93 protein-coding genes (2 of these 93 cut by a window edge) are annotated in these 115,343 nt (G+C 60.0%); 37 read left to right on the top strand and 56 right to left on the bottom strand.

All coding sequences use genetic code 11. The annotated features are described in order from the left end of the window. On the bottom strand, positions 1–616 hold the 5' portion of the coding sequence (locus tag ACIQJ2_RS04775) for a GumC family protein (RefSeq protein ID WP_400665288.1). It extends 1,550 nt beyond the left edge of the window; 616 of the gene's 2,166 nt are visible here — the first part of the coding sequence; its start codon is at positions 614–616; its stop codon lies beyond the left edge, outside the window. A 241-nt stretch (positions 617–857) separates the two neighbouring features. On the opposite strand from ACIQJ2_RS04775, the gene ACIQJ2_RS04770 reads away from it, so the two are divergent. Beyond that, the gene (locus ACIQJ2_RS04770; protein WP_400665290.1) at positions 858–2,270 is read left to right on the top strand and encodes a lipopolysaccharide biosynthesis protein; all 1,413 of its coding nucleotides are present in this window, start codon (positions 858–860) and stop codon (positions 2,268–2,270) included. Beyond that, positions 2,267–3,409: a glycosyltransferase family 4 protein gene (locus ACIQJ2_RS04765; protein WP_400665292.1), complete on the top strand. Its 1,143-nt coding sequence runs from the start codon at positions 2,267–2,269 to the stop codon at positions 3,407–3,409. Before ACIQJ2_RS04770 ends, ACIQJ2_RS04765 begins: the two co-directional genes overlap by 4 nt. Here ACIQJ2_RS04765 and ACIQJ2_RS04760 read toward each other — a convergent pair. The 8 genes from ACIQJ2_RS04760 to ACIQJ2_RS04725 all read right to left on the bottom strand — a co-directional run bounded on the left by ACIQJ2_RS04760 (position 3,362) and on the right by ACIQJ2_RS04725 (position 12,720). After that, positions 3,362–4,831 (bottom strand): hypothetical protein, encoded by a 1,470-nt coding sequence (locus tag ACIQJ2_RS04760; protein ID WP_400665294.1) that lies wholly within the window; start codon positions 4,829–4,831, stop codon positions 3,362–3,364. The genes ACIQJ2_RS04765 and ACIQJ2_RS04760 overlap by 48 nt on opposite strands. A gap of 252 nt (positions 4,832–5,083) precedes the next feature. Then, on the bottom strand, positions 5,084–6,286 hold the full coding sequence (locus ACIQJ2_RS04755) for an ABC transporter permease (RefSeq protein WP_400665295.1): 1,203 nt from the start codon (positions 6,284–6,286) through the stop codon (positions 5,084–5,086). A gap of 4 nt (positions 6,287–6,290) precedes the next feature. After that, entirely contained in the window at positions 6,291–7,433 is a 1,143-nt protein-coding gene (locus tag ACIQJ2_RS04750; protein WP_400665297.1) for an ABC transporter permease, read from the bottom strand. Next, a complete protein-coding gene (locus ACIQJ2_RS04745; RefSeq protein ID WP_400665299.1) occupies positions 7,433–8,140 on the bottom strand; it encodes an ABC transporter ATP-binding protein in 708 nt (235 codons plus the stop codon). The genes ACIQJ2_RS04750 and ACIQJ2_RS04745 overlap by 1 nt, the downstream gene beginning before the upstream one ends. Further along, positions 8,137–9,267, bottom strand: coding sequence for an efflux RND transporter periplasmic adaptor subunit (locus ACIQJ2_RS04740; protein ID WP_400665301.1), 1,131 nt, complete (start codon positions 9,265–9,267; stop codon positions 8,137–8,139). Before ACIQJ2_RS04740 ends, ACIQJ2_RS04745 begins: the two co-directional genes overlap by 4 nt. Positions 9,268–9,355: 88 nt before the next feature. Beyond that, the gene (locus tag ACIQJ2_RS04735) at positions 9,356–10,387 is read right to left on the bottom strand and encodes a helix-turn-helix domain-containing protein (RefSeq protein WP_400665303.1); all 1,032 of its coding nucleotides are present in this window, start codon (positions 10,385–10,387) and stop codon (positions 9,356–9,358) included. Positions 10,388–10,591: 204 nt separating this feature from the next. Next, positions 10,592–12,049, bottom strand: a complete 1,458-nt coding sequence (locus ACIQJ2_RS04730) for a sensor histidine kinase (RefSeq protein WP_400665305.1) — start codon at positions 12,047–12,049, stop codon at positions 10,592–10,594. Continuing rightward, entirely contained in the window at positions 12,046–12,720 is a 675-nt protein-coding gene (locus ACIQJ2_RS04725; protein ID WP_400665307.1) for a response regulator transcription factor, read from the bottom strand. Before ACIQJ2_RS04725 ends, ACIQJ2_RS04730 begins: the two co-directional genes overlap by 4 nt. Positions 12,721–13,043: 323 nt before the next feature. On the opposite strand from ACIQJ2_RS04725, the gene ACIQJ2_RS04720 reads away from it, so the two are divergent. Then, the gene (locus ACIQJ2_RS04720; protein WP_400665309.1) at positions 13,044–13,823 is read left to right on the top strand and encodes a L,D-transpeptidase; all 780 of its coding nucleotides are present in this window, start codon (positions 13,044–13,046) and stop codon (positions 13,821–13,823) included. A gap of 121 nt (positions 13,824–13,944) precedes the next feature. On the opposite strand, the gene ACIQJ2_RS04715 is transcribed toward ACIQJ2_RS04720, so the two are convergent. From ACIQJ2_RS04715 to greA, 3 genes are all read right to left on the bottom strand, one after another. Beyond that, positions 13,945–14,256 carry a hypothetical protein gene (locus tag ACIQJ2_RS04715; RefSeq protein WP_400665311.1) on the bottom strand — a complete coding sequence of 104 codons (312 nt, stop codon included), beginning with the start codon at positions 14,254–14,256 and terminating at the stop codon, positions 13,945–13,947. A 301-nt stretch (positions 14,257–14,557) separates the two neighbouring features. Next, on the bottom strand, positions 14,558–15,658 hold the full coding sequence (locus tag ACIQJ2_RS04710) for a porin (RefSeq protein ID WP_400665313.1): 1,101 nt from the start codon (positions 15,656–15,658) through the stop codon (positions 14,558–14,560). A gap of 272 nt (positions 15,659–15,930) precedes the next feature. Further along, positions 15,931–16,413, bottom strand: a complete 483-nt coding sequence (gene greA, locus ACIQJ2_RS04705) for a transcription elongation factor GreA (protein ID WP_400665315.1) — start codon at positions 16,411–16,413, stop codon at positions 15,931–15,933. 150 nt (positions 16,414–16,563) lie between these two features. Here greA and ACIQJ2_RS04700 point away from each other — a divergent pair, with 150 nt between their 5' ends. Both ACIQJ2_RS04700 and ACIQJ2_RS04695 read left to right on the top strand, forming a co-directional pair. Continuing rightward, on the top strand, positions 16,564–17,022 hold the full coding sequence (locus ACIQJ2_RS04700) for a DUF1801 domain-containing protein (protein ID WP_400665316.1): 459 nt from the start codon (positions 16,564–16,566) through the stop codon (positions 17,020–17,022). A 133-nt stretch (positions 17,023–17,155) separates the two neighbouring features. Then, entirely contained in the window at positions 17,156–18,808 is a 1,653-nt protein-coding gene (locus tag ACIQJ2_RS04695; RefSeq protein WP_400665318.1) for an alpha/beta hydrolase, read from the top strand. A gap of 131 nt (positions 18,809–18,939) precedes the next feature. Here ACIQJ2_RS04695 and ACIQJ2_RS04690 read toward each other — a convergent pair whose 3' ends face one another. The 3 genes from ACIQJ2_RS04690 to ACIQJ2_RS04680 all read right to left on the bottom strand — a co-directional run bounded on the left by ACIQJ2_RS04690 (position 18,940) and on the right by ACIQJ2_RS04680 (position 29,425). Next, positions 18,940–27,444 carry a GH36-type glycosyl hydrolase domain-containing protein gene (locus ACIQJ2_RS04690; protein ID WP_400746450.1) on the bottom strand — a complete coding sequence of 2,835 codons (8,505 nt, stop codon included), beginning with the start codon at positions 27,442–27,444 and terminating at the stop codon, positions 18,940–18,942. A 350-nt stretch (positions 27,445–27,794) separates the two neighbouring features. Continuing rightward, positions 27,795–28,757 (bottom strand): dihydrodipicolinate synthase family protein, encoded by a 963-nt coding sequence (locus ACIQJ2_RS04685; RefSeq protein WP_400665322.1) that lies wholly within the window; start codon positions 28,755–28,757, stop codon positions 27,795–27,797. A gap of 227 nt (positions 28,758–28,984) precedes the next feature. Then, on the bottom strand, positions 28,985–29,425 hold the full coding sequence (locus ACIQJ2_RS04680) for a YqaA family protein (RefSeq protein WP_400665324.1): 441 nt from the start codon (positions 29,423–29,425) through the stop codon (positions 28,985–28,987). Positions 29,426–29,691: 266 nt separating this feature from the next. Between ACIQJ2_RS04680 and ACIQJ2_RS04675 the strand changes: the two genes are divergently transcribed. Then, positions 29,692–30,288, top strand: a complete 597-nt coding sequence (locus tag ACIQJ2_RS04675; protein ID WP_400665326.1) for a nucleotidyltransferase domain-containing protein — start codon at positions 29,692–29,694, stop codon at positions 30,286–30,288. Positions 30,289–30,372: 84 nt separating this feature from the next. Here the strand turns inward: ACIQJ2_RS04675 and ACIQJ2_RS04670 are convergent, their stop codons facing one another. The 4 genes from ACIQJ2_RS04670 to ACIQJ2_RS04655 all read right to left on the bottom strand — a co-directional run bounded on the left by ACIQJ2_RS04670 (position 30,373) and on the right by ACIQJ2_RS04655 (position 33,503). Next, positions 30,373–31,209, bottom strand: a complete 837-nt coding sequence (locus ACIQJ2_RS04670) for a bifunctional allantoicase/(S)-ureidoglycine aminohydrolase (protein ID WP_199151314.1) — start codon at positions 31,207–31,209, stop codon at positions 30,373–30,375. A 90-nt stretch (positions 31,210–31,299) separates the two neighbouring features. Then, positions 31,300–31,890, bottom strand: coding sequence for an ankyrin repeat domain-containing protein (locus ACIQJ2_RS04665; protein WP_400665329.1), 591 nt, complete (start codon positions 31,888–31,890; stop codon positions 31,300–31,302). A gap of 237 nt (positions 31,891–32,127) precedes the next feature. Then, on the bottom strand, positions 32,128–32,850 hold the full coding sequence (locus ACIQJ2_RS04660; protein ID WP_184710800.1) for an aspartate/glutamate racemase family protein: 723 nt from the start codon (positions 32,848–32,850) through the stop codon (positions 32,128–32,130). 23 nt (positions 32,851–32,873) lie between these two features. Next, on the bottom strand, positions 32,874–33,503 hold the full coding sequence (locus ACIQJ2_RS04655) for a flavin reductase family protein (RefSeq protein ID WP_199151315.1): 630 nt from the start codon (positions 33,501–33,503) through the stop codon (positions 32,874–32,876). A 136-nt stretch (positions 33,504–33,639) separates the two neighbouring features. Between ACIQJ2_RS04655 and ACIQJ2_RS04650 the strand changes: the two genes are divergently transcribed. Beyond that, positions 33,640–34,317: a GntR family transcriptional regulator gene (locus tag ACIQJ2_RS04650; protein WP_400665331.1), complete on the top strand. Its 678-nt coding sequence runs from the start codon at positions 33,640–33,642 to the stop codon at positions 34,315–34,317. Between the two features lie 23 nt (positions 34,318–34,340). On the opposite strand, the gene ACIQJ2_RS04645 is transcribed toward ACIQJ2_RS04650, so the two are convergent. From ACIQJ2_RS04645 to ACIQJ2_RS04615, 7 genes are all read right to left on the bottom strand, one after another. Next, positions 34,341–35,318 carry an ABC transporter ATP-binding protein gene (locus tag ACIQJ2_RS04645; RefSeq protein ID WP_400665333.1) on the bottom strand — a complete coding sequence of 326 codons (978 nt, stop codon included), beginning with the start codon at positions 35,316–35,318 and terminating at the stop codon, positions 34,341–34,343. After that, positions 35,315–36,298: an ABC transporter ATP-binding protein gene (locus tag ACIQJ2_RS04640; protein ID WP_199142994.1), complete on the bottom strand. Its 984-nt coding sequence runs from the start codon at positions 36,296–36,298 to the stop codon at positions 35,315–35,317. Before ACIQJ2_RS04640 ends, ACIQJ2_RS04645 begins: the two co-directional genes overlap by 4 nt. Then, positions 36,291–37,784 (bottom strand): amidohydrolase family protein, encoded by a 1,494-nt coding sequence (locus tag ACIQJ2_RS04635; protein ID WP_199142996.1) that lies wholly within the window; start codon positions 37,782–37,784, stop codon positions 36,291–36,293. Before ACIQJ2_RS04635 ends, ACIQJ2_RS04640 begins: the two co-directional genes overlap by 8 nt. After that, on the bottom strand, positions 37,784–38,977 hold the full coding sequence (locus ACIQJ2_RS04630) for an amidohydrolase family protein (protein WP_400665336.1): 1,194 nt from the start codon (positions 38,975–38,977) through the stop codon (positions 37,784–37,786). Before ACIQJ2_RS04630 ends, ACIQJ2_RS04635 begins: the two co-directional genes overlap by 1 nt. 4 nt (positions 38,978–38,981) lie before the next feature. Beyond that, positions 38,982–39,935 (bottom strand): ABC transporter permease, encoded by a 954-nt coding sequence (locus tag ACIQJ2_RS04625; protein WP_400666794.1) that lies wholly within the window; start codon positions 39,933–39,935, stop codon positions 38,982–38,984. Positions 39,936–39,962: 27 nt separating this feature from the next. After that, complete coding sequence (locus tag ACIQJ2_RS04620; RefSeq protein WP_199143002.1) at positions 39,963–40,931, bottom strand: ABC transporter permease; 969 nt, start codon at positions 40,929–40,931, stop codon at positions 39,963–39,965. 345 nt (positions 40,932–41,276) lie between these two features. Beyond that, positions 41,277–42,842, bottom strand: coding sequence for an ABC transporter substrate-binding protein (locus ACIQJ2_RS04615; RefSeq protein ID WP_400665338.1), 1,566 nt, complete (start codon positions 42,840–42,842; stop codon positions 41,277–41,279). Between the two features lie 169 nt (positions 42,843–43,011). Here ACIQJ2_RS04615 and ACIQJ2_RS04610 point away from each other — a divergent pair, with 169 nt between their 5' ends. Beyond that, complete coding sequence (locus tag ACIQJ2_RS04610) at positions 43,012–44,487, top strand: amidohydrolase family protein (RefSeq protein ID WP_400665340.1); 1,476 nt, start codon at positions 43,012–43,014, stop codon at positions 44,485–44,487. A gap of 71 nt (positions 44,488–44,558) precedes the next feature. On the opposite strand, the gene ACIQJ2_RS04605 is transcribed toward ACIQJ2_RS04610, so the two are convergent. Continuing rightward, the gene (locus tag ACIQJ2_RS04605) at positions 44,559–45,371 is read right to left on the bottom strand and encodes an alpha/beta fold hydrolase (protein WP_400665341.1); all 813 of its coding nucleotides are present in this window, start codon (positions 45,369–45,371) and stop codon (positions 44,559–44,561) included. Between the two features lie 185 nt (positions 45,372–45,556). On the opposite strand from ACIQJ2_RS04605, the gene ACIQJ2_RS04600 reads away from it, so the two are divergent. Both ACIQJ2_RS04600 and ACIQJ2_RS04595 read left to right on the top strand, forming a co-directional pair. Further along, on the top strand, positions 45,557–46,156 hold the full coding sequence (locus ACIQJ2_RS04600; RefSeq protein ID WP_400665343.1) for a TetR/AcrR family transcriptional regulator: 600 nt from the start codon (positions 45,557–45,559) through the stop codon (positions 46,154–46,156). Between the two features lie 18 nt (positions 46,157–46,174). Then, entirely contained in the window at positions 46,175–47,359 is a 1,185-nt protein-coding gene (locus tag ACIQJ2_RS04595; protein ID WP_400665345.1) for an SGNH/GDSL hydrolase family protein, read from the top strand. Between the two features lie 44 nt (positions 47,360–47,403). Here the strand turns inward: ACIQJ2_RS04595 and ACIQJ2_RS04590 are convergent, their stop codons facing one another. Then, positions 47,404–48,630, bottom strand: coding sequence for an MFS transporter (locus ACIQJ2_RS04590; RefSeq protein WP_400665347.1), 1,227 nt, complete (start codon positions 48,628–48,630; stop codon positions 47,404–47,406). Positions 48,631–48,765: 135 nt separating this feature from the next. On the opposite strand from ACIQJ2_RS04590, the gene ACIQJ2_RS04585 reads away from it, so the two are divergent. Further along, on the top strand, positions 48,766–49,359 hold the full coding sequence (locus ACIQJ2_RS04585) for a TetR/AcrR family transcriptional regulator (RefSeq protein WP_199143019.1): 594 nt from the start codon (positions 48,766–48,768) through the stop codon (positions 49,357–49,359). A 46-nt stretch (positions 49,360–49,405) separates the two neighbouring features. Here the strand turns inward: ACIQJ2_RS04585 and ACIQJ2_RS04580 are convergent, their stop codons facing one another. Continuing rightward, positions 49,406–50,179 carry an AraC family transcriptional regulator gene (locus ACIQJ2_RS04580; protein WP_400665349.1) on the bottom strand — a complete coding sequence of 258 codons (774 nt, stop codon included), beginning with the start codon at positions 50,177–50,179 and terminating at the stop codon, positions 49,406–49,408. A 95-nt stretch (positions 50,180–50,274) separates the two neighbouring features. On the opposite strand from ACIQJ2_RS04580, the gene ACIQJ2_RS04575 reads away from it, so the two are divergent. Further along, positions 50,275–51,195: a DMT family transporter gene (locus ACIQJ2_RS04575; protein ID WP_400665351.1), complete on the top strand. Its 921-nt coding sequence runs from the start codon at positions 50,275–50,277 to the stop codon at positions 51,193–51,195. Between the two features lie 184 nt (positions 51,196–51,379). Here the strand turns inward: ACIQJ2_RS04575 and ACIQJ2_RS04570 are convergent, their stop codons facing one another. Further along, positions 51,380–52,525: a LacI family DNA-binding transcriptional regulator gene (locus tag ACIQJ2_RS04570; RefSeq protein ID WP_400665353.1), complete on the bottom strand. Its 1,146-nt coding sequence runs from the start codon at positions 52,523–52,525 to the stop codon at positions 51,380–51,382. A gap of 368 nt (positions 52,526–52,893) precedes the next feature. Between ACIQJ2_RS04570 and ACIQJ2_RS04565 the strand changes: the two genes are divergently transcribed. From ACIQJ2_RS04565 to ACIQJ2_RS04555, 3 genes are all read left to right on the top strand, one after another. Continuing rightward, positions 52,894–53,850 carry a sugar-binding protein gene (locus ACIQJ2_RS04565; protein ID WP_199094538.1) on the top strand — a complete coding sequence of 319 codons (957 nt, stop codon included), beginning with the start codon at positions 52,894–52,896 and terminating at the stop codon, positions 53,848–53,850. 104 nt (positions 53,851–53,954) lie between these two features. Then, entirely contained in the window at positions 53,955–55,499 is a 1,545-nt protein-coding gene (locus ACIQJ2_RS04560; RefSeq protein ID WP_400665355.1) for a sugar ABC transporter ATP-binding protein, read from the top strand. A 130-nt stretch (positions 55,500–55,629) separates the two neighbouring features. After that, complete coding sequence (locus ACIQJ2_RS04555; RefSeq protein ID WP_400665357.1) at positions 55,630–56,625, top strand: ABC transporter permease; 996 nt, start codon at positions 55,630–55,632, stop codon at positions 56,623–56,625. Positions 56,626–56,681: 56 nt separating this feature from the next. Here ACIQJ2_RS04555 and ACIQJ2_RS04550 read toward each other — a convergent pair whose 3' ends face one another. From ACIQJ2_RS04550 to ACIQJ2_RS04505, 10 genes are all read right to left on the bottom strand, one after another. Further along, the gene (locus ACIQJ2_RS04550) at positions 56,682–57,242 is read right to left on the bottom strand and encodes a DsbA family protein (RefSeq protein WP_400665359.1); all 561 of its coding nucleotides are present in this window, start codon (positions 57,240–57,242) and stop codon (positions 56,682–56,684) included. A gap of 116 nt (positions 57,243–57,358) precedes the next feature. Further along, positions 57,359–58,066 carry an MgtC/SapB family protein gene (locus tag ACIQJ2_RS04545; RefSeq protein ID WP_400665361.1) on the bottom strand — a complete coding sequence of 236 codons (708 nt, stop codon included), beginning with the start codon at positions 58,064–58,066 and terminating at the stop codon, positions 57,359–57,361. 132 nt (positions 58,067–58,198) lie between these two features. Further along, positions 58,199–59,563, bottom strand: coding sequence for an amidase (locus ACIQJ2_RS04540; protein ID WP_400665363.1), 1,365 nt, complete (start codon positions 59,561–59,563; stop codon positions 58,199–58,201). Positions 59,564–59,747: 184 nt separating this feature from the next. Beyond that, positions 59,748–62,822, bottom strand: coding sequence for an efflux RND transporter permease subunit (locus ACIQJ2_RS04535; protein WP_199143033.1), 3,075 nt, complete (start codon positions 62,820–62,822; stop codon positions 59,748–59,750). Between the two features lie 9 nt (positions 62,823–62,831). Beyond that, complete coding sequence (locus ACIQJ2_RS04530; protein WP_400665365.1) at positions 62,832–63,965, bottom strand: efflux RND transporter periplasmic adaptor subunit; 1,134 nt, start codon at positions 63,963–63,965, stop codon at positions 62,832–62,834. Positions 63,966–64,461: 496 nt separating this feature from the next. Beyond that, complete coding sequence (locus tag ACIQJ2_RS04525; RefSeq protein ID WP_400665367.1) at positions 64,462–65,652, bottom strand: cystathionine beta-lyase; 1,191 nt, start codon at positions 65,650–65,652, stop codon at positions 64,462–64,464. Further along, positions 65,649–66,611 (bottom strand): PLP-dependent cysteine synthase family protein, encoded by a 963-nt coding sequence (locus ACIQJ2_RS04520; RefSeq protein ID WP_400665369.1) that lies wholly within the window; start codon positions 66,609–66,611, stop codon positions 65,649–65,651. The genes ACIQJ2_RS04525 and ACIQJ2_RS04520 overlap by 4 nt, the downstream gene beginning before the upstream one ends. Before the next feature lie 57 nt (positions 66,612–66,668). Continuing rightward, the gene (locus ACIQJ2_RS04515) at positions 66,669–66,818 is read right to left on the bottom strand and encodes a hypothetical protein (RefSeq protein WP_199143041.1); all 150 of its coding nucleotides are present in this window, start codon (positions 66,816–66,818) and stop codon (positions 66,669–66,671) included. A gap of 276 nt (positions 66,819–67,094) precedes the next feature. Then, the gene (locus tag ACIQJ2_RS04510; RefSeq protein WP_400665371.1) at positions 67,095–68,429 is read right to left on the bottom strand and encodes an acetyl-CoA hydrolase/transferase family protein; all 1,335 of its coding nucleotides are present in this window, start codon (positions 68,427–68,429) and stop codon (positions 67,095–67,097) included. A 211-nt stretch (positions 68,430–68,640) separates the two neighbouring features. After that, complete coding sequence (locus ACIQJ2_RS04505) at positions 68,641–70,563, bottom strand: autotransporter domain-containing protein (protein WP_400665373.1); 1,923 nt, start codon at positions 70,561–70,563, stop codon at positions 68,641–68,643. Between the two features lie 498 nt (positions 70,564–71,061). Here ACIQJ2_RS04505 and ACIQJ2_RS04500 point away from each other — a divergent pair, with 498 nt between their 5' ends. Next, on the top strand, positions 71,062–71,784 hold the full coding sequence (locus tag ACIQJ2_RS04500) for a FadR/GntR family transcriptional regulator (RefSeq protein WP_400665374.1): 723 nt from the start codon (positions 71,062–71,064) through the stop codon (positions 71,782–71,784). Positions 71,785–71,952: 168 nt separating this feature from the next. On the opposite strand, the gene ACIQJ2_RS04495 is transcribed toward ACIQJ2_RS04500, so the two are convergent. Beyond that, positions 71,953–72,465, bottom strand: coding sequence for an NUDIX hydrolase (locus tag ACIQJ2_RS04495; protein WP_400665375.1), 513 nt, complete (start codon positions 72,463–72,465; stop codon positions 71,953–71,955). Positions 72,466–72,770: 305 nt separating this feature from the next. Further along, positions 72,771–73,772 (bottom strand): LacI family DNA-binding transcriptional regulator, encoded by a 1,002-nt coding sequence (locus tag ACIQJ2_RS04490; protein WP_400665376.1) that lies wholly within the window; start codon positions 73,770–73,772, stop codon positions 72,771–72,773. A 184-nt stretch (positions 73,773–73,956) separates the two neighbouring features. Here ACIQJ2_RS04490 and ACIQJ2_RS04485 point away from each other — a divergent pair, with 184 nt between their 5' ends. The 4 genes from ACIQJ2_RS04485 to ACIQJ2_RS04470 all read left to right on the top strand — a co-directional run bounded on the left by ACIQJ2_RS04485 (position 73,957) and on the right by ACIQJ2_RS04470 (position 79,208). Continuing rightward, positions 73,957–74,985: an ABC transporter substrate-binding protein gene (locus ACIQJ2_RS04485; protein WP_400665377.1), complete on the top strand. Its 1,029-nt coding sequence runs from the start codon at positions 73,957–73,959 to the stop codon at positions 74,983–74,985. An 88-nt stretch (positions 74,986–75,073) separates the two neighbouring features. Further along, positions 75,074–77,311 (top strand): iron ABC transporter permease, encoded by a 2,238-nt coding sequence (locus tag ACIQJ2_RS04480; RefSeq protein ID WP_199143059.1) that lies wholly within the window; start codon positions 75,074–75,076, stop codon positions 77,309–77,311. Next, positions 77,308–78,372 (top strand): ABC transporter ATP-binding protein, encoded by a 1,065-nt coding sequence (locus tag ACIQJ2_RS04475; protein WP_400665378.1) that lies wholly within the window; start codon positions 77,308–77,310, stop codon positions 78,370–78,372. Before ACIQJ2_RS04480 ends, ACIQJ2_RS04475 begins: the two co-directional genes overlap by 4 nt. A 35-nt stretch (positions 78,373–78,407) precedes the next feature. Then, on the top strand, positions 78,408–79,208 hold the full coding sequence (locus ACIQJ2_RS04470; RefSeq protein WP_400665379.1) for an inositol monophosphatase family protein: 801 nt from the start codon (positions 78,408–78,410) through the stop codon (positions 79,206–79,208). A gap of 128 nt (positions 79,209–79,336) precedes the next feature. Here ACIQJ2_RS04470 and ACIQJ2_RS04465 read toward each other — a convergent pair whose 3' ends face one another. Beyond that, positions 79,337–80,011: a GntR family transcriptional regulator gene (locus tag ACIQJ2_RS04465; protein WP_199092292.1), complete on the bottom strand. Its 675-nt coding sequence runs from the start codon at positions 80,009–80,011 to the stop codon at positions 79,337–79,339. A 303-nt stretch (positions 80,012–80,314) separates the two neighbouring features. Here ACIQJ2_RS04465 and ACIQJ2_RS04460 point away from each other — a divergent pair, with 303 nt between their 5' ends. The 7 genes from ACIQJ2_RS04460 to ACIQJ2_RS04430 all read left to right on the top strand — a co-directional run bounded on the left by ACIQJ2_RS04460 (position 80,315) and on the right by ACIQJ2_RS04430 (position 90,136). Further along, positions 80,315–81,343 (top strand): trans-3-hydroxy-L-proline dehydratase, encoded by a 1,029-nt coding sequence (locus tag ACIQJ2_RS04460; protein WP_199143065.1) that lies wholly within the window; start codon positions 80,315–80,317, stop codon positions 81,341–81,343. A gap of 87 nt (positions 81,344–81,430) precedes the next feature. Continuing rightward, on the top strand, positions 81,431–83,170 hold the full coding sequence (locus ACIQJ2_RS04455) for an ABC transporter substrate-binding protein (RefSeq protein ID WP_199143067.1): 1,740 nt from the start codon (positions 81,431–81,433) through the stop codon (positions 83,168–83,170). Positions 83,171–83,245: 75 nt separating this feature from the next. Beyond that, a complete protein-coding gene (locus ACIQJ2_RS04450; RefSeq protein WP_400665380.1) occupies positions 83,246–85,096 on the top strand; it encodes an ABC transporter ATP-binding protein in 1,851 nt (616 codons plus the stop codon). Then, positions 85,093–86,061 (top strand): ABC transporter permease, encoded by a 969-nt coding sequence (locus ACIQJ2_RS04445; RefSeq protein ID WP_400665381.1) that lies wholly within the window; start codon positions 85,093–85,095, stop codon positions 86,059–86,061. Before ACIQJ2_RS04450 ends, ACIQJ2_RS04445 begins: the two co-directional genes overlap by 4 nt. Beyond that, the gene (locus ACIQJ2_RS04440) at positions 86,058–87,011 is read left to right on the top strand and encodes an ABC transporter permease (protein WP_400665383.1); all 954 of its coding nucleotides are present in this window, start codon (positions 86,058–86,060) and stop codon (positions 87,009–87,011) included. The genes ACIQJ2_RS04445 and ACIQJ2_RS04440 overlap by 4 nt, the downstream gene beginning before the upstream one ends. A 12-nt stretch (positions 87,012–87,023) precedes the next feature. Then, positions 87,024–88,325 carry an alpha/beta fold hydrolase gene (locus ACIQJ2_RS04435; protein ID WP_400665385.1) on the top strand — a complete coding sequence of 434 codons (1,302 nt, stop codon included), beginning with the start codon at positions 87,024–87,026 and terminating at the stop codon, positions 88,323–88,325. Between the two features lie 14 nt (positions 88,326–88,339). After that, positions 88,340–90,136 (top strand): aminopeptidase P family protein, encoded by a 1,797-nt coding sequence (locus ACIQJ2_RS04430; protein WP_400665387.1) that lies wholly within the window; start codon positions 88,340–88,342, stop codon positions 90,134–90,136. Between the two features lie 63 nt (positions 90,137–90,199). Here ACIQJ2_RS04430 and ACIQJ2_RS04425 read toward each other — a convergent pair whose 3' ends face one another. The 7 genes from ACIQJ2_RS04425 to ACIQJ2_RS04395 form a co-directional block, all read right to left on the bottom strand. Continuing rightward, entirely contained in the window at positions 90,200–91,888 is a 1,689-nt protein-coding gene (locus tag ACIQJ2_RS04425) for an aconitase X (protein WP_400665389.1), read from the bottom strand. Positions 91,889–91,961: 73 nt separating this feature from the next. Then, positions 91,962–93,203, bottom strand: coding sequence for an NAD(P)/FAD-dependent oxidoreductase (locus tag ACIQJ2_RS04420; protein ID WP_400665391.1), 1,242 nt, complete (start codon positions 93,201–93,203; stop codon positions 91,962–91,964). Then, positions 93,203–93,925 (bottom strand): amino acid ABC transporter ATP-binding protein, encoded by a 723-nt coding sequence (locus tag ACIQJ2_RS04415; RefSeq protein WP_400665393.1) that lies wholly within the window; start codon positions 93,923–93,925, stop codon positions 93,203–93,205. The genes ACIQJ2_RS04420 and ACIQJ2_RS04415 overlap by 1 nt, the downstream gene beginning before the upstream one ends. Then, the gene (locus ACIQJ2_RS04410) at positions 93,918–94,571 is read right to left on the bottom strand and encodes an amino acid ABC transporter permease (RefSeq protein WP_199143080.1); all 654 of its coding nucleotides are present in this window, start codon (positions 94,569–94,571) and stop codon (positions 93,918–93,920) included. Before ACIQJ2_RS04410 ends, ACIQJ2_RS04415 begins: the two co-directional genes overlap by 8 nt. A 12-nt stretch (positions 94,572–94,583) precedes the next feature. Then, entirely contained in the window at positions 94,584–95,249 is a 666-nt protein-coding gene (locus ACIQJ2_RS04405) for an amino acid ABC transporter permease (protein WP_199143082.1), read from the bottom strand. Between the two features lie 69 nt (positions 95,250–95,318). After that, a complete protein-coding gene (locus tag ACIQJ2_RS04400; protein WP_199143084.1) occupies positions 95,319–96,125 on the bottom strand; it encodes a transporter substrate-binding domain-containing protein in 807 nt (268 codons plus the stop codon). A gap of 233 nt (positions 96,126–96,358) precedes the next feature. Then, positions 96,359–97,876, bottom strand: a complete 1,518-nt coding sequence (locus ACIQJ2_RS04395) for an aldehyde dehydrogenase (NADP(+)) (RefSeq protein ID WP_400665396.1) — start codon at positions 97,874–97,876, stop codon at positions 96,359–96,361. Positions 97,877–98,010: 134 nt separating this feature from the next. Between ACIQJ2_RS04395 and ACIQJ2_RS04390 the strand changes: the two genes are divergently transcribed. Continuing rightward, positions 98,011–99,048, top strand: coding sequence for an Ldh family oxidoreductase (locus tag ACIQJ2_RS04390; RefSeq protein ID WP_400665398.1), 1,038 nt, complete (start codon positions 98,011–98,013; stop codon positions 99,046–99,048). 131 nt (positions 99,049–99,179) lie between these two features. On the opposite strand, the gene ACIQJ2_RS04385 is transcribed toward ACIQJ2_RS04390, so the two are convergent. From ACIQJ2_RS04385 to ACIQJ2_RS04370, 4 genes are all read right to left on the bottom strand, one after another. After that, positions 99,180–100,142, bottom strand: a complete 963-nt coding sequence (locus tag ACIQJ2_RS04385) for a dihydrodipicolinate synthase family protein (RefSeq protein WP_400665400.1) — start codon at positions 100,140–100,142, stop codon at positions 99,180–99,182. 171 nt (positions 100,143–100,313) lie between these two features. Then, a complete protein-coding gene (locus ACIQJ2_RS04380; protein WP_400665402.1) occupies positions 100,314–101,015 on the bottom strand; it encodes a GntR family transcriptional regulator in 702 nt (233 codons plus the stop codon). Between the two features lie 212 nt (positions 101,016–101,227). Then, positions 101,228–101,860, bottom strand: coding sequence for a glutamine cyclotransferase (locus tag ACIQJ2_RS04375; protein WP_400665404.1), 633 nt, complete (start codon positions 101,858–101,860; stop codon positions 101,228–101,230). 48 nt (positions 101,861–101,908) lie between these two features. Further along, the gene (locus ACIQJ2_RS04370; protein ID WP_400665406.1) at positions 101,909–103,129 is read right to left on the bottom strand and encodes a helix-turn-helix domain-containing protein; all 1,221 of its coding nucleotides are present in this window, start codon (positions 103,127–103,129) and stop codon (positions 101,909–101,911) included. Positions 103,130–103,247: 118 nt separating this feature from the next. Between ACIQJ2_RS04370 and ACIQJ2_RS04365 the strand changes: the two genes are divergently transcribed. Together ACIQJ2_RS04365 and ACIQJ2_RS04360 are read left to right on the top strand one after the other, a co-directional pair. Then, positions 103,248–104,045, top strand: coding sequence for a DUF899 domain-containing protein (locus tag ACIQJ2_RS04365; RefSeq protein ID WP_400665408.1), 798 nt, complete (start codon positions 103,248–103,250; stop codon positions 104,043–104,045). Next, entirely contained in the window at positions 104,045–104,323 is a 279-nt protein-coding gene (locus ACIQJ2_RS04360; RefSeq protein WP_400665410.1) for a hypothetical protein, read from the top strand. Before ACIQJ2_RS04365 ends, ACIQJ2_RS04360 begins: the two co-directional genes overlap by 1 nt. 49 nt (positions 104,324–104,372) lie before the next feature. Here ACIQJ2_RS04360 and ACIQJ2_RS04355 read toward each other — a convergent pair whose 3' ends face one another. Next, positions 104,373–105,095 (bottom strand): ArsR/SmtB family transcription factor, encoded by a 723-nt coding sequence (locus ACIQJ2_RS04355; RefSeq protein WP_400665412.1) that lies wholly within the window; start codon positions 105,093–105,095, stop codon positions 104,373–104,375. Positions 105,096–105,224: 129 nt separating this feature from the next. Here ACIQJ2_RS04355 and ACIQJ2_RS04350 point away from each other — a divergent pair, with 129 nt between their 5' ends. Next, on the top strand, positions 105,225–106,004 hold the full coding sequence (locus ACIQJ2_RS04350; RefSeq protein WP_400665414.1) for a metallophosphoesterase family protein: 780 nt from the start codon (positions 105,225–105,227) through the stop codon (positions 106,002–106,004). Here the strand turns inward: ACIQJ2_RS04350 and ACIQJ2_RS04345 are convergent, their stop codons facing one another. Next, a complete protein-coding gene (locus ACIQJ2_RS04345; protein WP_400665416.1) occupies positions 106,005–107,030 on the bottom strand; it encodes a LacI family DNA-binding transcriptional regulator in 1,026 nt (341 codons plus the stop codon). A 205-nt stretch (positions 107,031–107,235) separates the two neighbouring features. Between ACIQJ2_RS04345 and ACIQJ2_RS04340 the strand changes: the two genes are divergently transcribed. The 6 genes from ACIQJ2_RS04340 to ACIQJ2_RS04315 form a co-directional block, all read left to right on the top strand. Beyond that, complete coding sequence (locus ACIQJ2_RS04340) at positions 107,236–108,519, top strand: ABC transporter substrate-binding protein (protein ID WP_400665418.1); 1,284 nt, start codon at positions 107,236–107,238, stop codon at positions 108,517–108,519. Positions 108,520–108,639: 120 nt separating this feature from the next. Further along, entirely contained in the window at positions 108,640–109,548 is a 909-nt protein-coding gene (locus ACIQJ2_RS04335) for a carbohydrate ABC transporter permease (RefSeq protein WP_400665420.1), read from the top strand. A gap of 8 nt (positions 109,549–109,556) precedes the next feature. Beyond that, positions 109,557–110,396 (top strand): carbohydrate ABC transporter permease, encoded by an 840-nt coding sequence (locus ACIQJ2_RS04330; RefSeq protein ID WP_246774771.1) that lies wholly within the window; start codon positions 109,557–109,559, stop codon positions 110,394–110,396. 17 nt (positions 110,397–110,413) lie between these two features. After that, positions 110,414–113,008, top strand: a complete 2,595-nt coding sequence (locus tag ACIQJ2_RS04325; protein ID WP_400665423.1) for a GH116 family glycosyl-hydrolase — start codon at positions 110,414–110,416, stop codon at positions 113,006–113,008. Further along, positions 113,008–114,114: an ABC transporter ATP-binding protein gene (locus ACIQJ2_RS04320; protein ID WP_400665425.1), complete on the top strand. Its 1,107-nt coding sequence runs from the start codon at positions 113,008–113,010 to the stop codon at positions 114,112–114,114. Before ACIQJ2_RS04325 ends, ACIQJ2_RS04320 begins: the two co-directional genes overlap by 1 nt. Before the next feature lie 168 nt (positions 114,115–114,282). After that, positions 114,283–115,343, top strand: partial view of a penicillin-binding protein 2 gene (locus ACIQJ2_RS04315; RefSeq protein WP_199143116.1) — the 5' portion only. The gene runs 664 nt beyond the window's last position; the window shows 1,061 of its 1,725 coding nt (coding positions 1–1,061); it begins with the start codon at positions 114,283–114,285; the stop codon falls past the right edge of the window.

Here is a 115,343-nt window from a genome sequence, read left to right as displayed (position 1 = left end):
CGTTTTTCTGAAGGCCGCCGATCTTGTCGGCAAGCAGGGAGTTCACGTCGCTGTTGGCGGTCTCCCGCTCTCCGGAAAGGCCGGCCTTGTAGCGACTGACGATGGCGTTGGCGATCCGGGCAGCCTTATCGGCGTATCGGGATACGAAATTGACATCGATAACGTAAGTAAGCCCCGCTCGCTCGACGGTGACGCCGCGCTGAAATCGCCGGAAGATCTCATCTTTTGTTGGCGCACCACCGCCCAATCCGACGAGCGACAGCAGACCACCACCGGAAAATTCCGGATCATTCGCGATGCCTTCGCTTTCGAAGACTTTCATCAACAGATCGCGCGATTCGATGACGAAGACCTGACTTGCAATAGCGGCGCTATCGCTGCCGATTCCGGGCAGCACGCTGTTCAAGTTTGTGGCGTGGGAATCGCGGGGGTCGATCATGATCGAGGCGGTCGCCGTATAGCTCGGCTTGGCGACGGCGAGATATGCGACAGTCAGCAGGAGCAGCAGGCATGTGCTTGCCAGAACGGTCATCTTGCGTTGCCAGAGGATGGTCCATACGGCCCCGACATCGAACAGCGGCGGAAGTGTGCGCTCGTCAATGCTAAACGGCTTCATCTAGTCCCTCTTCGCAGCCGCAGCTTTCGGCGCATCGCACATCACTAAATGCAGTATTAGTGAATAATATTAATCATCCGTTGAATTTACACCCCAGCGTGTGATCCGAACCGGTATTCGCAAGTAACCATGTTACGAGTTCGTTCTGGCTCCAGCATAAGAACTTACGATATTAGAGATACATTCTATTCTCGGACTTTCAGGCCCTGAAGCCAGGACCGGACGACGCAGGATCACGATATTGGGCGACAAAACGAGCAGCCGTGACGCTTTATCGGCCGCAGCAGCTTCTCCTGCGGACAACCTGCGCTTGTCGGTGGGCGCGCTCGCCAAGAGCGGCGCGGTCGCCAGCATCATCAAGCTTGTAAGCGCGGGCCTGTCGTTCCTGATGTTCGTGGCCGTCGCCATGACGACGGACGGACGGCAATTCGGCCTCTACAGCGCCGCCTATGCCGGAGCGAGTCTCACCTCGTTTTTTTCGCTGATTGGACAGCATAGCGCGGTCCTTCGCTTCTGGCCGCAATATGCCGGAAACAACGACCTCAACTCTGCAAACGGCATGATGGCACGATCCATCCTTGTCGCCTTGGCCGGGCTCGTCGGATTCAGCTTCGTCATCGTCGTGATCGCATTCCTGCCATTGACCAGCGCCGACATGCCGGAATGGCGATCGATCTGCATAGCGGCAAGCGTGCTTGCTTTTGCCCTCGGCTGGTCGGAATTCGTGGCCTGCGCCCTGCGCGCCAAAAACGCCCTCATATTCGCCCTGCTACCGCGCGATGTCATATGGCGCGCGATTGCGATCCCGGTCTTCGTGTTCGCTCATTTCATGCAGATAAAAATGAGCGCTGTGACCGCAACCTATCTGACGGCTGGCTTATTGCTTCTTTCGATCGCTCCACAAACGATCGTCCTGTTTCGCGATACGATCCGCATGAAACGCGGGCCATTGAGCCCGGAGCAGAAGCGGGAGTTCAAGACCGTTACGCTCGGCCTTTGGGGTGTAACGGCGCTGCCGCCTGCGCTCAGTCAGGCGAGCACGCTGCTTGTTGCTGCCATCCTTGGCCCGGAGGCCGCCGGAGCGATTTTCGTCGCCGACCGGACCATGCGTCTCGTGGTGTTGGCCCTCAACGGCATCAATCAGGCGCTTGCCCCACAAATCTCTGGCGCCTTTCATAGCGGCGACAGGCCGCATGTTCAGCGCATCACCAGCCTTGCCGCCCTCGCGGGCTTCGCCATCGCACTGTCCGTGCTGGTCGTCTTCGTCGTCTTCGGGAATCTGATCCTATCGGTTTTCAATCCAGCCTATGCCACGCCGACCATGCAGGTGACGCTGATCATCTTCGGCGTTGGTGCGACGATCGGGACGGCCTGCGGCCCGACCGAAATCCTCATGCAGCTGACCGGCCTGCAACACGCGCTTTTCAAGCTGCTCGTCGTCGTCAACGTGCTTGGGCTGTGCGCAACAGCGGCTCTGACCTATCTGCTCGGACCGATCGGCGCAGCCTTGAGCATTGCCGGCACCATCAGCGTCTGGTGCGTTACTGCCGTGTTCATCGCCCGGCGCAGCATAGGCATCAATCCATCCATTTTCGGCTTCTTCGCCGGAGAAGATGCGCTCGCCGCCCGCTCCTTTCTGAAAGGTCGCACATGAAAATCATCCAGGTACAGACGCAGGCGGAGGCAGGCGGAGCGCAGCGCATTTCCGATATGGTGGGCGAAGGCCTGCGCGCCCGCGGCCATCAGATACGCACGGTGTTCATGTATCGGAAGACGGATGTCTATGATCGGGATCCCTACGCGGATTTCATTCTGACCGAACCACCGCACGGCCTGCTCGGTCAGATGAAGGCCGCTAGCGGCCTTGCTCACTATCTGCGCCGCGAGCGTCCGGACGCAGTCATTACCTTCCAGCACTATGGCAATATTTTCGGCACGATCGGCGCGCGTCTCGCGGGAGCGGGCCGGATCATCGCGAACCAGAGCGGCGCCCCGCAAACCAGAGGTGTGAGGGGTCTCCTTACGCAGATCGACAAGCTTATGGGCACCCTCGGCCTCTATCATGCCAATGTCGTCAACTCGAGCTGGACCGAGGCCCAATTCGCGGCATTCCCTGGGGCTTACCGACGGCGGACCCTGCGGATCGACCATGGCGTCGCCACGCCATTGCATCAAATCGAAAGGGCGACTGCGCGGGCAGCCTTCGGCCTGCCGGAGCATGCCTGGCTTGCCGTCTCGTCCGGCCGCATGGCGCCCTCCAAGAACCAGGTCGCACTCGTCGGGGCGCTCGCACATCTGCCCGACATGCATCTCGCGATCGCCGGAGCCGGACCAGAGTGGGACGCGATTATAACACTTGCGGAAAACCAGCATGTCAGGGACAGGCTACATCTCATAGGGGAAGTTCCGCCCAGCCGCATTTTTGAGTTTCTTGCGGCGGGCGACGTTTATGCTTTTGCGTCGACCACGGAAACGTTCGGTCTCGCCGCCGTCGAAGCAGCCATCTCCGGACTGCCCGTCGTGACCAGCGCCCTACCGGTCATGCAGGAAGTGCTGACGACGGAGGATGGTGAACCGGCAGCACTCTTCGTTGAGGCTAGTACAGCGGGCATGGTGCAGGGTCTTTCCGAGATCATGGCGAAGCCTCAGCTTGCGGCCAGTCTCGCCGCCGCCGGGCAGCGACTTAAAGAACAGTACTCTCCAGCCAGAATGTGCGCAGGCTATGAAGCGCTGCTCTCGGCTCAATCATTTTCGCACGGCCGCAATCCCATCGATCACCTCCAATCGGCCTGAGCGATTGAGTGTGTGGATCTGTGGATAGGGCCAATCGCCAACCGCATCGATGGGCCGAGGTGCGGACAAACGAACAGTCTGCTCGTCCAACTCCAGCAATTCGCAGAGACCGAGACCGCCCCCATAACCGAGCGTACCATCCTGCATTGGCAGGAAGATGCGATTGCCGTTGTCACGAATAAAGGCCCCTCCGGGTCGGGCCATCCGCCGATCGATGAGCACCGGGTTCAGCGGATGCGGCCTCCAGGGACCTGCAAGTTTCTCGGCGTGGAAAATCACCAGCGTATCGGAAGTACTGCCGTAGCCGTCGCGGTTCGTGGCAAAGAGCCAAAGCCGCCCGCCATGTTCGAGCAATGTCGCGTCGGAAATTTCACCGTCTAGGAGCACTGCCTCCGGAACCCAACGGTCGGGGAACTCCACGGAGCGATAGAGCGTGAGTTTTCCGCTCGCGCTGGCCTCGGGCAGCATCCAGATCGCGCCATCCCGCTCAAAGACCTGCGGATAAGAGAGATGATACGGCTCTTCCAGGACGCATCGCGGCGCCTGAGGCTTGCCATCGGCATCGAAACGCACGACCGAGATAACAGCCTTTCGCGTTGCGTGCGGATAGTCTTCCACGAACAGGAAGTCTTCGTCCCGCCAATGGAAAACAAAGGGATCGGCATAGAAATGATCCCCGGCGTCCGGCAAGACAGACCAACCATTGCCGAGCTTGGATGTCGCCGCTACCCCGTCTCCATCGATGAAGCGATAGCCGACGCGCCAATGGGCATGACGGAAGCGCACTCGCCGCATGGCCTCGCTGCCGAGCCGAGGCAGGGCTCCCGTCAGATAGGTTGAAACAAAACCCTTCGCTGCGTCACTAGCGCTCAAAGTCGGCTCTGGCCGCAGATCTTGGACGACCGATCGATTTTCGATGAAAGCCCGCACAACCGAAAGGGCAAGTGTGATGGCGCGAGCAAGCACGTCTTCAAGGCCGAGCGCTGCAGACTCACGCCTGTCGACCATCGGCATGGCCCTTCCCACCACGGTCTTTCCATCAAGCACGGCCTCGATCACAGGCAGAGTGCCGGACGCAACTGCCGTTGCGACCGCACTATCCAACGGAGATCCGTCGAACCGGAGCGCGATGGTAGGGACAGGCGATAGGGCGGCATTGCCGGTAAGGTCCAGCCGCAGCGTTGGGGGCTCCTGACGAACCTTTGTCGGAATCTCCGACACGGGAGAGACAAGAGCGGGGCCGCTCCTGCGGAAGACGCGACGTTCGAGCGCCAAGGCAATATTGACGATGGCAGGCCAGGCTGTCGCCCCGGCATCGTGCGAGATGGCGATATCGTATCCATCAGCCTGAAGTCGCTGAACCATGACCTGCTGCCACAAGCGCGGAGCGGCTTTTGGAACGATGATATCGATCGATGGCATGGCGCTTCCCGTCCGCGACTGCCTCCTGCGGGACCCACAGGCGAGATGGGAAATAGCTTGGCCAACAAAGCTTACTTTCGAGTTACTCCAGGGTTGCATTGGAAACGACGAGATTCGTCCATGGCGGATCGGCAGGCACATGGAACCGGGCATTCAACCTCATGCCAAGGCTGCGAAGAGCCCATCCCCTATAATAGGTTGCGGTGAGAGCGGTGACCCGACGCATCGTTACCGATACGCCGGATGAAAGGATTATCCTCGGGCACGCAAGGCAGCCGTCAGCGGGAGACGCGTGGCGGAAAGAGCAGGCAGCGCGCCGCCGATTACGCCGATGGCCAACCCCAAAAGACCGGCGATGGCAATCACTCCTCTGTCCACCGTCAATTGAAATGCCATGCTGGTATTGTTTGCACCGATCGTGCTGGCTTGCCAGCCATTGAAAAGGATCCACGAAGCGGCAACGCCGATCATGGCCCCCATTGCCGAAAGCAGGATCGCTTCGACCCAGGTCGCAACAAAAGCGGAAAGCCGGCTGAATCCGAGAGCTCGCACCGTGGCAATCTCGACGGCACGATCCGAGACGGAACTCATCATCGTGTTGAGCGCACCCGCCGTGGCGCCCAGCGCCATCAAGAGCGCGATCGGCCATCCGAACATGCGAATGAGATTGGCCGTACCCGAAGATTGTGCCGAGTAGAGATCAACCTCGGATACTGCGACCAGGGGCGAGACCGTGATACCGCCAAGCGCTGCCTGCAACTGTCGAATCGAACTCGGTTCGATAAGCCTGAGCCTCATGCTCTGAACCTCTCCCTGTCGATCGAATGCCGAGCGAACAGCATCGAGATCACCCCAAATTTCCGATTCGAAAGCGCTTCCATTTGCGGAAAAATGGCCGACCACCATCCATTCGACCGGGCCTAGCCGGACTTGTTGCCCAATGGCGAGGGAGCGGGCTCCCTTCGCAAGGCGATCGCCGACGACGATGTCACGCGAGCCGACCCGGGGATAGCGGCCGGCTGAAAGAGTAACGCCGTCTCGCAGCGACGGTCCCGTCGAATCCATGCCGCGCAGGGCCAGCATCTTGGCAGTTTCGCTTCCCTCTTGCCGAACTTCGACCGGAACGACGATTTCACGGGAATAGACCAGATTTCCGGCCGCATCGCGCGTGGTTCCCATATCGCCACGCATTGCCTCCAAGGTTCGAATGACGCTAGCCGGAATATCGGAACCCATTTCCTGATTGGTCCCACCGCCAAGAACAACGGCAACGGTGGGAGAGCCCGCCGCCCGCAAGGCCGCCTCGAAGCCGGCGGCCATGGAGAGGAAGCCAGCGAGAACCCCGACGACGAGCGCGATGGACAGCGCCATGGAGATCGAGATCGCCAGCCGGCGAGGCAGGCTGAAAAGGCTGGCCCGGATCATCACTAGTATTTGCTTGATACTGGAGGACATGGAATTATCTCGCTCTGAGTGCTTTGGCGACGGGCGCGCGCATGGCATTGATCGCCGGCAGCATCCCGCTCGCAACTCCAAGGAGCATGATGAGGCAAATCGCCTTTGCGAACGCTGCGGTCGAAAAGACGAGGCCGAGAAGCGGCCCGGCGGCTATAGAGGCGAGCTTCGCCAGGAAAAGCCCGGCGAAGCCCCCGATAATGAAGATCAGCATCGTCTCGCCGAGAACGAGCCCCAGAATCCGCCTGCGCGAAAAGCCAAGCGTCTTCAGAACGCCGATTTCAAAGGTGCGCTCTCGGACGGCAAAGACCATGGTATTGACGACGATCATCAACAGGGTCGTAAAAGCCGCACCGACGACGAGGTTTACGATCAGACCTATGTCGGCGTACTGACGAAGGAAAGCTTCAAGAAATTGCTTCTCCGACTGCGTCCGCGTCGGCAACGCAGAATTGGCAAACAGGGCATCGATGCGAACCGCCAATTCACCAGAAGAGATACCCGCCTGCGGCCGTATGATAAAAGCGTCCACCGTATCGGCGTTCCGCTCGCGGACAGCGTTGATGTAATCGTAGCGAGCAATGATGAAGTAGGTATCGGCGCTTGCGGTCTCGCCGTCGAAAACGCCGGCAATCTCAAAACGCCAGTCGCGACTGCCGTCTTTTGCTGCGGTTTGGAATGAGGTCAGGGTAATGCGCTGGCCGATGGTCCAACCCTGGGCCTCCATCAAAGCCCGGCCGACAAGCACGCGATCGCGCCCGGCAGAGAGCGATTTGACGAGATCGACCGTCAGCGCAAGCTCCTTACCGTTGACATCCGCAAGCAGCTGCGGCTCGACGGCACTGACGGCCATGACATTCTTCTCCGTGCCGACGAAGCCGCGCAAGCGCGCCATATAGGCGACGGAGGATACACCCGGCACTGCGGCGATGCGCGACATGTAGGCCATCGGCAGCGGCTGGTTGCGCCCGGCGGCATTCATGACGCCGAGAATGCTTTCGCTGGCGCCGGCCGAGCCCTGCGAGCCGTTCGTGAAACTCGCCGTCAGCCCGTAGATCAGGAAAGCCACGGCGACGCAGAAGATCAACAAAACCGTACGCAGCGGCTTGCGCCACGCATTCTTTCCGGCAAGACGCAGGAAACTCATCACGCAACCCTCCTCTCTTCGACGAAATGCCCCTTGTCGAGATGCAGCACGTGCCTGGCATGACGTGCGGCTTGCTGATCATGCGTGACCATGACGATGGTCTTGCCCATCTCCCGATTGAGGAAGACGAGCATGTCGAGCACTTCGTCGGCCGATTTCCTGTCTAGATCCCCGGTCGGCTCGTCGCAGAGCAGCAGATCCGGATCTGCGATGATGGCTCGCGCAATACCGACACGTTGCTGCTGCCCGCCGGACATAGAGGCCGGATATTGCTTGCCACGGCCGCCAAGCCCGACGAGATCCAGAACTTTTTCGACCCGAGCGCGCCGTTCCCTGGCGGAAATCGGCTTGAGCAGAAGCGGCAGCTCCACATTCTCCGCCGCATTGAGCATGGGCAGCAGATTATAGAACTGGAAAACGATACCCATATTGTGCGCGCGCCAGGAAGAGCGCGCCGCCTCTCCCATCTGATCGAGCCGGGCGCTGCCGATGCGCAGCTCTCCTGCATCCGGGCGATCGATACCGGCCAGCATGTTGAGAAGCGTTGATTTTCCGGATCCGGACGGCCCCATGATCGCGACGAAATCGCCTTTCGGGATAGTCAGATCGAGACCGCTGAAAATGGGAAGCACTTCGCCGCCCAGGCGATATCCCTTCTGTATGGCTCTCAAAACAACGTACGGCTCTTCCTTGGGATCTTCGGTCATCGGTTAATCTCTCCTGATAGTTCCTGGAAATTGGGTGCGGCGATGCGAATGCGTGCGGCCATGTTCGGACGAATCCCGATCGGCGGATCGATCAGGGAAAAGCGAAGCGCGATCGTGCCCTTTTCGGCCGAAGCGATGGGCGCGATCTTGGCAAGGTCGATAGTGAAAGGCTTGTCGGGGAACCCGTCGAGGACCGCCTCCCCGCGCATGCCAGCGTGGATCATGGCGATGTTCGTCTCGGCCACGTCCGCATCGATCACCATGCTGCCCATATCGATCAGCGTCAGCAGGCTCTGATTTTCCCGAATGCTGTCGACGCGTGCGAGCACCGTATCGCCGATGTGTGCTCCAACCTTCGCAACGGTGCCGGCAAATGGCGCCCTCACGGTCAGTTCATTCAGCTGCTCCCCGGCAATGCGGACGGCAATTTCAGCCCGATCGATATCCTGACGCGCCTGCGCCACCGCGTTGGAGGCGCTCTGCGAAGCTGTCTGGGCTGCCTCAAGATCCTTTTGGGGCGTTGCTGCGCGGGTCGCCAGCGTCTCGATGCGTCGTAGCGAGGCATTCGCCTGGGTCAGCTCGATAGTCCGTGCCGAGAGAGCGAGATCGGCGGAGACCCTAGCCGCCTCCGCCTGCTCAAGCGCAAAGCGGGCGCTCGCATCGTCGAGCGTGACCAGGACCTGACCCGCGTCGACACGATCGCCCGCTTCGACCGCAATGCCGGTAATCCTGCCTTCGTATTTGGAAAAGACTGCGGTCGAGCGCGGCGCGACGACATACCCCGATCCGGTGATTTCGCGAGTCGATGCCGAGGTAGTCTGCCTGCCGGAGAATGCTTCCGGCTTTTTTGCCTTGACGGCTATAGTGCTCGTCGCCACCTTTTCGGAGACTGCTGCCTCCACCCCTTGTGGCTCAGGAAGCAGGGCACCTACACTGCTCGCCACATTCGACCACATGAAAATGCAGGCGATGGGTGCGGCAATCGAAGCAAGGATGATCGAGGCGAGAGCGCACCGCCGCGCGATTTTTCGCGGCGATCCGGATGAGGTGGTTTCCGTTGCTGGCGCAAGGGAGAGCGACTTGAGCGCTTCGGCAAGTTTGCGGTCGGGTTCGGTGATGGTGTTCATGCCGACAGCATGACCGATCAGGCCGGTAACTCGACCTCAAACATGTTTTTGACGTCCTCGATCGCGATTTCGCACTCAGCCTGCGGAGTCAGGCCGGATTTTCCTTCCGCTCCCGCCATTGCAGCGGGGTCATGTCAGTGACGCGGCGGAACTCGCGGTTGAAGTTGGATTTGGTCTGGAAACCCACCTCGAACATGATGTCCGTCACGGGTCTCTTCGTTTTCTCGAGCAGGCTGCATGCCTCGGCAACCCGGAACTCGTTGACATATTGCGAGACGTTCTTGGCAGTCGTGCGATTGATCGCCGTCGAGATTTGCCGGGCCGGGATGCCGGCCTTGCGAGCGAGGCGATCCAGATTGAGGTCCGGATCCCGATAGACGCGTTTCGCTTCCAACAGCGACTGGATCGCCGCTATCGTGTCCTTGTCTGCGGCCATATCGAATTGCGGAGCAGGCTCAGCCATCTCCGGAAAGCTGCGCCCACGGCTGGCGACGGCACCCGCGATCGACAGAATGACCAGCGCCGCCAGATTGCCGAATGTGATTAGGGTGATGGCGTGCCGGCCTTGCGTCCAGGCGAAATCGAGAGCGACGAAGATGTCGAGCAGAGCCGACAGAAGCAGGGTAAAGGCGGTGAAGACAAGAGCGCGAAAAACCGGCGACGTGCTTTCGAAAGACGTCATCCTCAGCGCATCCGTCCCTGCGCGCATCAGGAGCAGGATCGCGACCGCATAGCCGATGAAGATCATGGGGAGCGCCACGTCGATGGCATAGCGCGATATCGACATCAGAAGAACGATCATGACGGCCGGAAGGACATACAATCCTATTCGCCAGGAAGGTAGCTCAGCGCTTTTGCGCGTGAGCTTGCGCACTCCCAGATAGGCCAGTGGCGGGATGAGCGCGGCACTGACCGGCATCATATAGATGACCGCTTCGATGCCGTATCCCCAACGCAAGCCGCCGAGAAAACCTTGAAAGGCGCTTATCAATATAAGCGCCAGAAACGGGAGGTTGCGGGGGGCCTCTTTCAAAGAAGTCTGGTCGCTCCCCTTCGCCATCACGGCAAAAAGAATGAGGAGCAGGATGGCAATGACAAAGGGAAGCGGGATGAAAAGCATCGGGATCTACATCAAGCAAGGAAAACGGGACGATCGAGCTGAGCCATGGCTTTAATCGACACCCTCCGCGACCTGAATCATGTTCGAGGTCAACAATATCCTTTGCCGCAACCATTCCAATGAAAAACAGGCTTTCGTGGCTGCACTTTCGACAAGAGGTTTTGCGCTCCCTCGTCCATTCGGCCGAACGCGCGTGTCGGGCGCTTAACGCTTGGCCTTACCGCCCCGCCGATCCGCTTCCGCAACGACCGATGGCGCGATCGAGCCGATCTCGAGCCGCACGCAGAAGCCTTCGCTCGTATCAAGGAACAGCACTCTTCCACCGTGAATTTCGGCCGCTCTCTTGACCAGGTTCAAGCCCAGGCCCGCTCCAGAAGAGCTGGTATTGATACGGCGAAATGGCTCAAAAGCACGATCGCGCTCGTGCGGTGGAATGCCAGGCCCCTGGTCGCAGACATCGATGGTACCCGCCGCGCCGACCCGCACGACAATCGCGCCCTTCCCGCCAGCATGATCGATTGCGTTTCGAATGAGATTCACGACGGCCATTTCGATCGTCGATGTCTGGATGATAAAGAAGGCCTCCTGCGGGGCCGGCTCGAAATCGAAGTCGTAACCGGCGTCCATCGCGATCGGCGCAAGGTCGGCAGCGATGTTCTCGACCAGCATGTTCAGGTCTTTTCGTTCCGCGCGCAATTCTACGGCGCCGACAGCCTGCATCTCCAGAAGCTGATGGGCTACGCGCGAGAGGCGATCAATATCGCCGCGAAGCTGCTGGCTAACTTCGACCTCCGGAAGCAGATCGGCTCGGGTTCGCGCGATCGCGATGGGTGTCCTCAGTTCGTGAGCCGCGTCGGCGAGGAAGCGATTGTGCCGGTTATAGCCTTCGTCGAGCTTGGAGAGAGCGTGATTGAAGGCATCGACCAGAGGAATAATCTCGGTCGGCACCTTGGAACGGTCGAGCCGGGCCGAGCGTGTCTCGAAATCGATCGTCTGCGCCTGCCTGGCCGTGTCCACCAGCCAGCTCAATGATCGACCGACGGCGCGCGGCGTCACCAGCAACGTTGCCACCCCGGTCAGCGCCAGCATGGGAACAACGACAATGAGGATGATGAATCCTACAGCCGGCAAGACCGTCAGCCAGGGCGTCTGCCCGTTGGCATCCTTGGCGACGTCGACGCGAATGTTGATCCACACGTTGAGACCTTCATTGGGGAAACCTCGTTCGGTCGCGGCGACGAATTGAAGCCTGCCAACCGGTGTGTCGCGGTTTTCGAGCGTGGCATGGGTTCCGTTGCCGACCTCCACCCGTGCCCGGTCGATCGTCCGGGGAAAACTCTCCTTGAGGGCCGCCACCGGCGCCTCTCCATATTGGACGGTGTATCCATCGGTGTCGCGGATAACGAACCATAGCTCTGGAGAACGACGCTTCAGCTCGGTGATCGCGGGCACATCGTTTACCTGCAACCGGCCGTCGGCATCCCTGACCACATGTTCCGCAACGATGCGGACAGCCTGTTCATTGGCATCCTCAAGCTCTGGATTGATGACCCAGATCCAGCCGACAAGAAGAACGACAAAAAGAACCAGAAGAAATGCCTGCAACGGGATCAGGCGTCTTATCAGCCCCCATCGCAAGGACCGGCGGCGCTCTGACCTCATGCCTTGGCCCGGATCAGATAACCGATGTTTCGCACGGCTCTTATTTCGACGGCAGCCCCGGCGAGAGCCAGCTTCTTTCGAATCCGGGAAATATGAGCGTCGAGCGCATTCGAGCCGATTTCGTCTTCCAGTGCGTAAACCGACTCGATCAGGTTGGATCTCGTGACGATACGGTTCGGCCGGCGCATCAATGCCTCGATCACCAGATATTCCCGTCGCGGGAACTCGATCACCGATCCCGCTATGGAGACTTCATTGCTGCGGGGGTCGACGCTCAGATTGCCGAAATCGAGATACTTGTCAGAAATAGTGGGACCTCGCCGCTGAAGCGCCCGCAGCCTTGCAAGCAGCTCCTCGATGGCGAAAGGCTTCGCGAGGTAATCGTCGGCGCCGCTGTCGAGCCCATCGACGCGGTGATCGACGCTGCCAAGTGCCGTCAGAACGAGAATCGGCACTGGATGTTTGCGCTGGCGAAGTGCCGCGACGAGATCCAGGCCTTCGCCATCCGGCAAACGGCGGTCCAGCACCAGAACATCATAGGTGCCGACGCGCGCCATCGCGTCCGCGTCGGCGATGGTGCGGACATGATCGGCCAGCACATCGCGACGCCGCAGCGCCTCAAGCAAAGCCTGAGCCATTTCGGGCTCATCCTCGAGCAGCAAGATCCGCAATAGCCTCTCCTAAGGAGGACAGCGCCTCGCCGCCCCCGCGCTCACTGACACGGAAAAGATTGCATATACATTACATGCCGCCGTCCGATATGGGCGCAAGCGGAGATCCAGTCGATTTCGACTGGACAACGGCTGAACGTTTGGGCTGGACAAGCGATCCGGCACATCCAGCCAGTGTTCACAATGTCACACCTTGCCTAAAAGTTGTTAACGACTTGCTATTCCACCTTGCCCCGGTCTAATCCGGCCACAAACCAAATCTACGGGTCGCCCGAAAGATTCACCCGTCCGCCTTATTTGTTAACAACATCACTGCGATCCCCATGAGCCGTATTTTACCATCTCTATCCCGCCGAACTTTCATTTTTGGTTCACTGGCCGCTTCAGCAACGCTGGCCGGCTGCTCTACCGTACCCGGTGCCAAGGAAGGCCCCGGCGAACAAGCGATGCGGGCGCCATTGCCGGCGGTTCCGGCGGTCAAGCCAGTCGTCGAGCCGGAAGTCGTTGCTCCCGCTCCGACTGCCTCTCCCGAAATCGCCGCTCGTTATGCGCAGCTCCAGGATGGCGCCTTCACCATCCCTGCAATCCCTTACGAGAAAATCGACCCCAAATATTATCGCCAGCAGGTCGCTGATCCGACAGGCGAGCCAGCCGGCACCGTCGTCGTCGACACGGCTTCGCGCTTCCTCTACCTGGTGCAGCCGGGCGGCAAGGCGCTGCGCTACGGCGTTGGCATCGGCCGCGAAGGCTTTGCCTGGAAGGGAGAAGGCATCATTCACTGGCGTCAGCACTGGCCGCGCTGGAAGCCGCCGACCGACATGATCGCCCGCCAGCCGCGCCTCGCGCAATTCTCCGTCGCCAATGGCGGCATGGCACCGGGCTTGAAGAATCCTCTGGGCGCGCGCGCGCTTTACATCTTCCAGAATGGCAAGGACACGCTTTACCGCCTGCACGGGACACCGGATTGGCGATCAATCGGAAAGGCGACGTCTTCAGGCTGCGTCCGGCTTATCAACCAGGATGCCATCGACCTCTACGAGCGTGTTCCGTATCATGCGCGGATTGTTGTCTATCAAACCCCACTGCCTGGAACTGCGGCCTGAACACAGGTTACGCGATACCGCCCGGCCTGACCGGGCGGTATCATTCCTGACGGCACTATCACAACGATGGAAAGGATGCGGTTTCATCATTCCAGGCGGAACGGGAACCTGCCGCATCAATTCAGTGGTTTTTGTTCGGCCCCTTGCCGGTGGAAAAGCTGCAAGTCTTGATCTTGCAGCTTGGGTCGTCACTCGTCGGCACGCTGGCACTCGCCATAGAACCCTGGCCGAGGCACGACATCGAATTTGAGACTGTGCGGCTATACATCATCATGCCCGGATGATGAGACGGGTAACGCAGCACGATTGACCCTTCCCGAGCTATCTTTTCATGCACGGTTGCGCAGGTCATCGACTTCGAATTGTAGGCCGACATGGCCATCGCGTTCGTGGATATCATTCCGATTGCCGCTAGTATGATGATCGTCTTCATGGGGCTTCCTTTGATGGCACCAGATAGCGCTAGTGAGGATCACATAGTTCTTCATTAGCATCACATTTATGACAGTGAGCCGACTTCCCTTTGTCGGCAGAGCAGATCCCAACCGTGTGCGCGATGCCTGCGAGTTCGTCGTCCGAACGCAGACGAATTCAATACCGTCTCAACCGCATGATGCGCTTAAGCACAATGCAGGGCGAGATGAGGCTTGATCGCCTGGGATGAGATAAACAGGGCTCGATGCGAAGAATACCGAGCCCTGTTGCACAGCAGGGTCAATCTGACCCCGCCGGCATCAGAAAGTCCGCTCGAAACGGAGAATGCCCGAGAAGGTATCGTCGCCCGGCAGATCGTAGTGAACATAGGTCACTTCCGGCTCGATCAGGAGGTTCTTGACGGGATTGAACTTGAGGTTGGTGGTCGCCTCGAAGATCTTCGAGTCTGTATAGGCGAGCTGCACGTTCCATTTCAGCTTGTCATTGATCGGAACGCCGACGCCGCCCCAGACAGCCCAATCACCCCAACCGCAATCTGCACCATGAACGACGCCAGAAGAGGTGGTGCAAGCCGAGACGTTCTGGTTCGATCCCGCATACTGGTTGAGCTTGTCACCGTTGGTGTTCCAACCACCCATCAGGAAGGCGGAGAACACGCCGAAATCGGCATCGATGCGAGCCTTGATGGCACCTTCCTCGACGATGGAGTCATAGCCGCCGACAACACGGAACTGCCATGCACCTGCCTTGTAGCCAAGGCCGGCAACAACGTTCGGCGCGTAGTGATTTGTTTCCGACAACTGCCAGCTTCCGCCATAAGCACTGGTCGTGGTCCCGGAATTGCTGTCTTCAAGCGAAATGACGCCGGTAAAACCCGTGCCGCTGTCGTAGTTATATGTCAGCTGGTTGAGTTCGTATGGACCGTCATAGATGACGTCGTCCTGGATCACGTCGCCGGCATAGCCGATGAACTGGTTGTACTGAGAGTCTGTCTTACCGACCGTGAAGCCTCCGAGGGTGATATAGGCCCAGAGAAGGTTCGTTGTCGTGGCATTGCCGTCATTCCAATCCCAACGGACGATGGTCTCGGTCTTCAACGGGCCGTATTCGGTGTCAGTCGCGGTATTGAGGTTCAGCTCAGCGCGGGTATGCCATTTTGTACCAAAGCTGCTGGTTCGATTGTAGGGGTCTTTCCATTGACCTTCCGTGCGCACCTTGCCGCCCACTCTGAGGCAGGTTTCCGTGCCCGGAATGAAGAAATAACCGGCACCGAAAGCATCGCAGATGCGAACATATTCCAATGGTTCCGGTTCAGCGGCGACAATGGCGTCAGCCGCGTGAGCACCGGATACTACGCTGAACGCAGCAGCCGAGCCGATAAGCAAGCTCTTGATGTTCATGGTAACTCCGTTTTCGAGATGAACCTGCGCGAAGCGGCGGAGCTCAAAAGCCCGTTCTGCGGCAAGTCTCATTGCCATTCTCGAAGCATGATGCTCCGCCTTTCGACGGCAAGATGCGACCGGGGCTGCTCTCTTACAACGACACTCATGAAATGTGACAAAATGTGACGGCGCGTACATATATTGTGTTGCTAAAACAGCGCATACCGAGAGGACAAGGGGCAGCTATGACGCGAGCCATCGCCACATTGCGAACCATCACTTGCAATGCTCTATTCGATCGCAGTGATCTCCAGCTCGTCATTGCCGAGGCTCACGAAGTCGCCAACTGCTTTGCCCATCACGAGCCTTGCCACGGGTGAGACATAGGAAATCGACCCGGCTTTCGGATCGGCTTCGTCCTCTCCGACGATACGATACTTCTGCACCCGGCCGTCTTCGCGGCTGTAGGTGACCGTGCTACCGAAGGCGACGACGTCGGAGGAGATTGGCGCCGGCATGACCTCGGCGGTCCGCACGCGTTCAACGAGGTAACGTACATCGCGCAGAGGGATCGCCCCTTGCCGTCGGCGCTCGTTGACATCCTCAACTCCGGTGGTCGCCTCGTAGGCTTCCCGCGCCTGCTGGAGCTGCTGCTCGAGCGCCTTCAGCCCCGCCTCGGTCACGAGGTTCGGATGGGGAGAAATGATCCGGTCGGGTAGCAGGGTTTCCGCCGCCGTTTCCGCACTTTCTTCCTTCATGAACGCGGTGCTCAATTTCAAACTCCATTTCGGCTCGCTGTGCTTCGACGCCGGCGAACGCCGCCATCGTTGACCCGTCGCCCATATCGCATCTCTGGAACAACGTGGATCAAGCATCAAATAAGCCTGACATTATAGGATGGATAGCGACCGAGGGGAAATGCAATGGCGACCAGAACGCCCAAACCAACGACGAAAACGAAGTCCGAAGGAGTAACAGGTGAACCCAGACTGCTTTCCGGCGGCAATCCGCAAATCGCCAAAGGGTATGGCGACGAACCCGTACAGGCCTACATCGCCGCCATGCCTGGTTGGAAAAGTGAGATCGGCCGCCGGCTCGATACGCTGATCGGGCAAACCGTTCCCAATGTGCAAAAAGCAGTGAAATGGAACTCGCCGCTTTACGGCCTCGAAGACGACGGCTGGTTTCTCGGCATTCATTGCTTTGCAAAATACATCAAGGTCGCCTTCTTTCGCGGAGCATCTCTGCAACCGATTCCGCCTGGAGAATCCAAGAGCCAGGATACGCGCTATCTCAACATCCGCGAAAACGATGTGATTGACGAAACGCAATTTGTCGACTGGGTAAAACAGGCGAGCAAGCTGCCAGGCGAGCGCATGTGAGCGAGCGTGCGTCGATCTCGTCACCGACATTTCTTGGCATTCAGGGGATGATTGCGTAGCATCTGCTCGCAGTCGCACTCATCCGGCGGGCAAATCCTGCCGGCATATTTGTAACGCAGCGTAAAGGATCGCCATGAGTCGTCTGGACAAGGAGATGTTCCACTCCCTTTCGCTCCTTGGCATGGTCATGGGGCTTATCTTCTTCGCGGCGTCGCTGACACCGAGCCTAATGCCACGCTCCTATCTCGTCCAGGGCGCGCTCTCGGGCGTCAGCGCGGGCGTCGGCTACATGATTGGAACCGCCCTCACCTGGCTTTGGTTCTATCTCCAGCTGCCCACCCCGGATAAGTCATTGAAACCGCTGCGATGGACAATTGGGCTTGCATGTCTGGTCCTCTGCCTTGCCGCGCTCTGGCATGCCACATTCTGGCAGAACTCGATCCGCCTTCTGTGGAAGATGCCGGCGATCGCCAGTGCGGAGCCATACTGGCTAGCAGCGGTGGCCGCGGCGACCTTTTTGGCGGCACTCGTCATCGGGCGATTGTTTCGTCTGGCCTGCTTGGTCTTTTCGAATTGGCTTTCGCGCATGGTGCCAAGCCGATTGTCGAAGGTCGTGGGCGCTCTGCTCGCCATCGCGCTGTTCTGGTCGATCGGCCAGGGAATATTGCTTCGCCTTGCGCTTGACGCGGCGGATGCATCCTTTCAGCAGGCGGACGCACTGATAGAAGTTGATCAGCCAAGCCCACAGGATGCGACGAAAACCGGCAGCTACGCCTCGCTTGTCGAATGGCAGGGCCTCGGCCGGCAAGGACGGCACTTCGTTGCCTCCGGCCCGACCGCAAGTGAAATCTCCAGCTTCTGGAATATGAAATCGCGGGAGCCGCTTCGTGTCTATGTCGGATTGAACAACGCCGAAACGAGCAAGGAGCGCGCGGCGCTTGCCCTGAAAGAGCTGATACGGCAGGGCGCTTTCGATCGATCGCTTCTGGTCGTAATCGTCCCGACGGGAACCGGCTGGATTGACCCCGCCGCCATGGATACGCTCGAATATCTGGAGCGCGGCGATGTCGCCAGCGTCGCTGTGCAATACTCCTACCTGACAAGCTGGATGTCGCTTCTGTTCGAGCCAAGGGAAGGCGAAGAAACGGCCGTCGACCTCTTCGATGCCGTTTATGGCTACTGGTCAACACTCCCACGCGACAAGCGCCCGAAGCTCTATCTGCATGGATTAAGCCTTGGAGCGCTGAATTCGCAGCTCTCGCTCGATATCTACAATGTCATCGGCGACCCGGTGAATGGCGCCTTGTGGAGCGGACCTCCCTTCCGCAGCGCCCGGTGGATGGCGGCGACCGCAGCCCGCAATCCCGGCACGCCGGAATGGTTGCCAAAGTTCCGCGACGGATCGGTGATCCGGTTCGCCAATCAGGAACACCCGCCAGAGCAATATGCCGCTCCCTGGGGTCCTCTTCGCGTCATCTATCTTCAATATGCCAGCGACCCGGTGGTCTTCTTCGACGCATCGTCCGCGTTCCGCGAGCCGGGATGGATGAAGGCGCCCCGTGGGCCTGACGTTTCGCCTCAGCTCACCTGGATACCTGTGGTGACGATGCTGCAGCTGCTTTTCGACATGATGATCGCCACGACATCGCCGGTCGGCTATGGGCATATCTACGCGCCGCAGCACTATATAGACAGCTGGATATCCCTGACCGACGCCTCGATTGCGCCGCAGGATGTCACGCGGCTGAAATCGCTTTTCGCTTCGCGCTTCGGCATGACGCCATGACATGTAGGCAACCTGAAGGCAGGTGACGAACAATCATGTTCGTCCGCGATTGCAGTGTCCGCCGAGCTATCAATCCTCAAATACAAAGGGCCGCCAGGCTTTCACCTGGCGGCCCTTTGTCAGACGTAACATCAGTGCCCGCCGAGACGATATCCCGCGTTGAGATAATCAAGCGCGACGCCGTTGACAGTCACTGCGTATCGATCTCCCGCAGCATCCCTGGAAACGGACACCTGGTACTTTCCACTCGGCAAGTCGAGATCCGCCGAGAAGTTATCCCACTTTGCAGGCAACGAGGGCTTCACATAGAGGTGGCCATTTTCGACGCGAACGCCGAGGATACCCTCGATCGCCGTGCGATAGAGCCAGCCACCCGAGCCGGTGTACCAGCTCCAGCCGCCGCGGCCCTTAAGAGCGCCTTCGCCATAAACGTCGCCGGCAATCACGTAAGGCTCGACCCGGTAGACATCCGCCGCAGACTTATCGAGCGAATGATTGATCGGATTGAGCATTTCAAAGCAGCGCCAAGCGTCTTCCGACCGGCCCATGCGCGCGAAGGCGAGCGTGGTCCACACGGCAGCATGGGTGTACTGTCCGCCATTTTCGCGAACGCCCGGGGGATAGGCCTTGATGGCGCCGGGATCGTTGGCCGGGTTGGTAAAGGGCGGTGTCAGCAAGCGAATGAAGCCGCCTTCCTTATCCGCCAGCTTTTCGAGTACGGCATTCATCGCCATCTCGCTGCGCTCCGGATTGCCCTCGCCGGACAGAACGCTCCACGACTGGGCGATGGAGTCGATCTTTGCCTGATCGGACTGGCTGGAGCCGAGCGGCGCGCCGTTATCGTAGTAGCCACGACGATAATAATCGCCATCCCAGCCGGCAGTTTCGAGTGCTTCCTTCAGCTTGTTCAGATGTTCCGACCAGCGGCTGACGCGCTGCGTGTCGCCTCGCGCCTCGGCATAGCCGATGAACTGGCGAAGCGCTCCGGCAAGGAACCAGCCGAGCCAGACGCTCTCGCCGCGGCCATCGATGCCGACGCGGTCCATCTTGTCACACCAGTCGCCGCTCATCATCAGCGGCAGGCCGTTCACGCCCGAGCGTTTGATCGCCAGGTCGAGACCAAGGGCTGCATGCTCGTAGAGCGATGCGTTTTCGGCGGAGACGCGCGGCACGAGGAATGCGTCGTACTGGCCCGGGCTAAGCTCAGCCCCTTCGACGAAGGGCAGCATCTCATCGAAGATCGCGGTATCGCCCGTCGCCGTGCAATATTGGTCGACCGCATAGGCGAGCCAGACCGGATCGTCGGAGATATTGGTTCTGACGCCAGCGCCGCTATCGGCCAACCACCAGTGCTGGAAGTCACCCTTGGCAAACTGGCGACGGCCAGTATTGAGGATTTGCCTGCGAGCGATCTCAGGCGAATGCAGCAGGAAGGCGAGCGAATCCTGCAGCTGATCGCGCAATCCCCAGGCGCCGCTAGACTGATAAAAGGCAGTGCGCGCCATGATGCGGCAGCTGAGCGTCTGATAAGGCAGCCAGTTATTGACCATGAAGTCGAAGCGCTTGTCCGGGGTCGAAACGCGGGCTTTACCCGTAAACGTCCTCCAGAAATCGCGGGTTTTGCCAAGCACATCCTCGAAGGAGATTGAGCGGATATCGGCGATGAGAGCGGCGGATTCCTCGCGGGAGCCCGCGTCGCCCATGTAGAAGCAGATATCGTGCACCGCGCCCGGTTCGATCGTCAGATCGAACGCCATTGCCGCTGCCGGATCGCCGTCGAGCTCGACTGCATCCGACAGGCGCGCACCTGCCGAAACCTTGCGAGGTTGCTGGATCGTTCCATGGCGGCCGATGAATTCCCGGCGACTGCCGGAGACGCTGGACGGCTTCTCGCTGGCTGCAAACGACGCAACGCGCGTTCCGAAATCGACGCTGAACGGGTTGCTTGCAAAGAGTACCCCGGTCTCCTTGTCGAATTCGGAGACGATGAAGGGTTTGCTCTTGGTCGGGTTGTTACCGAGGATCCATTCGGCATAGCCGTAAAGCCGCAGCTTGCGCGCGACGCTTGCCGCATTGCGGATGCGCAGTTGGGTCAGCTTGACTGGCTTTTCCATATGGAGGGTCTGGGTGACTTCCAGCGTAATCTCATCCTGGACGGTGGAGAAGACCGAGTAGCCCAGGCCGTGACGAACCTCGAAGCTCGTATCCGAATTCTGCGCCAGGGCAGCATAGGGCACGATCACCGAGCCACGATCGAGATCCTTGAGATAGAAGGCCTCGCCCGGCCGGTTTGTGACCATGTCGTTGGTCCACGGCGTCAGCTGATGGTCGCGGGAGTTCTGGCTCCAGGTGAAGGCAGCACCTTCAGCCGAGACATGGAAGCCGAAGCTTTCATTGGCCATGATGTTGACCCACGGATGCGGCGTCTGCTCGCCGCCCGAAAGGCGCACCACATATTCGCTGCCGTCGGCTGCAAAGCCGCCATAGCCATTCCAGAATGCCAGGTCACTGCCGTCGACGGCCGACGTTGCAGCCTTGCTGCGCGTCATTCTCGGCACGAGCGTGGAATCACCCCACTGACCGAGCAAGGCCGGCGATCCTGCGACCGAGCGGGCGCGCTCGAGCTGATCGTTCAAGCTCCCTTCGCGTCCGCGCAGCACGACGCGCGACGAAGCGATGATAGCGTCGTACACGTCGGGCGGGGTGAGATCCTTGCGGATGACATAGATGTTGCGCTGGATGCCGGCCGCCTCGCTCGCGTGACGTGCGCCATCGCAAAGCTGATCGATCGTCCGCTGCATTTCCGAGGCTTCCTCACCGGTGCGCTCGTTGAAGAGCACGAGATCAACCTCGACGCCACGCGATTGCAGGAAGCCCTGTGCACGAAGCAGCTCCTTGACCAGATCGGTGCCGAGCTCGTCCGTGATGCGCAAGGTGATGAGCGGCGCATCGCCGGAGAGGGTGGCGCCCCAAAGAACCGATTGGGATTTCAGGCCGGCGCGAACCGCCTTGCTGTCTGCGCGGAGCGACATCTCGGGATAGACGATATAGCGCGCAAAGCGCTGATAAGCGGCCGCCTCCTTGGAGTTGACGCCGATCTGGCGCAACTGCTTCTGGGTTCTCGTCCAGGCCTGCACCAGACCCTGGGCAAAGCTATCCGGCTGACGATAGTGCTCGACGGCGGTGTCAAGCTCTGCCCGGCTTCCGGCCGCAATGGTCCAGAAGGTCAGGCTGACTTTCTGGCCAGCGGGAACGCGCACGACACGGCGCAGCGACACGCAGGCATCCATGGTGAAGCCATCGGTGCCCGAAAGCGTAGCGCCCTCATCGAAGGCAGCGGCTTCCGTCAAGGTGCGCCCCCTGCCAAGGAACCGCATGCGGTCGGTTTCGAACTGGGTTGGGCCATCACCGCCGCTGCCATCAACGACAAGCTGTGCAATTGCAACTTCAGGATCCGTCAGGCCGCGCTTGCGGCGCTCGACAAAGATGGCGTCGCCACGACCGGCAATCTCGGTATGCACGAACATTCGGGCAAAGACCGGGTGTCCGGTATCGACGACGTCGAGCGTGGCGACCGGCTCCATATAGGAGGTGACTTCAATCACCCGATCTTCCGTGCCGGAATTGGTGATCGTCAGACGACGGCCTTCCGCATCGTGATCGCTGGCGATGAAGACTTCCATCTCGCTGGTGAGTTCGCCGACGGTCTTGACGAATTCGGCCTTGTCGTCACTGAAGGTGACGCGGACGTGCTCGTTGGCGATGGAGCGCGGCTCAGCCGTCGCAGACCACCATTCATGCGAAGCCATGTCCCGCAAGAGGAGGAAGGAACCCCAGCGATCTTCGGTCGGATCGGCGCGCCAACGGTTGATCGACAGGTTGTTCCAGCGCGTGTAACCCGCACCGGTCGCCGTCAACATGGTCGAATAGCGGCCGTTGGACAGCAGCAGCAGTTCCCGCTCGCGCGATGCCGGATCCTCGACACGGCGCACTTCCGGACGCATCAGGTCGCCCTGGATGTTTGCCGGAGCGTCGGTCTCGTGCTTGGAGGCCATGACCGGGATATCGCGCGGCGCCTTTTCCTGCAGCAGCAGCTCCGCCGCCTCGATCACCGGGTCGGCATGGAAGAGTTCGCGCAGCAGCCCGTCGAAAGCGACGTTGGCGACGGCGGCGATCGACATGCCATGGTGGTGGGCATAGTAGTTGTAGACGACCGCACACTTCTTGCCTTCGGGCACGCGGCTCGGCGTGAAATCAACGGCATCGTGGAAGCCGTACATGCCGAGCGCACCGACGGCCTTTAGCTTTTCAAGGTTCTCAAGCGCGGCAATCGGATTGTACTGGCTTGCAAGCAGCGAAGCGTAGGGCGCAATAACAGCATTCTGGCCGAGACCGCGCTTCAGACCGAGCGTCGGTACGCCGAAATTGCTGTACTGATAATTCATCTGGTGGTCGCGGGCATTGAACGCCGCTTCCGAGATGCCCCACGGGATGCCAACACCGAGGCGCTTGGCGTAATTCATCTGTTCCTGGACGATCAGATTGTTGGTCTGATTGAGGATACCGCCCTGGCGTTCCTGCATGACGAGCGGCGGCATCAGGTATTCGAACATCGAACCCGACCAGGAGACCAGCGCGCCGCGCGGCCCCACGGGAACGACATGGCGTCCGAGCTTGTACCAATGTTCGGTCGGCAGATCGCCCTTCGCAACGGCAAAGAGGCTGGTCAGGCGGGCCTCGGATGCAAGCAAGTCATAACAGGCGGCATCGACCTCTTCGGTCTCGACCCGGAAGCCGATCGACAGCAGGCGACGCTCCGGACGGAAGAGGAAGCTGAAATCCATGGCAAAGGCGATATCGCGGGCGCGGGCGCCGACGGCAATCAGCCTTTCGGAGATGGCGTCGATCTTCGCCTGATCAAGCGCATTGTCGACCAGATGAAGCTCGCAGGTCGCCACGAGCCTGCCGGCCCAATAGACGACTTCCTCACTCCGCGCGGTCTTGACCTGCTGGTCGAGATCGGCGGCGCGCTTGCCGATCTCACGGGCGTCCTCCACCAGCCGCTCGATGGCGGCCAGAGAGAATTCCTTCTTCTGCTTGGCAGCGGCAAGCGTGTTTTCGAGAGCTGCGATCCGCTCGTCGACCCGGTCCCGAAAGTCGCGACTTATCTTGTTGTCGTCCGCAAGCTCGGCAAGAACTTCGCGAAGAATACCGACAATATCACCGATACCATCGAGACTGCCGTGAAGTTGAGCCGTAGGCAACTGTGCCCAACTGCGGCAGGCGGAACCGACCGCGATCAGATGGCCGGCGAGATTGCCGCTATCGACAGACGAAACATATTTGCGGCCGAGCGGCTTCAGCGTATCGGTATGATACCAGTTGAAGAGGTGGCCACGGTATTTCTCGAGCTTCTCGGTGGTGTCGATCGTCTGCTCGATGCGCTTGACCGCCTCTTCGAACGAAATCCAGCCGAACTGGCGCGCCGAGATCACCGACAAGAGATAGACGCCGATATTGGTCGGCGACGTCCGCATGGCAACGACCGCATGCGGCGTCTGCTGCACGTTATCAGGCGGCAGATAGTGCTGGCCGGGTACGACGAAATTGTCGAAGTAGCGCCAGGTCCGCCGCGCGATCTTGCGCAGCTCGCTTCTGACCTTGTCGGGAACGACCAGCCGGTCTTCGGTCTCCGCCGTCTGGCTGACGATCCAGGCGATCATCGGTGACAGGACCCAGAGAATGATGAAGGGTACACCGACCAGATAGGCGCTGTCCCCGGAATACATGGCGAACAGCAGCGCGAGGATGGCAAGCACCGGAGCGCGCCACATGACCTTGTAGTGACCAAGGATCGTGGTCTGTGCCGAGGCCTGCGCGCTTGCGGCGGTGCGCCATTGCAGCATCAGCTTGTGGCTGACGAAGAGACGATAGAGCGACCGTAGGATGGCATCGGCCATGACGCAGGCACTGTCGGCAATGAAGACGACACGCAACGCGACCTGGGCATTGGCATTCTGGATGTCGGTCCAGACCATATGCAGATGCGCACCCAGGATGATGTCGCTCGTGCGGGGAATGATGCCGTTGATCAACGACAGCGTCGGCGCCACGAACAGGCTGAAGATCAGCACGATCTGCCAGAGGAGCGCGCCGAGCGGGCTCATCCAGTACCAGCCGAGGGCGGACGCCAGGAACCAGGCGATCGGCGTCAGGGAACGACGCAGGTTGTCGGCCATCTTCCAGCGGCCAAGCGCCGTCACGCCGCGCTTCGGATCGAAGATATAGGGAAGCAGCTGCCAGTCGCCGCGGGCCCAGCGATGCTGGCGCGAGACTTCCACTTCGTAGCGGATCGGGAAATCCTCGACGAGTTCGCAGTCGGTTACCAGGGCGCAGCGCGCCATGGAGCCTTCGAGCAAATCATGGCTCAGCACCGAGTTTTCCGCGATCCTGCCCTTGAGCGAGGCTTCGAAAGCGTCAACGTGATAGAGACCTTTGCCCGTGAAGGTGCCTTCGCCCGTGATGTCCTGATAGACGTCGGAGACGGCAAAGACATAAGGGTCGAGACCGCGATTGACCGAGAAGATGCGCTGGAAGGCGGATGCATCCTTGCCCGTCGTCAGCGACGGTGTGACGCGCGGCTGCAGAACGCTGTAGCCGTCGACGACGCGCTGGCTCTTCTCATCGAAAACCGGACGATTTATCGGATGATGCAGCTTGCCAACCAGCTTGGTCACGGTGTCGCGAATGATGCGCGTATCACTGTCCAGCGTCATGACGTATTTCACGCCCTGCGGCACAGTGTCGGCGCCGGGAAGGAAGGTGGTATTCGGATCGCCGCGCAGCAGCATGTTCAGCTCATGCAGCTTACCGCGCTTGCGTTCCCAGCCCATCCAGGCACCTTCAGCCTCATTATAAAGGCGACGACGGTGCAGGAGGTAGAAGCGCTGCTTGCCGTTCTCGGCGTAGCGCGCATCCAGATTGGCCATCTGTCGACGTGCGTAATCGAGGACCTCGAGATCGCGCGCATTCTGCTCTTCCTGACTGTCTGGCCAGTCGCTGAGCAGCGCGTAGTAGATTTCACCGCGCGGGTTGGCGAGATAGTGAACTTCGAGATTGCGGAGCAATTCATCCACATGCTCGCGCTTGCCGATGAGGCTCGGGATTGTGACAAGCGTGCGGGCCTCGGCCGGCAAGCCCTTCTTGAATTCGTAGCCGATCAGGCGATCGGGAGCGATGAAGAAGGTTGCGAAGAAGTTGAATAGGCCTGTTGCGCCTTCCGAAGCCGGAAGCGCGAATGCCAGCAGCAGAATGATCGTCGCGAAAAGAGGAACGCCCGTGCTGACGAAAACGTCGCCGACGGCGATCAGCGCCAGAAGTGTGAGGGTAAGGACGGGCACTGCAATCGCAAGCCAGTTCAGCCGACGGATCGCCCGCATGAAGCGTACACCGAGCGGCTTGCGGAAGCCGATCTCAGCTTCCAGCGCCGGACGTCCGGCGCCCACCAGAAAATAGCCGACATTGGCGGCGGCGGCCGGAGCATCCTTTCCAGCCGTGCTGGCGCGCTCGGCGAGCTTGATCGCTGCCTCGGCGATATCGAGTTCCGTCTTCTCACTGCGCTTTGCAAGCTTCTCGATCTGGCGGCGATAGGAGTTGCGCGAGCCGGAATCGAGTTCGGCATAATCGGTCTGCTTCCACAGAAGCTTGTCGATCTTGCTGACCTCTTCGACCCAGGTCGACCAATCGGTATCGTTGATCTCCCTGAGGCTCTTGATGATGCTGCCCATCAACGTATTGGCGGCGGCAAGCCGGCTCTGCTCTACCGACAGGACGGTTTCGGCATCCGTGCCGTTTGCGGCAAGCTTCGCCTCCAACCAGCCGATAGCAGCCTCGGTTGGCTCAAGGGCGTTGCGCAGGCGGTAGTGCAGCTGAGTAACAAAAGTGGAATCGCCAAGATTGGCCGCGAAGGCCTCAAGGAATTCCGCCGATTTGGCATCGCCGAGCGTAATTACCTTGTTGGCAGCGTCGTTGGCGATGCCGCGCATCTCGCGGCTCTTGTCGATCCGCGTTGCAACGCGCCTGAGATTGTCGATCAGCACGTAGCGAACGAGCGACGGCATAGCCCAGAGCTCGCCGATATGCAGGGTTTGGACGTCCTGAAAGCCCTCGGTCACGGCCGCCATGCCGGCATTGCTGATATTGCTGTGGGCATGCGCCATATATAGCCAGGCGAGCGCCAGGGTACGGGGGACATCAACCCCGTTCAGCTTGATCGTGCGCAGTTCGCGATAGAATTTTTTCCGGAAGTCACGACGGACTTCCTGGATCGCCTCTTCGACGATGTAGTGGTTGTCGAGCAGCCATTCCGTCGCCGGCGTGATGCTTTCGCCCGCATCGACGTCTGCCGCTGCGGATTTGTAGACCCGCAGGATCTCGCTTTCGTTTTCGCGATGTCTTTGGAAGAAATCGAAATTTCCGAAACTCGTGACGTCAAGCTGCCGGCTTTCCGCAAACCGAGCGGCCCTTGCTCGCAGCTGATCATTCGACAGAAGAGTGGCACGGATTCCGAAATCCGGATCCGTTTGGGGCGAGTTGGCCTGTGCGGTCGAACCGCCCGCTAAATTTTGAGACACCATAGCATCTGCTCTTCTGTTGAATTCATATCCGACTGAGTATCCTAACCAAACAAAATGCGCAGGGGGCGCTAGAGTTGCATGTTCGGGCTATTCATAGGCTTGTAGGGAAAATAGCTGTGTTCAGACATGACATAGTGGAAACCGTTAACGCTTCTCAATAGCGGCTTCTAAATGAACGCGCGATTAATCAAGTCATATATTTAACAAGGAGAAATGGGGAGTTGGCGCGCTCTGCCATTATCCTCGCCGATCAGGGCTCCGAAATGGAAAAAGGCCCCCAAATGGGGGCCTCTGCGTTTGCATATCAAATCGCCATCGGGTTTCGAAAATCGGAAGCCCGTGGCCCGCCTTCAGGCTTTGTGTGTCTGGACGGCGCCGGGCAGCTTGCTCCACTCGCCGTACCAGCGGTTGAACAGCGTGAACTGCGCCTCGACATAGCCGCGCTGGCTCTCCGACAGAACATCGCTCTCGTTGAAGTTCAAGGCATATTCCTCGTCGCCCTTCAGCACCATCATGTGCTTGAAGTAGAGAACCAGATCCGGACCCTCGTCGAAGGATGACAGAACGGCCAATGCCTGCTCGAGCTCCAGCGCCCGCTGACGCGCATCGGCATCGCCCTTGGCGGCTGCCTGGGAGAGCTTGCACAGATGGATCACTTCCTTCGGCAGCACATTGCCGATGCCGGTGATCGCACCCGTCGCACCGCAATTGACGAAGCCGTGGAACACCGCCGTGTCGACGCCGATCATCAGCGAGACCTCGTCATCGCGGCTGGTGATGTTCTCGGCCGCATAGCGCATGTCGTCCGGACCGCCGAACTCCTTGAAGCCGACGAGATTGCCATGCTCGGCCCTCAGCGCGAAGAACAGGTCGGCGCGCGTGGCAAAGCCGTAATAGGGGCTGTTGTAGATGACGGCCGGAAGATCCGGCGCTGCCGACAGGATCGCCTTGAAATGCGCCTTCTGGGCCGCAATCACCGAACCGCGCGACAGAACGCGGGGGATGACCATCAGGCCCTTGGCGCCGACCTTCTGGGCATGGGCCGCATGGGCAACCGCCGAGGCGGTGTTGACCGCACCGGTGCCGACGATGACCGGCACGCCGGCCTTGACCAGCCGCTCGACGCCTTCCATGCGCTCGGCATCGGTCAGAAGCGGCCAGTCGCCCATCGAGCCGCAATAGACCACGGCCGACATGCCCTGAGCGATCAGCTCCTTGCCCTTCCTGACGAGCGCCTCGAAATCCGGGCTGCGGTCCGTCTTGCACGGGGTCATCAGGGCCGGGATCACGCCGGAGAAAATGCTTGAAGTCATCTGTCTGTCCTCTTGGGCTTGGCCTTTTGGGCTGGAACTGCATCGGCAACGATGCCCAGCCGAACTCACCGGCCGCTCGTCACCCGCTCAACAACTGCAATACAGCTTTGTATTCAATTTGTCGACAAGGAATATATAAAGATCGAATTTCCCTATGCAAGCGGCCAAGCGACTTCAAGAAGCTAGGCGGCATCCAGAGTTCTATAGGCGCTCAATCGACCGGCGCGTCACGACACGAGGCTCGTGGTCGCAAATGCCAGCACGGCATAACGACCGATCTTGGCGATGGCGACGAGCAAGAGAAACGTCGGCAATGGTTCCCGCAGAGTACCCGCGACGACCGTGATCGGATCTCCAACAATGGGAAGCCAACTCGCCAGCAGCGACCATCGCCCATAACGGCGATACCAGCCTTGTGCCCGCTCCATGGCATCGTTGCCGACCGGAAACCACCGGCGATTGCGGAAGCGCTCGATCCATCGCCCCAGACCCCAATTCGCTATCGAACCAAGGACATTGCCGAAGCTCGCGACGGCAACAAGCATAAAGGTGGAATAAGTCTCCGTTAGCAACATGCCGACAAGCACGGCTTCGGATTGCATGGGCAGGATCGTTGCGGCGGCAAGCGCCGCCACGAACAGGCCGAAGTAAGCTGCAAGATCAAACATCGTTCAGGGGTATCCCGCTGTCATTCCAGGCACCTCGATCGATGGCCGGTCCGTCTTCTGACCGCATGCCCGCCGGTGTTTTCTCTGTCATAGAGCCTCTATCTTCCAGGCACATATGCATGTCAACGCCAATGCCAGACGCTGAACGGTGCGAAGGAGAGCTGCCTCTCGATGGCTGACAGCCATGATATCGACTTGCCGCCGCCAAGCCTCACCTGTATTGCGCGACAGACAACGTCATGCCTTCCACACGAGCTGAACACCCAATGAACCCGATCTCCGACGATGCCTGGTCGCCATGGCTGCCTTCCGAGCTTGCAAGCCGGTTGAAGCACGCTGCCGGCGTTTGGTATGTGGTCGGCGGATGGGCCTTGGACCTTTGGCATGGCATTCAAACGCGCGAACACGAGGATCTGGAGTTTGCGGTCCTGCCCGGGAGCGTGCAGGAATTTCGCGAGATGCTCGGCGAACTGGATTTCTTCACCGTAAATTCCGGCGTCATCGAACATCTCGCCCCGGCCCAATCCCCGCCACCGCATGTCTGGCAACTGTGGGGCATGGACACCCTCAGCGCATGTTGGCGGGTCGACATGATGCTCGAAGGGGGAACGTCATCGACCTGGATCTACAAGCGCGATCCCGCCATCCAGGCACCACGTTCCGAAATGGTCCGGCTCAATGATGACGGAATACCCTACCTGACACCCGCCGCGGTGTTGCTGTTCAAGGCCAAATATCTTCGGGAAAAGGATGAGGAAGATTTCAAGCGCGCCCTGCCCCGGCTCGATTTCGCCGAAAGGAAGCGGCTTCGACACTGGCTTGATCTGGCTCATCCAAAGCATCCGTGGCTGGCGGTACTTTGATTGGCGGCCTTACGCCACACTGCAAAAGCCCGCGCCGGCAGGGCGCGAGCTTGCGAGGAACTATCCCGCTTGAATCTGCTCTGCTTATCGGCGCGCGCCGAAGGGGCGGAGCGTCATATGGCGATTGACGTCCTTGTAGAGCAGATAGCGGAACGGCCCTGGGCCTCCGGCATAGCACGCCTGCGGGCAGAAGGCGCGCAGCCACATGAAGTCGCCGGCTTCCACCTCGACCCAATCCTGGTTCAGGCGATAGACCGCCTTTCCCTGTAGCACGTAAAGGCCGTGCTCCATCACATGGGTCTCAGCAAAGGGAATGACGGCGCCCGGCTGCAAAGTGACGATCGTCACATGCATGTCGTGGCGCAGATCGTTCGGATCGACGAAACGCGTCGTCGCCCACCGCCCATCCGTGTCCGGCATCACTGAGGGTGCTATATCCTTTTCGTTGAGGATCAGCGGCTCGGGATGAGCCAATCCGTCAACGGCCTCATAGGCCTTGCGGATCCAGTGGAAGCGGGCATGGGCGCCCGAGCGGTTGCGCAGCGACCATTTCAGGCCCGGCGGCAGGAAGGCATAGCCACCCGGCTGAAGAAGGTGCTTGCCGGTCGGCAGCGTCAGTTCGATCTCGCCGTCGACCACAAAGAGCACGCCTTCGGCCTCCGGATCCTGCTCCGGCCGGTCGCTGCCGCCCCCGGGCGCGACTTCCATGACATATTGCGAGAAGGTCTCGGCAAAGCCGGAGAGCGGGCGGGCGATGACCCAGCAGCGCGTATCGTTCCAGAACGGCAGGAAGCTGGTGACGATATCCTGCATGACACCTTTGGGAATGACCGCATAGGCCTCGGTGAAAACGGCTCGTCCCGTCAGCAAATCGCTTTGAGGCGGATGGCCACCAAGAGAGGAATAATAGATTCTTTGCATCGTCTCGCCCTTCGTTCTCAGTATTTCCCGGGAGGCACCAGCGTTTACCTCCATCGCACTATTGGATGGCCGTAAAGCCTTAATACCGCGTCACTTCGCTCCCGCTTTTTCCAACAATGCCGCGATCTTGTCGTAACTGCGGCCACGAGCATGCTGCAACGGTGTCACACCTTCATGATCTGCGATATTGACATTTGCCCCGGCATTGATCAGCAACTCGACGATTCGCAGATGGCGCGGGCCGCCATCGCTGAGAATGATCGCTTCCAGCAGTGCGGTCCAGCCAAGCCGATTGACGTGATCGAGATTGATCCCGGCCTTGATCAGCGTATCCACAGTCTCCACATGGCCGCGCTCGGATGCGGGAATGAGCGCGGTGCCGCCATAGCGGTTTACGCTCGCAAGATCCGCTCCATGGGTAAGCGTCAGCTTGAGAACTTCCAGGTGACCACGGGCGCCAGAATAGAGGTAGGGGCTGTCCTGAATATCGTCCTTGGCATTGACGTCGGCGCCGGCCTCGATCAGCGCGCGGGCGGCATTCACCTTGTCGCCGTGCGTGGCGACGAGCAAGGCAGTGGCACCGCTTTCATCCCGCGCGTCGATATTGGCACCGCTCGAGAGAAGCCGATGGATCGCCGCGACATCGTCCGCCGCAGCTGCATTGTGCAATCGAGTATCCATGGAATTACCATTAGCAAGGAGAGGAAGGTGGAGAACCGCCACGAGGAGCCACGCCGCGATCAAAGCCGGCGACAGCGCAAAACGAATATCCGAGACCCGGTTCATTCGGAATGAAAGCTCCTCGTTGACGATCGGCTACAGCATCGGCCCGAAAATCGGAATCGATTTTCGGAAAGCCTGATGCGTAGTTTCACGGAGATAGAGCGTCTTTGTGCTTCCGAAAGGAAGCACGACGCTCTAGGCGCAGTTGCGACGCGGCATTTCCTTGACGCGGGGATAATCATAGGCGTTGACCTTCGACGTAGTATAGCCCGCGCCGACAAGCGCTTCCGCAAGCTTGATGGCAGCTGTAACACCGTCAATCACCGGCACGCCGGTTGTCGCCTGCAATCGATCACAAAGCGAGGACATGCCGGCGCAACCGAGAATGATGGCTTCAGCGCGATCTTCACGCTTGGCTCTTTCGATCTCGGCGACCAGCAGCCGCTCGGCCTCCACCGGGTCCTCCTCAAGACCGAGAACCGGGAGATCGATCGCACGGACATTGCGGCAATGGCGTTCGGCGCCGTAGTCGCTAACCAAGTCCTCTATAATCGGGATCGAACGCGGCAGCGTCGTGATGATCGAAAACCGGCGGCTGATGGTCATGGCCACCTGTACGGCTGCCTGGCAAATGCCGATGACGGGTCCGCGGGCGACTTCGCGGGCGGCGTGAAGACCGGGATCGTCGAAGCAGGCAACGACATAGGCGTCAACCCCGAGCATCTCGCCTTTCAGGATTTCGGCAAGCATTCCCGGCACGGCAGCCGCTTCGTCCGCACCGCCTTCGATGCTGACCGGCGTATCCAGAGGGTTGACCGCCGATACTTTGGTGTCCTGCTGCTTGACCCGCAATGCGCTGTCCAGCGCCTGTGACGTCATGGAAGCCGTGGAATTGGGATTGATGAGACGAATATGCATGAGGGGGGACCTTTCATCCATCCTTAATCGCGCTGCGGCTTGATGAAATCTGTGATTGGCGGAGCCTTGAGGACGAACTGGCGATCCGAAACGATGTAGTTGTCGGCATGCAGGCGGGCTATCGGCTGATAGTGTTCCGGGTCTACGTAATGCCCCTCCGCGTCGAGACAATTGCGCCGCACATGCATGTGGACGACCTCACCCAGCACCAGCGTTCGGCGCGGATAGTCGATCAGGCGTTCTACCCGGCACTCGAAGACGCAGGGAGCCTCCTGGACGAAGGATGCATCGATCTTGCGGCAGGCGGACGGCGTGAGACCGGCCATAGCGAGTTCGTCGAACTCGCTGTCGAAGCCCAGACCGCAGACAAGCATCTGCTGCGAGATCCCCATATCGACCATGTTGACGGCGAATTCCTGGGTGCGCCTTATATTAGCGAGCGTGTCCTTTTCCTCGCCGCTCAGGCGCGGCTGGATACCCAGAACCACAATCGGCGGATCGTGCGAGAACACATTGAAGAAGCTCATCGGGGCCGCATTGTTGTGACCGGCCGGCGAACGCGTCGTGACCAGCGCGATCGGCCGAGGTCCGATGAAGTTCGTCAGAAGCCGATATCGGCTCTGAGGCTCAAGTTCGGCAAAGTCGAATTCCATTGCGCCATCCTGCGGATTCATTATGATTGACAATGTCATTCCATATTGTAGACAATTTTGCAATCAAAAACCGATTGTTGTGATTGACTTTTCCCCTCGCTTCGCGCTTCTCTAGCCGCAACGAGGAGTGAGATTCATGACCGACCAAACAGGGGTCTCTGTTCAGCAGATTGTCGAGAAAGTCTGGCTGTCTATTGCCGAACGACGGCTGAGACCCGGTGTCCAGCTCAAGGAAGAGCAGATGGCCACCATCTTCAACGTCAGCCGCGCACGCATTCGCCAGGCTCTGGCACTGTTGCAGCGCGACGGTCTCGTCGCCATCATCCCCAATCGTGGCGCCTTCGTGTGCAAACCTTCCGTCGAGGAGGCCCGCGACGTCTTCTTCGTTCGCCGCACAGTCGAACGCTGCGTGGTCGAGCGACTCTGCAAGGGAATCTCCAAGGCCGACATCAAGCGCCTGCGCGACCATGTCGCCAAGGAGCGGATCGCCAATACGCAGGACATCACCACCGATATCATCAAGCTTTCCGGTGGCTTCCATCTGCTGTTGGCGGAGACGGTCGGCTCGGATTTCCTCTTCGCCACCATGCGCGACCTGATCTCCCGCTCCTCGCTGATCACCGCCGTCTACCGCAACACCAACCGCTTCAATTGCGGTCCCGACGAACATGCCGAGATCGTCGAGGCCATTGTTGGCAACGATGCGGATAGAGCCACCCATCTGATGGCTCACCACCTCGAACATGTCGAATCGGAACTCGACCTGACCGAGATCCGCGACCTCTCGCACGACCTGCGTGCCGCCCTGGCCTGAGGCGGCCGAGGCATCCGCATCGATCACGCCTCCGCCACCAGATGGCACGCCACCCTCGTTCCATTCGAGAGCCTGCGAACCTCAGGCACCTCCGCCGAACACCTTACGGTGGCCAGCGGGCACCTTGGATGGAAGGTGCAGCCCGATGGTGGCTTCAGGGGGCTAGGTACCTCGCCGCCCACCAGTTCCTGATCGCGCTTGGGGGCGTCGATGCTGGGGATGGTTTGCAGCAGAAGCTGGGTGTAGGGGTGGCGCGGACGGGCGAAGAGCTCTTCCGTATCCCCCTCCTCAACGATCCGGCCCAGATACATGACGGCGATGCGGTCGGACATGTGCCGCACGACGCTCATGTCGTGGCTGATGAAGAGATAGGTCAGGCCCAATTCGTCCTGCAGCCGGCGCATGAGGTTCAGGACCTGCGCCTGCACCGAAACGTCGAGCGCGGATGTCGGCTCGTCGCAGACGAGGAATTCCGGCTCGCTGGCAAGCGCGCGGGCAATCGATATGCGCTGACGCTGCCCGCCGGAAAACTCATGCGGGAACTTCTCGCCATCGGAGACGGAAAGACCGACGGTCACCAGCAATTCCTCGACCCGCTCGGTGATCTCAGCTGCGGTTTTGCGCAATTTCAGCTCGCGCAGCGGTTCGGCAATAATGTTCTTCACCCGCCAGCGCGGATTGAGCGAGGCGTAGGGATCCTGAAAGATCATCTGGGCAGAGAGCGGCGCGCCGCTGCGTCCCGGCGCAAAGCGGACTTCGCCGCCCGTCGGAGCGTATAGGCCAGTCACCAGCCGCGCCACCGTGGATTTGCCACAGCCGCTTTCGCCGACGATGCTGAGGCAGCCGCCCGCCGGCACGGTAAAGCTGATGTCGTTGACGGCCTGAAGAAACTGGCGCGGCTTGCGTTCCACAACCCGGTTGAGCCACGGAGCGGAAACGTCGAACGTCTTGCCCAGCCCGTTGACGGTCAGGGCGGCCACATTTCGAGAGGAAGTCGTCATGCGGTGCCTCCCGCGTTAAGCCAGCAGGCGCTTAAGCCATTGCCGGCCGGCATCAGTTCGGGACGCTCGCGCCGACAGCGCGGACCAGCGGATTTGCAGCGTGGATTGAAAGCGCATCCTTGCGGGATCGCGTCGAGCCGCGGCATCGAGCCATCGATCTGGTTCAGCTTCTTTACCCGCGCTCCAAGCGAGGGAATGGAAGCCATCAGCCCCTGCGTATAGGGATGGCGCGGCGCATGAAGCACCTGCTCGACCTCGCCGATTTCAATGAGCCTGCCTGCGTAAAGCACAGCCACACGGTCCGCAGCCTCTGCAATCACGCCCATATCGTGGGTCACCAGCATCACCGCCGCCTGCTTTTCCTTGCACAGCCGACGGAGCAGCGAAATGATCTGCGCCTGGATCGATACATCGAGCGCCGTGGTCGGCTCGTCGGCGATGATCAATTTGGGCGAGGCCGCAAGCGCAAGGGCAATGACGACGCGCTGGCGCATGCCGCCGGAAAACTGGTGCGGATAGTGATTGACCCGCTCCTCCGGCGAGGGAATGCCGACATCCCGCAATAGCTGTACGGCGCGCGCCTTTGCCTCGGCCTTGCCGAGCGACAGATGCTGCCGGATCGTTTCCGAAAGCTGCGCGCCGACGGTGAACAGCGGATTGAGCGAGGTCAGCGGATCCTGAAAGATCGCGCCGATCTCGCGACCGCGAACGCGCTCCATCGCCCGATCGTCCAGCGCATCGATTCGTTGCTTGCCGAGCCAGATTTCGCCACCGGCGATGCGGCCGGGACGCTCGAGAAGCCCCTGGATGGCAAGGCCGGTCATGGATTTTCCCGCACCGGACTCCCCGACGACGCCGAGGATTTCACCGGCCCGAATGGACAGGCTGATATCCGATAGCGCCGTGACGGTGCCCCGGCGGCTCGGGAACTCCACCTTGAGGTTCCGGACGTCGATGACCGGCTGCTGTGCCTCAACCATGGCTCTCCACCTCGATCGGATAGCTTGGCGGGAAGATTTCAGAAACAGGCGGATGGTTCCAGCTGCGCTCCGGATACTTCGCAATCAGGCCGTCATATTGGGCCTGCGCCTGGATGCGCGCCTTTTCCATATCGAAACCGGCCAATTGTCGATCCAGCATGGATACCCGGCCGTCAACGAAGACAGCGCGCGTCACCTTGCCGGAACCGCCAACGACCAGGGTCGTAATCGGATCGACCGATGGTGCCATGATCGCGTCGTCCAGGCTGAAGACGGCAATATCGGCACGGGCTCCGGCCGACAGATGGCCGAGATCCGAGCGACCGAGTGCCTTGGCGCCGCCGAGCGTTGCCGCGTCGAACAGATCAGCGGAGCGCACCTGGTCGGGCGCATGATCGCTTATGCGGCAGGTGATGAGGCCTGTAAGCAGGTTCATCAGCATATCCGGCGGCGTCGTATCGGTGCCCATTGCGATGTTGATGCCGCGCTTGCGGCAGCTGGAGAAGGAATTGAGGATCGAACCGCTGCGGGCGGAAACCAGCGGGCAATGCACGATGGAGACGCCATTTTCGGCATAAAGCCCGAGATCTTCTTCCGTGGCATTCGTCGCATGAGGAGCAATCATCCGCTCGCTCAGCAGCCTATGCTTGGCGAGCCAGACGGGAGCGGTCGAACCATGCAACATGCGCACCGTGTCGACTTCCATCGTACCCTGCGCCATATGCAGGCGGAACTTGCAGCCGAGATCACGCGCGGCAGCATCGGTGCGCTGCAGAAGGGCAAGCGTCGACGTCTCCACCCGATCCGGCGCCAGAAGGCCGCGCACGAGATCGCCATGCCGACCATTCTGCCGCTCGATATAGGCGACGGCGTCCTTCAGGCCCTGAAAGCCGCGCTCTTCATCGAAGACCGGAACCATCTTGCCTGGCGCTTCCAGCACCATGCCGCCCGAGCGGTAGGCGGGGCTGAGATAGACGCGCAAGCCAAGATCGCCGGCAGCCTCGGCAGCAGCATCGAACTCGGCGACGGTCTCGCCCCATTCGCGATAGAACAGCGAGGCGATCGGAGCGGCGGTGGTGATGCCGTTCAGCAGGAGCTGTCCGAAGGCAAAACGCTTCTGGAACGCCAGCTCTTCCTGCGAATACATCTCGTAGGGGCCAGCTTCCACATAGCTGCGCGGCCAGACGCGTCCCTTGGCCCAACCGGGATGGCAGTCGATGCCGAGGATGGTGGTATCGAGATCGGACAGGGCATCGAGGTCGATCAAGCCGGGGCTGATAACAGCATTGCCGAAATCGATGCTGCGCACGACTTCGCCGGAAAAGTTGTGGCCAACGAAGAGAATGGCGCCGTTTTCGAACACGACCTGGCCGTTGCGGAGCAGCCTGTGGCTGCCTTCCTTGTGGCCGACGACCCAGCTCGCGGTGATCAGCGTGCGCCCTTCCGGGCGCTGGCCGAGCGAGAGACTTTCCATTGCATGTGCCATCAGGGCATCTCCACCACGGCTTGGCCGCCGCGTGCCGTCACACGGCCAGCCTTGACCACGAGCGGGCGGGGCGCGATATCGACGACGGCGTGAGCAAGCGTTTCACCGGCCAGCAGGGTGAAATCGGCGTCACAACCGACCTTCAGGCCGTAATTCTCGATCTGCATGACATCGGCGCCGCCCTGCGACACGACATGGAGGACGTGTTCCAGATCGCGGTCGGAGCGCAGTCCGTTCTTCATACCGATGACCTGGGCGCGATCGAGCATGTCCGGGTGGCCCCAAGGACCCCAGGTATCACGGATGCCGTCACAGCCGCCGCCGACGCGAACGCCTGCTTCCTTGAGACGCATGATCGAAGGCACGGCCGCCGAAGGCGCGCCGGTGGTGAGGATCGCCACATCCAGTTTCGCAATCTCGTCGATCAGCTTGCTGACACGGAGATAATCGTTCATGCCGAGCGCAAAGGCATGGCTGATCGCCACCTTGCCCTGCATGCCGTTGGCGCGGATGCGCTCGAACATCATCTCCATCGTGAAGGCACCAAGTTCGCCGGCTTCGTGCAGGTGGATGTCGATCGGAACGCCATGCTTAGTGGCAAGGTCAAACAGGATGTCGAGCTGGCCCTTGGGATCGCGGTCAATGCCGCAAGGATCGATGCCGCCAAGGACTTCACAGCCCTGGCGCAGCGCCTCGTCAAGCAATTCTACCGTCCCGGGCATGACCATTACGCCCGACTGCGGGAAAGCGACGATTTCGATATCGATGATGCCCTTGAGCTTCTCGCGGGTTTCCCAAACGCCTTCGACGAGCCGCAAACCGTGAGTGGGATCTATGTCGACATGGCTGCGGATATGCGTGCCGCCATGCGCAGCAAGACCGATCGCGTGGCGCATGGACTGACGATGCGGATCGATGCCGATTTCCAGACGATGCTCGCGCTCGAAATCGATCCGTTCGCGCAGGACTGCAGCGCGATTATTGACATGCCACGGCATGCCCCAGGTGGTCTTGTCTAGGTGGGTATGTGCGTCGATCAGACCGGGCGCCGCGATCGCATTGCCGCCGTCTTCGACCGGCACGCCCGGTTCGGCTTCGAACTTTCCAAAGCCTGCAATCTTTCCGTCGCGGATGAGGATATCGCAGGTGTCACCAGCCATCGGCCTGACATTGCGGAGCAGAAGATCGTTCATGAACTTACCTCAGTTTGGGATTAAGAGCATCGCGCAGCCAGTCGCCAAGCAGGTTGACGGCCACGACCAGCAGGCAAAGCTGGATGACGGGAAACAGCACGATCCACCAGGAACCGGCAAACAGGAACTGGTTACCGATGCGGATGAGCGTGCCGAGCGAAGGCTGGCTCGGCGGCATGCCGATGCCAAGGAAGGACAGCGTGGCCTCCGTGAGGATCGCCATGCCGAAATTGAGCGTCGCCGCGACCATGATCGGCGTCAGCGTGTTCGGCAGGATATGTTTGCCCATGATGCGACGGGCAGGCACGCCGATCAGCCTTGCCGCCTGCACATAATCCTTGCCGGCCTCGACGATCGCCTGCGCACGCACCGTGCGGGCATATTGCACCCAGCTCGATAGCGCGATGGCAAAGACAAGCACGGCTGAGGCACCGATCTCCCGCAGGCTTTCCGGCAGCATCTGCCGCACGACCGTGGACACCAGAATTGCGACGAGAATGGTGGGTATGGACAGCATGACGTCGCCGATGCGCATCAGCAGATTGTCGATGAAACCACCGAAGAAACCGGCGACAAGGCCGGCGACCAGTCCGATCAACAGCGACAGGACGACGGAGGCGACGCCGATAACGATGGAAATGCGCGTGCCGTAAAGGACGGCGGACAGCATGTCTCGCCCTTGCGTGTCAGTGCCGAGGAGATAGGGCATCTCGCCGCCGTCGTGCCAGATCGGCGGCAGCTCCGCCTTCCACATATCCAGCTGCGCGCCGTCATAGGGATTTTGCGGCGCGATCAGCGGCGCCAGCAACGCCGTCAGGATCAAGATAGCAAGGATCGTCGCGCCGAAGATCGCTGTCTTGCTATGGGTAAAAGACCACCAGAGGTCGCTATTGCGTAGGCGCTTGAAGAGCGACGGGCGCAAGGGCTTTTCCGGTTTCGACGTTTCGGACAGTTCCATGGTCATCGAACAGGCTCCTGGTTTCGATCAGCGTGCAGTGCGCAGGCGGGGATCGATCACCGCATAGGCGATGTCCACCAACGTGTTGAGAACGACAAAGATGAAGGAGATGATGCAGAGATAGGCGGCCATGACTGGAATATCGAGGAAAGTGACCGCCTGGATGAACAGCATACCCATGCCCGGCCACTGGAACACCGTCTCGGTGATCAGTGCGAAAGCGATCAGCGCCCCGACATTCATCGCCGTCATGGTGACCACCGGCATCAGACAGTTGCGCAGCGCATGGCGGAAGTAGATGCGCCAACGCGGGATGCCACGGGCGCGGGCGAACTTGATATAATCGGAGCGCAGCACCTCAAGCATTTCGGCACGCACCAGACGCATGACGAGCGTGATCTGATAGAGCGACAGCGCAATCGACGGGAGGATGAGCGCGGCGCGGCCCGACGATGTCAGAAACCCTGTCGACCACCAGCCGATCTGTACGACATCACCGCGTCCGAAAGCCGGCAACCACCCCAAATTGACCGAAAAGCCGAGGATGAGCAGAATGCCGACGACGAAGCTCGGCAGCGAGACACCGACAATAGAAAGAAACTGCAACCCCTCCGTATACCATTTGCCGCGCTTGATCGCTGTGAGCACGCCGAGGGGAATGCCGAATACCAGCGAGATCAATGTTGCGACGAAGACGAGCTCCAAGGTGGCGGGAAAACGCTCGGCAATCAGCGGCAGCACTTTCTGGCCGTTGCGATAAGAGACGCCGAAATCGCCTTCCGCCGCATTGACGACGAACCGAATATACTGCGTCGGCAGGCTGTCGTTGAGACCCAACCGCTCGCGCAGCGCCGCACGGTCCGCCTGAGACGTCTGCTCGCCGACCATCAACTCCACAGGATCGCCCGCAAGCCGGAAGATCAGAAATGCCAGCAAGGCAACGGCAAGCATGACCAGGATTGCATTCCCGAGACGCTTGATGATGAAAACCAGCATGAGGACCTCTAGGCTTCGCTTCGGTCTCCGCCAGGCCTGTAAGAATGCCCGGCGAAATTCAAATTCAGTGGCGGCGGGGAAATCGGCGGCGGCGAGCGGTTCGAATGCCTGCCGCATACTACCTCAAACCGTCGCTTTCGACGGTCGTCGCAGCATAAGCATTGCTCGCTGCGAACCTCCTCCTTCACTCCCTTTGACAGCCATTAACGCAGATAATTCGAAGTTGTCAACGCGATTGTCGACAATATCGGACATTAATGTTGAACAGAGGTCAGCAAAGGAAAAGAGCGCCTCGCGGCATCGCAAGGCGCTCTCTCGAATTTCGATATTGCAGAGACCCGATCGTCACTCGGCCATTTGCGTCAGCCACAGGCGAGGCTTGTTGTCGGCGCGGAAGTCGATGCTCTTGACCTTGCTCAACACTGCCCAAGCGATCGGCTGCTGATGAAGCGGGATAAGCATGACCTGATCCTTGGCGATCTTCAGTGCCTGAGCCTCGATGGCGAGCCGCTTTTCGCTGTCCGGCTCCTGAGCCGCCTGTTCCACCAGCTTATCGAGATCGGGATTCGACCAACCACCATAGTTGGAAACGCCCATGGAGCCCTTGCGGGTGGACAGAACCTGCGACAACAGCGAGTAGGCATCGAGCGTCGGCTCGTTGGCCCAGCTCAGGTTGAAGACATCGGCCTTGCCGTTGCTACGCTTCGGCGTCTGCACGGCGCGTGGGCCGATATCGATACTCGGCTGGAAGCCGCTGCGCTTCAGCATGTTGGCGATGCCCGAGCAAACATCTTCTTCGTTGATGCTTTCGTCATTCATGCACGTATAGGTGAAGGCGAGGTTCTTCTGACCGGCATCTTCCAGGAGCTTCTGCGCGGCTTTGGGGTCAGCCTGCTTATAGGTGTCGAGATCCTTGACGTAGCCGGAGATTTCCGGGGCGATCAGCGAACCGGACGGGCGAGCGAGGCCACGCATCACCTTCTTGTTGATCAGATCGCGGTCGATGGAGGCCTCGAAGGCCTGGCGTACACGAAGATCGTTGAACGGATTGGGGCGACCATCTTCCAGTTTTTCCTTGCGATTGAAGGCAACAAAGACGGTCCGCAGTTCGGTGCGCTTCTTCACCGAGATATTCGGCGTTGACTCAAGACGCGGCAGATCCTGGATCGGCGCGGAGTCGATGAAATCGATCTCGCCAGACAGAAGGGCGGCAACGCGTGTTGCAGCAGAAGCGATCGGCACGAACTCGATACGATCGAGATTGTGCTTCTTCTGATCCCACCAACCGCTATTGGCAACCAGCACCGTCTTGGCATCGGGCACGCGGCTGTCGAGCTTGAACGGCCCGGTGCCGTTGGTGTGCATGGTCGTATAGCCCTCGACCTTGGATGCGAAATCCGTCGGCTTCTCGCTGTTGTTGTCCTTCAACCACTTGGCGTTGAACATGAAGATGTTGGTGATGTCGTTGAGGAACAACGAAGTGGGCGCGGAAACTTCGATGTCGACGGTGTGATCGTCAACCTTCTGAATGCCGACGTAGAGCGGAATATTGCCACGCAGCGGCGAAGCCGGATCCGAGGCGCGCTTGAACGAAGCGACCACATCATCGGCGGTAAAATCAGCCCCGTCATGGAACTTCACGCCCTTGCGCAGAGTAAAGCGCCAGTGCTTGTTGTCGACCAGCTTCCATTCGGTAGCGAGCGCCGGCTCAATCTTGAAGTTCGCGTCATAGCGAACGAGGCCTTCGTAAATGTGGTTGAGGAAGGCGAGGTTCGACGTGGACGGAACGGAATCCGGGTCCAGCGAATAGATGTCCGCCCGGCTACCCCAGCGCACAGTTGCGGCATCGACCGGCGCAGCCAGTGCGGCCGTTGCCAATGCGGCGATGATGATCTTCTTCAAACCAAGCATTGTTTCTCCCCTCGGTTATTTGAAGGCGACCCAGTCCGAAGGCTCGCCTCAGTTGGCCGGGAGTATCGATGCGGCCTACACTATTGTCAATTAAATTGTTGACAATTATCGTACGCAAAAATCAGTTCGATCGGCGCCAAGCCGAACAACTGAAACATGGGAGGAAAATATGGAAGATCTGCTTCTGCTGCATGGAACGCTCGTAACGGTCGATCCGGAGCGCCGGATTATCGAGGATGGCGCGCTGGCAATTTCGGGAGACCGGATCGTCGAGATCGGCACGGCTGCCGAACTGGCGCCACGTCATGCCGACAAGAAGGTGATCGATTGCCGTGGCAAGATGATCATTCCGGGCCTCATCGATGCACACGGCCATGCGGGCCATGCGCTGATCCGCAGTATAGCCGCCGACACCAACGCCCTGTGGATGCGGGTGGTGACACCCACCTACTATCACTACGTCACCCGTGACTTCTGGTATGCGGATGGACTGGTTTCTGGCCTGGAGCGACTTCGCGCCGGGGTGACGACGGGCGCAAGCATCATCACCTCGATGCCGCGCGCCGACGACCCGTTGTTCGCCATCAACCATGCACGTGCCTATACCGAACTCGGCCTGCGCGAGATCGTCTGCGTCGGCCCGTCTGGCCTGCCTTGGCCGCACCCCGTCACCCGTTGGGAAAGCGGCAAGCCCGAGCGGCGCAGCATTGCCTTCGAAGAGATGATCGAGGGTTCTGAGGCGGTGATCCAGACGCTGAACGGCAGCGCGGATGGTCGCATCAGCGTCTTTCTGACACCGTTCACCATCGTGCCCTCGGTGGAGCCTTCCAACGCCTCAACGCCGGATCAGGCCGTCAACCTGACGGATGCCGACCGGATGCAGGCTCGCCGTGTCCGCGAAACCGCGCGCAAATGGGGCGTGCGCATCCATTCCGACGCCTTCGCCGGGCAGATCCGCATGGCATTCCAGGACAAGGAAAATGCGCTTCTCGGACCGGACATCCATCTGCAGCATTGCTGGGGCATTTCCCATGAGGAAATGGATATCCTGGCGGAGACGGGCACGCACGTTACCCACGCGCCGCCCGGTCGATCGACACCGGTGCTGGAGATGATGGCAAGGGGCATCTCGCTGGCCGTCACCACGGACGGCGTTTCTCCGAGCCGCCATTTCGACATGCTGCAAACCGCCCGACTGTTTCAATCCACCCAACATATCCTGCACAATCACGACCGCTACCTGCTGCCGCCGGGCAAGGTCTTCGAGATGATCACAATCGATGCCGCAAGGGTCCTCGGAATGGAGCATGAGATCGGTTCGTTGGAAGTAGGCAAAAAGGCTGATATCGCCATCATCGATATGCGCAAACCGCATCTGATGCCGACCTGGATGCCCATCCACCGCCTCATCCATCAAGTCCTCGGCAGCGACGTCGACACCGTGATCGTCGACGGCAAGGTGCTGATGGAAGGAGGCAAGGTCTTGACGACAGATGTCGATGCAGCGCTCGATTTCGGCCAGCGCGAAGCGCTCGCCCTTGCCGATCGGGCGGGGCTGCATGCCCATATGCACGATCCGGGCTGGGGCAAGCTGCAGCGCACGTTTAGCGAACCGATCCGGCCGCCGCAGGCGCCCGACTGCTAGACAAATCCAGCAAGGGCGCAACGGCGTTCCTGAAACTGTTTTGGTCGATCGATCGCCAGCTCTTCTGGATCTCAGCGATCGGCGGGTATCTTCGCCGATGCCGAGCTTGGCGAAGAGAGCCAGTCTTCGATAATCTCGACAAGCAGTTCCGGAGATTCCCTATGTGGATTGTGCCCGATGCCGGAGAGGATCCGGGGTTCTCCGTGCGTCCCTGCTATCCGGCGGGGATGCTCGAGGGAGCCAAACTCATCATGCTCGCCATGTATCGTAAGCTGCGGACAGCGGAGCAACCGAAGCGCAGCATCGAGGCTCCAGTCGACAAAGGCCGGGTCCTGCCATGTGTCGATCCAGGCGTGGAGAACCCACTCGGCCTTGTCGCCGTGATATTTGGCCAGGCGGCTCATGTTATCTGCCGTCTCGAATTCCTGTTCCGCAACCCTTATTCCCGCCAGGGTGCGGTCTTCCACGAATGCCTGGGCCGCTATGGTGATGACGCCCTTGCATTGCCGCGGCAGGCTTGCCCCCGCCCAAACGGCCATGCCGCCGCCGACGCTATGTCCGCAGGCGATGAACTCGTTGACCGACAGCCTCTCGCAGAGGAGCGGAACATATTGCTCCGCCTCCGTCGCAACGAAATCCCCGCTCAATATATCGGTGCGGCGGTCGGAGCGACCAAAGCCCAAACGGTCGTAGGCGATGACCTGCCGATTGAGGGTCTTCGCCAGCAAATGCGGAAACTGCCGCCAGAGCGCGACGCATCCGAGCGAATCGTGAAACAGAATCAGCGGTGTGGTTGAACCTGGATCGATGGGCGTCCAGGACTTGGCAAAAAGCTGCCCTCCCGGGCTTTCGATCCAATATTCCCTGTCACTGATCTCAGGCACGTCAATTCTCCCGAACCGTATGTCGTTGCCACTCTATATCCAGCAAAGCGTTCCGGGACCATCACGATTGGCATCGAAGGAACCGCCGATCCGGCAGAAATTTGCGGCCCCAATTGTTAGAAGGGATTGCCATTCCCAAAACCTAACTATATTAGGCAAAAAACTAATATCACTAGGGATACAGAATGGCGCGGGCCGGCTTAACACGAGAAAGACTTGTCGAAGCGGCGGCGAAATTTGCGGATGAACACGGATTCGATTTCCTGACCCTGGCCGCACTCGCCCGCCAATTCGATGTGAAACTGGCAAGCCTCTATTCGCATGTGAAGAGCTCGGACGACCTCAAAGCCGGCGTGGCATTGCTCGCCCTCTCGAAACTGGCCGACCGTGCAGACGAAGCCATAGCCGGACGCGCGGGCAAAGATGCGCTGATTGCTCTGGCCGATGTTCACCGCATATTCGCACGCGAGCATCCCGGTCTATTTCAAGCAGCACGGTTCCCAGTCGATAGCGCAACCGCCGCCACAAGCGGCGGCGTCCGGCTATCGCGGAGCATGCAGGCGGTCGTGCGTGGCTATTCGCTGGTGGAAGCGGATTGCATTCACGCCATACGCTTGTTGGGCAGCTTCTTCCTGGGCTTTTCTGTGCTGGAGTTGGCCGGGAGCTTCTCCCACAGCCAGCCTGAGGCCGGGGTGTCCTGGTTGCGAAGCCTTGATGCGCTCGATGCGCTCCTGAAAGGCTGGGCTATCTCAAGCGCCGGCCAATCCCCCATTCTCCCGACCTGATCGAGCTTAGAAATGTCCATGAAACTTACCTCGATAACGACGCCAATCACGCCCGATCTGCTCTTCGGCGCGCTTGAAGCAGAACGCACGGATATCGGCCTCATTCCGCATCGTCTACCTTCTTGGGCCCGCGCCCAATGCGACGAGGCGCAGTTCTTGATGGTCGAAGCGCAGCCATCTGGCGTTCGGGTCGCATTTCAGACATCCGCGACAACAGTCGAGTTAGACGTCCTCGCCACCAAGCGCGACTATGTGGGGATGCCTCCTCGCCCCGCCGGCGTCTACGATCTGCGCGTGAATGGGCGGCTGGAAAGGCAGGAAAGCGTTTCGAACGGAAGAATTCTGCGGATTAACATGGCGACGGGAACTACGGCCATTGAGCCGGGCAAGCAGCAGACACTGTGCTTCACAGATCTTCCAGCGGGCATGAAAACCATCGATATCTGGCTGCCGCATGACGAGGCAACCGAACTCATCGCCCTGCGCTCGGATGCGCCCATTGCGCCGATCGCGGCAACCGGGAAACCCGTCTGGCTTCACCATGGCAGCTCGATCAGCCAGGGCTCGAATGCGGCGTCGCCGACAGGCATCTGGCCGGCGATCGCGGCAGATCGGGCGGACATGGAACTCGTCAACCTTGGCTTCAGTGGTAATGCGCTGCTGGATCCCTTCGTGGCACGCGCGATCCGGGATGCGCCGGCGGATTTCATAAGCCTGAAGATCGGGATCAATCTGGTCAATACCGACCTCATGCGGCTACGCGCCTTCGGCGCTGCAGTCCATGGCTTTTTGGACACCATCAGGGAGGGGCATCCGACGACACCTTTGCTCGTCGTATCGTCCGTTTTCTGCCCGATACACGAAACGATACCCGGACCGAGCCAGGCCGATCTCTCCGCATTGCGGCGAGGACGCCTGCTGTTTCAGGCCGGGGGCAATGCCGACGAAGTAAGGCAAGGCAAGTTGACGCTCACCGTTATCCGCGATCGGCTCCGAGCGGTCGTCGAGCGAAGATCACAAAGCGACGGCAATATTCACTACCTGGACGGCCTTGAGCTTTACGGAGAGGCGGACAACGCACGCCTCCCCTTGCCGGACGAACTGCATCCGGATGCTGAAACCCATCGGCTGATGGGTGAACGCTTCGCGGATCTCATTTTCAGCTCCGGCCGCTTCACCGGCAGAAAACAGCTGCGTCGCTAATGCCGCACAGCTGCTCCCGGTAAGAAAACGCCAGGTCGTGGATCTCACTCTGCCGCCTGGGTGACGGATGCAACATCGGAGGACGAAGGTTCTCCCGCCAGGCTGGCTTGTCCAAGCGCCACGATGACAACGGTTATCAGGCTGGCTGCGACGGAGACCCAAAATCCGTTCGTCGGGCCGAAATTGTCGACCACCAGACCGGAGATAAAAGCGCCGAGTGCCATGCCGATACCGATGCCGGTCATCACCCAGGTCACGCCTTCAGTCAGCATCGATTCCGGCACGCGCCGCTCGATCAGGCCGAAGGCGGTGATGAAGGTCGGCGAGATCGCGACGCCGCTCAGGAAAACCGCGAAGGCAAGCAGAGCGACGGATGAGCCGGCAACAAGGAGTGGCAGAGCCGTTACTGCAAGCACACTGACGGCGACCAGCAGCTGACGTTGGAGCGGCATCTTGAGATTCAATGCGCCGATCGCCAGACCGACGAGAAAGGAGCCGATGGCGTAGACGCCGATCACGATGCTTGCCGCCTCGGGCTGACCCAGTTCCTTGGTGATGGCAACAGCGCTGACTTCTGCAGTCGCGAAGGTCGCCCCCACGAAAATCAGGGCCGTCGTGATGATCTGGACCGGACGATGCCAGATTGCCGAACGCTGGCGACCTTCGGAGCCCGATACACGCACCTTCGGCTCGGTCGACCGCTGTAGCAGAAATGCGATTGTCCCGAGCGCAAGGGACGCGGTGCTAACGACCATTCCTGCTTCCGGAAACAGCGAAACGGCAAGACCGACCGAAAGAGACGCGCCGGAAATATAGACAAGCTCGTCGGCAGCGGATTCGAAGGCAAAGGCCGTGTTCAGCTCCGGCCGACCGCGAAAGATCTCCGTCCAGCGGGCGCGCACCATGGCCGGCATGCTGGGCATGACAGCCGAGAAGAAGGCGGCAGCGAATAGCGTCCACGCCGGCCAACCCTGCCTCGCAGCAATGATGAGAGCGGCAAAGGCGATCACGGAGACGAGTGTAGCGGGCGCAACAACGGCACGTTGGCCGAGCCGATCGACAAACCTGGAAATCTGTGGCGAGACGAGCGCATTGGTGAGTGCAAAGGTCGCGGAAACGGCGCCTGCAAGCCAATACTCCCCGCGCGTCTGCGAAAGCATGGCGATGATGCCGATGGGAGCCATCGCAAACGGAAGGCGGGCGAAGAAGCCGGCGGCCGCAAAACCCTTGGCGCCCGGAACCTGAAAAATCTCTTTATATGGATTGGACATCGCAATGCTCCTTGACTGATCGAAGGCGCCTAATACATACGTGGCGTATGTGAATGAGATAATTGCATACGCGACGTATGTCAACTATCATACGCGGCGTATGTCAATTATTGTGGAAGCATGAACGGAGATATGATGCGCAAGCCCCGCAGCGAAATGATTGCCGAGACGCGGGCAAAGCTACTGGCCGCCGGCCGCGAGGCGTTCGGAAACGTTGGATACGCCGAAGCCTCCATGGACGATTTCACGGCCGCTGCCGGGCTGACGCGCGGTGCGCTCTACCATCATTTCGGCGACAAAAAAGGATTGCTGCAGGCCGTTATCAACGAAATCGATGCCGAAATGGCAGGAAGGCTTTGCGGCATTTCGGCTCAAGCGTCATCGCGCTGGCAAGGCTTCGTGGACGAGAACGTCGGCTATGTGGAGATGGCACTGGAGCCAGAGATCCAGCGTATCATGTTTCGCGACGGGCCGGCGGTGTTGGGCGACCCCTCTGGATGGCCAAGCGCGAACGGCTGTATCACCACCATTACCCAAAGTCTTCGCAGCCTTCGCGAGGAAGGAACCATCGTCGATATTGATCCGGAAGCCGGAGCTCGCCTCATCAATGCGGCAAGCAGCAGCGCCGCGCAGTGGATCGCCAATTCGGATAATCCGGAAGCTACCTCGAAACGGGCAGTCGCAGCTTTCCGCACTTTTCTCGAGGGACTGTTGATCAAAAGGGACTGAACGCGGCCATCCCTATGCATGGCGATAGCGGTGCTGTTCATCTGATCTAGCGATAGAATTCGGACGGTGGCTTTCCGAAATGCCGGCGAAACATCGCCGTAAAGGCACTCTGGCTGGCATAGCCGCAATCGAAGGCGATATCGATGACGCGCTCGCCGCTTGCAAGCCGCCGCAAGGCAAATAGCAGCCTCGCCTGCTCGCGCCATCTCCCGAAGCTCATACCCGTTTCCTTGCTGAACAGCCGATGGATGGTCTTGGCGGTAACGCCGAGCCGTTCGGCCCATTGCCCGACCGTCGAGCTATCCGAAGGGTCTTCGCTGACGGCCTCGCAAATCAGTTTGATACGGGCATCTGCCGGCATGGGAAGATGGACGGGCAATATGTCGGAAACCCGCACTTCATCGGCAACCAGCCGCATGAGACGATCGTCCCGGCTACCCTCCTCATAATCTCGCGGCACGTGAACGGCAGCGACAACGAGCTCGCGCAGCAGCGGCGAAACCTCGATGACGCAGCTTCGTGCAGGCAGATGCCGGATCGCCGTCGCATCGATGAAGACGGTGCGGATCTTGACCTCGCCCGACATTCTTACATCGTGTTCCAGGCCGGCGGCCAGCCACAACGCCCGGCTCGGCGGCACGACCCAAGATCCCTCCGCCGAGCGCACGATCATTACGCCCTCTATCGCATAGAGCAGTTGGCCGCGCGGATGCGAATGCCATCCCGTCGAAGACCCGTCGGGATAGTTGATGTCCATTGCCGCCATGGCGCGATGCGTATCGTGAAAGTCGAGATGCTTTCGAGTCGGATCGTCCTGCATGTCCCAATCTCTACAATTATATTCAGTATAGAGTGATACGGACCAAACTGGAAACGATAACCGTGGGTCTCAATGAAAGTTCACGGTTATCGATCATGAAAAACAAACTCGCATTTCTCTATCCTCTCTTCGCGATCATCCTCTGGTCCGGAAACGTCATCGTTTCCAGAATGTCCGCGCACACGATCGGGCCCGAGGCGATCACCTTCTATCGCCTGCTGTTTGCCGTTCTTCTGATGAGCACCTTCGTCGCCGCTCCCGCGTGGCGAAATCGCGCCGTCATCTGGCCCCACATCGGAAAATTCGCCATTCTCGGCTTCCTGGCGATGTGCCTGTTCCAGAGCCTGTCCTACCTGGCGGCCGAATCCACCACGGCGACCAACATGGCGATCTTCACGGCGTTGGCGCCGCTGCTGACGGTTGCCTTGAGCGCCATCGTCCTGAAGGATACCCCGACGGTTGGAATGGTCGGCGGCGGCGTCCTCTCGCTAGTCGGGCTTGTCTATCTCGTCAGCGGCGGCAATCCGGCGACCATTGTGGAAAACGGCGTGCATCTCGGCGATCCGCTGATGCTGATAGCTGCCATGGTTTATGCGCTTTACGGCGTTCTGCTGAAGCGCTGGAACCTTCCGGTCGCAGGCTGGCAATCAACCTATATGCAGGCGATCTGCGCCCTGACGATCATGTTCCCCGCATTCCTGGCAACTCCCGCAACGATGCGATCCCTGAATGCCGATACGCTGCCGCTCATCGCCTATGCCGGCGGTATGGCTTCGGTCGTTCTGCCCTTCTTGTGGATCCGCGGCGTCCAGATCCTCGGACCCAGCCGGTGTGCAGCCGTCATCAATCTTCTGCCGGTCTTCACCGCAATCGGCGCCATAACGATGCTTGGCGAACCTGTGCACAGCTATCATATCATAGGCGGCGGCCTTGCCTTGATCGGTGTCGCCAGCGCCGAAATCTTCCGCCGACCATTGCGCGGTGCGCCGCCGATCGTGCCGGAGGTGGTCGATTAGTCGCTGCGAGCCGAGGCCGCCGAACCGAATGAGATCGAGCCTGCGCTTTGCAATCGCAGGCTCGATCTCATTCTGACCGCTGGCCGCTCGAAATTCGTCGCTGGAGATGTCTATCGCCACAAGGCTGGCGCTCGGGTGCGGCGGGGGTGGCGGCAAGCATCGAATAGACAGAGGCTAGCTCGCGTTAGGCCTTGCGAGCTTTCCGCCCCCCGACCTTTGTTCCGGCCGGAGGGGCAACGGACGCCCGCTTCACGAGCGAGCATTCCAGCTTGGTAATCTGATAGCGGCGCTCCCGCGGCAGGACTGCCGTTTCCAGATGTTCAATCGCCCATTGTCCCATGGCCATATGCGGTAGAACCGACGTGCTCAAAGGCGGCACGAGATGACGGCAAATGTCCTCATCGTCATAGCCCATGACGGACATATCCCCGGGAATGTGAAGCCCCGCCTCCTTCAATGCCTCGTAGCAACCGATGGCAGTGCGGTCGTTCTGGCAGAAGATGGCCGTCGGACGTTCGGCGAGAGAAAGCAGCTTCATCGTCGCGGAGTAGCCGGCACTCGCCGACCAATCGCCCTCTATGACCAGTTCCGGGTCAAAGGGAATGTCGGCCGTCGCCAAGGCACGGCGATAGCCCGTCAATCGATCCTGGGCGGCCTGCATCCAGGGCTCGCCGGTGATCGTCGCGATCCTATGGTGTCCGTGCGATATCAAATGCCGGGTCGCGGTCTGCCCCCCGGCGATCTCGCTGGGGACGACCGCGGGAAATGCGTAGTCGGAAGTGTAGCAATTCAGAAGCACGATCGGAATATTGAGATCATAGAGATAATCAGGCACCTCGACTTCACGAGTGAATATGGTCATGTAGATCAGAGCCGAAATCCCGCTATTGCTGAGCGCCTTGATCGCTCTCGGCTCCATAATCGGGTCGCTCATGGTCTGCGCAACGAGGAGAACGTTTCCGGCATTCCATGAGGCCTGACGGGCGCCTTCGATCGCAACGACCGCCTCTGGGCTAGTCGCGAGCTGGTCGACGGCAAAGCCGATAATGCCGTCCAGCTTCGCAGGTGAAAGAAGCGCGGGCGGCGTCGACAGTACCGGCGCGACATAGCCAAGCTGGCGCGCCGCTTCAATGACCTTCTCGCGGGTTTGCTGCGACAGACGCATGCCGGGAGTGTTGTTAAGCACGAAAGACACCGCGGTCTGCGAGCATCCGGCGGCCTTGGCTATATCGGTCATCGTCACCCTGTTGCCCGGACGACGTCCGTTTCGCTTCGATGGCCTGCGGTCTTCGTCCGTCAGGTTGCCATTTGCGGCCGGTATCTTCTTCATGATGGCGTCTCTTCTCCCTATTGCGGAGCCGGCCAAATCCCCACAGCCCTCCCCGGTCGCTAATATTTATTACCATCATTGAAGCAGGTTCGGCAACTGGTCCGAACGCGAATGGGATGATCGTCCACAATTGCTCAAGGCTTAAAGGCACGAAACCATTGCAGAATGCGGCATTTTCATTCTCTCGGCACTCGTTTAGCGGCATATTGTATTACTAATTCTATTTACTAATCGAAATTAGTCGTATACCGTCATTCTCGTGGTTGGACGTGCCGTATCTCGCTTGGCGAGAGGCCCTAGGAGGGGGTCCCGGACGATCTGCCGCGACTTGCAACCAGATCCCGACACGGGTCTATGGGAGGATTGTCATGAAGCACCTAACAAGGGGCGCTGCCGTCTTTGCGGCAGGGCTGATGCTAAGCTATGCAACAGCGACTTATGCCGCCGACAAGCCGACGCTGGCCTTTGTCGTCAACGGCGCATCCGACTTCTGGAAGGCTGCCGAAGCCGGTGTGAAGAAGGCCCAGGCGGAACTGCCGGACTTCAACATGGAACTGAAATATCCCGAGCAATCGTCGGTCGCGATCCAACAGCGGCTGATGGAGGATCTGGTTTCGGCCGGCGTCAAAGGCATCATGGTTTCCGCTGTCGATCCCAAGACCTCTACCGACGGGCTGAACAAGATCGGCTCCGAAACCGCATTGTTCACCACCGATAGCGATGCTCCGGATACGAACCGTGTCGCCTATATCGGCTCCTCCAACGTCGACGCCGGCAAACAAGCTGCCGAAATCGCCAAGAAAGCCATGCCGAACGGGGGCAAGTGCATCGGCTTCGTGGGGCTGCTCGGTGCAGACAATGCCAAGGAACGCATTCAGGGCATGAAGGACGGCCTGGCGGGCACGAAGATCGAGCTGACCGACGTGCGCGGCGACGATATCGATCAGACCAGAGCGAAGAAGAACGTCGAAGACGCGCTCGTCGCAAGCCCCGACGTCACCTGCATGGTCGGCTTCTATTCCTACAACACGCCGCGCATCTATGAAGCGCTGCGTGAAGCAGGCAAGCTCGGCCAGATCACCGTCGTCGGCTTCGATGACGATCCGATCACGCTCGGCGGCGTCAAGGAAGGCACGATTGCCGCCACTGTGGTCCAGCAGCCCTACCTCTGGGCCTATCAGGGCATGAAGCTGATGGCCGCCTACCTGAAGGGCGACAAGTCGGGCATTCCTGCCAACAAGCTGATCATTATCCCGACGAAGATCATCGGCAAGGATGACGTGGACGCTTATGCTGCAAACCTGAAGGCGATGGCCGGCAATTAAGGCCAGCCTGCAGCGGCGCCGGTTGCGGGGACCGGCGCTGCTCGAATGCAGTTGCACACGACGCAGAGACTTTTGAAGTCACATCGTACAGGCGCAATACTCGTATGAATCAGAGATCTGATACATTGACATCAACGGAAGTCACGGCGCCATTTCTCAGCCTTTCGGGAATTGGCAAGACCTATCCCGGTGTCGTGGCGCTCGACAATTTTTCGATGGATGTCAGCCCCGGTGAGGTGATCGGTCTCGTCGGCGAGAATGGCGCCGGCAAATCGACCCTGATGAAAATACTTGGAGGCGTCGTTAAGCCCGACCGCGGAGCCATTCGACTGGATGGAACCGAACACGGCGCTTTTACCGTAGAAAGCAGCATCGCGTCGGGGATCGCCTTCGTCCATCAAGAGCTTAACCTGTTTGACAATCTCGACGTCGCGGCGAATATTTTCCTGGGTCGCGAACCGTTGCGTGGCGGCGTTCTCAAACTTGTCGACAGAAGCCGCCTGCGCGACATGGTCACCCCCTTGCTCAAGCGGGTCGGCGCGAACTTCTCTCCGGATACGCCGGTGGCTTCGCTGTCGCTGGCGCAGCAACAGATGGTCGAGATCGCCAAGGCGCTCTCGATCAATGCGCGCCTTGTCATTCTCGATGAACCGACGTCCAGCCTGCCCCTTGCCGAAACCGAGAAACTGCTGACCGTCATATCGTCGCTGAAGGCGGAAGGCATCAGCGTCATTTTCATTTCCCATCGCCTGCACGAAGTCGAGCGCGTTGCCGATCGCGTCATCGTACTCCGCGACGGTACGCTTGTCGGCACATTGCCCAGGGACTCGATCGATCATGACCGCATGGTCAAGCTGATGATCGGCCGCGCCTTGAGCGCTCGCGATGCCGAGCCAGCGCGCCCGCCGGGCAATGTCGCACTGAAAATATCGGCCATCCGCACTGCCGCCTATCCGACGCGGCCGGTCGATCTCGATATCCGATATGGCGAAATCCTCGGGCTCGCCGGCCTTGTCGGATCGGGCCGGACCGAACTAGCGCGCGTCCTCTTCGGGATCGACAGAAGCTATGGCGGCGGCGCAATCGTGCTTGATGGACAAAATATCAAGCTGAATTCCGCTAGGCAGGCGGTCGCAAACGGCATCTTCCTGATCCCGGAAGACCGCAAGCTCAACGGTATCCTGCTGGATTTACCGATCGCGCAGAACATATCGCTGCCCAACCTTCCGGCCTATGCGCGCCGCTCCATGGTATCGACGGTACTGGAGGACGCTGCCGCCGAAACCCAGCGCCGCCAGCTCAGCATCAAGGCCCCTTCCATCTCGACCCGAACCGGGACGCTTTCCGGGGGGAATCAGCAGAAGGTCGTTCTGGCCAAATGGCTGTCGATGCGCCCGAAGGTCCTGATCTTCGATGAGCCGACGCGCGGCATCGATATCGGCGCCAAGAATGAAATCTATAGCCTGATGCGCAAGCTCGCCGATGCCGGCGTCGCGATCCTGATGATTTCAAGCGACATGGAAGAGGTAATCGGCGTTTCCGACCGTATTGCGGTCATGCACGAGGGACAGATCGCCGGCATTCTCGACAAGGACCAGTTCAGTCAGGAAAACGTGCTTTTGCTCGCCGTCGGCAAAACGCTACACTAGAGCATTTCTACCCCGAACGGAGCGGCAGAAATGCTCTATCTCTTTGTTTTTACGCAATGCCGGACGCAAAACCGCTGCGCACTTTTGCTGGATTTGCTCTAACGGCCGCAGCCAATGGGAATTGAGATCGATGACTAAGAAAGACCTGGGCCTGCTCCTGTTGATCATCGTGGTCGGCATCGTCGTCACGATCATCAACCCACGCTTCCTTCTGCCGATCAACCTCGCCAATACCTCCAATCTCATCGGGCTTTTCGGGATATTGTCGATCGGCCAAGCCTTCGTCATCATCACCGGCGGCATCGAACTATCGGTCGGTTCGCTGGTCGCCCTGCTCGGGGTGCTGTTCATCGACTTCATTGCGGTCCAGAACATGCCTTGGGCCGTCGCGCTTCCCCTTATCCTGATCCTCGGCGGCGTCCTGGGCGCGATCCACGGCTGGCTGATTACGCGGCTCAACCTGCAGCCTTTTGTCGTCACGCTCTGCGGCTTGCTGATCTACCGTGGCGCGGCGCGGTTCTACACGGCAGACGGCACCGCCGGCTTCGCCTTCGGTCAGAATTTCCCTTCCCTTGAGTTTCTGACTGCCGGCCGTTTTTACGGCGTGCCGAACACATTCATAGCGCTTGTCATCATCGCGGCGGTGATGTGGATCGTCCTCCATCGCTCGGTTTATGGACGGTATCTCTACGCCATCGGCAAGAATGAGGAAGCCGCGAAATATTCCGGTATCCGCACCTCGAAAATGGTGATGATTTCCTATGTCATATGCGGCGTGCTGACAGCGCTTTCAGCAATCTATTTTGCCATGTACACCCGCTCGATCTCGCCAGCGAGCCACGGACAGTTCTACGAACTCTATGCAATCGCTGCGGCGGTGCTCGGCGGCTTTTCGTTGCGCGGCGGCGAAGGTTCGCTCATCGGTGTGGTGCTCGGCACGATCCTGCTGCAGGAGCTGCAGAATCTCGTCAACCTCCTCGGCATCCCCTCCTCGCTCAACTTCGCCGTCATGGGTGGGGTGATCCTGATCGGCGTGCTGATCGACCAACAATGGAGCGCAATTCGCGCGCAACGGACCCTGGTGTCGGCCGCCCGACAAGTTGACGTCCGGCAGCCGGCGGAATGAGCATCTCAAACAACGACAACGCTGCGCCGAATGGCTGATGACATCAGCGCGCGGGGTCAGGCGGCGGTCAGCTTCCTGACCCAGGCCTCGACCTCATCACCGCTGCTCATATCGGCCTGCACCAGTCCGTCGATCATGAAGGTCGGAGAAACGTGAATTCCGTTCTGACGGGCATATTTGCTGTGCCACTTTATTTCGCGGTCGAGATCCGGGATCGAGAACGCATCCTTCAATCGAATGTCGCTATAGCGCTCCAGACGTTCGATCAGTTGGTTCGGCGTCACATCCATATTCGGCCCGCCAGCATGATGCGCGAACTCGAACTCCTCGCGATGCGCCCCAATCGCAGCCATCACCGTCTTAGCCGTCTCCCTGCCGCCGGCAAGCGTCGACGCAGCGAGAATGCATCGCACCAGAACGCCGGAATACATATGCCAAGGCTGCGATTGCAACCGGATCTTGATGGTAATCCTATCCTCACCGGCCTGACCGAGGAGCGCATCAAGTTTGTTGAACGCCTTGACCGAAAACGGGCAGGTCGGCTCAAGGAAAACTTCGAAGACGCGCGGGCCATGACCCCAGGTTAACGGATCTGCGCGCCAGGCTGCTTTGGTCATGCCGGTTCCTTGTCCTTCTGTGGGAGAATCATCGATAGCATTCCAGATGGGAACGGAAGCATCACGTTTTCGCTATCCCCCGGCGCTGGAAATTTTTCGAACCTCGGCGCATGTTTTCAAATTCCGGTACTTTGCACCTCGAACGAAACGATCGTGTATCGCTCCTGCAGGAAGGTCAGCAACCGAGTTCCACCGCTATCGTCACCGGCATGCTGCCAGTGGACATCATAGGAGATGTAATCGACGACGGAAGTCGGTCCCATCGTCTTGCCGACAAAGCGGAAAAGATATCTGGCTGGCTCGAGGGGCGCCTCAATCAAGGGAATGACGGCGCCGGTCTCGCGCGGCAACTCAATGACGACATGCGCCCTTTGCCGCCGCGGTATTCGCCTGTCGAACCACTTGAGCGGTGACAGCACGAGAAATGCAATCGCTGCCCCGGCACAACCGACAGTAAGCTGCCCGCCGCCGATGCAGAGACCGATAGCGGTCATAATCCACAATGTTGCCGCCGTCGTGACGCCCGTTACCAAGTCGCCGCGCCTCAGAATGGCGCCGCCGCCGATGAAACCGACACCCGTCAACACACCGAGCGGAAAGCGCAGGATGTCCATGGATGAAAATGATTGTGGCGATCTGCCGGAGGCGGAAAGCAGCAGATTGGCCTGGATCATCATCAGGCATGCGGCAAGCCCGACGAGTATCGTGGTTCTGAAGCCGGCGGCATGGCCGCCGATCTGACGATTGATGCCGATCAGCGCTCCCGCGGCAATGACCAGAACCAGCCGCAATGCGATATCCAGCCAACTGATGTTCAAGGCCATGAGCTCACTCGTCGTGCCAGGCAAGATTTCCTCCTGCAATCGATGAAGCGGATCTCCCGTCGCTCAAAGTTGGCCGGATGTTCGCCCCTAGTCGGGCCGCTGCTCCAACGCAAGCCGCGAGGATAGGACCGACTACTCCGCGACAATGTCCTCCAAAGCCAGCGCCGCCGTCAACAGCCGCTCATCCTGACCTTTTGGAGCCGACAGCAGGAGGCCGACCGGCATGCCTGCATTTCCTGTACCGCAAGGAAGCGAAACGCCACACCAATCGAGGAAGTTGCCGATCAGCGTATTGCGCAAGGTCCTGCCGTTGACCTTGACGAACAACTCGTCGTCCGCCTCCAGCGGCGCAAGCGCCGGCGCGACATGGGCCACGGTGGGGTAAGCGAGGAACTCGTTCGCGCCAAGCATGCCATTCACTTCCCGGATCAGCTGCTCGCGAACCTTCAATATTTCAAGATAGCCAACCAGCGTTGTCCTTTCGCCGAGACGCGTACGCGCAACAACGCGGTGATCCATGCGTGCGGCTTCGGGGCCGGCCAAGCGGCGATGATGAAGCGCGAAGGCCTCGGCCGTTACGAGAGGTCCATATTCGGCCATCACCTCGAAAAGCTTCTCGAATGCTGGAAACGACTGCCGGCGCATCTTGATGCCGGCAGCGTTCAGCCGGGCGAGTGCTGCCTCGAACGCTTGCACGACACCACTCTCCGCATCGTCCATGACAATGGTGGTCGGCACAACAAGCGAGAGCCCCGCATGGCTCGCACGGACAACATCCGGCGCCGTGTGACCCCGCATCGCGGCGTCGACCCAAATGGCGTCTTGAACGCTGCGGCACAACGGACCGAGCGAATCCAGGCTGGTTGCGAGCGGAAAGACCCCGGCCATGCTGTAGCGACCACGGCTTGCCTTGTAGCCGACGAGACCGTTGAAGGCCGATGGAATGCGCACCGAACCGCCGGTGTCCGTACCGATCGAGACCGGCACCAGCCCGGACGCCACCGCAACAGCGGAGCCCGAGGACGAGCCACCCGGTATCCTAGAGGTATCCGAGGCCGTTGGATTGAGCGGCGTTCCATAATGCGGATTGAGGCCGAGGCCGGAAAAGGCAAATTCGCTCATATTCACCCGGCCGATGGCGATCATGCCCGCGGCCTTCAGCGCTTTCACGACATCCGCATCCTCTTGCGCCGGCGGTGCATCGGCGAGCACGATCGATCCCGCCGTCGTTGGCAGTCCCGCGATGTCGAAGAGGTCTTTCCAGGCGACCGGTATGCCTTCGAGCAACCCTCGCGAACGCCCTTCCCGCAACCTTTTCGATGAGGCTGCCGCCTCGTCCTTGGCGCGATCTTCGAGCAATCTCGAGAAAATCGCCTGATCCTTGTGCGAACGGATCGCTTCCAGGCTCTCGTCGACCAGCTCCACCGGGCCGAGATTGCCGGACTGGATCAGCACCGATAGTTGCGCGATCGACTTGCCGAGATGGTTCTGCGTCATGAAGTCATTCTCCCCTCCGCCGGCAGGATATGCGCGACGCACCCGTTTTGTGTCTTCCTGCGAAGACATACGCTACGGCCATCGCGCTCGACAAGAGCGGCCCCGCAGCGGGGCCGGCTGCGACCCATTGAAGTCGCTATTTGTGGTGACGGGAACGCCCCGAGGCCTTAGGCGTCCAACCGTGTCAATGCGCCGGCGCCGGTTCCTCCTCCGAGGCGTTCTGCTTGTGGTGATCTGCAGCCAGCAGCATGTAGACCGCAGGCACGACGAAGAGCGTGAACAGCGTACCGATGGCAAGACCGGTGGCGATCACCAGGCCCATGTTGAAGCGGGCAGCGGCACCCGCACCGGTCGCCAGGATCAACGGCACAACGCCCAGAACCATGGCACCTGTCGTCATCAGGATCGGGCGCAAGCGGATGCCGCAGGCGCCTTCGATCGCTTCGCGTTTGGTCTTACCTTCAGCCTGCAGGGTATTCGCCACTTCGACGATCAGAATGCCGTGCTTGCTGATCAACCCCATCAATGTCACCAGGCCGACCTGCGTATAGATGTTCATCGTTGCGCCACCGATGCCCAAGCTGATGAAGGCGAGCGCACCTGCGATCGACATCGGCACGGACACGAGAATGATCAGCGGGTCGCGGAAGCTGTTGAATTGTGCCGACAGCGCAAGGAACACGATAATCAGCGCGAGCGCAAACGTCGTCGCCATACCGCTCGATTCCTGCACGTATTGGCGCGACTGCCCACCGTAGTCGACGGAGTAACCCTGCGGCAAGGTGCGTGCCGCGATCGATTTCAGGGTATTCAGCGCATCGCCAACGGCGACGCCCGGTGCTGGCACGCCGGCGATCGTGGCAGAGTTCAATTGCTGGAAGTGCGCGACCGAGCGTGGGGTTGCCTGGAGTTTCGCCGTCGCAATCGCCGAAAGAGGGATCTTCGAGCCGTTCACATTGGCGATCGGATAATTCAGGATCTGATCGATGGTCTGGCGTGAGCGCTGCTCCACCTGTGGAATGACCTGATATGAGCGGTTGTCGATGCTGAAATAGTTGACATAGCCGCCGCCCAGCATGGCAGCGAGCGCCGAGCCGACATTGTTCATGGACAGGCCAAGCGCCGAGGCCTTGCTGCGATCGATCTGGATCGAATATTGCGGATTATCGACGTAGAGATCCTTCATGATGAAGATGAACTGGCCGGATTTCTGCGCTTCCTGCAGGAAGGAACTGGACACTTCGTTGAGCTGGTCGAAGCCGCCGGTACTGCCGATGGCGAATTGCACGGGCAGGCCGCTGGCGCCCGGCAGCGGCGGTATCTGGAACACAACGGACTGCCCGCCGGCGATCTGCGCCAGGTCGGCCTGCACCAAAGGCTGCAGCTGATCCGCCGTTCTGGTGCGCTGATCCCATGGTTTCAGAACCATACCCTCGAAAGAGGTCCCCGGCACCTCGACCTGCAGCGTCTTGTCCGTTTCCGGGAAACTGCGGAAGATTTTGGTGACCTGATCGGAGCTGAGCAGCTTTTGCTGAAGCGTCGCATTGGGGGGATTCGTTACCTGCGCGGCCAGGAAACCCTGGTCTTCATTGGGGGCCAGTTCGCTCTTTGCGCTGGTGTAGAGGAAATAGATGCTGCCCAGCACGATTGCGGCAAAGACCAACGCCACCGGCACCGTGTTCAGGCTGCCATGCAGCATGCGCACGTATGGCCGATGGATTTCCGAGAAGCGACGGTCGATGAAATCGGATACACGCTCTTCCCAGCCGCTGCGGTCGGTCAGATGTGGCTTCAGGATGCGCGAGCACATCATCGGCGTCAGCGTCAACGCTATGATCATGGAAACGGTGACGGCGCCGACCAGCGTAAACGCGAACTCCGTAAATAGCGCACCGGTCAGGCCGCCCTGGAATCCGATCGGCACATAGACGGCGATCAGCACGACGGTCATGGCCAGGATCGGCCCGACCAGCTCATGCGCCGCGTCCAGCGCCGCCCTCATGGGCGTCGAGCCCTCCTCGATATGGCGATTGACATTCTCCACCACGATGATGGCATCGTCGACCACGAGACCGATCGCCAGCACGAGGGCAAGCAATGTCAGAAGATTGATCGAGAAGCCGAAGATCAGCATCATCGCGAAGGTGCCCACCAGCGATAGCGGAATGGCGACGATGGGAATGGCGACCGACCGCGGCGAGCCGAGAAAGGCGAAGACCACGAAAATGACGATGACCAGCGCCTCGACAAGGCTCTTCACGACTTCGTTGATCGACGTCGTCACGAAGGTGCTGGAATCATAGACGATGTAGCCCTCGAGCCCCTGCGGCAGCTGCGCCTGGATGTCTGGAAATACCGCGCGTACACCCGCGATCACATCGAGCAGATTGGCCGTCGGTGCGATCTGGATGCCCATGAACACGCCGTCCTGCCCGTCGAATCCGATCTGGACGTCGGGATTTTGAGAACCGAGCGCGACGGTGGCGACATCCTTCAGGCGCACGATCGAGGTGCCGATCTGTTTGACGACCATCTCTCTGAATTCGTCGGCCGAATGCAGATCGGTCTGCGCCGTCAGCACGGTTTGCGTCATCTGGCTGCGCGTGGTGCCGATACCGGAGATATAGTTGTTGCTTGCAAGCGCCGTCCACACATCGCCGGCCGTCAAGCCGTAGGCGGCAAGCTTGTCTGGCTGCAACCACGCTCTCAGCGCGAACGTTCGCGCGCCGAGGATTTCCGCCGTCTGAACGCCGTTCACCGCCTGCAGCTTCGGTTGAACCACGCGCGTCAGGTAGTCGGTGATCTGGTTGCTGGCCAGAACATCGCTGCGGAAGCCGATATACATGGCATCGATCGACTGGCCGATCGAGACGGACATGATGGGCTGCTGCGTGCCGGTCGGCAGCTGATTGAGAACCGAGGATACCTTGGCGTTGATTTCCGTCATGGCCGCGTCGGCGCTGTAGTTGAGGCGCAGGTTGACGGTGATGACCGACGTACCGCTGGTGCTCGACGAGGTCATGTAATCGATGCCGTTGGCCTGCGCGATGGCATTTTCCAACGGCGTCGTAATGAAGCCCGCGATGACGTCAGGCGCTGCACCGGGATAGGTCGTTGTTACGGTAACGACGGCGTTCTGCGTTTGCGGATACTGGCGCACCGTCAGCGAGCGGAACGACTGGTAGCCGATCACGATGATCAACGCGCTCACCACAAGGGCGAGAACGGGGCGTCGGATGAAGATATCTGTGATATTCATCGTCACACCTCAATTGGGGTTTGCCGGCGCCGCGTTGGGATCGTTCGACGGCTGCACCGCATTGTTGATGATGACAGGCGAGCCATTGTTGAGTTTCAACTGACCGGCAGTCACGACCACTTCGCCTGCATTCAGCCCCTTCGTCACCGAGATCTGGTCGCCGCGGGCTTGCCCCGTGCTGACGAACTTCTGATTGGCGACGTGTTGCGGCTTTCCATCCGGCCCATTGCCTTTGTCGATCACGACATAGACGACATTGCCGTATGGGTTGATCGTAACGGCGGTCTGCGGCAAGGAAATGTAATCCTTCGGCTCGCCGACGACCACGACCACATTGCCGAACATACCGGGCAGCAGCTTCCGATCCGGATTGGGGAATGTCGCTCGGATGGTGATATTGCGGCTCTGGCTATCCACCAACGGGCTGATTGCCGTAATTTTACCGGAGAATGTCTGGTTTCCATAGGCGTCGACCGTCGCCGTCACCGCCTGCCCGACCTTCAACTGCGACAGGGCCTGCTGCGGCATCGAGAAATCGAACTGGATCGGATCGAGCGACTGCAAGGTCACGACCGCGGTTCCCGCCGACAGATACTGGCCGAGGCTCACCAGCCTGATACCGAGGTGGCCATCGAAGGGGGCGCGGATCGAATATTGATCGATCAGAGCCTGCTGCGATGCGACTTGCGCCTGCGCCGCCTTCCAGTTGGCCAGATCGCTGTCGACCTGGCTTTGCGCGATGGTGTTCGCCTTGATCAGCTTGGAATCGCGATCATAGGCAATCTGCGCATTCGCCATCGTCGCCTTGTACTGCTCCAGCGTCGCGATCTGCTGATCGGCAAGCAATTGAACGATAAGATCACCCTTCTTGACGTCCTGCCCATCCTCGAAACCGATCTTCTGGACGATGCCCGGGACCTGTGCCGAAAGATTGGCGCCTTCGACCGCATTGAAACTGCCGATGGACTGCAGCGTCGTCTGCCAGGGGCTCATCGCCGCGGTAATTGTCGAGACTGTCTGTGGCGGCGATTTGAGATTAGCCAGATAGGCCGCGATCATGCGGTTCTTGAATGCCTGGAAGCCGAAGATCCCGCCTAGGATCAGGCCTATGATGACCAGCATGATGATCATGCGTTTTATCATGACGACAGACTCTACTTTTCAGGGATGGATCGATAGAAAATTCGATAGCGCGAGCTCCGGCGCATCTTAAGGAGAATGCCTGTGGGAACGCATGGAATGGTATGGTCGCCCGGACAACGGCTGTAACGGCGAGCGACAAAATCCGGCAGGGTCGACTGCATGCCGATCTCGATCGTTCTCGCGCAAGTCGGACCAGTCAAACCTCATTGGCGAGCCTCCATTCCGATTGCGCGCAAGTGCGGCGATCCAGCAAAGATAACCGATTTGCTCGGCGCGGGCCACATTGAAGAATATGGAGCGGGCGTAGCTGTTTCGCCAGTGCTTATATAGTGGTTTTGTTCGCCCCTAAAGATTGTGCGGCTTTTGCGCGAATACGCCCTTTTTCGGCTTGGCGCTCGCGCTCGGACACTGGAGGGGGCAGCTTTGGTATTCGAGCTCAATCGAGCCGCCCTTGGGCGACATCCTTGCTACCTCTGCTGGACGGCGGCTCTATGGCTCATCCAGCAGTGCTTGCGGCAAACGCTCGCTCAAGATCGGCGAGCAGATCCCCGACATCTTCAAGGCCGATCTGCAACCGGACAAGCGGCCCTTCCTGCGGCGGCTGCAGGATTCGGCGGTCGCCGAGATCAACCACCAGCGCCAGACTCTGATATCCGCCCCAGGAGTAGCCGAGACCGAAAAGCGACAGTCCGTCGAGAAACTTCTGTGCCCTCAAACTGAAATCCTGCTGACCGTCGGCCGCGAGCACGAATGAAAGGACGCCTCCGGCCCCCTTGAAATCGCGCTTCCAGATTTCATGGCCGGGAAAGCTCTCCAATGCCGGAAAAAGAACGCGCTCGACATCACGTCGCTGCTCGAGCCACCTCGCCACAGCCAAGGCGTTTGCCTGGTGTCGCTCCAGCCGGATGCCCATCGTGCGGAGGCCGCGAAGAACCTGATAGGCGTCGTCAGGCGTTCCGCATAGGCCGAGCGCTCCATTGGCATGTTTCAATTGCCGCCAATGTCCGGCATTGGCGGAGATGGTCCCCATCAACACATCGGCATGACCCGCCGGATATTTCGTCGAGGCCTGAATGGATACGTCGACGCCGAAATCCAAGGGTTTGAAATAGAGCGGCGTTGCCCAGGTATTGTCCATGGTCACCACAGCATTATGCCGGTGCGCCACCTCGGCGATAGCCGGAATATCCTGCATCTCGAACGTATTCGAGCCGGGGGCTTCGGTGTGTACAAGCCTGGTGTTGCTGCGGAACAAAGCCTCGACATCAGCGCCGATGGCCGGATCGTAATACTCGACCTCAATTCCGAACCGCCCAAGCATCGTATCGCAGAAATGCCGGACGTTGCCATAAACGGAATCGACGACGAGCGCATGGTCGCCGGGCGAGAGGTAGGCGAGGAAAGCAATGGTGACGGCAGCAAGTCCAGAGGGCACGAGGATGGTGCCGGCCGCTCCCTCCAGCTCGTTGATAGCATTGCAGAGCGCATCGGTGGTCGGCGTTCCGCGCGTCGCGTAGGTGTATTTCTGGCCGTGCCGAGCCATCGTCTGCGCGTCCGGGAACAGGACGGTCGAAGCATGCACGGTCGGCGGATTGATAAAGCCGTGATAATCGAACGGATCGTACCCTGCCCTGACGAGTTGTGTGTTAGGGCCACTTGCATTCTGCCGATCGCCTTTCTCGCTCACGCAATCTCCTCCGTTGACGCAGTTGACAGATAGCGCTCCCCCGTATCGGGCAGGACCGCGACGATGACCTTGCCGGCATTTTCCGGCTTCACGGCGAGCTGCGTCGCAGCCCAGAGCACCGCTCCCGACGATGTTCCGGCAAATATGCCCTCTTCGGCGGCAAGAGCGCGTGCCGTGGCTCGCGCATCGGCCGTATTAAGTGGAATGACCTCATCGGCGATCGCCGTGTCGAAATTGCGCGGCAGCTGTTCGGGCGGCACTTCGCTCACCTTATGAACACCGTCGATCTCATCCGGATAGGGATTTTCCTCCGTCGGCAGCGATTCCAGTGCAGGTTCTGCGATGATGATTTTTACGTCCGGTTTCTTCGATCGCAGAAACTTGCCGGCACCCGAAATCGTTCCGCCGGTGCCGACGCCGCCAACGAAGATATCCACCGTGCCTTCCGTATCACGCCAGATTTCCGGTCCGGTCGTTTCGAAATGGGTGCGCGGATTTGCCGGGTTGGCGAGCTGATCCGTGAAAAATGCGGTTGGATTCTCATCCCGCACACGGGCGGTGATCTTGTCCAGCGCCTCCGGGTCCAGGAAGAACTCGTTCTTCACGATGACAAGCTCTGCACCGAACAGGCGCAGCAGCTTCACCTTGTCCTGACTTATATTGTCGCTCAAATAGAATTTTGTCCGGTAGCCGCGCGATGCGGCAACGGCGGCCAATCCAATCCCCGTATTACCGCTTGTGACATCGACAAGCAGATCGCCGGGACGGATCTTGCCTGCATCCTCAGCCTCCTTTATGATCCCCCAGGCGATGCGATCCTTGATACTGCCGGCCGGGTTGAAGTATTCGACTTTGGCGAGGATACGCGCGTCGAGGCGACGGTTTCTGCGGTAATTGTGCAGCTCCAGAAGCGGTGTATTGCCAATGAGCTCCGAGAAACTATTGTATATTCTCGTCATTCAACTCTCCTCTTGTCGAACGAGACGGTTTGAAAGCCAGCTCGGATAGGCTCAACCTCAAGCTCCGCAGATGGCATGCACGAGCAGGAGGAACGAGACGAACACCATCAGCGCCGCCAGCAGATGTTGAACGGCCGGCCAGAAACGTTTGCCCGTCACCACGGCGGGGCGGGTTGCAAGAGAGGCGAGATAAACAACAGTGTCCATGAAGGCTCCAGACAAGGCATCCGCTGATCGTTACTTCGGGGCAAAAGGCCCGCACGATTACGTGTTCTTATTTTGATATTATCTATAAAATTAGTGCATTAAAGGAATGATTTTCCCTGCAATCGGGCACCCTATAAATTGAACGTGCTGAAAGCGCGCCTTCCCGGAAACGGAACGCGCAGTCTCCTTTCAAATCGTCTCAGGATCAGTCCGTCCGAAACCTGTGGGGCCTCCCAATCCCTGGCGAAGAGCCCGGGAAGACCTTCATCCAAGTCGTCAACCTGGCGCGTAAAGTCCCGCCGCATGCGCACCCCGATCAAGCTCCTCGCGGAAATCCGGGTGCGCCAGCGAGATTAGCGCCTTTGCTCGCTCTGCGACCGACTTTCCCTTGAGATTGGTCCATCCATATTCGGTGACCACGATATGCGTGTCGTTGCGCGATGTCGTCACCGGACCGGACAGCGCCGGCACGATGCGCGACAACGTCCCCTTCGCCGCCGTCGAATGACAGGCGATGATCGATCGCCCCCCGCGCGAGGCATAGGCGCCGCGCACGAAATCCACCTGGCCGCCGGATGCGCTGAACTGCCTTCCGTTGACGAATTCCGAGTTGCAGGCGCCGTTGAGGTCTATCTGCATGGTGGCGTTGACCGACACGGCACGGTCGTTGCGGGCAATGACGAAAGGATTGTTTACGTAGTCGACGGGGTGCGCCTCGACATCCGGGTTGTTGCCCAGAAAATCGTAGAGAGCCTGATCCCCCAGTGCGAAGGTGAAGATCGACCGTCCGACATGGGTCTGTTTGCGGCTGTTGTCCACCACGCCCGCCTTGATCAGATTGGCAAGGCCGGTCGTCATCATTTCCGTGTGGATGCCGACATGACGATGGTGCGAAAGCCGCGAGCAGACAGCGTCCGGCAAGGCGCCGATACCCATCTGGAGGCAATCGCCGTCTTCCACGAGACCCGCAACGATCGCACCGATGACATCGTCGACCTCGTTACGCGGCGCAACGGGCAAGAGTGGCAGGCTTACATTGTTCTCGACAACCGCCGTCACGCTCGACAGAGGGATCATGCAGTCGCCGCGCACATAGGGCATCTTGGCATTGACTTCGAGGATGATCCGGATTCCCGGTTTCCGTGAAACCGTCAGCGCGTAGTCCGTGCTGGCGCCGAGGCTGAAATTGCCTTCGGCATCCATAGGCGAAACGGTCGCAATCAGCGTATCGACCCCGACATGCTCGACCAGCGAGCGCGGCACCTGGCTGAAGTGGCAGGGAACCAGGTCGACCGCCGGCAATGCCTCAGCCAATCGCTTTTTGTCCAACGCACGCTCCACCCCGCCGTGGAAGTAGCTTATGGGAATGATGGTGTCGCGCAGGTCGAAATCGAATACGCTCGTGCCCGCGACCCCGGTGCAAAGCAGATAATGAAGCCGCACCTTGTCTATGGCTCCCGCTCGGGCCTGTTCGGCCAATGCCGCGAGAATGGCGGGCGGCTGTCCGGCGGCGATCGGCATTGCGACCTTCGCGCCTGACGGGATTAAAGCGACGGCCTCCTTTGCAGACCGCAGGCGTTCACGATACAGCGTCTGATGGTTATTGGTCATTGGGCCCTCCTCCCGATGCCATTTCAGAGCAAAACACCATCGATTGCAATGGGCGGGTTCCGGACGCCGGCTCCGGATCACTCGAAGAGAGCCGGAAAGATCCGTCTGCGCGCAGCGCGATAATGATAGCGTCAAAAAAGACGGCCGCCATTGAGCGACCGTCTTCCCATGAATTTCCTGTCTGCTGTTCAGCGGAGGGCTGCTACTCCGCTTAGAATTTCATACCGACATTCAGCTTGAATGTATGGTCCGTGCTATTGCGCGCAACCTGACCGGTATAGGAAGCGCTGATGGCCGCGTTCTGCGAAACGGCAAAGTCGAGACCCGCCTCCAAGGCCAATGCGTCTTTGGCGATCGGCGCACCGTCTATGCCGAAACTGGCACCCGATTTGAAAGCAAACTCGGAATTTGGCGTCACGTCGCCATAAGCATGCTTCCAGCCAACCATTCCGCGCGCCTTCACCTTCGTGTCCGCCAGAGGAATATCGGTGGACGCACGCAGGCCGATTGTCGTGAAGGTGGCATTGGTCGAATTTCCGTCGCTCGATAGCGCGGCAATTGTTCCCCCGGTTTCCGAAAAGCCGTCGCTCTTCAAGTGAACGTAAGCGAGATTGGCAAAGGGCTCGAAGGCGACAGCGCTCAGATTGACCTTGTAGCCGAGTTCCGCAAAGGCTTGGGTCGTGCGGGCATCGTAGTCGGCGGAAAGCGTTTCGTTGAAAGCCGGGAAAACGACGTGGCGCATGGTGTTTAGGCTGTGCGCCGAATAGAACACGCCGGTTCTGAAACCGATCGCATCCCATTGCGATCCGCCATAAAGACCGAAATGATAGTTGTCGCTGGAGCCGGACGAGGAACGGGCGTCGACGTCGAAGCTGGTGTTGCTATATCCTCCGACCAAGCCGAACCGCCATGTTCCGGCAGCGGCATCGGCTCCAACAAGAAATCCTCCCGTCGAATGATCTATGCCCGCGGCATATCCCTCGCCGTCTGCCTTGCTTTTCGAGCCGAACGCTTCGCTCCAGATGGCGATGCCTTCGGTGCTGCCGGTGGCCTGGTGCATGCCTTTTTCGTCATAGGTCGTCACCATCGACGACGACGCACCGACGTTGTCGAAAGCCGTGCGGATGCGGTTGCTGACGGTATCGCGCAGGTAGGCGCTATCGGTTATGAACGTGCCCTTGACGCTGGCATGGATTTCCCCGGACAGGGCGTTCCCATAAGGGCGCAGGTAACGGTAGAAGCCGATCCCATCGGTGCCGGTTGTGCCGATTGCTTCTCTGTTCAAGATATAGAGCGACCATCCATCCTTGGTCTGGCCGAACGACAGGCCTTCGACTTCCTGCTCGCCGTCGATCTTGAGGTTCCCCAATACTTCCACCTGGCCGGTCGCCAGATTGGCGCGATAGATGGTCTTCGAATCGTTGTCGGTGGAGAAATACATCCAGCCATCGAGGATCTTCCCGCCCTGAGCCTGATCGATTGTCTGCGACAGAGGGATGTATTTCTTAAAGGTCCAGTCCGAGAGATTGTAGACTGCGATCTCCTTGGCATTGTCGTAAGCCATGCCGTAGCCAACGCCGTTTTTGGCGTCTACGGCAACCCAGCTGGCAATATCCTGCTTGCCGTGCGGCGGGTTCAGCGCAAAGGCCTGACCCGTAAAGCTGAGGTCGCTCGCATTGTAGATCGCAAAGACCGGCGTGTTGTATTTGGCGCCAGTGACTGGATCGCGGCGGCTGGAATCCAAGGATATGTAGAGCAGGCCATTGGCGTAGTCGATATCACCGATATGGTTGAGACCCTTGGGAGCCACCGCAGACGGGTTTGCCAAAGCTGCCGCAATGGCCGAGGACGTCTTCAGGCTGGTCTCGAAATTTGCGTTGGTTTTATCCAACGCGTTCGTGCCGGAAAAATACCAGTTCGTTCCGTCCGTCGTCACCCCCTGGCCGCGATAGGGGATCGGATTGTCTGTGAAGCTTCGCTTTTCGACCATGATCCAGGGCTCGGCAGCGTGGGCCGGAGCCGATACCAGGCACGCCATGCTCGACAGCAAAATGAGCGAGGTAACGACGGCTTCCCGTCGCGCAGCTATCCGAGCCTTCGATTTGCGTGCGCATTCTTCGATCTTCAGGGGCATTTCTAAGCTTCCTTTTCATGAATTTTGAATGGCCGCACGAATGCCTCCGATGCAGGAGAGATCGGCGGCGGAACATGCAGCGATGGCGAGGGCAGCCCGTCGAATGCCGGGCCAAGAGGCAGGATCCAGTCGCCTCAAAACATGTGTTGATGGCGCACAATGGGAGATTTTACTTGCTTGCCCTGTGAACAGGACCAAGTTCTATTTGGCTATCAGTTCGCCAGATTTTTAAATATTGACTTTAATATAAATTCAGCTCCGTAAATATTATTAGAATTTACACTCATATATAATTTAGAAATCGCGGAATTATTTAAATTCTTCTGAGTAACTACAGTTCCGAACGAAAATATATTTCGCACGTAAGTCTGCCGCTCATTGACGTTTCCGTAAAACGCATGTTCAATAATAGGATAAATAAAAGAGTGAAGTGACAATAATATGAATAGTATGAAGAATGAGCGCGGGCTGTTGAAAACATTGATGGGAGCCCCCCGCATGGAGGGATCTGCGGGCATCAGTCTCCATGGCAGAGTGCTCAATGAGATTGGCCAAAGCATCGTACGTGGCGATTTTTTGCCGGGCGACCAATTGCCCAATGCGGATGATTGGAGCGCCTCCTACGGCGTAAGCCGCACCGTGCTTCGCGAGGCGATCAAGGTTCTCGCCGGCAAGGGCATGGTGGAATCGAGGCCAAGGACGGGAACCCGTGTGCGGCCTCGCAAAGACTGGAACTTCCTTGATCCCGATGTGCTGGTGTGGCGCTATGGATCGAGAACCACGATCGAAGAGGCGCGCTCCCTCTTTGAGCTGCGGCGCGCGATCGAACCGACGGCAGGCGCCTTGGCGGCACAGCGTGCGACAGAGCAGCAAGTCTCCGAGCTACGGTCCCTGCTTGTCGAAATGGAGAAGGCCGGCGACGATGGCGAACGTTTTGCCATACCGGATCTCGCCTTCCATCAAGCCATCCTGCGCATGTCCGGTAACGAACTCATCGGCTCGCTTGCCGCCTTGATCGAGACGGCGCTGGTCATCAGCTTCCGGCTTACCGACGACAATCCGCACGGCCAGCATCACTCCCTGCCGCTGCATCGAAACGTGGTGGAGAGCATTGCGGCGCGGGATCCGGATGCTGCAAGTAAAGCCTTGATCACGCTGCTTGATCAGGCCGAAGAGGATGTGAGAGCCGCATTGGCGGCACGGTTGGCTCGAAGGGTGTGAACCCACCCTCCCACGGCGATGGCGAGTACCAGGCAGGTTTACCGCTGCTGGAAGCCAAACCATAGATAAGTCGTCAATTTGCCAGGCCTCGGCAGGCGTGCATATGTTAGTGACGGGCGCACGCTGTATCGCCAAGAGCGGCCGTCTGCGCACATTTGCGAGCGATCTTTATTTCGGGGTCGCTCCTCTTGTCTTCGCCTCCTTTGCAAGCGCACCCTCAATCATGCGCAGGAGCCCCTTCAATTCCGGCTCCCGCACCTGTGCGGCCGCTTCGCTTGGAGAAAACCACTGCAGCCGCCGCTGACCGTGCTCCGGAAATTGCGCGCTCATGGAACTGACTTCAAGAAGATGGACCTGCACCATCGACGGCACAGTTGTGCCGGTATCGAGCGATTTCAGATAGGTGTAGTAGCCGAAACTCTTCTTCCTGGCCTTTCCCTTGACCCCCGCCTCCTCCCACGCCTCACGCTCGGCGACCTGGTGCGGCAGCTTCCTGTCCATCGGCCATCCCTTGGGAATGACCCATCGGCCGCTTTCGCGCGACGTGATCAACAGCACTTCCAAATCCTGACCGCCGGTCTGCCGCCGGTAGCAGATAGCGGCATATTGCTCGATTGCCTGGCCATTGAAGAGCTTGTCAGCTTCGCCCGCCAGATGTCTGAGATAGGTCTTCTTCGTCATCTATGTGCAATCGTGGCTGCCTGCGCAGCCGATCGTGTCTCGCGCATGTCTCGCAAGGGCGATGGATGATGACCTCCCAATATGATGGGTTCTCCGGTAGCCGGCATGTACTCCTCCCTCAGCAGTCGCTGCCCGATTTTGATCGGGCAACCCAGTCACAATGCGCCAGACTCATTAGCCGACTATGCTTTACTCACTTGATACTCTTTGCAAGAGGTATTGTCATATAAACGTTTTGAAAAAGATATTTCCTTTTGATAGCAACATGATAGCGGATCCATATCTTTGTCATAAAGAGCGGAGCGCTAACCGCCCCTGACGGAATCACGCCAAATCAGATCCGCCTGCAATGTCAACGATCGCCCATCTGCGACCCCGCCCTGCGAGAGCCAGGCCACGGCCTCGCGCGCGATCGCTCCTATCGGCTGAGCAAACGTCGTCAGCCGGTAGGACGACCAGGATGCTTGCTCGATATCATCGAAGCCGACAATGCAAAGCTGCTGTGGAATGGAGAGCGAAAATTGATGCCGGGCCGCATCCAGCAGGCCGCACGCCAGCAAATCGGTGGCACAAAAGACGGCATCGGGACGTTCCTTCCTGGTCAGCAAACGCTGCGCCACCACACGGCCGGCCTCGTATCCGGTCGAGCCGTGCCGCTCCACGATCACATCCAGCCCATGCTCTCTCGCCGCGGCGATGAAGCCTTCTTCGCGCGCCATCAGGCTCGGCGTTCCGGCTTCCGAATTCGCAAATGCAAGCCTTGAGCATCCCGCCCGCATGAACGCCGTCACGACGCGACTGGCAGCCTCCCAATCGTCGAGATTGATGTGAAGCGCGCCTGACTGATCCTCATCGCGATTGATCAGGACAAGCCGCTGGCCGCTTCGCAGGCACAGCTCCGTAATCGACTTGTCGGGCAGTCCCGAAAGGATCACGGAGGCATCCGCCCGGTATCGGATCGCCTGCTCGAGCGCCCTGTTGACGCTGCCATCGGAACGGTCCGTATTGATCAGCATCGCGACCTTTCCCGCGAGCTGCAGCTGCAAAGTCAATTCGCGCAGCAAGGTCGACCGATACGGTGTCGCTACGTCCGAAACGATCAGACAGACGATGCCGCTCTCATTGCGCATCAATCCGCGTGCAAGATGATTGACCTGATATCCAAGCTCTTCCGCCGCCTGCAGAACTTTTTGCCGGGTGGCGTCCGATACGCTGGCGCCCGGCGTAAAGGCCCGCGACACGGCCGAGCGTGAAACGCCTGCCCGTCGCGCCACCTCATCCGCGCTGACAAAATCTCGCTGCGACACAGTTTCCTCCCCTGTTGCACCGAAGTTCATCATGATTTGCAAGCGCGTGCAATATGCCGATCATGTCAGTTTTGTGAATCTTTTATGACAGCCATGGTTGACAAGCCAGGATAACCAATGCAGCATTTGCACACGCTTGCAAAAAGCGCTCGGCGTGGAGGCGCCGCAAAAGCAGGAGGACATCATGAGATTGGTCAATTTGGCCGCGGCAGCCCTTGCCGCGGGGATATCTTCTATTGCCTGGTCGGCACACGCGGCAGGCGATCTCAACGTAATCTGCTCGGCAGACCCCGAGGTCTGCGACCTGATGAAAGGTCTTTTCGAAAAGCAGAGCGACATCAAGGTCAACATGGTCCGGCTTTCTGCCGGCGAAACCTATGCCAAGATCCGTGCCGAAGCGCGCAATCCGAAGACGGACATCTGGTGGGCGGGAACCGGCGATCCTCACCTGCAGGCGGCAACAGAGAGCCTTACCCTTGAATACAAGTCTCCGCTCTTCGACCAGCTGCAGGACTGGGCCAAGAAGCAGGCCGAAAGCGCCAAATTTCGCACTGTCGGCGTTTATGCAGGTGCGCTCGGCTGGGGCTACAACACCGATATCCTGAAGAAAAAAGGGTTGAAGGAACCCAAATGCTGGGCCGATCTGCTTGATACGTCCTACAAGGGTGAAATCCAGATCGCCAATCCGAATTCATCCGGAACATCTTACAACACCTTGGCAACGCTCGTGCAGATCATGGGCGAAGACAAGGCCTTCGACTATCTTTCCAAGCTGAATGCGAACGTGTCGCAATACACCAAATCCGGCTCCGCTCCCGTAAAGGCGGCTGCTCGCGGGGAATCGACGATCGGCATCGTCTTCATGCATGACGCCGTTGCACAAACCGTCGAAGGCTTCCCCATCAGGGCGGTCGCACCTTGCGAGGGCACCGGCTACGAGATCGGTTCCATGTCGATCATCAAGGGCGCACGGAACCTCGAGAATGCCAAGAAATGGTATGATTGGGCACTCAGTGCCGATGCGCAATCGCACATGAAGGATGCCAAGTCCTACCAGCTGCCCTCCAACAAATCGGCTGCCGTCCCGAAGGAAGCGCCGAAGTTCGAGGACATCAAGCTGATCGACTACGACTTCAAGAAATACGGCGACCCCACTGTCCGCAAAGCTCTGCTTGCCCGCTGGGACAAGGAAATCGGCGCGAAGGCCAATTGATCGCCCGTCTTCATCTCCGCGGATCGGGATCGACTGAGCCCGGTCCGCGCCTTGCACGAACTCTGCTGAACAGGATGCTTGTCCGACCATGACCCATAGCAAACGCCGGCTGGATCTTGCGCTCATCTTCGGCACGGCCGCCGTGATACTACTCCCATGGTATCGCATCGAAGGCGGCTTCTTCGGCTTTAGCTGGTTGAGCAGCTTTCCTAGCGACCCCTCCACAGCGCCGGGAATCCTGGAAATATTCAGCTTTGGCCGATGGTGGCTCGCGATCGCCGCCGGGCTTTTCCTGCTCGGCGGCGTCGCGCGCTTGATCGACAATCCTATGCGACGCGGCGCGCTCATGGCATGGGCAGGCGCGTTGGGCTTTGTCTTTCTCGCGCTGCAGGGGCTTGCAATCACCTCTTCGGGTTGGACCTGGGCGATCGGCGAAAAGCTTTTCGGCGCACTTGCGGATGGCCAGCCGGCAATGGGTGCCGGCGCCGTCACGCTCGGTATCGTCTTCGTACTGCTCTTTTCCTTCGGCCTTGCGGAACGCGGAGTCATGAAGGGCGATGCCTTCGTCGTCAGCGCCATTACCCTGCTGATCGTCCTCGTCGCGATCTTCGTCTTCTATCCCGTTGGCAGCATGTTCGTCGGCGCCTTCCAGTCCTTCGACGGATCGTTCAATCCGGATGGCTTCATCGCAAACATTCAGGATCCTTCTCTTTGGAGCCTCAGCTGCGTGGTGGGCGGCGATCGCTGTGGTCTTGCCTGGCGCACCCTATGGCTTGCTATCATGACGGCCGGCGGCTCAACGCTGCTCGGCTTGTGTTTTGCACTCGTCGCGACCCGCACGCAATTCCCCTTCAAGAAGGGATTACGCCTCCTGACGATCCTGCCGATCATCACACCGCCATTCGTGGTGGGACTGGCGCTCACTCTGCTCTTCGGCCGCGCAGGTGTCGTCACCGAAGCCTTCGCTTCTCTCTTCGGCACCGAGCCTGGCCGTTGGCTCTATGGGCTGACGGGCATTTGGATCGCGCAGGTACTGTCCTTCACGCCGATTTCCTTCCTCGTTCTGATCGGCGTCGTCGAAGGCGTCAGCCCGTCCATGGAGGAGGCCTCGCAGACGCTGCGCGCCAACCGCTGGCGCACCTTCTGGCGCGTATCCTTGCCGTTGATGAAGCCAGGCCTGGCAAACGCGTTCCTGATCGGTTTCATCGAGAGCATGGCCGATTTCGGCAACCCGATGGTTCTGGGCGGCAGCCATGGTGTGCTGTCGACCGAGATATTCTTCAGCGTTGTCGGCGCGCAGAACGATCCATCTCGTGCCGCCGTCCTCGCAATGGTTCTCCTCGTCTTCACTTTGAGCGCCTTTCTTGCACAGCGCCTCTGGCTACAAGGCAAGAGTTTCGCGACCGTGACCGGCAAGGGTGATTCCGGCGCGCACATCGCGTTGCCGCGCGGCCTTTCGATTGCGGTTCACGCGCTCGTCATTCCGTGGATGCTATTCACCATCGTCGTCTACGTCATGATCGTCTTCGGCGGCTTCGTGCGCACCTGGGGCCTCGACAACAGCCTCACCGTCGAGCACTACATCAAGGCCTTCTCGATCGGCTTGCGGGACGACGGCGGCCTCGCCTGGACCGGCGTTGCCTGGAATTCCTTCTGGACGACAATGGAAATCGCGCTGATCTCGGCGCCGCTGACGGCTGCCGTTGGCTTGCTGACAGCCTATCTGATCGTGCGGCAGAAATTCGTCGGTCGTGGCCTGTTCGAATTCGCGCTGATGATGAGCTTCGCCATCCCCGGCACCGTCATCGGCATCAGCTACATCATGGCTTTCAACCTGCCGCCGCTCGAGATGACGGGCACGGCTTTGATCCTCGTCGCCTGCTTCGTCTTCCGCAACATGCCGGTCGGCGTGCGCGGCGGTGTCGCCGCCATGAGCCAGCTCGACAAGAGCCTGGACGAGGCGTCCCTGACGCTCCGCGCCGACAGCCTGCGAACGATCCGCAAGGTGATCTTGCCGCTGCTGCGGCCGGCCATCAACGCCGCGCTGGTCTATTCCTTCGTGCGCGCCATCACCTCGATCAGCGCAGTGATCTTCCTCGTCAGCGCTCAGTACAACATGTCAACGGCTTATATCGTCGGCCTCGTCGAGAATGGCGAATATGGGGTCGCGATCGCTTACTCGTCTGCCCTCATCGTCGTTATGATTACCGTCATTGCCGGCTTCCAGCTGCTGGTCGGAGAGCGGCGGCTGCGGCGCGTGAACCGCGTCGCAACGCATTCGTCAACATCAGCACCCGCATCCCTTGCTCAGGAGAAAACCGCATGAACCTGAAAGCTCCCGGCTCCGTCGTCTTCGAGAATGTCCGCAAAACCTTTGGCGCTTTCAACGCAATTCCGGACCTGTCGCTCACCATCGAGCCCGGAACGCTCGTCACGTTGCTCGGCCCTTCCGGGTGCGGCAAGACCACGACGCTTCGCATGCTGGCCGGCCTCGAACATCCCTCAGCGGGGCGTATCCTCATCGGCGGCAAGGATGTCACCATGCTTCCGGCCAATGAGCGCGATGTCTCGATGGTTTTCCAGAGCTACGCCCTGTTTCCGCATATGACGTCGCTCGACAACGTCGCCTACGGCCTTGAATCCTCGGGCATGAAACGGAAGGAAGCGCGTGAAAGGGCCGAAGAAGCGCTGAAGCTGGTGGGGCTGGCGGGAATGGGTCTTCGGCTGCCGGCCGAATTGTCCGGCGGCCAGCAGCAACGTGTCGCCGTTGCCCGCGCGCTCGTCGTCGAACCTCAGGTTCTGCTGCTTGACGAGCCTCTCTCCAATCTCGACGCCCGCCTGCGGCGGCGTGTCAGGACCGAAATCCGCGAGTTGCAACAGCGCCTCGGCTTCACCGCCGTCTACGTAACCCATGATCAGGACGAGGCGCTGGCCGTTTCAGACCGCATCATTGTTATGAAGGACGGTGGCATCGCCCAACAGGGTGCACCGCGCGAACTCTACGACACTCCCGCCTCGGCCTTCATCGCCGATTTCATGGGTGAAGCCAACGTCATGCTCTGCGATGTCATCGGTATCGACGGCGAGAGCGCGATGATCTCCGTCGAGGGCCTCCGTCATCGGGTTGCCGGCCGATCGGTCAAGCCCGGTCCGGCGCAGCTCGCCGTCCGGCCGAATGCGATTACGCTGACGCCGAAGACGGCGGATGCACCCTTCCATGGCCGGATCACACATTCCGCCTATCTCGGCGACCATGTCGAATATGAAGTGCAAACCGGCGCCGGTTCGCTTTTCGTTGTTGACGCGACGGTTGACGCCGCACTCCCTCCTCATACGGATGTCACGATCTCGTTCAAGGATCGCGGCATCGCCGTTATCGGCGGCTGAACGCCGTCAACCACTTGACCATGAAGGACCATTGCATGACATCCCCCATTCTTGCCGACCTCGACGCACGCCTGGCGCTCGCAGAAGCCATGGGTCGCGAAGCCGGAAAGCTTGCCCTCGACTACTTCAAACGCCGCGAAACTCTGATCATCGAGACCAAGCGCGATCTCCAGGATGTCGTTTCGATCGCCGACCGCGAAGTGGAAAACCTGATCCGCAACCGCATTCACCATGCCCATCCGGCCGACAGCATCCTCGGCGAGGAATATGGCCTGGAAGGCGGAACCTCCGGCTTTACCTGGGTCGTCGATCCCATCGACGGCACGAGCCCCTTCGTCAACGGCATGCCAAACTGGTGCGTTTCCATCGCCGTATTGCACGATGGCGTTCCGGTCATCGGCGTCATCTCGGCGCCCTGCCACGACGAGCTTTATGTGGCAGCGGCCAGAAAGGGTGCCACGCTCAACGGCAAAGCGCTGAAACTGGATTCGACGCGCAACATCCGCAACGCTCTCACCGGCATCGGCGCCAACAATCATGTGTCACCGGCTTTCGTTGCCAACATGGTCCAGCAGATCCTCGAAGCCGAGGGCAACTTCATTCGCAACGGATCGGGCGCCCTGATGCTCGCTTATGTCGCAGCCGGCCGGCTCGTCGGCTACTACGAACCCTATATGCACGCATGGGATTGCCTGGCCGGCTATTGCCTCGTCAAGGAAGCCGGCGGCTGGTATCACCCCTTCCCGATCGAAGGTGAGCGTTTGACGAAGGGATCCGTCGTCCTTGCCGCCGGCCCCGGCGCGATCGACGATCTTAGAAGGATTGCCGGCGTATAAAGTCGCCGATCAAGCGTGACATGCCGGGAAGACAACCGTCCGGCATGTTCGCTCACGGATGACAGTCAAGGCTGACAGTCAAGGCTCAACCATTGTCACAACCGTCCGATATCGGCGTCAAAGGGCTGTCAAAGCCGCCGACCGGGAAGATGATGCAGCAGAGACTGGCAGGCGCGCATCATATGAGCGGTCAGAAAATCGGCCGCCTTTTCCGCATCGCCTGCCCGACACAGTGCCAATAGCTGGCGATGTTCACGATCAGCCGTTTCCAGACCGCGTGACAGAGTGAGCTGGATCCGCAAGTAACGCTCCAGCCGGTCGTTGATGGAGCGGATGGTGCTGACAAGATACGGCCGCTGAGCGTCTTCATAGAGACAGCTGTGGAATTGCCAGTTCAATTCCGACCAGCGCGCCACATCGGCCTCCTGCGCAAAAGCATCGCAGTAGGCCTGTGCCTTATCAAAGGTCTTTTCCGTCATGAAAGGAATGGAGAGTTTGAGAGCGCTGGCTTCCAGAATGGCCCGCACCTCGAAAATCTGGACAATTTCCGGTTCCGAAACGGTGGTGACGATCGCACCCTTGTTGCGATGGAACTCAACCAGCCCCTCGGCCTCAAGCCTCTTCAGCGCCTCGCGAACCGGAATCTTGCTGACATTGAAGAGGCGCGCAACATCATCCTGCCGGATGGGCTCTCCCTCGTCGAGCGAACCGTCCGCGATGGAATCTCGGATGAATTTCAGGATCACATCGGACGTGCTTGGTGCCTTACCCAGATTGGGGATCTGATCAATGTTGAGCGGCATTCAGTGGTCGTTCCCGGGATTAAGACGCAAGGTTGGCAGGGGATTGGAGATCGCAATCCCCCCTAAATACAGTGATCTCGTTCGGCGACGCAAGAGCGCTTGCCGCCTGCGCAACTAACGGAACTCTTGGCATTTTCCCCCACTCAATAGCGCTTGACGCGCTTCGCAAATCGTATACGTTATCCGAAATTTCAAGATAACGTATACGATCTTGACTATCAAGGGAGGAACACCAAATGTCGGCTTTTCGGGCAGCAACCGTTCGTGCCTCCCTCCCCGCATTCGAAAGGGACTGAAGCGGAAATGCGTACATCGAAAGTCGTCCATGTCGTCAGCTGTCATGCGGAAGGAGAAGTCGGCGACGTGATCGTCGGCGGAGTTGCCCCTCCTCCCGGCGCCACCGTCTGGGAACAGTCGCGCTGGATCGCGGAAGACGAGACCCTGCGGAATTTCGTTCTCAACGAGCCGCGCGGCGGCGTCTTCCGGCATGTGAACCTGCTGGTCCCGCCGAAGGATCCCAAGGCACAGATGGCCTGGATCATCATGGAGCCGGCGGATACACCGCCCATGTCCGGATCGAACTCGATCTGTGTATCGACTGTTCTGCTCGACACGGGCATCATCCCGATGCAGGAGCCGATCACCCGTATGGTGCTGGAGGCGCCGGGCGGCCTGATCGAGGTCAAGGCGGAATGCAGCAACGGCAAGGCCGAGCGCATTCATGTACGCAACGTCCCGTCCTTTGCCGACAAGCTCGATGCCAAACTCGAAGTGGAAGGCATCGGCACCATTACCGTGGATACCGCCTATGGCGGCGACAGCTTCGTGCTCGTGGACGCAGCTTCGCTCGGCCTCAGCCTGCAGCCGGATCAGGCCCGCGACATCGCCCGTCTCGGCGTGAAGATCACCCAGGCCGCCAACGAGCAACTGGGCTTCAGCCACCCCGTCAACGACTGGAACCATATTTCCTTCTGCCAGATCACCGATCCGGTTCGCATGAAGGATGGTGTCCTCTGGGGGAAGAACGCCGTCGCCATCCGCCCAGGCAAGATCGATCGCTCGCCGACCGGAACCGGATGCTCGGCACGCATGGCGGTTCTGCATGCGAAAGGTCAGATGAAGGTGGGGGACAAGTTCGTCGGCACATCGCTCATTGACACGGAATTCCATTGCAGCATCGACAGCGCTGTTGATCTCAATGGCAAATCTGCCATCAGCCCGATCATTTCCGGTCGCGCTTGGATCGTGGGTACGCACCAGCTGATGGTGGATCCTGCAGATCCATTCCCGGCCGGATACCGGTTGTCGGACACCTGGCCGATGGACCTCTAAAGGAAAACTGCCTCATCGCGGGGAAGGCATTCGGAGGGATGCCTTCCCCGCGACCAGAAACAAACGCAAATAATTGGGAGGATAAACATGCGCACTTCATGGAAGTCGACCGTATCGGCCGCATCTCTGCTCATCGCTCTTTCGCTGCCGGGCCTCGCCTTGGCCGATGAGCCTGTCACGGGCGGCACGCTCCGGATTCTCGCCACTGGCGAGCCTGATCATATCGACCCTGCGCTGGCAGGCATGGTGAACACCAACAATCTGCTGCGCGCCATATCGCGGCAGCTAGTCAGCTACGAAGCGTCAAACGACCCGGATATTGCGATCAAACCGGTCGGCGATCTCGCGACGGAAGTCCCGCAGCCTACGGATAACGGACTGACCTATACGTTCAAGCTGCGCCAGGGCGCCATGTGGAATGCACCTTCCGGCGCACGCCAGATTACCTCGGCAGACGTGAAGCGCGGCTTCAAGCGGCTTTGCAATCCACACATGCAGGCGTCGACGCTGACCTATTTCACGGCGCTCATCTCCGGTCTGAGCGAATTCTGCGACGGCTTTGCCAAGGTGCCCCCAACCGCCGCCGATATGAAGAAATATGCGGAAGAAAACGACGTGAAGGGCATCGAGACGCCCGACGACCAGACCGTCGTCTTCAAGCTCAAGGAGCGCGCCGGCGACTTCATCTATATGCTTTCGCTGCCTATGCCGGCTCCAGCGCCGATCGAGGTGCTCGACTATCTTCCCGACAGCCCCGAATACCGCACGCATTTCGTCGGCAGCGGCCCCTATACAATCGGCGAATATACGCCGGATACCAGCCTGAAGCTGGTGCGCAATCCCGCCTGGAAGGCAGAGAGCGATCCGTTGCGCAAGGCTTATGTGGACAACATAGAGATCACCATGGGGCTGCAGGCCGACGCCATCATGCAGCAGTTGCAGTCGGGCGATGCCGATCTTGCCTATGACATCAATGTCCCCACCGCCATCCTGGCGACACTTGCCGCCAATGGCGACGAAAAGCTGACGGCACTTTCGGCCGGCAACACGAACTTCCTGTTCATCAACACCGTTTCCGACAACAACAAGGGTGCACTCAAGGACATCCGCGTCCGCAAGGCGCTGGAATATGCCATAGACAAGGCCGCGATCGTGCAGCAATGGGGCGGCCCGAAGGTGGCGGAACCCGCGACCGGCATTTTCGGTCTTGGCGTCCTCGGACATCACAAATTCGACCTTTATCCCTCGCCGGAATCCAAGGGCGATCCGGAAAAGGCCAAGGCCCTGCTGGCCGAGGCCGGCTTCCCGAACGGCATCACGCTGAAGATGCCCTATCGCAACAAGGATCTGGAAGTGGCAACAGCCGCCACCATCCAGGCCAGCATGGCGCGCGCAGGCATCAAGCTTGAACTCGCGCCGGTAACTGCTGCCGACTACTACTCGAAGTTCATGACCAATCCGGTGAACACGAAGAACGGCACCTGGGACATCGCGCCGGTGGGCTGGACGCCGGATTGGGTCGGCGGCGCAGCGCGCTCCGTCTTCCAGCCGCAGTTCACCTTCAACGGCACGCACCAGACCTATAACTACACCGACTACAACAACCCGAAAGCCAACGAGACTGCGGCGAAAGCAATCAACGCCACCACGCCGGAGGAAACCGGTAAACTGTGGGCCGAAGTCGACGAAATGGTCATGGCCGACGCGCCAGTGGTTCCACTGATCGCCAACAAGAACCCGCGTTATCGCAGCGAAGCGGTGAAGAACTTCCAACCCTACGCTCTGGGCGTGGAAGGCGATTGGACGAACCTCTGGATCGAACGCTGATCTCACACTTTCGTGCCGGCGCCGCAGCATCGCTGCGGCGCCTGAACGCAACCTCGAATAAAATGCGAGTTACCCTTGACCATTCTGGAAGCAAAGGGACTGACGGTCGACATCCCGACCGAGGATGGCGTCGTACATGCCGTACGCAACGTCTCCTTCTCGATCAGGCCCGGTTCGATTTTCGGCATTGCAGGCGAATCCGGCTCGGGAAAGAGCGTACTGACGCAGGCCGTCATGGGGCTCCTGCCCAATGCCGATGTTCGCGGCGAGGTCTGGTTCGAAGGCCGGAATCTTCTCACGCTGCCGCAGTCGGACATGCGCCGCCTGCGGGGCGGCCGTATCGGCATGGTATTTCAGGATCCGTTATCGAGCCTGCATCCCTTCTACACAATTGGATCGCAGATTGCCGAGGTCCTGCATACACATGAAGCGATCGATCGCGAAACCGCCCGCGCTCGCGTGATTGACATGCTTGGCAAGGTCGGCATCCCGTCGCCTGCCGAACGTTTCGACAGCTACCCGCACCAATTTTCAGGCGGAATGCGCCAGCGCGTCATGATCGCCATGGCGCTGATCCTCAATCCCGCACTGATCATTGCCGACGAGCCGACCACCGCGCTCGATGTCACCGTCCAAGCCCAGATCATCGATCTGCTCGACACCATGCGGCGCGATTTTGGCACCACCATCATCCTGATCACACACGATCTCGGCCTGCTGTCGAGCGTCGCCGACGATGTGATGGTCATGTATGCCGGAAATCGGCTCGAATATGGTCCCGCCCGCAGCGTGTTCCGCTCACCGGCCCATCCCTATACGGCGGGATTGCTGCGATCGACGCCCGCAAGCTACGCGCCCGGCACGCAACTGGTTCCGATTAAGGGGCGTCCGCCGAGCCTTTTGGCAACACCTGCCGGATGCATCTTCGCTCCGCGCTGCAGCGAGCAGCTCGCCGACTGTACGAAACGGGTTCCACCCTTGCGCGTCTACAGCGACGGCGTCCAATCCCTCTGTCTGCTGGAACCGAAGGCTTTACCGCCTTCGGTCGCAGCACCGCTCGAGAAAGCCGAGCCCAAGGCCGCCGGCTCCGAACAGATCGCCAACATCGAAAACGTTCATCTCACCTATCATATCGGCAGCTTCTTCGGTCAGAAACGCACCCTTGACGTATTGAAGGGCATCGACCTGACGATTGCGCGCGGAGAGACGGTTGGCCTCGTCGGCGAAAGCGGTTGCGGAAAATCGACCCTGGCGCGCATCGTCGCCGGGCTGACGCCGGCGACGTCGGGCAAGATCAACGTGCTTGGCCACGATATGAACCATCTCAAGGGTCGCGAATGGCGCGAGATGCGCCGGCAAATCCAGCTTGTTTTCCAGGACCCCTTCGGCTCGCTCAATCCGCGCCGCCGCGTTGGCGCGATTATCGGCGATCCCTTCCGCCTACACGGCGTCGCATCGGGAGAGGAACGTCGCGAAAAGGTGCGGCATCTGATGGAGATGGTCGGCCTCAACCCCGAGCACTATAACCGCTTTCCGGCCGAATTCTCCGGCGGTCAGCGCCAGAGGATCGGTATTGCCCGCGCCCTGGCCCTCAATCCGGCGCTCATCATCTGCGACGAGCCTGTATCGGCGCTGGACGTATCGATCCAGGCCCAGGTTCTCAATCTGCTCAAGGAGCTGCAGCAGGAACTGGGGTTGACCTATCTGTTCATTTCGCACGATCTGTCCGTCGTGCGCCACATCTGCGATCGGATTGCCGTCATGCAAGGTGGCAAGATCGTCGAGTTGGCGACGGCCGAGCGGCTCTTCGCCGATCCGCGGCATCCCTATACCCGCACATTGTTATCCGCATCAAAAATACTTTCCATCACCGACGACGGCGAGCCCCCGAGGTCGTTGATCGAGACGAGACAGGTGACAGCATGAACGAGGTCGCAACACCGGATGCTTCGACACAGACGGACGTGGTGCAGCGCGGCTCGCTCGAGCTGACGCTGCGCCGCCTACGGCGTGACACGGCAAGCATGATCGCTCTCGGCGTCATTGTCGCAGTCGTCGTGCTCGCCATCACCGCGCCGTGGATCGCCGCTTTGACGGGGCATTCGCCCATCGAGCAGTTCCGCGATATCGGCCTGTCGCCAGCTGGCATCCCGGTCGGTCCAGGCGAACAATTCTGGCTCGGCACCGACCAGCTGGGCCGCGACGTGCTGGTGCGGCTCGCCTACGGCGCCCGCATCTCCTTGCTGGTCGGGGTATTCGCCTCGGTGCTGGCATCGACGATCGCCGTGATGGTTGGCACGACGGCCGGCTACCATGGCGGTCTGACCGATATCGTGCTCAGCCGGCTGATGGACCTCGTCATGAGCGTCCCTTTCCTGCTCTGCGCACTCGCGCTCGTATCGGCCTTCGGTCCCAGCCTGACGCTCAGCGTCTGCGTGATCGTCTTCTTCAGCTGGGCTCCCATGGCGCGCGTCATTCGCGGTCAGGTGATCTCGCTGCGCAAGCAGGATTTCGTGCAGGCGAGCCGTTCGCTCGGCGCGGGGCCACTCTCGATCATGGTCGTCGACATCCTGCCCAATCTCGCGGCCCCCATCATCGTCTACACCACCATGCAGATCCCAAGTTCGATCGTCTTCGAGGCGACCCTGTCATTTCTCGGCATGGGGATCGTCCCACCGACGCCGAGCTGGGGCGGAATGCTGGCGGACGCGTCGTCAAACTCCCTCTACCTCGTCGCGTGGTGGCTGGTCTTCGTGCCCGGTACGGCGCTGCTTTTGACGACGCTCGCCTTCAACATTCTCGGTGACGGCCTGCGCGACGCGCTCGATCCGAAGAGTGCACGCACCGTCCGTCGTTTCAGGCTGCAATCCAAGGGAGCGTCCAAGCGATGATCCGATTTCTTACCCAGCGCCTGATCTTTGGCGCGGGCGTCCTTCTGATGCTCTCCGCCTTCGTGTTCTTTTTGTTCTTCGTCGCACCGGGCGACCCCGCCCGCATGATCGCTGGCGACAAAGCGACCGAGAGCCAGCTCGAACAGATCCGCAAGAATCTCGGCGTCGACCGGCCGATCATCGTGCAATACGGCGCCTTCATGCAGAAGGCACTGTCAGGCGACCTCGGCTTTTCCTACCGCAACCAGCAGCCGGTCGCGCCGATCATCGTTCGACGAATTCCCGTGACCCTCTCTCTCGTTCTGGGTGGGGCGCTGCTCTGGCTCGCCATCGGCATCCCGATGGGGATCATGTCGGCACGATATGCCGGCGGCCTGCGTGACCGCATCGGGCAAGCCTTCATCCTCATGGGTTTGAGCTTTCCGACCTTCGTGCTTGGCATGATGTCGCTCTATCTCCTTTATTTCATCCCCAAGCAGGCAGGATTCACTCTCTTTCCTCCCGGCGGATACAAGGCGCTGACGACCCAGCCACTGCTTTGGGCATGGCATCTCGTCCTGCCCTGGACCACACTCGCTTTGACCATGGCCGCGGTCTATGCCCGGCTGACGCGCGGCCAGATGCTCGATGTGATGGGGGAGGACTATATACGCACCGCCCGCGCCAAGGGTCTCAGCGAACGACGCGTGGTCTGGAAACATGGTCTGCGCGCCGTGCTGACGCCGCTTGTCACCCAGCTCGGAGCTGACATCGCCATGCTGCTTGGCGGCGTCATCATCATCGAGCAGGTTTACGGGCTGCAGGGCGTGGGAGCGCTCGCCGTTCAGGCCGTCGCCAATCAAGACCGTCCCATCATCATCGGTGTCGTATTGCTCGGCGGCGTGTTCATCGTCATATCCAATATCGTCGTCGACCTCTTCTATGTGTTGCTCGACCCCCGAGTCCGCTGAGAGAACATCATCATGATCGTTTCCGAATACACCATCCCCGGAATGCATATCCGCGATCACGTCCTCACCGTGCCGCTCGACTGGTCCGCCCCATCGGGCAAGACCATCGAGTTTTTCGCGCGCGAGGTGGTCGATCCCGTCCGCAAGGCCGAAACACTTCCGGTCCTCTGCTTCCTGCAAGGCGGCCCCGGCGGCAAATCACCCCGCCCCACACGCGGCGGGCCTTCATGGCTGGCCGAGGCCTTGAAAACGCATCGTGTCATCCTGCCGGACCAGCGCGGCACAGGACGCTCCACTCCGGTCGACACGGCGACGATCAGCCAGCTCGACGGTGAAGCAGGCGCGGACTATCTCGCCTGCTTCCGCGCGGATTCCATCGTCAAGGATCTGGAGCATTTCCGCAAAACGGTGCTTGACGGCCGCCGCTGGCGAACGCTTGGCCAGAGCTATGGCGGGTTTATTACCCTCACCTATCTCAGCCAGGCACCCGAGGGCCTGTCCGCCTGCTATATCGCCGGCGGCATTCCCAGCCTCACGCCTGACGCCGACGAGGTCTATCGCCACACCTATCCCCGCGTGCGGGCCAAGAATGCCGCTTACTACAGGCGCTATCCGGGCGACGTCGCGCTCGTCGGCAAGATCGCCGATTGCATCGATGGCAATGATATCCGCCTGCCTGATGGCGACCGGTTGACGGTGCGGCGCCTTCAGACCGTTGGCCTCGATTTTGGCATGGCGCATGGCTTCGAGAACATTCACTGGCTGGTGGACGAGGCCTTTGCGAACAGCGGGCAAGACAGACTTTCAGACCATTTCCTGGCCTCGGTGATGAACCTGACCTCCTATCATAGCGGCCCGCTTTTTGCGGCCATCCATGAGGCAATCTATGGCGAGGGTGACGGCGCGACGGCCTGGTCCGCCGAACGGCTGCGGGCAGACTTCCCCGAATTCGATCCTGCCGCCCGGCCTTTGCTGTTTACCGGCGAGATGATCTATCCGTGGATGTTCGAGGAAATTTCCTCCCTCAAGCCGTTCAGGGCGGCTGCCGAAGCGCTGGCTCACCGCCCGCATCACAGCGTGCTCTACGATCGCGATCGTCTCGCCGCCAACGAAATCCCGATCGCTGCGGCGATCTATCATGACGACATGTATGTCGATGCCGGCCTTTCGCTGCAAACCGCTCGCGCAGTCGGCAATCTGGATTTCTGGATCACCAATGAATTCGAGCATGACGGCATTCGCCAGTCGGCATCGGTGTTCGAACGGCTGGCCGCCCTTGTCGCCGAAAAAGGCGGGCCGCTTGCGGCAGAATGATTGTGGGGATGACGATGAGCAGAACTGACAATACCAGCAAGCTTGCCAACGTGCGCTCCTGGCTTGCGCGGGCGAAGCTGGACGGCCTGATTGTTCCTCGAACGGACGCCCACCAGAGCGAAGTCACGGCAGAGCACGACAATTGCCTGGAGTATATCAGCGGCTTCACCGGCTCCGCCGGTCTGGCGCTCGTGCAGCCGGAGCAGGCGCTGATCTTTGTCGACGGACGCTATCAGGTGCAGGTGCGCAATGAGGTGGATCTATCCGCCTTTGCCGTACACCACCTCCATGACGACCCGCTCGATCTCTGGCTGAAGCGCCATGGAAAGCCCGGCTGGCGGATCGGCATTCACACCCTGCTGATCAGCGGCGCCCTCTATGAAAGGCTGCTGGCGGGATGCAAAGCGGCGGGCGTCGAACTGATCGCGCTCGACGCCGATCCCTTCGACGACATATGGATTGACCGGCCGCCTCGTCCGGTCGGCCTCATCCGGGCGATGCCGCCTGCTGTTTCCGGCGAGACATCCGCCAGCAAGCGCAACCGGATCGCAAGCAAGCTGAAGGCGTTGGGTGCGGACCAGCTTATAGAAACCTCGCCCGACAATATCGCATGGCTCCTGAATGTGCGCGGTTCGGATGTCGCCATGGACCCGGTGCCGCATTCCTTTCTGTTGCTCGATGCCGACAATCAAGCGCAATGGTTCGTGGATCATCGCAAGCTCGGCAACGATCGCGCCGCATTCGAATTGTCCGATGTCACGATCGCCGATCCCTCTGATTTTCTCGGGGCGGTGGGAAAGACGGCGGCGGGCAAGACGACGCTAATCGACCCCGACTTTGCGCCGCAAGCGGTCCGTGCCCGTATTAAGACGGCTGGCGGCCAGACGATCGAGCAAACGAGCCTTCTCGCAAGCGCCAAGGCCACTAAGAATGTCACGGAGCTGGATGGCTTTCGCGCCTGCCATGTCGAGGACGGGATCGCACTTACCAATTTCCTGGCCTGGCTCGACAGCGAATGGCCTCGCCGGCAAGCGGCGGATCTGCCTTTGACGGAACTGGACGCAGAGGAGCAGCTGATCGCCTTTCGCGCCAGACACGCCGGCTATTTCGAACCGAGCTTCCGCACGATTTCGGCCGCCGGCGGCAATGCGGCCATGTGCCATTATCACGCCCTACCCGACACGAACGCCGCCATTGAAGAGAACAGCTTCTACCTGATCGATTCCGGCGGCCAGTATGCCAACGGAACGACCGATGTGACGCGCACCGTTCTGTTTGGCGAGGCTAACGATGAAATGCGGGAAACATACACCGCGGTCCTGAAGGGTTTCATCTCGCTGCTGACCGCGCGCTTCCCGGTTGGAACACAGGGCCATCAGCTCGATGCGCTGGCGCGTCGTCCGCTATGGGACATGGGGCTCGACTACGACCACGGAACGGGACATGGCGTCGGCCATAATCTGCTGATTCACGAATACCCGCATCGTTTTGCGAAAAAGCCCAATCTTCACAATCTGGAACCCGGCACGATCATGACCGTCGAGCCCGGCTATTACAAAGCGGACGTCTTTGGAATCCGGATCGAGAACCAGGTAGAGGTCGTCGCCGACAGACCGGGCTTCTGCCGCTTCGATAGTCTGACGCTGGCACCTATCGATCTCCGCATGGCCAAGCTCGACAGTCTGACGACGGCGGAAATCGCGTTTCTTGACGATTACCACGCGCAAGTCCGCACGGCGCTTTTGGACAGGGTCGACGGGGAGACCCAGTACTATCTACTCTGGCATACGCGGCCGATCGCAGAGCGCTGAAACGCTCAATTGCCGTCCGACGCAGAGTTCATCCGCGTCGGACCGGCTTCACCTGCTTTTTTGTCAGATCCAGTTCGGCAAGCCGGCCGGAACACGTCCAGTCACCGCTGCCTCCACACAGTTGGCAAGGCTGCCGAAGCGTACGACGCGTCCGCTGAGGCCTGGTCCGTAATGGGCATACTTGCCCGAATTGGTCATGACCGCGCGTGTTCCGGGCGGAAAGACCGGCTCGGAGATGGAGCACCAGCAGAGATCCGGCAGAACCTGCACGCCGCTGTCGCGCAACCTTCCGAGCGTCCCATCGGTCTCGGCAGCGGCAATGACGTCGCGCCCGGCCGTGACGATGACCATCACTCCCGGCAGACGATGCCGACCCGAAAATGCGTCTGCAAGTGCACGGCACTCGTCAAGCGAGGCGTGTGGACCGCCGATGGCCACAAGCTCGACCTCTTCCGGTCCTTCGTTCAGCATCTTCCAGGCGGCAGCCATGTCCGCGCGCATAATGGTGCGGCGATCCGCATTGGGATGCTCGGCGTCGGCCGCCTCCGGCGTTGCACCCTCGACATGCAGCATAGGCGCTGCAGACGTCGTGCCGAAAGCGGCGCAAAGCGCCTTCAGATCGTCGCGGGACGGGCTTCCCGCAGCAAGGCCGCGCAGCAGCGGAATGCGATCCGGCGAAGCCTTGCCGGCGAGATATCCGATCAGCGGCCAGAAGGCATCGTCGCGACCTTCGGGCAGCTCGACGTCGAGGATACGGGTCGCCTTGCGATTTTCATCCAGGTACACGCCGGAAAGCGGAGCGCGACCCGTCAAGGCGATGCAAAGATCGAGGAAATCGGGATGCTTGGCCGTGCGTGCGCCAAGAACACTGTTGGCGAAAATGACTGCGTTTGATTCAGCCCAGCCGATCGCCTCGCCGGCGCCCGGCGCGCTGTCGAGCAGATAGGGCGAACAGGTAAAAGTCGGGCGGCAGCCCATGCGCACATAGGCGTCCGCCAGCCGCGCGGCCGGATCGCCGAAATCCTCCGGCACGCCTTGCGCGCGCCAGTTGGCGCGATCGACAGAAATGGCGTTCATGGTCGTGGGCACGCGTACGCGCCCGCCAAGCTCGGCCATCTTTTCCGCAAAGGTCAGATTGGCCGGGCTTGCATAGATACATCCGTCGATATGGGCCTGCGTGACATCGATCAGAGAGGCCGCACCTTGCTGTGCCGCCATGGCAGTCAATATCCGCATGGCTTGTGCAACTGCAACGCCTTCGCCGCCCTCGAGCATGGACCGGTCCGCCTCCGTCAAGGACAGCGTCGAAGTGGCAGGCGGCAGAAGGGAGATTGCTTCGCCATCCGCCACAACGGCGGCGGCTTCGATCCGGATGGCCTTTGCCTGTGACAGGCGCGCAAAGACTTCAGGCTGAAGCCGCACGACCGGCAATTGCTTGCCGAACATTTCGGCAGCGACAAGCGCGCCGAGCGTCAGCACATCCTCGGCCTCGCAAAAAATCAGAGCAGCCGGCGCGCGGCCCGTCAGTGCCAGATCGAGCAGCACGCCGGATCCGGTGCAGGAGCCCCGGCTCGACGGCATCATCAACACTGCACCGGTCAGACATTCGCCATGCAAGGGATGATGAATATCGATCACCTTGCCGCTCGCGGGATCGACCCCTCCCCAGAAGCTGAGCGCCTCCTGTGTGGCGACGACCCGGCCTTCTGCCGTGCCTCCCATGATGCTGCGAGCAGGTGCCGTGTGGTTCATGTCATTGAGTCCATGTGCAAGCGGGTCATGCTCGCCGATGGAAAAGAAGGCGAGCTCGACCTTGCGGTTTCCGTCAGAAGCGTTGTGGCGAAAATGGCGTGAGATCGATAGGTGGGGCTTGCTCCGTCAGGAGATCGGCAACGATGCGCGCCGTGCCGGCAGACTGGGTCAAGCCGAGATGGCCGTGACCAAAGGCATAGATCACATCCGGTGTCGCTCGCGCGCGGCCGATCGCAGGCAGGCTGTCGGGCAGCGACGGCCGGAAACCCATCCATTGCGTTCCCCCCTCCGGATTAAGTCCGGTCAGGAAGGTGCGGGCCTTCTGCAGCATGGCTTCGGATCGTTTGAAGTTCGGCGGCAGCGCCAGTCCGCCCAACTCCACGGCACCACCGACGCGAATGCCCGTCGAGAGCCTGCTGACGACGAAGCCATGGCCCCCGAAAGTTACCTGCGTACGCAGATCGAAGGCATTGGATGGAAGCGTCGTGTTGTAGCCGCGTTCGGTTTCGAGCGGGATGCGTTCACCAAGCGATTTGGCGATCCGGTGCGAAAAGGCGCCGGCGGCCAGAACGGCCTTGCCGGCCTGGAGCAACTTTCCGTCCGCTGCGACCACATCGACCCCATTAGGAATCGCGCGAAGCGACGCAATCTCGGCGCTTTCGATGACACCGCCCCGACTGCGGAAATGCTCAGCCAGTGCCAGCGTGTAAAGCTTGGGGTCGGCAATGGAATACCAGCCGGGCGTGAAGGTGCCGAGCACGAAGCGCGATGCCAGTCCCGGCTGGATCGCAGCCATCTCGCCGGCCTTCACGTGCCGGAATTCGATGCCGTGATTGCGACGAACCTCCCAGCCGGGCAACGAAGCGCGGAATTCCGCGTCGCTTTCATAGACCTGGAGATTGCCCTCCTTGCGTAGCATGGAGAGTGTGTCCGTAGCGGCAAGAAAGGGTTCAAGCTCCGCCTTGGCAAGATCCATCAGGCTTGTCTGGGCGGCCGTCGAGTGGGCAACGCGCGAAGGCTGGCAAGCCCGCCAGAAGCGAAACATCCAGGGCGCGATCTGAAGCGCATAGGCGGGCGGCACAGAAAGCGGCCCGAGCGGATCAAGCAGCCATTTCGGCGCCTTCTTCAGAATGCCGGGCGAGGCAAGCGGCAGGATATCCGTGAAGGCGAAAGCGCCGGCATTGCCGGCAGAAGCGCCGGCGGCCGGTCCCTCGCGGTCGACGACCATGACATTCAGGCCGCGCGACTGCGCCGCGATCGCGGCGGAAAGGCCGACGACGCCGGCCCCGATGACGATAACATCCGGCCTCGACATCAACGCACGCTCGCGAGGAATTTCTGCGTTTCCGGATGCTGCGGCGCACCGAAGATCTGTTCGGGCTTGCCGATCTCGGCCATGACGCCCTGATGGAAATAGGCGACGCGATCCGAGACATCGCGTGCGAACGCCATTTCATGCGTCACGCAGATCATGGTCATTCCTTCCTCCGCCAGCATCTTCAGCGTGTCCAGCACTTCTCCGACCAGCATGGGGTCGAGTGCGGACGTCACTTCGTCAAACAGCATATATTCCGGCGACATGGCAAGCGCTCTTGCAATCGCCATGCGCTGCTGCTGACCGCCCGACATCCGCGTCGGGTAGACCGAGAGCTTTTCGGCAAGGCCGACATGCGTGAGCTGCTTGACCGCGATCTCCTCCGCCTGCTGCCGACTAATGCCGAGCACCTTGCGCGGCGCCAGCATGACGTTTTCCAGCACGGTGAGATGCGGGAACGCATTCCATTGCTGGAAGACGATGCCAACCTTGCGGCGCAGCTTGTTAAGATCAGTCGACTTCGCATGCACCTCCGTGCCGTCGATGCGGATGCGGCCGGAATCGATGGGCTCCAGACCATTGATGCAGGTCAGGAGGGTCGACTTGCCGGAACCCGAACCGCCGATAATGGTGACCACCTCGCCCTTGTTGACGGTGAGGTTGATCCCCTTCAGCACTTCGAGCTGGCCGAAGGACTTGCGGACATTTTCGATCTCAATCATTGGGGGACCACCGTTTTTCGAGATAACCGCCAAGGCGGGCGATCGGGAAGCTGATGATGAAGTAGATGACGCCGCAGATCGTCAGGATCAGCAGCGGCTCGTGCAGGCGGGTTACCAATACCTGCGAGGCGCGCAGCAGCTCGATCAGTCCCAGCCACAGGACTAGCGCGGAATCCTTCATGACGCCGAGCGAAAGACCGATCCAGGAAGGCAGCGCGACGCGCGTGGCAAGCGGCGCCACGATGTAGCACATGTCCTGCCGCCAGCTCATGCCAAGCGAGCGAGCAGCGCGGCGGGTACTCGGCGGAACAGCGGCAATGCCACCGCGCACGATTTCGGTGCAATAGGCAGCTGTATAGAGCGAAAGCACCACGCAGGACGTGGTGAACGGTGCCCAGCCGAGCTTCAGGATCGCCTGCAGCGCATTGCCGAGAACCAGCTGAATGAGCAGCGGCACCGAACGAAACACGTCGAGCAGGAAGGTCAGCGGCGCCGACCAGATCGGGCCGGCCTGGACGCGGATCACTCCGAAGACGACGCCGAGGATCGTGCCTGCGGCAACGGATACGCCCGTGACCACGAGCGTCATCCAGGCGCCCTTGGCGAGGAAAAGGAGGTCATTCCAGGTGAGTGCAGTATCAAACATCTCTCACCCCTCTCAGTAGCGGAACATGCGCCAGGCGGCGAGCCGGGCTAGGAGCGTGACGAGCTTGGCGATCAGATAGTAGATCACCGCGGCCAGCGCGAAGAATTCGAAGGTACGGAACGAACGTGCATTGAGTTCCTGCGTGACCCCCGCGAGATCGGTGTTCATGCCGACGGTCACGCCGAGCGACGTCATCAGGATCGCCCAGACCATTTGGTTGGTGATCGGCAGGAAGGCGATGCGCAGCATCTGCGGCAGAACGATCAGCCGGAAGGCCTGCAGCGACGTCATGCCGAGGGAACGGCCGGCGCGCGTCTGCGTATCGGGAATTGCTTTTAGCGCCCCGCGGAAGTTCTCGGCGAGATAACCGGCATTGTTGAAGGCGATACCAACAAGCAGCGCCGTAAATGGGCTGAGATGGATGCCGAAATTACCGAGCCCGAAATGGGCCATGTAAATCTGAAAGAGCGCCGGCGTATTGCGGGCGATTTCCACCCAGGTCGAAGCGATGCCGGAAAGCACGCGGTTGCCGGTAAGCCTGAAAAGCGTGAGCACCAGGGCGCAGACAAGGCCGATCGCCATCGACATAACAGCAATCTGCAGGGTGACCACCGCGCCATCGAGCAGCTGCGGCAATACCTTGAAGGCCTGGTTCCAGTGGAAGGTGTAGCTGAACATGAACGTCCACCTTTCGGAAGGTCAAACGGCGTGGCCATCATGGCCACGCCGTTGTTGAAATCGATCCGATTAGCGATAGACGCTGTTCACGGTCAGGGACGGGAGCGCGCCGCCAACCCACTTTTCGTAGAGCTCGGCATAGCGGCCCGTGCGGACCTGCTGGTTGATGAACAGGTTGAGATAGTTGATGAGGCCGTATTCTTCGCGATTGGTGAAGAGCGCGACGTAATCGGTCTGGAACGGTGCCTTGCCGACAACCGAGATGCCGGGGAACTTGCCCGACTTCACGGTCGCCTGAGCGACGGTCGAGGTGGAAACGGTCGCGTCGAGCTGGCCCTGGCTCAGCGCCAGGAAGACGTCGGCCTGCGTCTGATAGGGACGAAACTCGCCGGTGCCCCATTCCTTGACCTGCTTTTCAAGCGCAATCGCCTCAAACGTGCCGGCGGTCGCGCCGACGGTCTTGCCCTTCATGTCCTCGAAGGACTTGATGCCGGACTTGTCGTTGGACGTAACGGCCATTTCGAAGGCGAAATAAGGAACGGTCATGCCGACGGTCTTGGCACGCTCCAGCGTATCCGACGTGGAGGCGACGCCGATATCGACGCGGCCGGACATCAGGGCTGGAATGCGCTCAGGGAACGGCGTTTCGACGATCTCGGCGGTGACGCCGAGCGCCTTGGCCAGGTCGTTGCAGTAGTCGACGTCGAAGCCAATCGGATTGTTGTTCGCGTCGCGCGAGCCCATGGGCGGGAAGTCGAGCACGACGGCGCAACGGAGCGTTCCCGAGGAGATGATATCATCAAGCTTATCGGCCTTGGCCGGCGTGATGGCGAAGGCGGTGGCAAGAAGGCCAAGTGCGATGACTGTCTTTTTCATTAGATTCTGTTCTCCCAGTTTGGTCGACCATTTACGGCCGCGGCCAATAAACGCTTTTTGCAGGCGTAAAGCAAATCTAAAATACAAATAGTATACAAAAAGAATTTCATCCTACCATAGGATTGGCGGCGACCGGCCGTCTCCAACACACGCTGAGAGACAACATGTGCAAACGCCGCCAACCTGTGGTCGGCGGCGTTCGGGCACGCTAGAAAGTCGTTGGGAAGTAGGGCTCAGCCCGCCAGATCGTCGGGGAGCAGGCCGGCCGGCATGTTCTGATAGGAGACCGGACGCAGGAAGCGGCGGATCGATAGCGTGCCGACGCTGGTTGCGCCGAAGTTGGTCGAAGCAGGATATGGGCCGCCGTGAACCATCGAATCCACCACTTCGACGCCGGTCGGAAAGCCATTGACCAGCACGCGTCCGGCCTTGCGCTCCAGCACGGGCAGAAGGCGGCGGGCAGCATCGGTATCGTCTCCGTCCATGTGCAAAGTCACGGTCAGCTGACCGGCGAAATGGCGGGCAAGATTTTCCATCTCGTTGAGAGAACCGACGCGAACGACCAGCCCGAGCGGACCAAAGACTTCCTCACCCAGAAGGTGATCTGCCAGGAAGGCCGCGCCCGTCGTCTCGAACAGATTGGGAGCGGCGTTGCGTCCGGATTGTTCGGTGACGAGGAGCGGCTCAACCCCTTCGCGGGAAACGAAGCGCTGCTGGCCGTCGCGATAGGCCTTGGCGATGCCGTCCGTCAACATGGTTTGCGGCGCGACGCTCGCAAGCGCCTCCACCGCGGCCTTGACGAAACGGTCGGCATCGGGGCCGTCAAGCACAACCGCAATACCGGGATTGGTGCAGAACTGACCGGCACCCATCGCGAGTGAACCCGCCCAACCCTGCCCCATGGTTTCGGCGCGTGCCTGCATGGCATGCGGCAGCACAAACATCGGATTCACCGAGCCAAGCTCGCCGAAGAAGGGAATGGGTTCGGGGCGCGCCGCGCAGAGATCGAACAGCGCACGGCCGCCGGCCAGTGAACCGGTAAACCCGACGGCCTTGATCATCGGATGCCGCACGAGCGCATAGCCGACGTCACGGCTGCCGCCCTGGATCAGCGAGAAGACCCCCGGATGCATGCCGGTCTTACGGATGGCCGCATTGATCGCCTCGGCGATGATCTCGCCAGTGCCAGGATGAGCGGAATGGCCCTTGACCACGACGGGGCAGCCGGCCGCAAGTGCCGCTGCCGTATCGCCGCCTGCGGTCGAGAAAGCGAGCGGGAAATTCGAGGCGCCGAAAACCGCCACGGGGCCGATCGGGCGCTGAAGCAGGCGGATTTCCGGACGCGGTGCAGGCTTGCGATCCGGCAAAGCCGCATCGAAGCGCCGATCGAGATAATCACCCTTTTCGATATGATCTGCGAACAGGCGGAGCTGGCCAACCGTGCGGCCGCGTTCGCCTTCCAAGCGCGCTTCCGGCAGTCCGGTTTCCTGGCTGCCGATCATGGTAATGGCAGCGGCGCGTGCCTCGATTTCCTCCGCGATCGCCCGCAGGAACGCGGCGCGTGTGCTGCGCGCGGAATAGCCATAGCTCCAGAAGGCATCCTCCGCCGCCTCGCAAGCGCGAGCGACCAGTTCAACGGTGCCGATGGAGAAATTATGCGCCTGCCCATGCGCCGGCGAGGAGGCAAAGTGCCCCGTTCCTTCAAGCCATTCGCCGGCGATGAGATGCTTTCCGTGAGGGGTGAATTCCATTGGTCTTCCCTTTCCTTCGCAGAAGCGTCAGAAACGCTGTGCGGCTTTGCTGTTTTCATGTCGATTTTTTGTATACTTTATGTATTTATAATTTCAACCTCTATAGTGAGAACAAAGGAACTCTGGAGAATCAGATGAGCGACATCACCACCCTGACAACAGACGCACTTCATAGCCGCGTCCTGGCGATCCTTTCGAAGGCGGGCCTCAATGCGCTGCAGGCAGCGGCGATCGCGCGCGTCATTGTCGCCGGCGAACGCGACGCTTGCAAATCGCACGGCATCTATCGCATCGAAGGTGTTCTGCGTGCGGTGAAGGCCGGCAAGGCGCGGCCTGATGCCGTACCGGTGCTGGAACAAAGCGATGCGTCCGCCATCGTCAAGGTCGACGCCAAGAGCGGCTTTTCCAATGCCGCCTTCGAGCTTGGCGTGCCGGTGCTCGCCGAGCGTGCCCGCAATTTCGGCATCGCCGCGCTCGCCATCAATGATTGCACGCATTTTGCCGCCCTCTGGCCGGAAGTGGAAGCCCTGACGGATCGTGGCCTAGCTGCCTTCGCCATGTGCCCGAGCTACTCCACGGTCGCGCCCGCCGGCGGCACTGCGCCGCTGCTCGGCACGAACCCCTTTGCCTTCGGCTGGCCGCGCCTCGACAACTCGCCATATGTCTTCGATTTCGCGACCTCGGTTGCTGCGCGTGGCGAGATCGAGCTGCACCGCCGCGCCGGCAAGCCTTTGCCCGAGGGCTGGGCCATAGACGCCAACGGCCAGCCGACGACCGATCCGGAAGCGGCGCTTGCCGGCGCAATGCTGCCTTTCGGCGGCCACAAGGGATCTGCCATCGGCACGATGATCGAGCTTCTCGCCGGCGTCATGATCGGTGACTTCACCAGTCGGGAAGCGCTCGATTATCTCGGCTCCACGGCTTTTGCACCGCGGCACGGCGAACTCATCGTTGCCTTTTCTCCGGAAGCCTTCTCAGCCGGTCGGCCCGGCAATCCGCTGGTGCGGGCCGAAGCTCTCTTCGAGGCGATTGCCGGCCAGGGCGCCCGCCTTCCCTCACAGCGCCGCTTCGCCGCCCGCGCTCGCGCGGAAAAAGACGGTATCCCGCTGACCGCTGAGGAAATCCGCCAGCTCGACCACCTGTTGGAACACGGCCTTGACGCTGTCGCTTGAGCGACTGTAGGCAGAGTAAAGCTGAACCATATAGAACGACAAAAGGCCCCGTTTGGGGCCTTTTGATTCCATGCACAGGGTTGGTGGCTTGCCATATCCGGACAAAGGTCGGCAGCCTTCTCCGCCCGCCTTCAGGCTTTGTGTGTCTGGACGGCGCCGGGCAGCTTGCTCCACTCGCCGTACCAGCGGTTGAACAGCGTGAACTGCGCCTCGACATAGCCGCGCTGGCTCTCCGACAGAACATCGCTCTCGTTGAAGTTCAAGGCATATTCCTCGTCGCCCTTCAGCACCATCATGTGCTTGAAGTAGAGAACCAGATCCGGACCCTCGTCGAAGGATGACAGAACGGCCAGTGCCTGCTCGAGCTCGAGTGCCCGCTGACGCGCATCGGCATCGCCCTTGGCGGCGGCCTGGGAGAGCTTGCACAGATGGATCACTTCCTTCGGCAGCACATTGCCGATGCCGGTGATCGCACCCGTCGCACCGCAGTTGACGAAGCCGTGGAACACCGCCGTGTCGACGCCGATCATCAGCGAGACCTCGTCATCGCGGCTGGTGATGTTCTCGGCCGCATAACGCATGTCGTCCGGACCGCCGAACTCCTTGAAGCCGACGAGATTGCCATGCTCGGCCCTCAGCGCGAAGAACAGGTCGGCGCGCGTGGCAAAGCCGTAATAGGGGCTGTTGTAGATGACGGCCGGAAGATCAGGTGCTGCCGACAGGATCGCCTTGAAATGCGCCTTCTGGGCTGCAATCACCGAACCGCGCGACAGAACGCGGGGGATGACCATCAGGCCCTTGGCGCCGACCTTCTGGGCATGGGCCGCATGGGCAACCGCCGAGGCGGTGTTGACCGCACCGGTGCCGACGATGACCGGCACGCCGGCCTTGACCAGCTGCTCGACGCCTTCCATGCGCTCGGCATCGGTCAGAAGTGGCCAGTCGCCCATCGAGCCGCAATAGACCACGGCCGACATGCCCTGAGCGATCAGCTCCTTGCCCTTCCTGACGAGCGCCTCGAAATCCGGGCTGCGGTCCGACTTGCACGGGGTCATCAGGGCCGGGATCACGCCGGAGAAAATGCTTGCTGTCATCTGTCTGTCCTCTTGGGCTTGGCCTTTTGGGCTGGAACTGCATCGCATCGGCAACGATGCCCAGCCGATCTCACCGGCCGCTCGTCACCCGCTCAACAACTGCAATACAGCTTTGTATTCAATTTGTCGACAAGAAATATGCAAGACAGTCGGATTCGAAACTCCGAAATTTCAGAGCTTCACATCCAGGCGATCCCCCCGCACCAAAAGCTTCTGCACCTGCGCCACGATCTGTTCCGCATGCAGGCGCGCGAGGCTCTCGGCAAGATCCGTATCGCGCGCGGCAATGGCGGCAATCATTTCATCGTGCTCCTCGACGAAGCGACGGGGCAGCCGGTCATTGTAGGATTGGTAGTAGAGACGGAGAATTCGCCGACCCTCGTTGAGCAGTCGACTGAAGAGAGCTGTGAAATAAGGGTTGCGGCCGGCTTCGGCGATCGCGAGATGCAGCTCGGCATTGGTCGAGATCATGGCGAGCGCATCCTGCGCCTCGACGGCAGCAGCAAACTCCGCCTGCCGCGCCCGGACAATCTCAAGATCCTCCCGCCGGTGATATCTCGCCGCAAGCTGCGTCGTGACGCGATACATCAGCACCAACGCATCGAAATAGCTGTGCATGTTGAGGAAGTCGATCTGCGACACCATCGTCGAGCGATTGGGCAGCGTATCGATCAACCCTTCGCCGGCAAGCCTCACCAGCGCTTCGCGGATCGGGGTGCGCGACATGCCGAAGCGCTCGGAGAGCTGCACTTCGTCGATGGGGCTGCCTGGCGGCAGCTCCAGGTGCAGAATCTCGTCGCGCAAGATATCGTAGACCACCTTGACGCCGGAGCCGCGTTTGCGCTCGTTCCGCAGGCTTGTTTCATTATCCATGGCTGGCTGACCTCTTCTTTCAGCGTGAGAAATAAAGGGGCATGCCCGGTAAATCAACGGCGCTGTGACGACAGCAGTCCAACCTTGCACGACAAGATGTCCGAAGCGCCAGTACCTCCGGCATTAAGAAGCGGCGGCACCAAAAAGCATAAGGGAGGTCGCAATGGCGACCTCCCTTATGCAGCACAATCAACGAGTTGAAAAGACGCTCATCAACGCGGTCGGCGGACCGCCCGCAACTTGCCGCCGCCGCCGCTACCCGCATAGAACCGATCCTTCCCATCGGATTCGAGGCCCGAAACGCCAACGCCCTCGGGCATTTCCAGGCGTTCCAGTACCTCGCCCGTCACCGGATCGATACGGCGAATGTCGCTTTCGTCACCCTCCCAGGTCCCGTGCCACAGCTCGCCATCGACCCATGTGACACCGGTCACGATGCGGTTCGATTCGATGGTGCGGCGGATAGCACCGGTCTCCGGGTCGATCTCGTGGATCCTGCGGCCGCGATGCTGGCCGACCCATAGGCTTCCTTCGCACCAGGCAAGGCCAGAATCGCCGCCATTGCCAGGCGCCGGGATGGTCGACAGCACCTTGCCGCTTTCCGGGTCGATCTTGTGAATTCTGTCCTCGGCGATCTGGTAAAGATAGTGCCCGTCGAAAGCCGTGCCCGCATGCGATTCCACGTCGATCGAGCGCACCCGCGCGCCGCTCTCCGGATCGAGCGCGTGCAGCTTCTCGCCGGCGGCGAACCAGACATGCCGCCCGTCGAAAGTGACGCCATTGATGCGAGGCGCGTCTTCGAACGGACCATATTCGCGAATGATCTCGGCTTGAGATTTTTTCATTGCCCTGCACTCCAGTCAGCTTTGTTGTGGAATTCGATGGCTATGATCCTAGTCGCTCGGCAGCGGCCCCGGGAGTAACAATGTTGTCGGGAAGCCGACGACCGGCGGCATCATCCAGCGGCGGGCACGGCCGTTACCGACACTCTGGACCTTGCCGGTCGCGGCAAGAGCGTCAAGCGCACGCTGGACCGTCCGCGGGCTTGTCGAAAGCGCGATCGCCAGTGCCGAACTCGACCAGGCCTCACCATCTGTCAGCAAGGCCAGCAGAAAAGCGTGCTCGGTCTCCAAAGGCGGCACCAGCACTGCAATATCGCCTTTTCCGCGCAGCGAGAGTGCGAAACCTTGCGGGGTCGCTTCGATATCGGCAAATGTTTCCAGAGCAGCGCGCAACCTTCCGATCTCGACTCTGAGCCGCGCCCTGTGGGACTCGTCGGCGTGACGGGCGCGGAACGCGCGGGAAAGCAAGTCGGCGCGCGACGCGTCCGCCGGGGCCGCCTCGGCCAAGACCCGCGCCAGCACAAACAGCACCGGCCGGCTCGCCAGCGATACGAGATCGCTCCCGCGTCGCACGACGTTGCGGCAAGCATCTACGACCAGAGTTCCTGAGGCAAGCAGGTTCTCGACCTCACCAAGGGAAAGCAGACGCTCCTTGCCTTGCGAAATCAGCCGCGCAACGGGTGCATCAAGAACACGAGCAGCATCTTCCACTTCAACATCGAGCGCAGGAATGTCGGCCCGCCTCGCAGCTAGTGCGGCTCTTGCCAATGCGGTGCGCGCCGGCTCGGTACGCAGACGACGGATCGCGATCCCGGCCACTACAAGCTCGTGGCTTGCTCTTGCCGCAGGAGGCAATGGCGAGGGATCGAGCTTTGCGAGCAATCTCTCGGCCTCATCGAGATGACCAACGAGAAGCAGACGGCGTATCTGCAAATTGCGGGCATGCGCCGCGTTGATGCGATCGCCGTGCTTATCAAGGACGGTGCGTGCCGTCTCCAGTGCCTTTTCCGGCCATCCGAGATCACGCGAGACAAGGGCAATTTCCGCCTGTGCGACAATGCAGCGGGCACGGGCGACCGTTTCGCGCGGACCGAAGCCACGGGCTGCGCTCTTCAGCAGTACCTTGGCTCGATCAAGATCGCCAAGCTGGGCCATGGCAATACCGCGAAGGGCAAGCGCGGGAGGATCGTCGCGCAACGCCACACGCTTCATCGCTCCGAGTGCATCGCCGGCAGCAAGCGCCTGCGCGGCCGCGACGATTAACGAGTCCATCGAAATCCCGTCACACTTGTAACTCCCACCCCTTGAGCTTCCAGCGGTAAGTTATTCCCTATCGGCAGGCAAGACGCCGGTCGGCGATGGCAAATTCAGCCAATCAAGGAGATGAACCATGACAATGCATAGAACCGGTACACGCAACGAGTGGCTTTCGGCGCGGCTTGCCCTGCTGGAGCAGGAAAAGGAACTGACGCGCCGCAGCGATGAAATTGCAGCTGACCGCCAGCAGTTGCCTTGGGTGAAGGTAGAGAAGGACTACCGACTCGAAACGGAGAAGGGCTTGGTCCCTCTCTCGGCACTCTTCGACGGACGGTCCCAGCTGCTCGTCTATCACTTCATGTTCGGGCCGGATTATACGGTGGGATGCCCGTCTTGCTCGTCGATCGCGGATGGCTTTAACGGGATTGCGGTGCATCTCGAAAACCATGACGTCGCCTTTTCCGCAGTATCACGCGCGCCACTCGCGAAACTGCAGGAGTTCAAACGCCGCATGGGTTGGACCTTCAATTGGGCATCATCTGCAGACAGCGACTTCAATCACGACTTCAATGTCTGGTTCACCCCGGACGAGCAGCGCAACGGCGATATCGAGTACAATTACCGCCGTGAGCCGCCAATGCCGGACGCTCAAGCGGGCAAGACGATGCAGCAATGGGAGCTGCGCGGCAGCGAGGGACCGGTCGAACTGATGGCGTCGATCACAGGAACGGATGTCGCGACCTACACGCGCGATCGGCCAGGCGTGAGCGCCTTCGCCCTGCAGGGCGGCGAGATCTATCACACCTATTCGTCCTATGCCCGTGGATTGGACGGTGTTTGGGGCATGTATCAGTGGCTCGACCGCGCACCGCTCGGCCGCAACGAGACCGGCGTCTGGTGGCGCCATCACGACCGCTACGGAGCGCTCTGATGTCGAAACTGTCCGAAATCCGTGAAAGGGCCGGCGCGCGCGCCGCCGGCCTGCTGCGAATTCCCGGCACAGGGCGCTGGTTGCACCTGGCCGCAGCGCCGGTTTTCGCCACTATGGCACTGCTGACGGCGCAGGATACGGCGGCCGACATGATCTGCTCGGCGCAGGGCGGCTCGATGTCAGGCGGAATGGTGGTGATGTATCTGCTGATGAGCCTGTTTCATCTGGGACCATGGCTTGCGCTTTTTACAAGAGAAGACCGAGCACTCAAACGTTGAGCCACGCTCTTTGCCTGCCGCGATTGATGGCGCGCGCTCCCGTGCGCTGTCACGCTTCCTTATGATTGCGCTCCATCAGGACCTGTTCCTGGATGCCGAAATGATCTTCGAATTTCCGCCATCCCATCGGCGTCACTTCGACAACGCGCGATGATTTCTGCCTCCGTATCCAACCCTCATTGCAAAGCAGACTGGTGAGGTGCACGCCAAGCGGGCCGGCGAGGTGATGTTGCCGCTCCGTCCAATCAAGACACTGCCGTGCGAGCCCTGCGCGAGCCGGTTTGATTTTCGTCAAATCGAGACCCATGCTTGAAAACCACTCGGCCCCGATGGGCGTCACCTCAAATCGCTTATTGTCGGCAGCGACGAGAAGCCCTTTTTCGAGCATTCCCTTGGTAACGGCAACCCCGAGGCGGCCGGCCAAATGGTCATAGCAGCAGCGAGCGAATTGCAGTTTCTGCGCCTCACGGGTCAATGCCTTTTTCCGCGTGATCACCATCGGTCCTATCGACGCCAGATTTTCAAGGGCCAATGCCACATGAGGACCGGCGAGGCGATAATAACGATGCCGCCCCTCGGTTTCGACGGTCAGCAGACCTCCGGCCAGCAGTTTGCCAAGATGTGAACTGGCCGTCTGTGCGGTCACGCCGGCAGCATAGGCCAACTCGCCGGCAGGTCGTGCCCGACCATCCAGCAAGGCAACCAGCATGACGGCGCGTGCAGGATCGGCGATCAGCGCGGCCGCGGAGGCGATATTCGGCTGTGAATTCATAGCTGGGACTCCCCGTTTCGGACGTCAGAATAGCATGAAGGCTGCCGGCATGTTTCGACACGCGTCGAAGCATTTCATCTCCCCGGCGAGCTAAGAAGGGCCAGCACTTCTTCAGGACGGAACCCAAGAATGACAAAGACAACAATAGCCTTTCTCACCGACACCCATCTCGGTCAGAGGCTGGTCGTGAACACGGAAGTGGCCGGCGGCAAGATGCGATACGATAGTGAGCCCGAGCAGCACGAAGATCGCCTCCGACTGGTTCTCGACGACATCTCACGTAGGGGGATCGCGGATATCGTCTTTGGAGGCGATATCGGCACCGCGCAGTCTGTGTCGGGCTTTTTCGAGATCCTGAAGGGCTATGATTTCAACACGTCCGTCATTCTCGGCAATCACGATACCTACGATGATATCAAGCGATATTGGTTTGCCGGCGACGGTGCGGTCAACGGAAAGCTCTGCTATTCCTACGCCGACAGGCATCTGAAGCGCATCTTTCTCGATACATCGGACAACATGCTGGGAGACAGCCAGCACGCCTGGCTTCAGCGCGAACTCGATGGCGCGCACAGCGCCGTCATCTTCGTACATCATCCGATCCTGGCAGTGCATACGCCTGTCGATCGAAGTGGCGCTGCCTTGCGGGATCGAGACAAGGTCCGGTCACTTCTGAGCGGCGTCGATTGCGATGTCACGATTATTTCGGGCCATTACCATATGGTAGACGAGACCCGCGACGCGAATATCCGCCAATTCGTCTCCCCGGCGGTCTCATATCAAATCGTCAAGCAGTCCGGCGAACTCCACGCAGATGTCGAGGCCTTCGGCTATCGCATCATCGAAATCGAGGATGCGAGGATCGACACGCAGGCGGTCCTGCTGAACCAAGCTTTTCCTGGCCGCTGATCATTTTGCTGCTGCGGCGGCAAGATGCGGCGCGCAGGACTTGCGGACGACCAATCTCGGCTCAAAGACGGTCTGCGATCCGCTCGGCAGGCGTTTGTTAGCAAGCTCGTCCAGAAGTGCTGAAATGGCTGTTTGCGCCATTTCGAGGACAGGCGCTGCGACCACGGTCGGTGGCGGGTTCATGATGTTGGCAAAGTCGAAATCGTCGATGCTGATGACGGACACGTCTTCAGGAACGGAAAGACCGAGTTCGTGCAGGGCGTTCAACGTGCCGAGCATCATCATGTTCGACAGCGCGAAGATGGCAGTCGGCGGATCGGGCTGCTGCATTCGCGCGAACACGCCGTCATGGGCGACGGACTGATCGAAGCGGCCAGGCAGCAACAGATCCTGCTCGATCGGTAAGCCATGTGCTGCCAATGCTTGCCTATAACCTTCCAGGCGATGCTCGCCGGTGACGATATTGTCACGACCGATCGTGACGGCAATCCGCCGATGACCGAGCTCGATCAGATGTTCGGTGGCGATGCGGCCTGCAGCAATATTGTCGAGCTTGACCACATCATAGGGCAATCCCTCGACGAAACTGTCGAGCAGGATCGTCGGAACATGGATCTGGTCGACAATCCGGGCGCCATGTTTCGCGTCGGATCGTGTCGGGATGATGATCAACCCGTCGACCCGCTGCATCCGCATCATCGTCAATATCTGCTGCTCGCGGGCGTGATCCTCACCGGTCGAATAAACCGCAACCATGTAGCCGGCATTCAAGCAGGCGGATTCGACCACCTTGGCGACCCTGGCAAAATGCGGGTTGGTAATATCGGGCAAGATCAACCCGATGAGCCTTGAATGCCCCATTCGCAGACTGCGGGCGCCGCCATGGGGCACGTAGCCGATGTCACGAACGGCGGCCTCGACCTTGGCGATGACCTCGTCGCTGACGGGCGCCGATCGATTGATCGCAGCCGAAGCCGTCGAGATCGCCACCCCTGCCCGTTTCGCCACATCCTTGATGGTGGCCATGCTTCCTCCGCTCGCATTTTATCAGACCCTCTTGCCAATGAGGCTCTGAGATGCTGTTATACGAAACGTTTCGACTTGGCAAATACGGTGCTACAGAACCTGGGAGGATCAAGGTTCGCGGCATTTTTGAAATCAGAAACGAAACGTTTCGACTGCTATGATCGGACGAAGGGAACGCGCTGGAGGAAGCGCAAGGGAGGATCACATGCATGAACTATCGCGGCGGTCGCTGCTGATTTCGTCTGCGGCTCTGGCTCTCGGCGCAGGCATCGGACGCGCCTTTGCTCAATCGGATGTTACAGCAACGCTCAAGATGCAGGGATTCGGCGGCGACGCGGAACTCGCGGCGATGACCAACGCCATTGCGCGTTTCAACAAGAAGTACCCGAACGTCAAGGTCGAGCTGTCTGTCGACCCGATCTCGACCGGCTGGGGAGACTATGTCACCAAGGTCTTTGGCCAGTTCAATTCCGGGCAGCAGGCGGATGTTTACGGCACCGCCATCGAGACCTTCCAGAGCTTCTCTTCGCGCGGCCTCTTCCTGCCGCTCAATGATTTCGTGGCCGCCAATCCGGATTTTTCCGACTTTGCCCCGAGCCTGTTCAAGCAGTCGACCTATAAGGGTAATATCAACTACATTCCGATCGGCTGGAACAACATCATGATCAATTACAATCGTGATCTGTTCGACAAGGCCAGTATTGCCTATCCGAAAGATGGCAAGTGGACCTGGGACGAATTTCGCGACGTTGCGAAAAAGCTCACGGTCAAGGATGCATCGGGCAACGTCAAGCAGTTCGGCTACGAGGTGCCCAACCAAAATTTCTTCATCCAGCCCTGGTTCTTCTCGAACGGAACCGGCGTCATCAATGACGACTGGACGGCTTCCAACATGCTCGATCCGAAAGTCTCGGAGAGCCTTCAGTTCCTGTACGATCTGATCCATGTCGACGGCGTTTCGCCGATCCCCGGCAAGGATACGATGGACAATCAGTTCATGGCCGGCCAAGTCGCCATGATCAGCCGCGGCCATTGGATCATCCAGAGCGCCAAGACGAACAAGCTGAACATGGACGTGGCCATTCCGCCGCGGAAAGTCAGCGATACGACGGTGATCGGGTTCGGCGGCTACGCGATTGCAAAGACCACGAAGCAGGTCGATCTTGCCAAGGCTCTGATCCTCGAACTCACCAGCGAAGCGACGCAGAAGGAAGAGGGAGAAAAGGGCGGCGGCGTGCCGGGGCGCAAGTCGGCAGCGGAAACGCAAGCCTTCCTGAGTTTCCCGCCAAGCGCTGCCCTTTATTACCAAACGCTGCCTGACACCAAGGCAGTGCCGTCGCCGGCCAACTTCCAGGAGGTCGAGAAAATCTTCATCCGCTACTACACGGCGATGATGGCAGGTGAGACCTCGATTGCCGATGGCGTCAAGCAAGCCGATGCCGAGCTCAACGCCTCGTTCGAACGGTTGAAGAAGCGGATGGGCGGCTGAAGGCTTAGCCGTCGAGCATCGACGCTTCCACTCAATGACTGTGCGGCGCCGTGGATCGGCGCCCGCGGGATTTCCGAAGCGTGCCAATCAATCTCCTCAACTCTTTCGAGCAACGTCCTTATGAGTGTGATCGCAGAAAGACGCCGCCCTTCCGACCTAAGCCGTGCCCAGGCGCGCGCAGCCTATCTCTTCGTTCTGCCGACGACGGTGCTTTATCTGACCTTCGTCATCGCACCTGTCATCGTGACCGTCATTCTCGCCTTCTCCTACTATGATCCGATGCTCGGTTCGCAATGGGTCGGCCTCGACAATTTCACGCGCTTCTTTACCGACCAGCGGTCACTTCAAATCCTGTGGAACACGCTGCGCTTCGCCTTCTTCGCCGTGACCTTCAACGTCTCGGTCGGCCTTATCCTGGCATTGGCGCTCAACCGGACGATGCCGGGCTGGCTGCGCTACTTTTTCCGGCTTGCCTTCTTCCTGCCCGTCATCATCGCTGCCGCTTTCGTGTCGATCGTCTGGAGCTATTTCTATGGCGATGATCTCGGGGTGATAAATTACTATTTGCGCCTGATCGGCCTGCCCGGCGTGCGCTGGCTGACGGACGCCAATCATGCGATGACGTCGATCATCATCATGGATGTCTGGAAGAACACCGGCTTCTTCATGATTATCTTCATCGCTGCCCTTCAGGGTGTACCGAAAAACATCCTCGAAGCAGCCGTCATGGACGGCACGCCGGCATGGCGGCAATTCTTCCGCATCACCCTACCCTTCATATCGCCCGTCGTGTTCTTCTGCATCGTCTATGCCTCGATCGGCGCGCTGCAGGTCTTCGAATCCATCGTGATCCTGACCCAGGGCGGGCCCGGAGACTCCACCCGCTCGCTGTCCATCCTGATCGTCGAGGAGGGCTTCGGCAGCTTCCAGATCGGCTATGCCGCATCGATCTCCGTGGTCATGACCGTCATCATCCTGATCATCACGGCCATCCAGCAGATCGTCTCGCGCCAATGGGTGCAGCAATGATGGGCGCGATGGAAACGCGCGCTGCAAAGCGCTGGATCGATTGGGCAATCATCGCCGTCATGCTGGCCCTTGCGCTCGGCATGCTGCTGCCGTTCCTGTGGCTGTTCTCCATGTCGTTTCGCCCGGTCGGCGAAGCCTACAAGCTGCCGCCAAGCTTCCTGCCGCCCAGTTTCGACCTCACCAACTACCGGGCTGTGCTTGCATCGCGCGTGCCGTTCCTGGAGATCTATTTCAATTCGGTCATGATCGCCGTCATCGTCACCGTCGGCCAGCTCGTCACCTGCACGCTTGCGGCGTTTGCCTTTGCCCGACTGCGGTTCCGCGGCCGCGACACGCTGTTTTTCATCCTGCTCTGCGGGCTCATGTTCCCAGCACAGGTCACCATCCTGCCGATCTATATAGGCTATGCGCAGCTTGGTCTGCTCGATCGTCCGATCGGCCTGGCGCTGATGTATCTGACATCCAGCTTCGGCGTCTTCCTCGTTCGCCAGTTCATGCTGAGCCAGCCCAAGGCGCTCGAGGAAGCGGCCCTGATGGATGGCGCCGGCTATCTCAAGATCTTCTGGCGTATATCGCTGCCGCAGCTTCGGCCGGCTTTGTCAGCCCTTGGCATAATCACCTTCACCCAGACCTGGAACTATTATTTCCAGGCCAAGGTGCTGCTGAGTTCCAACGAGTCCCTCACCCTTCCGGTCGCGATGGATGTCCTGCGCGGCTACATGGGCTCGGGCAATCTTTCGGTCGTCATGGCGGCCATGAGCATGTCGGTCCTGCCCGTCGTGCTTCTCTTTCTCATCGCCCAGAAATTCGTGATCGAAGGCATCACGATGAGCGGCATCAAGAATTAACATCGAGGGATTTGCTTATGATGTGGGACGACCTTGCTTCCATCGAACCGCGTTTTGCCTATCAGGGCGAACGCACGCGCTACATCGCCTTCCCGCTCGGCGGCATCGGTTCCGGTGGCTTTTCCATTTCCGGCAGCGGCCGGCTGATCGACTGGTCGATCCGCAACCGGCCGGCTCTGCAAGGCTATAACGGCTATTCGCATTTTGCGATCAAGGCCGAGAAGGATGGCGTCCTCGTCGATGCGCGGGTGCTGAACGGTCCCTATGATCTCAACCCTTCCGGTGCACCTGGTATCCGCAAAATGTTCGACGGCTTCGGCCACGGTGCCAATCGGCAAACCCTGGTCGGCGTCCCGCATTTCAGCAAGGTCGATTTCTACGGTCGCTTCCCGACTGCCGATCTGGTCTTCAGCGACGAACGCTTCCCAGGCGGCGTGCGGATGACGGCTCTCAGCCCGTTCATTCCGCATAACGACCGCGATTCCTCGATGCCGGTCGCGATGTTCGAATTCGAGATCGTCAACGACACCGCCGACACGCTCACCTACACACTTGCTGGCACGCTCGGCAATTACGGCGCCAATAGCGGCACGCACAATTTCCGGCAGCAGGACGGTATCAGCAGCCTGCATCTGACGTCTTCCGACAAAGACCTCCCGCCAACGCAACGCGGCGACCTGACGATCGCGACGGACGCCGAAGATGTCGATCACACCGATCATCACTATCGCGGCCAGTGGTTTGACGATCTCGCGGTCTACTGGAAAGAGTTCGCCCGGCCCGGCCGCCTGCCGAAACGGCACTACGACGATCCGAGAACATCCAAACACATGAGCCAGCAGCCGGAACACGGCACGCTCGGCGTGCGCGTAACCGTCCCGCCAGGTGGCCGCAAGACGGTACGATTTGTGATTTCCTGGAGCTTTCCGGAGGGCGATATCTACTGGGCCTATCGCGACAAGCCGGACGGCATCATTCCCGAACGGCAGACGCCGAGCTGGAAAAACTACCACGCGACACAATGGCCGGACTCGAACGCCAGCGCCCGCGATGCGCTCAAGCGCTGGGGCGCATTAGCCGCGGCAACAACCTCTTTCCGAGATGGCCTTTTCGACACCACATTGCCGGCAGAAGTGAAGGACGCGGCCAGCGCAACGCTTGCGCTCCTGCGCACCGCGACCTGCATTCGTCTCGAAAACGGCGAGCTTTGGGCCTGGGAAGGGCAGCACACCAATGACGGCTCCTGCGAGGGATCCTGCACGCATGTCTGGAACTACCAGCAGGCGCTCGCCCATCTTTTCCCCGCAATCGAGCGCACGCTTCGGGAAACGGAATTTACCTACAACCAGCTGCCGACGGGCGGCCTCACCTTCCGTCAGAAACTGCCGCTCGGTTCCGGCTTCGATATTATCGGCCCCTGCGCCGACGGCCATTTCGGCGCGATCGTCAAGACCTATCGCGATTGGAAGCTTTCCGGTGACACAGACTGGCTGCGTCGCTACTGGCCGAACGTCAAACGCGCCATCGAATATGCCTGGTCGCCGGCCAATCCGGACCGGTGGGATCCCGATGCGACGGGCATCCTGTCGGGCAGGCAGCACCAGACACTGGACATGGAACTGTTCGGGCCGAATTCCTGGCTCGGCACGATATATGTCGCCGCCCTTCTCGCCACGTCTGAAATGGCGGCCGCTCTGGGCGATACCGACCTTTCGGAAAAGACTGGACGCATGGGCAAGGCCGGCGCCGCCTATATCGACGATGCGCTCTTCAATGGCCGCTGGTTCGTTCAGAAAATCGATCTGTCCGATAAAGGCGTCCTGATCCCCTTCGATGTTGGCCGTGCGGCCGGCGTGCTCGCGGATGGTTTCATGGAGACCTATTGGTCGGAAGAGTTTTCCGAACTCAAATATCAGATGGGCGAAGGCTGCATCTCCGACCAGATCCTTGGGCAATGGCATGCGGAAGTGGCCGGGATCGGCGGCTTCCTCGATGCGGGCAAGGTGCAGACGGCACTCTCGTCTGTCCACGCCAATAATTTCCGCCCGACGCTCAGGGATCATTTCAACCCCTGCCGCAACTACGCCTTCGAGGACGAGGCCGGCTTGCTGATCGCAACCTATCCCGAGGGCATCCGCCAGCCGATGGTAGCGGCCCCTTACGCTGAGGAGGTCTGGACAGGCATTGAATATATGTCCGCCTCGCACATGATCATGCATGGGTTGATCAAAGAAGGACTGGACATCGTGCGCGGCGCGCGCGATCGCCACGATGGGAGCAAACGCAATCCATGGAACGACATAGAGTGCGGCTCCTATTATGCGCGTTCGATGTCTGCCTGGCAGCTTGTCAATGCATTTTCCGGCCTGCAGGCCGACATGGTTTCAGGCCGGGTAACCTTCAAACCAAAGGTTGACGGCGACTATCGCCTGTTCTGGTCGGCCGGAACGGGATTCGGCACGTTGACGCGGCGGAGCGGGGCGGTCAGTCTGAACGTTCTCGGCGGCAGCCTCGACATCGGTGAAATCGCAGTCGGTGACCACGTCCGGCAACTCGGCGACCGCCGCCACATTGCGGCAGGCCAGTCGATCGAAATCGGAGCAATGGGATAATGGCAGGCATCGAACTGAAATCGGTCCGCAAGGCCTTCCAGAGCCTTGAGGTCATCCATGGCATCGATCTGGCGGTAGCCGATGGTTCCTTTACCGTTTTCGTCGGTCCTTCAGGCTGCGGAAAATCGACCTTGTTGCGGATGATGGCAGGCTTGGAAGAAGTGACCTCGGGCGAAATCCGCATCGATGGCAACCGTTGCGATCATCTGCTTCCGTCTGCCCGTGGCATGGCGATGGTGTTCCAATCATACGCCCTCTATCCGCATATGAGCGTCGAGCAGAACTTGCGCTTCGGCCTGGAGAACCAAAGATTGGCGAAAGCGGAAATCGGCGCCCGCGTCGCCAAGGCGGCAGAAATCCTGCAGATCGAACATCTGCTTTCCCGACGTCCCAGCCAGCTTTCAGGTGGGCAAAGCCAGCGCGTCGCCATCGGCCGGGCGATCGTCAAGGAGCCGAAAGCTTTCCTCTTCGACGAACCGCTCAGCAATCTCGACGCCGAATTGCGCGTCAAGATGCGTGGCGAACTCACGGCCCTGCACCGGCGGCTCGGCTCGACCATGATTTACGTCACCCACGATCAGGTGGAGGCGATGACCATGGCCGACCAGATCGTCGTCCTGAACTCGGGGCGGGTCGAGCAGGTCGGGCCGCCGATGGAACTCTATGCGCGCCCGAAGAATCTCTTCGTCGCACGCTTTCTCGGCGCGCCACCGATGAACCTGTTGCCGGGAAAGGTGGCGCGCCGCGGCGACCAGATCGGTATAGACCTCGACGGCGGCATGCACGTTTCGCTGGCTCGCGAACGGAGGATCGAGCTGGCTGATGGAGCGCCTGTGACACTCGGCATCCGTCCCGAACATGCGGAAGTCGGCGAGAGCGCCTTTAAGGTCGCCGTCAACAGTACCGAGGTTTTGGGATCGGAAACGATCATTCACGCCGAGACTGCGAATGGACAGCCATTCACGATTGCGCAAAGGGGCATTAGTCGGGCGCGAGCTGGCGACTGGGTTCCCGCCGCTATCCGCGAAACCTTCGTCCATCTCTTTGACGAACAAGGATCAGTCATCGGCGCAGTGAGCGACTGGCGGAGCGCCTATGTGAACTGATGCCGTACGCTTGAACATCGTTTGACGAAATCAGGCGGGAGCTGGCCAATGCCTGCAGAATGAATGGAAAGGCTCCCTTAATATTAGGGTCCTGTTAACCATCTTGGCCGTATGAATCTTTGATCGAAAGGCACGCCCGCTTTTCCAGCTCATGCGAATAAGTCGATAATGTCGATCATTCATGCTTTAAGCGCAAATAGCGGCCGCCTCGTCAGGCTCACCTTCGGTCCGGGATCGCGCGGGCGTCCGCCGATGCAGGCGACGGGCCAAAGCAAGCTTGCAAAAACGCGCATCGTCATCCTTAGCGGCGGCCTGATCATGGTCTACGCCGTGATCTTCGCCAGACTGACCTTGTTCGGCATGGCGCCGAGAGACGACACGTCATCGATCCCGCCCGAACGCGTGACCGCCGCCCGGCCCGATATCGTCGACAGAAACGGCGAGTTGATGGCAACGGACATCCGCACCGTCTCGATGTTCGCAGAGCCGAACCGCGTCGTCGACCCCGACGAAGCGGTTGAGAAGATTGCGACGGTCTTTCCCGATATCGACCGCAAATCCCTCTTTAAAAAGCTTGCCGATCACCGCTCGCACTTCGCCTGGCTACGCCGCCAGCTGACACCGAAGCAGCAAAGCCAAATTCTGGCTCTCGGCATTCCGGCAATCGGCTTCCGGCCTGAGGTCAAACGCTTCTACCCCGGCGGACGCACCGCCGCGCACATTCTCGGCTATGTCGATATCGACAATCATGGCGTGGCCGGAATGGAGAAGTATCTCGACATGCAGGGCCTGTCGGACCTCGACTCCACCGGCCTGACGAGCCAGGATACGCTGCAGCCCGTCAAACTTTCAGTCGATCTGCGTGTCCAGAGCATCGTCCATGATGTCGTGTCGGATGCGATCGGCCGCTATCAGAGCCAGGCGGCAGGCGCCGTCATTCTCGACATCCACACCGGCGAAGTGCTGGCCATGGCCTCCGCGCCCGATTTCGATCCGAACGATCCGCAGGCGGACGGCGACAAGGGTTGGCTGAACCGGATGTCGAACGGCACGGACGAGATGGGCTCGGTATTCAAGACCTTCTCGATCGCGCTGGCCATCGACACGGGTACGGTCAAGCTGTCGGACACATTCGACGCCAGCGCTCCCCTGCATTTCGGCGGCTTCACCATCCATGACGACCGTGACGTGCCCCGGCGTGTCCTGTCGATCCCGGAAATCTTCCGCTA

Origin of the sequence: Rhizobium sp. NPDC092011, assembly GCF_044756305.1 — a bacterium.
Classification (GTDB): Bacteria; Pseudomonadota; Alphaproteobacteria; order Rhizobiales; family Rhizobiaceae; genus Rhizobium.
Note: the sequence above shows the minus strand (reverse complement) of the source record. Positions and strands in the feature narration are given on the sequence as shown.

Bases quoted from the DNA above. Each gene is read 5' to 3' on its own strand.
- ACIQJ2_RS04340 (WP_400665418.1), top strand. From the start codon at position 107,236: ATGCATGAACTATCGCGGCGGTCGCTGCTGATTTCGTCTGCGGCTCTG.
- ACIQJ2_RS04355 (WP_400665412.1), bottom strand. From the start codon at position 105,095: ATGAATTCACAGCCGAATATCGCCTCCGCGGCCGCGCTGATCGCCGAT.
- ACIQJ2_RS04420 (WP_400665391.1), bottom strand. From the start codon at position 93,203: ATGTCGAGGCCGGATGTTATCGTCATCGGGGCCGGCGTCGTCGGCCTT.
- ACIQJ2_RS04680 (WP_400665324.1), bottom strand. From the start codon at position 29,425: ATGTTTGATCTTGCAGCTTACTTCGGCCTGTTCGTGGCGGCGCTTGCC.
- ACIQJ2_RS04495 (WP_400665375.1), bottom strand. From the start codon at position 72,465: ATGACGAAGAAGACCTATCTCAGACATCTGGCGGGCGAAGCTGACAAG.
- ACIQJ2_RS04720 (WP_400665309.1), top strand. From the start codon at position 13,044: ATGAGCCGTATTTTACCATCTCTATCCCGCCGAACTTTCATTTTTGGT.
- ACIQJ2_RS04695 (WP_400665318.1), top strand. From the start codon at position 17,156: ATGAGTCGTCTGGACAAGGAGATGTTCCACTCCCTTTCGCTCCTTGGC.
- ACIQJ2_RS04320 (WP_400665425.1), top strand. From the start codon at position 113,008: ATGGCAGGCATCGAACTGAAATCGGTCCGCAAGGCCTTCCAGAGCCTT.
- ACIQJ2_RS04730 (WP_400665305.1), bottom strand. From the start codon at position 12,049: ATGAGGTCAGAGCGCCGCCGGTCCTTGCGATGGGGGCTGATAAGACGC.
- ACIQJ2_RS04530 (WP_400665365.1), bottom strand. From the start codon at position 63,965: ATGATAAAACGCATGATCATCATGCTGGTCATCATAGGCCTGATCCTA.
- ACIQJ2_RS04510 (WP_400665371.1), bottom strand. From the start codon at position 68,429: ATGACCAATAACCATCAGACGCTGTATCGTGAACGCCTGCGGTCTGCA.
- ACIQJ2_RS04545 (WP_400665361.1), bottom strand. From the start codon at position 58,066: ATGGCCTTGAACATCAGTTGGCTGGATATCGCATTGCGGCTGGTTCTG.
- ACIQJ2_RS04425 (WP_400665389.1), bottom strand. From the start codon at position 91,888: ATGAACCACACGGCACCTGCTCGCAGCATCATGGGAGGCACGGCAGAA.
- ACIQJ2_RS04660 (WP_184710800.1), bottom strand. From the start codon at position 32,850: ATGCATATTCGTCTCATCAATCCCAATTCCACGGCTTCCATGACGTCA.
- ACIQJ2_RS04750 (WP_400665297.1), bottom strand. From the start codon at position 7,433: ATGAGTTTCCTGCGTCTTGCCGGAAAGAATGCGTGGCGCAAGCCGCTG.
- ACIQJ2_RS04765 (WP_400665292.1), top strand. From the start codon at position 2,267: ATGAAAATCATCCAGGTACAGACGCAGGCGGAGGCAGGCGGAGCGCAG.
- ACIQJ2_RS04335 (WP_400665420.1), top strand. From the start codon at position 108,640: ATGAGTGTGATCGCAGAAAGACGCCGCCCTTCCGACCTAAGCCGTGCC.
- ACIQJ2_RS04515 (WP_199143041.1), bottom strand. From the start codon at position 66,818: ATGGACACTGTTGTTTATCTCGCCTCTCTTGCAACCCGCCCCGCCGTG.
- ACIQJ2_RS04755 (WP_400665295.1), bottom strand. From the start codon at position 6,286: ATGTCCTCCAGTATCAAGCAAATACTAGTGATGATCCGGGCCAGCCTT.
- ACIQJ2_RS04345 (WP_400665416.1), bottom strand. From the start codon at position 107,030: ATGGCCACCATCAAGGATGTGGCGAAACGGGCAGGGGTGGCGATCTCG.
- ACIQJ2_RS04365 (WP_400665408.1), top strand. From the start codon at position 103,248: ATGACAATGCATAGAACCGGTACACGCAACGAGTGGCTTTCGGCGCGG.
- ACIQJ2_RS04565 (WP_199094538.1), top strand. From the start codon at position 52,894: ATGAAGCACCTAACAAGGGGCGCTGCCGTCTTTGCGGCAGGGCTGATG.
- ACIQJ2_RS04630 (WP_400665336.1), bottom strand. From the start codon at position 38,977: ATGAACGATCTTCTGCTCCGCAATGTCAGGCCGATGGCTGGTGACACC.
- ACIQJ2_RS04465 (WP_199092292.1), bottom strand. From the start codon at position 80,011: ATGCCGCTCAACATTGATCAGATCCCCAATCTGGGTAAGGCACCAAGC.
- ACIQJ2_RS04635 (WP_199142996.1), bottom strand. From the start codon at position 37,784: ATGGCACATGCAATGGAAAGTCTCTCGCTCGGCCAGCGCCCGGAAGGG.
- ACIQJ2_RS04430 (WP_400665387.1), top strand. From the start codon at position 88,340: ATGAGCAGAACTGACAATACCAGCAAGCTTGCCAACGTGCGCTCCTGG.
- ACIQJ2_RS04735 (WP_400665303.1), bottom strand. From the start codon at position 10,387: ATGCTTTTCATCCCGCTTCCCTTTGTCATTGCCATCCTGCTCCTCATT.
- ACIQJ2_RS04540 (WP_400665363.1), bottom strand. From the start codon at position 59,563: ATGACGCAGAACCATCTCGGCAAGTCGATCGCGCAACTATCGGTGCTG.
- ACIQJ2_RS04375 (WP_400665404.1), bottom strand. From the start codon at position 101,860: ATGAAAAAATCTCAAGCCGAGATCATTCGCGAATATGGTCCGTTCGAA.
- ACIQJ2_RS04435 (WP_400665385.1), top strand. From the start codon at position 87,024: ATGATCGTTTCCGAATACACCATCCCCGGAATGCATATCCGCGATCAC.
- ACIQJ2_RS04520 (WP_400665369.1), bottom strand. From the start codon at position 66,611: ATGACGAGAATATACAATAGTTTCTCGGAGCTCATTGGCAATACACCG.
- ACIQJ2_RS04600 (WP_400665343.1), top strand. From the start codon at position 45,557: ATGGCGCGGGCCGGCTTAACACGAGAAAGACTTGTCGAAGCGGCGGCG.
- ACIQJ2_RS04585 (WP_199143019.1), top strand. From the start codon at position 48,766: ATGCGCAAGCCCCGCAGCGAAATGATTGCCGAGACGCGGGCAAAGCTA.
- ACIQJ2_RS04505 (WP_400665373.1), bottom strand. From the start codon at position 70,563: ATGCCCCTGAAGATCGAAGAATGCGCACGCAAATCGAAGGCTCGGATA.
- ACIQJ2_RS04655 (WP_199151315.1), bottom strand. From the start codon at position 33,503: ATGGAATTCGACTTTGCCGAACTTGAGCCTCAGAGCCGATATCGGCTT.
- ACIQJ2_RS04580 (WP_400665349.1), bottom strand. From the start codon at position 50,179: ATGCAGGACGATCCGACTCGAAAGCATCTCGACTTTCACGATACGCAT.
- ACIQJ2_RS04380 (WP_400665402.1), bottom strand. From the start codon at position 101,015: ATGGATAATGAAACAAGCCTGCGGAACGAGCGCAAACGCGGCTCCGGC.
- ACIQJ2_RS04620 (WP_199143002.1), bottom strand. From the start codon at position 40,931: ATGCTGGTTTTCATCATCAAGCGTCTCGGGAATGCAATCCTGGTCATG.
- ACIQJ2_RS04710 (WP_400665313.1), bottom strand. From the start codon at position 15,658: ATGAACATCAAGAGCTTGCTTATCGGCTCGGCTGCTGCGTTCAGCGTA.
- ACIQJ2_RS04645 (WP_400665333.1), bottom strand. From the start codon at position 35,318: ATGACGACTTCCTCTCGAAATGTGGCCGCCCTGACCGTCAACGGGCTG.
- ACIQJ2_RS04560 (WP_400665355.1), top strand. From the start codon at position 53,955: ATGAATCAGAGATCTGATACATTGACATCAACGGAAGTCACGGCGCCA.
- ACIQJ2_RS04385 (WP_400665400.1), bottom strand. From the start codon at position 100,142: ATGACAGCAAGCATTTTCTCCGGCGTGATCCCGGCCCTGATGACCCCG.
- ACIQJ2_RS04610 (WP_400665340.1), top strand. From the start codon at position 43,012: ATGGAAGATCTGCTTCTGCTGCATGGAACGCTCGTAACGGTCGATCCG.
- ACIQJ2_RS04650 (WP_400665331.1), top strand. From the start codon at position 33,640: ATGACCGACCAAACAGGGGTCTCTGTTCAGCAGATTGTCGAGAAAGTC.
- ACIQJ2_RS04535 (WP_199143033.1), bottom strand. From the start codon at position 62,822: ATGAATATCACAGATATCTTCATCCGACGCCCCGTTCTCGCCCTTGTG.
- ACIQJ2_RS04360 (WP_400665410.1), top strand. From the start codon at position 104,045: ATGTCGAAACTGTCCGAAATCCGTGAAAGGGCCGGCGCGCGCGCCGCC.
- ACIQJ2_RS04460 (WP_199143065.1), top strand. From the start codon at position 80,315: ATGCGTACATCGAAAGTCGTCCATGTCGTCAGCTGTCATGCGGAAGGA.
- ACIQJ2_RS04480 (WP_199143059.1), top strand. From the start codon at position 75,074: ATGACCCATAGCAAACGCCGGCTGGATCTTGCGCTCATCTTCGGCACG.
- ACIQJ2_RS04330 (WP_246774771.1), top strand. From the start codon at position 109,557: ATGGAAACGCGCGCTGCAAAGCGCTGGATCGATTGGGCAATCATCGCC.
- ACIQJ2_RS04615 (WP_400665338.1), bottom strand. From the start codon at position 42,842: ATGCTTGGTTTGAAGAAGATCATCATCGCCGCATTGGCAACGGCCGCA.
- ACIQJ2_RS04485 (WP_400665377.1), top strand. From the start codon at position 73,957: ATGAGATTGGTCAATTTGGCCGCGGCAGCCCTTGCCGCGGGGATATCT.
- ACIQJ2_RS04685 (WP_400665322.1), bottom strand. From the start codon at position 28,757: ATGACTTCAAGCATTTTCTCCGGCGTGATCCCGGCCCTGATGACCCCG.
- ACIQJ2_RS04400 (WP_199143084.1), bottom strand. From the start codon at position 96,125: ATGAAAAAGACAGTCATCGCACTTGGCCTTCTTGCCACCGCCTTCGCC.
- ACIQJ2_RS04595 (WP_400665345.1), top strand. From the start codon at position 46,175: ATGAAACTTACCTCGATAACGACGCCAATCACGCCCGATCTGCTCTTC.
- ACIQJ2_RS04570 (WP_400665353.1), bottom strand. From the start codon at position 52,525: ATGAAGAAGATACCGGCCGCAAATGGCAACCTGACGGACGAAGACCGC.
- ACIQJ2_RS04640 (WP_199142994.1), bottom strand. From the start codon at position 36,298: ATGGTTGAGGCACAGCAGCCGGTCATCGACGTCCGGAACCTCAAGGTG.
- ACIQJ2_RS04325 (WP_400665423.1), top strand. From the start codon at position 110,414: ATGATGTGGGACGACCTTGCTTCCATCGAACCGCGTTTTGCCTATCAG.
- ACIQJ2_RS04550 (WP_400665359.1), bottom strand. From the start codon at position 57,242: ATGACCAAAGCAGCCTGGCGCGCAGATCCGTTAACCTGGGGTCATGGC.
- ACIQJ2_RS04625 (WP_400666794.1), bottom strand. From the start codon at position 39,935: ATGGAACTGTCCGAAACGTCGAAACCGGAAAAGCCCTTGCGCCCGTCG.
- ACIQJ2_RS04500 (WP_400665374.1), top strand. From the start codon at position 71,062: ATGGAGGGATCTGCGGGCATCAGTCTCCATGGCAGAGTGCTCAATGAG.
- ACIQJ2_RS04370 (WP_400665406.1), bottom strand. From the start codon at position 103,129: ATGGACTCGTTAATCGTCGCGGCCGCGCAGGCGCTTGCTGCCGGCGAT.
- ACIQJ2_RS04455 (WP_199143067.1), top strand. From the start codon at position 81,431: ATGCGCACTTCATGGAAGTCGACCGTATCGGCCGCATCTCTGCTCATC.
- ACIQJ2_RS04665 (WP_400665329.1), bottom strand. From the start codon at position 31,890: ATGGATACTCGATTGCACAATGCAGCTGCGGCGGACGATGTCGCGGCG.
- ACIQJ2_RS04410 (WP_199143080.1), bottom strand. From the start codon at position 94,571: ATGTTTGATACTGCACTCACCTGGAATGACCTCCTTTTCCTCGCCAAG.
- ACIQJ2_RS04395 (WP_400665396.1), bottom strand. From the start codon at position 97,876: ATGGAATTCACCCCTCACGGAAAGCATCTCATCGCCGGCGAATGGCTT.
- ACIQJ2_RS04740 (WP_400665301.1), bottom strand. From the start codon at position 9,267: ATGAACACCATCACCGAACCCGACCGCAAACTTGCCGAAGCGCTCAAG.
- ACIQJ2_RS04440 (WP_400665383.1), top strand. From the start codon at position 86,058: ATGATCCGATTTCTTACCCAGCGCCTGATCTTTGGCGCGGGCGTCCTT.
- ACIQJ2_RS04590 (WP_400665347.1), bottom strand. From the start codon at position 48,630: ATGTCCAATCCATATAAAGAGATTTTTCAGGTTCCGGGCGCCAAGGGT.
- ACIQJ2_RS04670 (WP_199151314.1), bottom strand. From the start codon at position 31,209: ATGCAAAGAATCTATTATTCCTCTCTTGGTGGCCATCCGCCTCAAAGC.
- ACIQJ2_RS04470 (WP_400665379.1), top strand. From the start codon at position 78,408: ATGACATCCCCCATTCTTGCCGACCTCGACGCACGCCTGGCGCTCGCA.
- ACIQJ2_RS04760 (WP_400665294.1), bottom strand. From the start codon at position 4,831: ATGCCATCGATCGATATCATCGTTCCAAAAGCCGCTCCGCGCTTGTGG.
- ACIQJ2_RS04575 (WP_400665351.1), top strand. From the start codon at position 50,275: ATGAAAAACAAACTCGCATTTCTCTATCCTCTCTTCGCGATCATCCTC.
- ACIQJ2_RS04690 (WP_400746450.1), bottom strand. From the start codon at position 27,444: ATGGTGTCTCAAAATTTAGCGGGCGGTTCGACCGCACAGGCCAACTCG.
- ACIQJ2_RS04745 (WP_400665299.1), bottom strand. From the start codon at position 8,140: ATGACCGAAGATCCCAAGGAAGAGCCGTACGTTGTTTTGAGAGCCATA.
- ACIQJ2_RS04350 (WP_400665414.1), top strand. From the start codon at position 105,225: ATGACAAAGACAACAATAGCCTTTCTCACCGACACCCATCTCGGTCAG.
- ACIQJ2_RS04700 (WP_400665316.1), top strand. From the start codon at position 16,564: ATGGCGACCAGAACGCCCAAACCAACGACGAAAACGAAGTCCGAAGGA.
- ACIQJ2_RS04415 (WP_400665393.1), bottom strand. From the start codon at position 93,925: ATGATTGAGATCGAAAATGTCCGCAAGTCCTTCGGCCAGCTCGAAGTG.
- ACIQJ2_RS04555 (WP_400665357.1), top strand. From the start codon at position 55,630: ATGACTAAGAAAGACCTGGGCCTGCTCCTGTTGATCATCGTGGTCGGC.
- ACIQJ2_RS04475 (WP_400665378.1), top strand. From the start codon at position 77,308: ATGAACCTGAAAGCTCCCGGCTCCGTCGTCTTCGAGAATGTCCGCAAA.
- ACIQJ2_RS04405 (WP_199143082.1), bottom strand. From the start codon at position 95,249: ATGTTCAGCTACACCTTCCACTGGAACCAGGCCTTCAAGGTATTGCCG.
- ACIQJ2_RS04715 (WP_400665311.1), bottom strand. From the start codon at position 14,256: ATGAAGACGATCATCATACTAGCGGCAATCGGAATGATATCCACGAAC.
- ACIQJ2_RS04390 (WP_400665398.1), top strand. From the start codon at position 98,011: ATGAGCGACATCACCACCCTGACAACAGACGCACTTCATAGCCGCGTC.
- ACIQJ2_RS04445 (WP_400665381.1), top strand. From the start codon at position 85,093: ATGAACGAGGTCGCAACACCGGATGCTTCGACACAGACGGACGTGGTG.
- ACIQJ2_RS04675 (WP_400665326.1), top strand. From the start codon at position 29,692: ATGAACCCGATCTCCGACGATGCCTGGTCGCCATGGCTGCCTTCCGAG.